The 111146-nt window shown below is 65.7% G+C and carries 114 protein-coding genes (1 of these 114 running past the window's edge); 49 read left to right on the top strand and 65 right to left on the bottom strand.

Annotated elements, in window-relative coordinates; genetic code table 11:
- Positions 1-542 precede the first annotated feature (542 nt).
- From serA to FHP89_RS17520, 12 genes are all read right to left on the bottom strand, one after another.
- Entirely contained in the window at positions 543-1775 is a 1233-nt protein-coding gene (serA, locus tag FHP89_RS17465; protein ID WP_144174161.1) for a phosphoglycerate dehydrogenase, read from the bottom strand.
- Between the two features lie 230 nt (positions 1776-2005).
- Positions 2006-2575, bottom strand: a complete 570-nt coding sequence (sufT, locus tag FHP89_RS17470; RefSeq protein WP_144174159.1) for a putative Fe-S cluster assembly protein SufT — start codon at positions 2573-2575, stop codon at positions 2006-2008.
- 10 nt (positions 2576-2585) lie between these two features.
- A complete protein-coding gene (gene sufU / locus FHP89_RS17475; protein ID WP_186300202.1) occupies positions 2586-3038 on the bottom strand; it encodes a Fe-S cluster assembly sulfur transfer protein SufU in 453 nt (150 codons plus the stop codon).
- Positions 3035-4300 carry a cysteine desulfurase gene (locus FHP89_RS17480; protein ID WP_186300201.1) on the bottom strand — a complete coding sequence of 422 codons (1266 nt, stop codon included), beginning with the start codon at positions 4298-4300 and terminating at the stop codon, positions 3035-3037. Before FHP89_RS17480 ends, sufU begins: the two co-directional genes overlap by 4 nt.
- Positions 4297-5607: a Fe-S cluster assembly protein SufD gene (sufD, locus tag FHP89_RS17485; RefSeq protein ID WP_144174156.1), complete on the bottom strand. Its 1311-nt coding sequence runs from the start codon at positions 5605-5607 to the stop codon at positions 4297-4299. Before sufD ends, FHP89_RS17480 begins: the two co-directional genes overlap by 4 nt.
- Positions 5604-6389: a Fe-S cluster assembly ATPase SufC gene (gene sufC, locus FHP89_RS17490; protein WP_144174154.1), complete on the bottom strand. Its 786-nt coding sequence runs from the start codon at positions 6387-6389 to the stop codon at positions 5604-5606. The genes sufD and sufC overlap by 4 nt, the downstream gene beginning before the upstream one ends.
- A 58-nt stretch (positions 6390-6447) precedes the next feature.
- Complete coding sequence (gene sufB, locus FHP89_RS17495; protein WP_144174152.1) at positions 6448-7899, bottom strand: Fe-S cluster assembly protein SufB; 1452 nt, start codon at positions 7897-7899, stop codon at positions 6448-6450.
- Positions 7900-7915: 16 nt separating this feature from the next.
- Entirely contained in the window at positions 7916-8386 is a 471-nt protein-coding gene (locus FHP89_RS17500; RefSeq protein WP_144174149.1) for an SUF system Fe-S cluster assembly regulator, read from the bottom strand.
- Positions 8374-8568, bottom strand: coding sequence for a hypothetical protein (locus FHP89_RS17505; protein ID WP_144174147.1), 195 nt, complete (start codon positions 8566-8568; stop codon positions 8374-8376). The genes FHP89_RS17500 and FHP89_RS17505 overlap by 13 nt, the downstream gene beginning before the upstream one ends.
- A gap of 141 nt (positions 8569-8709) precedes the next feature.
- Positions 8710-10083: a sensor histidine kinase gene (locus tag FHP89_RS17510; RefSeq protein ID WP_144174145.1), complete on the bottom strand. Its 1374-nt coding sequence runs from the start codon at positions 10081-10083 to the stop codon at positions 8710-8712.
- Positions 10080-10742 (bottom strand): response regulator transcription factor, encoded by a 663-nt coding sequence (locus FHP89_RS17515; protein WP_144174143.1) that lies wholly within the window; start codon positions 10740-10742, stop codon positions 10080-10082. The genes FHP89_RS17510 and FHP89_RS17515 overlap by 4 nt, the downstream gene beginning before the upstream one ends.
- Positions 10742-11053: a PepSY domain-containing protein gene (locus FHP89_RS17520; protein WP_222105435.1), complete on the bottom strand. Its 312-nt coding sequence runs from the start codon at positions 11051-11053 to the stop codon at positions 10742-10744. Before FHP89_RS17520 ends, FHP89_RS17515 begins: the two co-directional genes overlap by 1 nt.
- A 142-nt stretch (positions 11054-11195) precedes the next feature.
- On the opposite strand from FHP89_RS17520, the gene FHP89_RS17525 reads away from it, so the two are divergent.
- From FHP89_RS17525 to FHP89_RS17535, 3 genes are all read left to right on the top strand, one after another.
- On the top strand, positions 11196-11618 hold the full coding sequence (locus FHP89_RS17525) for a DUF1924 domain-containing protein (RefSeq protein ID WP_186300200.1): 423 nt from the start codon (positions 11196-11198) through the stop codon (positions 11616-11618).
- A gap of 16 nt (positions 11619-11634) precedes the next feature.
- Positions 11635-12129 (top strand): diheme cytochrome c, encoded by a 495-nt coding sequence (locus FHP89_RS17530; RefSeq protein ID WP_144174139.1) that lies wholly within the window; start codon positions 11635-11637, stop codon positions 12127-12129.
- Positions 12130-12289: 160 nt separating this feature from the next.
- Positions 12290-13585 (top strand): ferredoxin reductase family protein, encoded by a 1296-nt coding sequence (locus tag FHP89_RS17535; RefSeq protein WP_144174137.1) that lies wholly within the window; start codon positions 12290-12292, stop codon positions 13583-13585.
- Between the two features lie 352 nt (positions 13586-13937).
- Here FHP89_RS17535 and FHP89_RS17540 read toward each other — a convergent pair whose 3' ends face one another.
- Positions 13938-14843, bottom strand: coding sequence for a LysR family transcriptional regulator (locus tag FHP89_RS17540; protein ID WP_144174130.1), 906 nt, complete (start codon positions 14841-14843; stop codon positions 13938-13940).
- A 106-nt stretch (positions 14844-14949) separates the two neighbouring features.
- On the opposite strand from FHP89_RS17540, the gene FHP89_RS17545 reads away from it, so the two are divergent.
- From FHP89_RS17545 to FHP89_RS17560, 4 genes are all read left to right on the top strand, one after another.
- On the top strand, positions 14950-18543 hold the full coding sequence (locus FHP89_RS17545) for an indolepyruvate ferredoxin oxidoreductase family protein (RefSeq protein ID WP_144174121.1): 3594 nt from the start codon (positions 14950-14952) through the stop codon (positions 18541-18543).
- 117 nt (positions 18544-18660) lie between these two features.
- Positions 18661-19713, top strand: a complete 1053-nt coding sequence (locus FHP89_RS17550; RefSeq protein ID WP_144174119.1) for a Glu/Leu/Phe/Val dehydrogenase dimerization domain-containing protein — start codon at positions 18661-18663, stop codon at positions 19711-19713.
- A 120-nt stretch (positions 19714-19833) separates the two neighbouring features.
- The gene (locus FHP89_RS17555; RefSeq protein WP_144174117.1) at positions 19834-21180 is read left to right on the top strand and encodes a sodium-dependent transporter; all 1347 of its coding nucleotides are present in this window, start codon (positions 19834-19836) and stop codon (positions 21178-21180) included.
- Between the two features lie 153 nt (positions 21181-21333).
- A complete protein-coding gene (locus FHP89_RS17560; protein ID WP_144174115.1) occupies positions 21334-22011 on the top strand; it encodes an alpha/beta hydrolase in 678 nt (225 codons plus the stop codon).
- 225 nt (positions 22012-22236) lie between these two features.
- Here the strand turns inward: FHP89_RS17560 and FHP89_RS21310 are convergent, their stop codons facing one another.
- The gene (locus FHP89_RS21310; protein ID WP_144174113.1) at positions 22237-22623 is read right to left on the bottom strand and encodes a VF530 family protein; all 387 of its coding nucleotides are present in this window, start codon (positions 22621-22623) and stop codon (positions 22237-22239) included.
- A gap of 213 nt (positions 22624-22836) precedes the next feature.
- Here FHP89_RS21310 and FHP89_RS17570 point away from each other — a divergent pair, with 213 nt between their 5' ends.
- Positions 22837-26520 carry a DUF748 domain-containing protein gene (locus FHP89_RS17570; protein WP_144174111.1) on the top strand — a complete coding sequence of 1228 codons (3684 nt, stop codon included), beginning with the start codon at positions 22837-22839 and terminating at the stop codon, positions 26518-26520.
- 24 nt (positions 26521-26544) lie between these two features.
- On the opposite strand, the gene FHP89_RS17575 is transcribed toward FHP89_RS17570, so the two are convergent.
- The 15 genes from FHP89_RS17575 to FHP89_RS17645 all read right to left on the bottom strand — a co-directional run bounded on the left by FHP89_RS17575 (position 26545) and on the right by FHP89_RS17645 (position 41681).
- Positions 26545-27033 carry an acyl-CoA thioesterase gene (locus FHP89_RS17575; RefSeq protein ID WP_144174109.1) on the bottom strand — a complete coding sequence of 163 codons (489 nt, stop codon included), beginning with the start codon at positions 27031-27033 and terminating at the stop codon, positions 26545-26547.
- A gap of 4 nt (positions 27034-27037) precedes the next feature.
- Positions 27038-27439 (bottom strand): CBU_0592 family membrane protein, encoded by a 402-nt coding sequence (locus FHP89_RS21000; RefSeq protein ID WP_186300199.1) that lies wholly within the window; start codon positions 27437-27439, stop codon positions 27038-27040.
- A gap of 80 nt (positions 27440-27519) precedes the next feature.
- On the bottom strand, positions 27520-28866 hold the full coding sequence (locus FHP89_RS17585) for a M24 family metallopeptidase (protein WP_222105436.1): 1347 nt from the start codon (positions 28864-28866) through the stop codon (positions 27520-27522).
- The gene (locus tag FHP89_RS17590) at positions 28863-30416 is read right to left on the bottom strand and encodes a BCCT family transporter (RefSeq protein WP_144174107.1); all 1554 of its coding nucleotides are present in this window, start codon (positions 30414-30416) and stop codon (positions 28863-28865) included. The genes FHP89_RS17585 and FHP89_RS17590 overlap by 4 nt, the downstream gene beginning before the upstream one ends.
- 255 nt (positions 30417-30671) lie before the next feature.
- Positions 30672-31568, bottom strand: a complete 897-nt coding sequence (locus FHP89_RS17595) for a LysR substrate-binding domain-containing protein (protein ID WP_144174105.1) — start codon at positions 31566-31568, stop codon at positions 30672-30674.
- A gap of 142 nt (positions 31569-31710) precedes the next feature.
- A complete protein-coding gene (locus FHP89_RS17600; protein WP_144174103.1) occupies positions 31711-32118 on the bottom strand; it encodes an ethanolamine utilization protein EutQ in 408 nt (135 codons plus the stop codon).
- The gene (locus tag FHP89_RS17605) at positions 32115-33431 is read right to left on the bottom strand and encodes an NAD(P)/FAD-dependent oxidoreductase (protein WP_144174101.1); all 1317 of its coding nucleotides are present in this window, start codon (positions 33429-33431) and stop codon (positions 32115-32117) included. The genes FHP89_RS17600 and FHP89_RS17605 overlap by 4 nt, the downstream gene beginning before the upstream one ends.
- 16 nt (positions 33432-33447) lie before the next feature.
- The gene (locus FHP89_RS17610) at positions 33448-34842 is read right to left on the bottom strand and encodes an FAD-dependent oxidoreductase (RefSeq protein WP_144174099.1); all 1395 of its coding nucleotides are present in this window, start codon (positions 34840-34842) and stop codon (positions 33448-33450) included.
- Positions 34843-34852: 10 nt separating this feature from the next.
- On the bottom strand, positions 34853-36301 hold the full coding sequence (locus FHP89_RS17615; RefSeq protein ID WP_144174097.1) for an aldehyde dehydrogenase family protein: 1449 nt from the start codon (positions 36299-36301) through the stop codon (positions 34853-34855).
- Positions 36301-37509 carry an aromatic ring-hydroxylating oxygenase subunit alpha gene (locus tag FHP89_RS17620; RefSeq protein ID WP_144174094.1) on the bottom strand — a complete coding sequence of 403 codons (1209 nt, stop codon included), beginning with the start codon at positions 37507-37509 and terminating at the stop codon, positions 36301-36303. Before FHP89_RS17620 ends, FHP89_RS17615 begins: the two co-directional genes overlap by 1 nt.
- A gap of 238 nt (positions 37510-37747) precedes the next feature.
- Positions 37748-38653, bottom strand: a complete 906-nt coding sequence (locus tag FHP89_RS17625; protein WP_144174092.1) for an alpha/beta hydrolase — start codon at positions 38651-38653, stop codon at positions 37748-37750.
- 187 nt (positions 38654-38840) lie between these two features.
- Positions 38841-39314, bottom strand: coding sequence for a hypothetical protein (locus FHP89_RS17630; RefSeq protein ID WP_144174090.1), 474 nt, complete (start codon positions 39312-39314; stop codon positions 38841-38843).
- A 124-nt stretch (positions 39315-39438) separates the two neighbouring features.
- Positions 39439-40290 (bottom strand): putative RNA methyltransferase, encoded by an 852-nt coding sequence (locus tag FHP89_RS17635; RefSeq protein ID WP_144174088.1) that lies wholly within the window; start codon positions 40288-40290, stop codon positions 39439-39441.
- Between the two features lie 87 nt (positions 40291-40377).
- Positions 40378-41022, bottom strand: a complete 645-nt coding sequence (locus FHP89_RS17640; protein WP_144174085.1) for a class I SAM-dependent methyltransferase — start codon at positions 41020-41022, stop codon at positions 40378-40380.
- 44 nt (positions 41023-41066) lie between these two features.
- Complete coding sequence (locus FHP89_RS17645; protein WP_144174082.1) at positions 41067-41681, bottom strand: MarC family protein; 615 nt, start codon at positions 41679-41681, stop codon at positions 41067-41069.
- Between the two features lie 203 nt (positions 41682-41884).
- On the opposite strand from FHP89_RS17645, the gene FHP89_RS17650 reads away from it, so the two are divergent.
- Both FHP89_RS17650 and FHP89_RS17655 read left to right on the top strand, forming a co-directional pair.
- Positions 41885-42091 carry a dodecin gene (locus tag FHP89_RS17650; RefSeq protein ID WP_144174080.1) on the top strand — a complete coding sequence of 69 codons (207 nt, stop codon included), beginning with the start codon at positions 41885-41887 and terminating at the stop codon, positions 42089-42091.
- Positions 42092-42115: 24 nt separating this feature from the next.
- Positions 42116-42523, top strand: coding sequence for a DUF2784 domain-containing protein (locus FHP89_RS17655; RefSeq protein ID WP_144174078.1), 408 nt, complete (start codon positions 42116-42118; stop codon positions 42521-42523).
- A 57-nt stretch (positions 42524-42580) separates the two neighbouring features.
- On the opposite strand, the gene FHP89_RS17660 is transcribed toward FHP89_RS17655, so the two are convergent.
- A complete protein-coding gene (locus FHP89_RS17660; protein WP_144174076.1) occupies positions 42581-43309 on the bottom strand; it encodes a DsbC family protein in 729 nt (242 codons plus the stop codon).
- A gap of 15 nt (positions 43310-43324) precedes the next feature.
- Entirely contained in the window at positions 43325-44488 is a 1164-nt protein-coding gene (locus FHP89_RS17665) for a UbiH/UbiF family hydroxylase (RefSeq protein ID WP_144174074.1), read from the bottom strand.
- 215 nt (positions 44489-44703) lie between these two features.
- Here FHP89_RS17665 and ahpC point away from each other — a divergent pair, with 215 nt between their 5' ends.
- Entirely contained in the window at positions 44704-45270 is a 567-nt protein-coding gene (gene ahpC / locus FHP89_RS17670) for an alkyl hydroperoxide reductase subunit C (protein WP_144174072.1), read from the top strand.
- Between the two features lie 218 nt (positions 45271-45488).
- Complete coding sequence (gene ahpF / locus FHP89_RS17675; RefSeq protein ID WP_144174069.1) at positions 45489-47063, top strand: alkyl hydroperoxide reductase subunit F; 1575 nt, start codon at positions 45489-45491, stop codon at positions 47061-47063.
- Between the two features lie 77 nt (positions 47064-47140).
- Here ahpF and FHP89_RS21090 read toward each other — a convergent pair whose 3' ends face one another.
- Together FHP89_RS21090 and FHP89_RS17685 are read right to left on the bottom strand one after the other, a co-directional pair.
- The gene (locus FHP89_RS21090) at positions 47141-47926 is read right to left on the bottom strand and encodes a PEP-CTERM sorting domain-containing protein (protein WP_260851661.1); all 786 of its coding nucleotides are present in this window, start codon (positions 47924-47926) and stop codon (positions 47141-47143) included.
- Positions 47927-48287: 361 nt separating this feature from the next.
- On the bottom strand, positions 48288-48806 hold the full coding sequence (locus FHP89_RS17685) for an HAD domain-containing protein (protein ID WP_144174067.1): 519 nt from the start codon (positions 48804-48806) through the stop codon (positions 48288-48290).
- A gap of 165 nt (positions 48807-48971) precedes the next feature.
- On the opposite strand from FHP89_RS17685, the gene fabI reads away from it, so the two are divergent.
- Both fabI and FHP89_RS17695 read left to right on the top strand, forming a co-directional pair.
- The gene (gene fabI / locus FHP89_RS17690; RefSeq protein WP_144174064.1) at positions 48972-49751 is read left to right on the top strand and encodes an enoyl-ACP reductase FabI; all 780 of its coding nucleotides are present in this window, start codon (positions 48972-48974) and stop codon (positions 49749-49751) included.
- 9 nt (positions 49752-49760) lie between these two features.
- Positions 49761-50369: a hypothetical protein gene (locus FHP89_RS17695; RefSeq protein ID WP_260851663.1), complete on the top strand. Its 609-nt coding sequence runs from the start codon at positions 49761-49763 to the stop codon at positions 50367-50369.
- Positions 50370-50400: 31 nt separating this feature from the next.
- Here the strand turns inward: FHP89_RS17695 and FHP89_RS17700 are convergent, their stop codons facing one another.
- Positions 50401-51141, bottom strand: coding sequence for a FadR/GntR family transcriptional regulator (locus FHP89_RS17700; protein ID WP_144224978.1), 741 nt, complete (start codon positions 51139-51141; stop codon positions 50401-50403).
- Between the two features lie 92 nt (positions 51142-51233).
- On the opposite strand from FHP89_RS17700, the gene FHP89_RS17705 reads away from it, so the two are divergent.
- Entirely contained in the window at positions 51234-52613 is a 1380-nt protein-coding gene (locus FHP89_RS17705) for an FAD-binding oxidoreductase (RefSeq protein WP_144174059.1), read from the top strand.
- 21 nt (positions 52614-52634) lie between these two features.
- Here the strand turns inward: FHP89_RS17705 and FHP89_RS17710 are convergent, their stop codons facing one another.
- The 17 genes from FHP89_RS17710 to hemP form a co-directional block, all read right to left on the bottom strand.
- Positions 52635-53105 carry a tetratricopeptide repeat protein gene (locus FHP89_RS17710; RefSeq protein WP_144174057.1) on the bottom strand — a complete coding sequence of 157 codons (471 nt, stop codon included), beginning with the start codon at positions 53103-53105 and terminating at the stop codon, positions 52635-52637.
- Positions 53105-53341 (bottom strand): oxidoreductase-like domain-containing protein, encoded by a 237-nt coding sequence (locus tag FHP89_RS17715; protein ID WP_144174055.1) that lies wholly within the window; start codon positions 53339-53341, stop codon positions 53105-53107. The genes FHP89_RS17710 and FHP89_RS17715 overlap by 1 nt, the downstream gene beginning before the upstream one ends.
- 10 nt (positions 53342-53351) lie before the next feature.
- Complete coding sequence (locus FHP89_RS17720) at positions 53352-53840, bottom strand: TIGR00645 family protein (protein WP_144174053.1); 489 nt, start codon at positions 53838-53840, stop codon at positions 53352-53354.
- 79 nt (positions 53841-53919) lie between these two features.
- Positions 53920-54180 carry a hypothetical protein gene (locus tag FHP89_RS17725; protein ID WP_144174052.1) on the bottom strand — a complete coding sequence of 87 codons (261 nt, stop codon included), beginning with the start codon at positions 54178-54180 and terminating at the stop codon, positions 53920-53922.
- Positions 54177-54791: a 30S ribosomal protein S4 gene (gene rpsD / locus FHP89_RS17730; protein ID WP_144174044.1), complete on the bottom strand. Its 615-nt coding sequence runs from the start codon at positions 54789-54791 to the stop codon at positions 54177-54179. Before rpsD ends, FHP89_RS17725 begins: the two co-directional genes overlap by 4 nt.
- A gap of 207 nt (positions 54792-54998) precedes the next feature.
- Entirely contained in the window at positions 54999-56381 is a 1383-nt protein-coding gene (locus FHP89_RS17735; protein WP_144174036.1) for a 4Fe-4S binding protein, read from the bottom strand.
- A complete protein-coding gene (locus tag FHP89_RS17740) occupies positions 56378-57202 on the bottom strand; it encodes an FTR1 family iron permease (protein ID WP_144174028.1) in 825 nt (274 codons plus the stop codon). Before FHP89_RS17740 ends, FHP89_RS17735 begins: the two co-directional genes overlap by 4 nt.
- 11 nt (positions 57203-57213) lie before the next feature.
- Positions 57214-57540, bottom strand: a complete 327-nt coding sequence (locus tag FHP89_RS17745) for a cupredoxin domain-containing protein (RefSeq protein ID WP_144174021.1) — start codon at positions 57538-57540, stop codon at positions 57214-57216.
- 65 nt (positions 57541-57605) lie between these two features.
- Positions 57606-59087 carry a carbohydrate porin gene (locus tag FHP89_RS17750; RefSeq protein ID WP_144174019.1) on the bottom strand — a complete coding sequence of 494 codons (1482 nt, stop codon included), beginning with the start codon at positions 59085-59087 and terminating at the stop codon, positions 57606-57608.
- Positions 59087-59626 carry an iron transporter gene (locus FHP89_RS17755; protein WP_144174017.1) on the bottom strand — a complete coding sequence of 180 codons (540 nt, stop codon included), beginning with the start codon at positions 59624-59626 and terminating at the stop codon, positions 59087-59089. The genes FHP89_RS17750 and FHP89_RS17755 overlap by 1 nt, the downstream gene beginning before the upstream one ends.
- A gap of 655 nt (positions 59627-60281) precedes the next feature.
- Positions 60282-60701 carry an ExbD/TolR family protein gene (locus FHP89_RS17760; protein WP_144174165.1) on the bottom strand — a complete coding sequence of 140 codons (420 nt, stop codon included), beginning with the start codon at positions 60699-60701 and terminating at the stop codon, positions 60282-60284.
- Positions 60701-61456: a MotA/TolQ/ExbB proton channel family protein gene (locus tag FHP89_RS17765; protein WP_144174015.1), complete on the bottom strand. Its 756-nt coding sequence runs from the start codon at positions 61454-61456 to the stop codon at positions 60701-60703. The genes FHP89_RS17760 and FHP89_RS17765 overlap by 1 nt, the downstream gene beginning before the upstream one ends.
- 1 nt (position 61457) lies before the next feature.
- A complete protein-coding gene (locus FHP89_RS17770) occupies positions 61458-62189 on the bottom strand; it encodes an energy transducer TonB (protein WP_260851664.1) in 732 nt (243 codons plus the stop codon).
- A 132-nt stretch (positions 62190-62321) separates the two neighbouring features.
- Positions 62322-62444: a hypothetical protein gene (locus FHP89_RS21265; protein ID WP_260851665.1), complete on the bottom strand. Its 123-nt coding sequence runs from the start codon at positions 62442-62444 to the stop codon at positions 62322-62324.
- A gap of 92 nt (positions 62445-62536) precedes the next feature.
- A complete protein-coding gene (gene bfr / locus FHP89_RS17775; RefSeq protein WP_144174007.1) occupies positions 62537-63022 on the bottom strand; it encodes a bacterioferritin in 486 nt (161 codons plus the stop codon).
- On the bottom strand, positions 63019-63243 hold the full coding sequence (locus tag FHP89_RS21095) for a (2Fe-2S)-binding protein (RefSeq protein WP_144173999.1): 225 nt from the start codon (positions 63241-63243) through the stop codon (positions 63019-63021). Before FHP89_RS21095 ends, bfr begins: the two co-directional genes overlap by 4 nt.
- Before the next feature lie 25 nt (positions 63244-63268).
- Positions 63269-63457, bottom strand: coding sequence for a hemin uptake protein HemP (gene hemP, locus FHP89_RS17785; RefSeq protein WP_144173997.1), 189 nt, complete (start codon positions 63455-63457; stop codon positions 63269-63271).
- Between the two features lie 157 nt (positions 63458-63614).
- Here hemP and FHP89_RS17790 point away from each other — a divergent pair, with 157 nt between their 5' ends.
- On the top strand, positions 63615-64313 hold the full coding sequence (locus FHP89_RS17790; RefSeq protein WP_144173995.1) for a fumarylacetoacetate hydrolase family protein: 699 nt from the start codon (positions 63615-63617) through the stop codon (positions 64311-64313).
- A 30-nt stretch (positions 64314-64343) separates the two neighbouring features.
- Here FHP89_RS17790 and FHP89_RS17795 read toward each other — a convergent pair whose 3' ends face one another.
- The 4 genes from FHP89_RS17795 to pgi are packed head-to-tail and all read right to left on the bottom strand — an operon-like array spanning position 64344 to position 69007.
- A complete protein-coding gene (locus tag FHP89_RS17795; RefSeq protein WP_144173993.1) occupies positions 64344-65723 on the bottom strand; it encodes a malonyl-CoA decarboxylase in 1380 nt (459 codons plus the stop codon).
- Positions 65724-65781: 58 nt separating this feature from the next.
- Positions 65782-66576: a prolipoprotein diacylglyceryl transferase gene (gene lgt / locus FHP89_RS17800; RefSeq protein WP_144173991.1), complete on the bottom strand. Its 795-nt coding sequence runs from the start codon at positions 66574-66576 to the stop codon at positions 65782-65784.
- A 4-nt stretch (positions 66577-66580) separates the two neighbouring features.
- A complete protein-coding gene (locus FHP89_RS17805; RefSeq protein ID WP_144173989.1) occupies positions 66581-67237 on the bottom strand; it encodes a YceH family protein in 657 nt (218 codons plus the stop codon).
- A gap of 51 nt (positions 67238-67288) precedes the next feature.
- Positions 67289-69007, bottom strand: coding sequence for a glucose-6-phosphate isomerase (gene pgi / locus FHP89_RS17810; RefSeq protein WP_260851666.1), 1719 nt, complete (start codon positions 69005-69007; stop codon positions 67289-67291).
- 194 nt (positions 69008-69201) lie between these two features.
- Here pgi and ilvD point away from each other — a divergent pair, with 194 nt between their 5' ends.
- From ilvD to FHP89_RS17825, 3 genes are all read left to right on the top strand, one after another.
- Complete coding sequence (gene ilvD / locus FHP89_RS17815) at positions 69202-71052, top strand: dihydroxy-acid dehydratase (RefSeq protein WP_144173987.1); 1851 nt, start codon at positions 69202-69204, stop codon at positions 71050-71052.
- A gap of 265 nt (positions 71053-71317) precedes the next feature.
- Positions 71318-71737: a hypothetical protein gene (locus FHP89_RS17820; RefSeq protein WP_144173981.1), complete on the top strand. Its 420-nt coding sequence runs from the start codon at positions 71318-71320 to the stop codon at positions 71735-71737.
- Positions 71738-71766: 29 nt separating this feature from the next.
- On the top strand, positions 71767-72618 hold the full coding sequence (locus tag FHP89_RS17825; protein ID WP_144173971.1) for a YiiX/YebB-like N1pC/P60 family cysteine hydrolase: 852 nt from the start codon (positions 71767-71769) through the stop codon (positions 72616-72618).
- On the opposite strand, the gene FHP89_RS17830 is transcribed toward FHP89_RS17825, so the two are convergent.
- Both FHP89_RS17830 and FHP89_RS17835 read right to left on the bottom strand, forming a co-directional pair.
- Positions 72568-73185 (bottom strand): LysE family translocator, encoded by a 618-nt coding sequence (locus FHP89_RS17830; protein ID WP_144173963.1) that lies wholly within the window; start codon positions 73183-73185, stop codon positions 72568-72570. The genes FHP89_RS17825 and FHP89_RS17830 overlap by 51 nt on opposite strands.
- The gene (locus FHP89_RS17835; RefSeq protein WP_186300198.1) at positions 73182-73817 is read right to left on the bottom strand and encodes a glutathione S-transferase family protein; all 636 of its coding nucleotides are present in this window, start codon (positions 73815-73817) and stop codon (positions 73182-73184) included. The genes FHP89_RS17830 and FHP89_RS17835 overlap by 4 nt, the downstream gene beginning before the upstream one ends.
- Before the next feature lie 78 nt (positions 73818-73895).
- Here FHP89_RS17835 and rhtB point away from each other — a divergent pair, with 78 nt between their 5' ends.
- Entirely contained in the window at positions 73896-74510 is a 615-nt protein-coding gene (gene rhtB / locus FHP89_RS17840; RefSeq protein WP_144173958.1) for a homoserine/homoserine lactone efflux protein, read from the top strand.
- A gap of 86 nt (positions 74511-74596) precedes the next feature.
- Here the strand turns inward: rhtB and FHP89_RS17845 are convergent, their stop codons facing one another.
- Together FHP89_RS17845 and FHP89_RS17850 are read right to left on the bottom strand one after the other, a co-directional pair.
- Positions 74597-75157 carry a hypothetical protein gene (locus FHP89_RS17845; protein ID WP_144173956.1) on the bottom strand — a complete coding sequence of 187 codons (561 nt, stop codon included), beginning with the start codon at positions 75155-75157 and terminating at the stop codon, positions 74597-74599.
- Between the two features lie 86 nt (positions 75158-75243).
- Entirely contained in the window at positions 75244-76104 is an 861-nt protein-coding gene (locus FHP89_RS17850; RefSeq protein ID WP_186300197.1) for a PEP-CTERM sorting domain-containing protein, read from the bottom strand.
- A gap of 576 nt (positions 76105-76680) precedes the next feature.
- Here FHP89_RS17850 and FHP89_RS17855 point away from each other — a divergent pair.
- The 4 genes from FHP89_RS17855 (at position 76681) to FHP89_RS17870 (ending at position 80742) form a co-directional block, all read left to right on the top strand.
- Positions 76681-77769 carry a hydrogenase small subunit gene (locus FHP89_RS17855; protein ID WP_144173952.1) on the top strand — a complete coding sequence of 363 codons (1089 nt, stop codon included), beginning with the start codon at positions 76681-76683 and terminating at the stop codon, positions 77767-77769.
- A gap of 2 nt (positions 77770-77771) precedes the next feature.
- A complete protein-coding gene (locus FHP89_RS17860; RefSeq protein WP_144173950.1) occupies positions 77772-79562 on the top strand; it encodes a nickel-dependent hydrogenase large subunit in 1791 nt (596 codons plus the stop codon).
- Between the two features lie 133 nt (positions 79563-79695).
- Positions 79696-80403: a Ni/Fe-hydrogenase, b-type cytochrome subunit gene (gene cybH, locus FHP89_RS17865; protein ID WP_144173947.1), complete on the top strand. Its 708-nt coding sequence runs from the start codon at positions 79696-79698 to the stop codon at positions 80401-80403.
- A gap of 12 nt (positions 80404-80415) precedes the next feature.
- Positions 80416-80742: a HigA family addiction module antitoxin gene (locus tag FHP89_RS17870; RefSeq protein ID WP_144173945.1), complete on the top strand. Its 327-nt coding sequence runs from the start codon at positions 80416-80418 to the stop codon at positions 80740-80742.
- A gap of 85 nt (positions 80743-80827) precedes the next feature.
- Here FHP89_RS17870 and FHP89_RS17875 read toward each other — a convergent pair whose 3' ends face one another.
- Together FHP89_RS17875 and FHP89_RS17880 are read right to left on the bottom strand one after the other, a co-directional pair.
- Positions 80828-81424, bottom strand: coding sequence for an EF-hand domain-containing protein (locus FHP89_RS17875; protein WP_186300196.1), 597 nt, complete (start codon positions 81422-81424; stop codon positions 80828-80830).
- A gap of 358 nt (positions 81425-81782) precedes the next feature.
- Positions 81783-82679 (bottom strand): LysR family transcriptional regulator, encoded by an 897-nt coding sequence (locus FHP89_RS17880; protein WP_144173941.1) that lies wholly within the window; start codon positions 82677-82679, stop codon positions 81783-81785.
- Between the two features lie 108 nt (positions 82680-82787).
- Between FHP89_RS17880 and FHP89_RS17885 the strand changes: the two genes are divergently transcribed.
- From FHP89_RS17885 to FHP89_RS17970, 18 genes are all read left to right on the top strand, one after another.
- Positions 82788-83414, top strand: a complete 627-nt coding sequence (locus FHP89_RS17885; RefSeq protein ID WP_144173938.1) for a glutathione S-transferase family protein — start codon at positions 82788-82790, stop codon at positions 83412-83414.
- 8 nt (positions 83415-83422) lie between these two features.
- Positions 83423-84310 carry a pyridoxamine 5'-phosphate oxidase family protein gene (locus tag FHP89_RS17890; RefSeq protein ID WP_144173936.1) on the top strand — a complete coding sequence of 296 codons (888 nt, stop codon included), beginning with the start codon at positions 83423-83425 and terminating at the stop codon, positions 84308-84310.
- 207 nt (positions 84311-84517) lie between these two features.
- Entirely contained in the window at positions 84518-85126 is a 609-nt protein-coding gene (locus tag FHP89_RS17895; protein ID WP_144173934.1) for a HyaD/HybD family hydrogenase maturation endopeptidase, read from the top strand.
- Between the two features lie 232 nt (positions 85127-85358).
- Entirely contained in the window at positions 85359-85670 is a 312-nt protein-coding gene (gene hypC / locus FHP89_RS17900; RefSeq protein ID WP_144173932.1) for a HypC/HybG/HupF family hydrogenase formation chaperone, read from the top strand.
- The gene (locus FHP89_RS17905; RefSeq protein ID WP_144173930.1) at positions 85667-86140 is read left to right on the top strand and encodes a hydrogenase; all 474 of its coding nucleotides are present in this window, start codon (positions 85667-85669) and stop codon (positions 86138-86140) included. The genes hypC and FHP89_RS17905 overlap by 4 nt, the downstream gene beginning before the upstream one ends.
- Complete coding sequence (locus FHP89_RS17910; RefSeq protein WP_144173928.1) at positions 86137-86970, top strand: hydrogenase expression/formation protein; 834 nt, start codon at positions 86137-86139, stop codon at positions 86968-86970. Before FHP89_RS17905 ends, FHP89_RS17910 begins: the two co-directional genes overlap by 4 nt.
- Positions 86971-86988: 18 nt before the next feature.
- Positions 86989-87198: a rubredoxin gene (locus FHP89_RS17915; RefSeq protein ID WP_144173926.1), complete on the top strand. Its 210-nt coding sequence runs from the start codon at positions 86989-86991 to the stop codon at positions 87196-87198.
- 2 nt (positions 87199-87200) lie between these two features.
- Entirely contained in the window at positions 87201-87686 is a 486-nt protein-coding gene (gene hybE / locus FHP89_RS17920; RefSeq protein ID WP_144173923.1) for a [NiFe]-hydrogenase assembly chaperone HybE, read from the top strand.
- Complete coding sequence (locus FHP89_RS17925) at positions 87683-88801, top strand: hypothetical protein (protein ID WP_144173921.1); 1119 nt, start codon at positions 87683-87685, stop codon at positions 88799-88801. The genes hybE and FHP89_RS17925 overlap by 4 nt, the downstream gene beginning before the upstream one ends.
- Positions 88794-89153, top strand: a complete 360-nt coding sequence (hypA, locus tag FHP89_RS17930) for a hydrogenase maturation nickel metallochaperone HypA (RefSeq protein WP_144173919.1) — start codon at positions 88794-88796, stop codon at positions 89151-89153. The genes FHP89_RS17925 and hypA overlap by 8 nt, the downstream gene beginning before the upstream one ends.
- A 15-nt stretch (positions 89154-89168) precedes the next feature.
- Positions 89169-90104 carry a hydrogenase nickel incorporation protein HypB gene (gene hypB, locus FHP89_RS17935; protein WP_144173917.1) on the top strand — a complete coding sequence of 312 codons (936 nt, stop codon included), beginning with the start codon at positions 89169-89171 and terminating at the stop codon, positions 90102-90104.
- Complete coding sequence (gene hypF / locus FHP89_RS17940) at positions 90088-92442, top strand: carbamoyltransferase HypF (protein ID WP_260851667.1); 2355 nt, start codon at positions 90088-90090, stop codon at positions 92440-92442. The genes hypB and hypF overlap by 17 nt, the downstream gene beginning before the upstream one ends.
- A 16-nt stretch (positions 92443-92458) precedes the next feature.
- Entirely contained in the window at positions 92459-92704 is a 246-nt protein-coding gene (locus FHP89_RS17945) for a HypC/HybG/HupF family hydrogenase formation chaperone (protein WP_144173913.1), read from the top strand.
- The gene (gene hypD / locus FHP89_RS17950; protein ID WP_144173911.1) at positions 92701-93861 is read left to right on the top strand and encodes a hydrogenase formation protein HypD; all 1161 of its coding nucleotides are present in this window, start codon (positions 92701-92703) and stop codon (positions 93859-93861) included. Before FHP89_RS17945 ends, hypD begins: the two co-directional genes overlap by 4 nt.
- A gap of 841 nt (positions 93862-94702) precedes the next feature.
- Positions 94703-95758 carry a hydrogenase expression/formation protein HypE gene (hypE, locus tag FHP89_RS17955; protein ID WP_144173909.1) on the top strand — a complete coding sequence of 352 codons (1056 nt, stop codon included), beginning with the start codon at positions 94703-94705 and terminating at the stop codon, positions 95756-95758.
- A 125-nt stretch (positions 95759-95883) separates the two neighbouring features.
- Positions 95884-97614 carry a hydrogenase maturation protein gene (locus FHP89_RS17960; RefSeq protein ID WP_144173907.1) on the top strand — a complete coding sequence of 577 codons (1731 nt, stop codon included), beginning with the start codon at positions 95884-95886 and terminating at the stop codon, positions 97612-97614.
- On the top strand, positions 97611-99056 hold the full coding sequence (locus tag FHP89_RS17965) for a sigma-54-dependent transcriptional regulator (protein WP_144173905.1): 1446 nt from the start codon (positions 97611-97613) through the stop codon (positions 99054-99056). The genes FHP89_RS17960 and FHP89_RS17965 overlap by 4 nt, the downstream gene beginning before the upstream one ends.
- A 78-nt stretch (positions 99057-99134) precedes the next feature.
- Positions 99135-99587 carry a DUF302 domain-containing protein gene (locus FHP89_RS17970; protein WP_144173903.1) on the top strand — a complete coding sequence of 151 codons (453 nt, stop codon included), beginning with the start codon at positions 99135-99137 and terminating at the stop codon, positions 99585-99587.
- A gap of 13 nt (positions 99588-99600) precedes the next feature.
- On the opposite strand, the gene FHP89_RS17975 is transcribed toward FHP89_RS17970, so the two are convergent.
- Together FHP89_RS17975 and FHP89_RS17980 are read right to left on the bottom strand one after the other, a co-directional pair.
- A complete protein-coding gene (locus FHP89_RS17975) occupies positions 99601-100842 on the bottom strand; it encodes a cation:proton antiporter (protein WP_144173901.1) in 1242 nt (413 codons plus the stop codon).
- Positions 100843-100958: 116 nt separating this feature from the next.
- Positions 100959-102545 carry an inorganic phosphate transporter gene (locus tag FHP89_RS17980; protein WP_144173899.1) on the bottom strand — a complete coding sequence of 529 codons (1587 nt, stop codon included), beginning with the start codon at positions 102543-102545 and terminating at the stop codon, positions 100959-100961.
- Positions 102546-102771: 226 nt separating this feature from the next.
- On the opposite strand from FHP89_RS17980, the gene FHP89_RS17985 reads away from it, so the two are divergent.
- From FHP89_RS17985 to FHP89_RS18000, 4 genes are read left to right on the top strand one after another with little or no spacing between them, the layout of a single operon-like run.
- Positions 102772-103056, top strand: a complete 285-nt coding sequence (locus FHP89_RS17985; protein ID WP_144173897.1) for a hypothetical protein — start codon at positions 102772-102774, stop codon at positions 103054-103056.
- A gap of 37 nt (positions 103057-103093) precedes the next feature.
- Entirely contained in the window at positions 103094-104089 is a 996-nt protein-coding gene (locus tag FHP89_RS17990; RefSeq protein ID WP_144173895.1) for an NADH-quinone oxidoreductase subunit B family protein, read from the top strand.
- Positions 104086-105543, top strand: coding sequence for a nickel-dependent hydrogenase large subunit (locus tag FHP89_RS17995; RefSeq protein WP_144173892.1), 1458 nt, complete (start codon positions 104086-104088; stop codon positions 105541-105543). The genes FHP89_RS17990 and FHP89_RS17995 overlap by 4 nt, the downstream gene beginning before the upstream one ends.
- Positions 105544-105559: 16 nt before the next feature.
- Complete coding sequence (locus FHP89_RS18000) at positions 105560-106930, top strand: sensor histidine kinase (RefSeq protein ID WP_144173890.1); 1371 nt, start codon at positions 105560-105562, stop codon at positions 106928-106930.
- Here the strand turns inward: FHP89_RS18000 and FHP89_RS18005 are convergent.
- Entirely contained in the window at positions 106914-107531 is a 618-nt protein-coding gene (locus FHP89_RS18005; protein WP_144173887.1) for a c-type cytochrome, read from the bottom strand. The two genes, FHP89_RS18000 and FHP89_RS18005, sit on opposite strands and share 17 nt — an antisense overlap.
- Before the next feature lie 295 nt (positions 107532-107826).
- On the opposite strand from FHP89_RS18005, the gene FHP89_RS18010 reads away from it, so the two are divergent.
- The 3 genes from FHP89_RS18010 to FHP89_RS18020 all read left to right on the top strand — a co-directional run bounded on the left by FHP89_RS18010 (position 107827) and on the right by FHP89_RS18020 (position 110958).
- Complete coding sequence (locus FHP89_RS18010) at positions 107827-108402, top strand: HupE/UreJ family protein (RefSeq protein WP_144173885.1); 576 nt, start codon at positions 107827-107829, stop codon at positions 108400-108402.
- A gap of 148 nt (positions 108403-108550) precedes the next feature.
- On the top strand, positions 108551-110584 hold the full coding sequence (locus FHP89_RS18015; RefSeq protein ID WP_186300195.1) for a thioredoxin domain-containing protein: 2034 nt from the start codon (positions 108551-108553) through the stop codon (positions 110582-110584).
- A gap of 65 nt (positions 110585-110649) precedes the next feature.
- Entirely contained in the window at positions 110650-110958 is a 309-nt protein-coding gene (locus tag FHP89_RS18020; protein ID WP_144173881.1) for a c-type cytochrome, read from the top strand.
- Positions 110959-111022: 64 nt separating this feature from the next.
- Here FHP89_RS18020 and FHP89_RS18025 read toward each other — a convergent pair whose 3' ends face one another.
- Positions 111023-111146, bottom strand: the final stretch of a protein-coding gene (locus FHP89_RS18025; protein ID WP_144173879.1) for an EAL domain-containing response regulator. It continues 2087 nt past the right edge of the window; the window shows 124 of its 2211 coding nt (coding positions 2088-2211); its start codon lies beyond the right edge, outside the window; the stop codon is at positions 111023-111025.

The following is a 111146-nucleotide window of genomic DNA, read 5'->3' on the forward strand; positions in this document are numbered from 1 at the left end:
CTCAGTCCTTGCTCCCGGACCATCTGGGCCACCTGCAGCTTGAACGCTGCATCGAATGTCCTGCGTTTGCGGTTCATCAGTTTCTCCTCTCAGGATGGATCATCCACCTATCGAGGTGTCCGAGGAAATTGGACCACTACAATAGTCCAACCACGGCAACCCCCGTGATTTGGAAGATCAGCTCCTGCTGCCCAAGGACAAATGGCCAGATCGCGCGCAGTGTATCCATAACTTTCCTAAAACCTATAAGTAGACCTCCTGATCGACGAAAAACACCGCATCACAGCGCCGCAATCGTCACTCGGGAGATCGAAATATCTATTAAAAATCAACGATCCAGTCAGTTGTGGACCCTCCTAAAACCAAGTGGCAATTGCGTCACTTTGGTGGGCGGACGAGAGGGCTGCGTTGTTGCAATACTCGTCGCGGATCGTCATATCCGACAGGAATTAAACCCGAGCCCCCCGTAAACGGCAAGCGCCACCCCCAAGGGATGTCTACATCCCCCATGGGTGGCGCACCCAGCCAAAGAGACTAACCGCTTACCGCACCAGCGTCCGGCACCTCAAGGTCCCCTCAATCCCCCGCAGCCGCTTCAAATCCTCCGCCGTCAGCGCGGCATCGATATCAATCGCCGCATACCCCAGCTCTGGCCCGGTTTGCAGGTATTGCGCGGCGATGTTGATGCCGGCGGCGGAGAAGATGTCGTTGATTTTGGCGAGGACGCCGGGGACGTTGCGGTGGATGTGGAGGATGCGGGTGGCGCCGTGTTGGACGGGGAGGGAGAGCTCGGGGAAGTTGACGGCCATGAGCACGGAGCCGTTCTGGCCGTAGCGCATGAGGTGGGTGGCGACTTCGGTGCCGATGTTTTCTTGGGCTTCGAGAGTGGAGCCGCCGATGTGGGGGGTGAGGATGACGTTATCGAAGCGGGTGAGGGGCGAGGTGAAGCTGTCGCTGTTGCCGCCGGGCTCTTGCGGGAAGACGTCGATGGCGGCGCCGCGCAGGTGGCCGCTGGCCAGCGCCTGGGCGAGGGCGTCGATGTCGACGACGGTGCCGCGCGAGGCGTTGATGAGGTGGCTGCCGGGTTTCATCTGCGCGAGGCGTTTGGCGTTGATGAGGTTTTGGGTGGCGGGGGTTTGGGGCACATGCAGGCTGACGACGTCGGCCTGGGCGAGCAGGGTGTCGAGCGTTGGGACGGCGTGGGCGTTGCCGAGCGCGAGGCGGCTTTCGATGTCGTGGTAGAGCACGCGCATGCCGAGTTGTTCGGCGAGGATGCCGATCTGGGTGCCGATGTGACCGTAGCCGATGATGCCGAGGGTTTTGCCGCGCGCTTCGTGCGAGCCGGTGGCGTGTTTCATCCAGCCGCCGCGGTGCTGGGCGGCGTTTTTTTCGGGGATGCCGCGCAGCAGCATGATGATTTCGGCGAGCACCAGCTCGGCGACGCTGCGGGTGTTGGAGAAGGGGGCGTTGAACACCGGGATGCCGCGCCGGGCGGCGGCGGCGAGGTCGACCTGGTTGGTGCCGATGCAGAAGCAGCCGATGGCGAGCAGGTGCGGGGCTTTGTCGAGCACGGCGTCGGTCAGGTGGGTGCGCGAGCGAATGCCGATGAAGTGGGCCTTGGCGATGGCGGCGGTGAGCGCGTCGCCCGAGAGGGCGGTGGCGTGCTGCTCGACATGGGTGTAGCCGTGGTTTTCGAACACGTCTACGGCCGAGGCGTGGATGCCTTCGAGCAGGACGCAGCGCAGGGTGTCGGGGTGGAAGGCTTCGTCGATCATGGTGCGTGCTCCGGTGGTGTTGTCGGGCGATAGCGTGATGCGGTGTGGGTCACATGGTCGTAGGGTGGGCAGCTTGTCTGCCCACCAGGGGTGCGCCAAACGTGGGATGTTTGGTGGGCAGCGGAGCTGACCACCCTACGGTGGTGGCCAACCAGCGAAGCCCCGAACGAGCGATGCCTGGTGGGCAGCGGAGCTGACGACCCTACGGTGGGTGCGGCGGCGCCCTGTGTTTAAAACATGCCCATTTCAAGTCGGGCGGCGTCGCTCATCATTTCGCGGGACCAGGGTGGGTCCCACACCAGATTGACTTCGGCCTCTTTGACGCCGGGGATGTCGAGCAGCTTGGCGTGGGCTTCGTCGGCGATGACGGTGCCCATGCCGCAGCCGGGCGCGGTGAGTGTCATGTTGACGGTGAGGCGGTAGGTGTCTGGCGCGATCATCTCGGCGGTGCAGGCGTAGACCAGGCCGAGATTGACGATGTCGATCGGGATCTCGGGGTCGAAGCAGGTGCCCAGCTGCGTCCACGCAGCTTGCTCGATGCTGTCGATGCTGCGCTCGCCGGTGTCGGCGGGCGGCGGGGTGGCCGGCAATTGCGGCTCGAGGCCGAGGGCGTCGGCGTTGCGTTCGTCGATGCGATACAGGTTGCCGCCGCACATGACGGTAATCGAGCCGCCGAGGCGCTGGGTGATGAGTGCGAAGTTGCCGACTTCCAGCGTTTCGGGGTTACCCCAGGGCACGCTGACTGCGGCGCAGTCGCGCAGCAGGGTGCGGGAGTCGGTTTCGCCGTAGGCGTCGCCCATGATGCGTTCCTTATTCCGTGTGCGCCGGGGTGTGATCCCCGATCAGCGCGTTGTGCAGGGTGTGCCAGGCCAGCGTGGCGCATTTGACCCGGGCGGGGAATTCACGCACGCCAGTGAGCACGGCGAGCTTGCCGAAGTCGCGCTCGGGCGGGGTGTCGGTGAGCAGGGCGTGGAAGTCTTTGAACAGCGCTTCGACCTCGGCCACCGTCTTGCCTTTGACCGCTTCGGTCATGAGCGAGGCGGAGGCGGTGGAGATGGCGCAGCCGTGGCCGACAAAGCTCACGTCTTCGATCACATCATTATTGATGCGCAAATACACCGTGAGCTGGTCGCCGCACAGCGGGTTGTGGCCGTCGGCGTGGTGATCGGCCTCGGGCATGTCATGAAAGTTACGCGGCTGGCGGTTGTGATCGAAGATCACCTCCTGGTAGAGCTCGCGCAGGTTGCCGTCCATGGCGCTCATGCGGGTTTCCTCGTGCCGAACAGGGTTTGCGCCTTGTCGATGGCGCTGACCAGCGCGGCTATGTCAGTTTCATTGTTATAGACGGCCAGCGAGGCGCGTGCTGTGCCGGGGATGCCGAAGCGGGTCATCAGCGGCATGGCGCAGTGGTGGCCGGCGCGGATGGCGACGCCTTCGCTGTCCAGAATGGTGCCCAGGTCGTGCGGGTGGATGTGCTCGATCATGAAGGACAGAATGCCCGCCTTGTGAGCCGCGGTGCCCACCATGCGCAGGCCGGGGATGGCGCTGAGCGCGGCGGTGGCGTGCGCGAGCAGGGCGTGCTCATGCGCCACGATGCGGTCCATGCCGAGCGCTTGCACATAGTCGATGGCGGCCGCCAGCGCGACGGCGCCGGCGATGTTGGGCGTGCCGGCCTCGAAGCGTTGCGGCGCTTCGGCGTAGGTGCTGCGCTCGAAGCTGACGGTGCGGATCATGTCGCCGCCGCCTTGCCACGGCGGCATGTCGGCGAGCAGCTCGGCACGGCCGTAGAGCACGCCGATGCCGGTGGGGCCGTAGAGCTTGTGGCCCGAGAAAGCGTAAAAGTCGCAGCCCAGCGCCTGCATGTCGACCGCCTGGTGGGCCACGGCTTGCGCGCCGTCGACCAGCACCACGGCGCCGACCGCATGCGCGTGCTCAACCATCTCGGCCACCGGGTTGATGCTGCCCAGCGCGTTGGAGATATGCGTGATGGCGACCAGCCGGGTGCGCGGGCTCAGCAGCGCGTCGAAGCCATCGAGCTCCACCTCGCCAATTTCATTGACCGGCGCGACCTTGAGCACCGCGCCGGTCTGCTCGCACAGCATCTGCCAGGGCACGATGTTGGAGTGGTGCTCCAGCGTGGTGATGAGGATCTCGTCGCCAGCGGTGAGCTGCTTGCGCCCCCAGGTGTTGGCGACCAGATTGATGGCCTCGGTGGTGCCACGGGTGAAGATGATTTCATCTGCCCGCGCCGCGCCGATGAAGCGTTGCACCGTGGCGCGTGCGGCGTCGTACAGTTCGGTGGCGTGTTGCGACAGCCAGTGCACGCCGCGGTGGATGTTGGCATTCGACTCGCGATAAAAGCGTGCCTCGGCCTCGATCACCGCCGTGGGCTTTTGCGTGGTGGCGCCGTTGTCGAGATAAGCCAGGCGGCGGCCGTGCACCGGGCGGGCGAGGATGGGAAAGTCGTCCGCCACCGGCAGCTCGGTGGCCGCCAGGGCGAGGCGCGGATCAGCGACGGTGTTCACAACAGTTCCTCCAGCAGTTCGCCCCCGGGCAGGCGCGCCATGAGCGCGGCGCGGGCTTGCTTGCGCAGCGGCAGCAGCGTGATGCGGTCGAGCGCTTCGGCCGCGAAGGCGTAGGTGAGCAGGCGGCGGGCGTGGGCGTCGTCGAGGCCGCGTGTCTGCAAATAGAACAGGCTGTCCTCGTCCATCTGCCCCACCGTGGCGCCGTGGGCGCATTTCACGTCGTCGGCGTAGATCTCGAGCTCGGGTCGGGCGTCGGCTTCGGCTGCGCGCGAGAGCAGCAGGTTGTCGCAGCGCTGCATGGCGTCGCTGCGCTGGGCATCTTTGGCGACGATGATGCGGCCGGTGAACACGCCACGCGAGTTGCCATCGAGCAGGCCACGGTAGAACTCGCGGCTGTTGCCGCGCGGCTGGGCGTGGTTGATGCTGGTGTGGTGGTCCACATGGCGCCGGCCGTCGAGGTGATACAGGCCATTGAGCAGCGCGTCGCAGCCTTCGCCGTCGAAGCGGGTGTGGATGTCGTTGCGCGCCAGCCGGGCACCGAAGGATAGCGAGTGCGAGGCAAACTGCGCGCCCCGCGCCTGAGTCGCGTCGATGCTGGCCAGGTGAATGGCGGGCTCGGCTTCTTGCTGCAGCTTGAGGTGGGTGATGCGCGCGTCGGCGTCCACCTGCAGCCGGGTGGCGGCGGTGGTGAGCGTGGTGGCGTCGCCTTCGCCCAGATAGTGCTCGACGATGGTCGCTTCGCTGTTGGCCTCGGCGACGATCAGGTTGCGCAGGTGCTGGCTGGCGTCGGTGCTGCCGGCGATGAACACCAGGTGCACCGGGGCCTCCAGCGCCACGCCGCGCGGCAGGCGCAGCCAGGCGCCGTCAGTCGCCAGTGCGAGGTTGAGCGCGGCCGGGCTGTCGCCGTCTGTGGCGCTGCCGAAGGCGGCTTGCACTGCCTCGGGGTGCTGCTCCAGCGCGTCGGCCAGGCTGGTCAGTTGCACGCCGGCGGGCAGGGCGCCGATGTCGGACAGTTCCGTATTGAACCGCCCACCGACAAACACCAGCCAGTGGCCGGCGTCGTCGCCACGCAGGCGGGCGAGGGCGGCCGCGGCGTCGGGCGCGACGGTGTTGGCGGCGAAGTCTTGCTGGTCCATGAAGGCCAGCGAGGTGTGCTGCCAGCGCGGGTGGCGACGGGTGGGCCAGCCTTCGTCGGCGAAGCGGTACAGCGCCTCGCGGCGCAGCGCGGCGAGCCAGGGCAGGCCGGCACCTGGCTGCACGGCCGCGCCGGCGTGGAAGGCAGACACCCAGGTGTCGACAGCGCTCATTGGGCACCTCCCGCGGCCGGCGGGGCGGCGTGAATCTCGCCCGCGTCGCCGATCCAGCCATAGCCTTTTTCTTCCAGTTCAAGCGCCAGCTCGCGGCCGCCGGAGCGCACGATGCGCCCTTGCGAGAGCACATGCACATGGTCGGGCACGATGTAGTCGAGCAGGCGCTGGTAGTGGGTGATGACGATCAGCGCGCGATCGGGCGAGCGCAGGCGGTTGACGCCGTCGGCCACCACCTTGAGCGCGTCGATATCGAGGCCGGAGTCGGTCTCGTCGAGGATCGCCAGGCGCGGTTCGAGCAGCGCCATCTGCAGCACTTCGTTGCGTTTTTTCTCGCCGCCGGAGAAGCCTTCGTTCACCGCGCGGTAGAGGAATTCTTCTTTCATGCCGACCGATTTCATCTCGGCCTTGACGCGGGTGAGGAAGTCCATGGCGTCGAACTCGGGCAGGCCGCGGTGTTTGCGCACGGCATTGACCGCCGCCTTGAGGAAGTAAGCGTTCGACACGCCGGGGATCTCGACCGGGTACTGGAAGGCGAGGAACAGGCCAGCGCGGGCGCGCTCTTCGATGGGCATGGCGAGCAGGTCCTGGCCGTCCCAGGTGACCGAGCCGCCGTCCACCTGGAAGGTGTCGCGGCCGGCCAGCACTTGTGACAGCGTGCTCTTGCCCGAGCCGTTGGGGCCCATGATGGCGTGCACTTCGCCGGCCTTCACTTGCAGGTCGAGGCCTTTGAGGATGTCTTTGCCTTCAACCGAGGCTTTGAGGTTTTTGATATCGAGCATGCGTGATTCTCCTGAGTTTGCTTTGACGGGACGTGCTGCGGTGCTTGCGTCCCGATCCTTATCCGATGCTGCCTTCGAGGCTGACGCCGAGCAGCTTTTGCGCCTCGACGGCGAATTCCATGGGCAGTTCCTTGAACACCTCGCGGCAGAAACCATTGACGATCATCGACACCGCGTCTTCGGCGGTGAGGCCGCGCTGCATGGCGTAGAAGAGCTGGTCTTCGCCGATGCGCGAGGTCGTGGCTTCGTGCTCGACATGCGCCGTGGGGTTGCGCGCCTCGATGGTCGGGAAGGTGTGGGCCGCGCACTGGTCGCCAATGAGCAGCGAGTCGCACTGCGTGTAGTTGCGTGCGCCCTCGGCTTTGGGGGCGATGCGCACCAGCCCGCGGAAGGTGTTGCTGCCGCGGCCAGCCGAGATGCCTTTCGACAAAATCGTGCTCTTGGTGTTGCGACCCATGTGGATCATCTTGGTGCCGGTGTCGGCCTGCTGGCGGTGGTTGGAGAGCGCCACGGAGTGGAAGTCGCCCACCGAGTCGTCGCCGCGCAGGATCACGCTGGGGTATTTCCAGGTGATCGCGGAGCCGGTTTCGACCTGCGTCCAGGAGATGTGCGAGCGGGCGCCGCGACAGTCGCCGCGCTTGGTGACGAAGTTGTAGATGCCGCCGATGCCGTCCTTGTCGCCGGGGTACCAGTTCTGCACCGTTGAATATTTGATCTTGGCGTCGTCCAGCGCGATCAGCTCCACCACGGCGGCGTGGAGTTGATTTTCGTCACGCATCGGCGCCGTACAGCCTTCGAGGTAGCTGACCGAGGCGCCTTCTTCGGCGATGATCAGCGTGCGCTCGAACTGCCCGGTGTCGCGGGCGTTGATGCGGAAGTAGGTGGACAACTCCATCGGGCACTTGACGCCCTTCGGGATGAACACGAAGGAGCCGTCCGAGAACACCGCCGAGTTGAGCGCGGCATAGAAGTTGTCGCTCGGCGGCACCACGGTGCCGAGGTACTGGCGGATCAGCTCGGGGTGAGTTTTGACCGCCTCCGAGAACGAACAGAAGATGATGCCGTGCTCGCCCAGTTCCTTCTTGAAGGTGGTGGCCACCGACACCGAGTCGAACACCGCATCGACCGCCACACCGGCGAGGCGGGCGCGCTCGTGCAGCGGCACGCCGAGCTTTTCGAAGGTTTTGAGCAGCTCGGGGTCGACCTCGTCGAGGCTCTTCGGGCCGTCTTTTTTCTTGGGCGCGGAGTAGTAGACGATGTCCTGGAAGTCGATGTCGGGGAAGTCGACCGCGGCCCATTTGGGGGCCGTCATGGTCAGCCAGCGACGATAGGCTTCGAGACGCCATTCGAGCAGGAACTCGGGCTCGCCTTTCTTGGCCGAGATCACGCGGATCACGTCTTCCGACAAGCCCTTGGGCAGGGTGTCTGCCTCGAGCAGGGTTTCGAAGCCGGCGGAGTATTCCTGATCGAGAAAGCTGTCGATCTTCCGGGCGGGGGTGGCGGTTTTCATGGAAGACATCTCCTGGTTACTGCGGTGTGCATTTGATGGCGGGGGTGGCGTGTCGCACCATGCGGGCCTCGGTGGCCAGCGGCAGGGGCTCCACCATGTCGGCGAGGCAGACGTCGTCGAGCACGCGGCGCACCACGGTGTTGATGCGCTGCCAGTTGGCACGGATGCGGCAATCGCCTTCGATGTCGCAGGTGCCGGCGGTGGCGCTGCACTCGGTGAGGCCAAAGGGCTGGTCTTCGAGTGCGTCGATGATCTGGGCGACGCTGATCTGCGTGGCGGGGCGCGCCAGGGCGTAGCCGCCGCGCGCGCCGCGCACGCTGCTGACCAGCTCGTGCCGGCCGAGCGCCTTGAGCACCTTGCTGATCGTCGGCGCGTTCAGATGCAGGATCTGGGTCAGCTCGGCGACGCTGAACAGGTGGTCCGGAAAGCCCGCCATGTGCGTGAGCACCAGCGTGCCGTAGTCGGTCAGTTTGCTTACGCGCAGCATGTCTGGTCCTCGTCGCCCATCGGGGTGAGCCGATGGCGGCCGTCGTTGGCCGGGGTCCGGGTGGGCTGAGCCTGGCGATGCGACGTGCCAAGCAAGGTGACGGTCAGCGCCGGCGTGGGGAGCAGCCCAAAGTAGTGGGCCGAATCGGTAAGCAGGCGAAGGATGGCCGGGGGGGTAATCATTGGGGCGGCTCCATGAGTGTTGTGGTTTTAAATAGAACTATATTGGTCCTATTTGAATGCGTCAAGTCTGCGCACCACTTTTTTGGTGAGTATCGTCGGGCTGAAACCCTTTGGGCAGTAGGGACTCCCGACGGGGCCGGGCTAGGCGGCGGGCAGTTGCAGCGTGGCGCGCAGGCCGCCGAGCGGGGCGGTGTCGAGGCGCAGATCGCCGCCATACACGCGGGCCAGATCATGCGCGATGGCCAGCCCCAGGCCGGAGCCGGGGGTGTGCTCGTCGGCGCGCACGCCGCGCGCCAGCACGGCGGTGCGTTGCGCCTCGCTGAGGCCGGGGCCGTCGTCGTCGATGTGCACGGTGATCAGACCGTCGCTGAGGGTGGCGCTGATGCTCACTTGGCTGCGAGCCCATTTGCAGGCGTTGTCGAGCAGGTTGCCGAGCATCTCCTGCAGGTCTTGCGTGTCGCCCCGGCAGGCCAGGGTGTCGGCCACGTCGGTCAGCGCAATGTGCAGATTGCGTTCGGCATGCAGGCGGCTCATGACCCGGATGAGGCCGTCGAGCACCGGGCGCAGCGGGGTCTTGAGGCCGGCTTGCTGCACCGCCGCCGCGGCGCGGGCGCGGGCGAGGGCGAGGTGGTAGTCGACCTGGCGGCGGGCGTCGCCAACCTGCTCGTCGACCAGGCGGGCGAGGTCGCTGCTGTCGTTGCGGGCGGCGTTGGCGAGGATGGCGAGCGGCGTCTTGACCGCGTGGGCGAGGTTGCCGGCCTGGGTGCGGGCGCGCTCGACCGTGGCTTCGTTGTGCGCGAGCAGGGTGTTGAGTTCGTCGACCAGCGGCTGCACCTCCTGCGGGTAGTCGCCTTCGAGCCGGCGGGCGTGGCCGTCGCGCACCGCGCCGAGGGCGTCACGCATGCGCCCCAGCGGGGCGAGGCCGACGCCGACCTGCAGCACCGCCGCCGCGGCCAGGCCGAGGGCGAGCACGCCGAGCGCGATGGCCAGCAAGGTGGCGAAGTCTTCGACCGGCTCGTCGATCTGGCGGGTGTCGATGGCGACGATCAGGCGGTAGGCGGTGTCGGGTAACTCGGCGGGGCGAATCAGGCGTTCCATCATGCGCAGTTGGCTGGCGTCGGGGCCGTCGACCTGGTGTACATGCACTTCTCCGTCGGCGAGGGCGTCGGGCGGCACGGCCAGCGCGGTGTCCCACAGCGAGCGTGAGCGCAGCAGGCCGATGGCGCCGGTCGGGCCGCCGTCGACCTGCCAGTAGAGGCCGGCGTAGGGCCGGCTCAGGCGCGGGTCGGAGAGCGGCAGGCGCAGCGTGGCGCTGCCGTCGGGGGCGACGTCGAGCACCGCGGTGAGCTGATCGAGATGGCCGTTCAGCTCGGCGTCGACGCGCTCGCGCACATGCTGGCCGAACAGATCGGCGAGCAGAAAGCCGGTGATCGCCACGGCGGCGACAATCCACACCAGCGAACCGGCGAGCAGGCGCAGGCGCAGCGAGCGGTGCATGGCCGCTCGTGTGCTCATGTCGGTGCGACCAGCCGGTAGCCGAGGCCGCGCACGGTTTCGATCATGCCCTCGGGCAGTTTCTTGCGCAGCCGGCCGACGAAGACTTCGATGGTGTTGGAGTCGCGGTCGAAGTCTTGCGCGTAGAGGTGTTCGGTCAGTTCGGTGCGCGAAATCACCTTGCCGGGGTGGTGCATGAAGTAGCTCAGCACCCGGTATTCATGGCTGGTCAGCGAGACCGGCTGGCCGTCACGGGTGAGCTGGCTGTTGCGGGTGTCGAGGCACAGCGGGCCGCAGTTGAGCAGGGCGCTGGCGTGGCCGCCGGCGCGGCGGATGAGGGCGCGCAGGCGGGCCAGCAGCTCGGCCATGTGGAAGGGCTTGGTGAGGTAGTCGTCGGCGCCGGCGTCGATGCCGGCCACCTTCTGGTGCCAGTCGTCGCGGGCGGTGAGGATCAGCACAGGCATGCTGCGACCGGCGTTGCGCCATTTGCCGAGCACGGTGAGCCCGTCCATTTGCGGCAGGCCGAGGTCGAGCACCACGGCGTCGAAGGGCTCGGTGTCGCCGAGGTAGTGCGCGTCGAGGCCGTTGTCGGCGCGGTCGACCGCGTAGCCGGCATCGGTCAGCGCGTCAGCCAGTTGCTGGGCGAGGGTGGGTTCGTCTTCGACAACCAGAATGCGCATCAGTGGTCCTCCCGTTCACGTTGCTTGCCGCGCGCTTTGAGGATGCGCGCGTCGGTGGCGTCCACCTCAAGCTTGAGCAGGCGCCCGCCGGGTTGCACCAGCTTGATCTCGTAGATCCAGCGATCGTCCTCGTCTTCGAGTTCCACCTCGACCACCCGGCCGGGGTAGTCCTGCGCCACCCGTTCAAGGATGGCCGGCAGCGGCATCACCTGGCCGGCGTCGCGCGCACGGCGGGCGCGGTCGTGGTCGCTATCGGCCAGGCCGGGGGCGATCAGGGTGGTACTCAGCAGCAGGGCAAGCAGCCAGCGCATGGCGTGTCTCCGTCTCTTCATGCCTATTTTCTACCCTGATGAAGCTGAACGGGGGGTGAACAGCGGTTTCAGGATGGGTTCAGGCCCGGCTGCGCACACTGCGAACCATGATGAATGCTGGCCATGCCGAGTGGAGAAGATGATGCAGATACGACCCCGATTCTTGTTTCTGGCCGCGCTGACAATGATGTCGGCCGCGCAGGCCGCGCAGGCCGCGCCGCGAGACGACATTCTCGCCGGCTATGCCGCGCAGGCCAAAGCCGCGGACGCCGCGTTTGCCGGATTTTCGGCGGCGCGTGGCGAGGCGCTGCACCGCGACCGCCACAGCGGCGGCAAGCCGGACTCGCCGAGTTGCACCAGCTGCCATGGCGAGAACACGCGCGCTGCCGGCCGCACGCCGGTCGGCAAGGCCATCGAGCCGGTGGCGGTGTCGGTCGCGCCGACGCGCTACACCGACGCGGCCAAGGTCGAGAAGTGGTTTCGGCGCAACTGCCGCGAGGTGCTGGGCCGCGAATGCACGCCCCGCGAAAAGGGCGACTGGCTCGCCTTCATGACCACCCAATAAGTTCAGGAGACAGACCATGACCACCCTCATCCGATCGATCGCCGTAGGCGCCGCCTTGTTCGCCGCGGGCGCCGTGATGCTGGAGCGCGCCCGTGCCGGCAGCGATGAATTCTTCCCGCCGGTGACCGACCCGCTCACCCGCCAGGAGTGTGGCAGCTGCCACATGGCTTTTCCGCCCGGGCTGCTGCCGGCGCGCTCGTGGCAGAAGATGATGGGCGAGCTGGATAACCACTTTGGCGAAGACGCCAGCGTGGATGCGGCCACCGCCAAACAGATCACCACCTATCTGGTCGCACATGCTGCCGATAGCACCGGCTATGGCGATATGCGTCGCTGGCTGCGCGGCGTGCCGGCCTCGGCCGCGCCGCAGCGCATCACCGAATTGCCCAAATGGGTGCGCGAGCATCGCGAGGTGTCGCCGCGCGAGTGGACGCGCAAGGAGATCGCCAGCAAGGCCAACTGCGTGGCCTGCCATGTGGATGGCGAGCGCGGCTATTTCGAAGACGATTGAGACGTTGTGAATAAATCGACTACGCATGGCATCTCGGGATTGGGCGGTGCCCGCAAGGCTCATTTGCCTACATTTCGCTCGCTGCGCGCCGGCCGCCCCCGACCGGCCCGCGCACGCTACGAGTTCTCCACTATGTCGTGGCGGTAATGGGAGAAAAGTCATGAAAACCTTCCTCGCACTCTATGTCGCCGGCGTCGCGCTGATCTGGGCGCTGGCGGGCGGCGCACCGGATCAGTCCGGCGGCGGCCTGCCGTGGATGCTGCGCCATCAGGCGCTGTACCTCACGGGCTTGTGGGCCTTCTCGCTGATGTCGCTGATCATGCTGCTGGCGACCCGCCCGGCCTGGCTTGAGCGCGCCTTCGGCGGACTCGACAAGATGTATCGCACCCACAAGTGGGCCGGCATCCTGGCGATCAGCTTTGCCGCGCTGCACTGGCTGGTGGAGATGTCCGACGATGTCATCAAGGCGCTGTGGGGCCGCGAAGGGCGCTTGTCCAAGGAGCACGGCGATGGAATCTTCGAGGCGCTGCGCGACATGGCCGAAGAACTCGGCGAATGGGCGATCTACGCCTTGCTGGCGATGTTGCTGCTGACGCTGTGGAAGCGCTTCCCCTTTCACCTGTGGCGCTATGCGCACAAGGCCATGCCGGTGCTGTATCTGATGCTGGTGATCCATGCCGCCTTTCTGGCGCCGGTGGCTTACTGGTCGCAACCGGTGGGCTGGCTGTTGGCGGCGATGGCGGCGGCCGGGTCGGTGGCGGCGCTGATGGCGCTGACCGGGCGCATCGGTCAGCGTCGGCGTCATGCCGGGACGGTGGCAGCGGTGAGCACGCCCGCCGCGGGGCTGACCGAGGTTGTCTGTCAGCTGCCGGATTGGCCGGGGCATCGCGCGGGGCAGTTCGTGTTTCTCAACTTCGACCGTTTCGAAGGCCCGCACCCCTTCACCATCGCTAGCGCCGATGCCGGCGACGGGCGGCTGCGCTTCGAGATCAAGGCGCTGGGCGACTATACCGAGACGCTGGCGAGGCGGGTACAGGTCGGGCAGGCGGTGACGGTGGAGGGGCCGTATGGTTGCTTCGATCATCGTCGTGCACGAACCGGTGCGCGGCAGATCTGGGTGGCTGCCGGCGTGGGCGTGACGCCTTTTCTGGCCTGGTTGGAATCCATGCAGGCGACGCCCGAGACAGTTCCCGCGGCCGACCTGTATTACTGCGTGCGCAACCGTGACACCGATCCCTTTGTGTCACGCGTGACGGCGCTGTGTGCCAACTTGCCGGCGGTGCGTTTGACCGTTGTCAGCACCGACCGCGAGGCGCCGCTGACGGCGGAGAACATGAAGGTGCGCGGCGCGGCCGATGTGTGGTTCTGTGGCCCCAAAGGCTTCGGCGCTGCCCTGCGCCAGGGCTTGAATCGCTGGCGGGTGCGCTTTCATCAGGAAGCCTTCGAGATGCGTTGAGCCGCTCGGGTTCCGTTGCCGCGGGCCAGCATCGGCGCCGTAGGGTGGGCGGCTTGCCGCCCACCATTCATTGGTTGTGCGGGGCACCGCTGGTGGGCAGGCAAGCTGCCCACCCTACGTCGGGAGCGCGTCATGTCGGGCTGTAGGGTGGTCAGCTTTGCTGACCACCAATCGTCGGTTGTTTGGGGTATCGCGGGTGGGCAGGCAAGCTGACCACCCTACGTCGGGATCGCGACTTGTAGGGCGGAGAAGCGAAGCGCATCCGCCGATCAACGCCCCGGGGTCGCACCGCTGGCGGATGCGCCTGTGGCTTATCCGCCCTACGGGAGATGCTCCGGTGCGCCAGCCGAACTCAGCTCCCGCAGGCCTGAATCAAAAATTGCCGCAGGGCTTCGGCCGGTTCGGAGAGCTTGGCGTCTTTGGGCCAGATCAGGCCGACTTCCATGTGCGGTACGGCGTCGAGAATCGGCCGGGCTTCGATCTTTTTGCCTTCGAGCGACCACGGGCGATAGACCATGTCGCTGAGGATGGTGACGCCAAAGCCGTGAGCGACCATGCCGCGGACAGCTTCCATGACACTGGTGCGGAAGGCCACGCGGGGCTCCAGGCCGTTGTCGATCCAGAAGCGGCGGTTGGCGTCTTCGCCGCCGTCGACGGTGAGCAAAATATAGGGCTGGGTGGCGATGTCGGCGAGCGAGGGGTAGGGCGTTTGCAGCACCGGATGGCCGGCGGCGGCCCACAGCTGGCGGCGTGAGCGCATCAAAACATGGTGGCCGAAGCGTTCGGGGTGCTCTACGTTGGAGAGTACGACCACGCCCAGTTCCAGCTTGCCGGATTCCACGGCGGCTTCGACTTCCAGCCGGCCCATGTCGTGCAGGTCGAGGTCGACTTCGGGATAGGTGGCGCGAAAACGCGAGAACAGCGGCGGCAGAAAGTAGCCGAGCACCGTGTAGGTGGCGGCGATACGGATGCTGCCGGTGAGGCTGTCGGCGCAGAAGCGCGGCTCGCGCAGGGCGTCTTGCACCGAGTCGAGGATGTTGCCGGCGTGCTGATAGAAGCGGTGGCCTTCGGCAGTGAGGACGACGCCGTGGGGCAGGCGGTCGAACAGTTTGACGCCGAGGCGTTCTTCGAGCAGCAAGATGGCATTGGTGATGGCCGACTGCGACACGAACATCTTGGCCGCGGCCATCGAGAACTGCCCGGTTTCGGCGGCGGCGGTGAAGTAGCGCAGCTGGCGGAGTGTGATTTCACTTGCCATTACTTTTATTGATACCTAAATAGAATTCTTGTGATTTTACGATAACGAGATCGTTTCCTATCATTCAGCGAAACAAGGCCAAACCACACAATGGAGGAGACGGTCTATGAACGCACCCCACAAGGATGCAGAAGCGGGCGCACTGCGCACAGTGACGTTGAACGACAAATATACGCTGCCCAGCGGTCGCGTCTATTTGAACGGAACCCAGGCGCTGGTGCGCCTGCCCATGTTGCAACGCGCACGCGACGAGCGCGCCGGATTGAACACCGCCGGTTTCGTGAGCGGTTACCGCGGTTCGCCGCTGGGTAACGTGGACCATGAGTTCTGGCGGGCGAAGAAATTCCTCGAGCCGAACCACATCAAGTTCCAGGCCGGCATCAACGAAGACCTCGCCGCCACCGCGGTGTGGGGCACCCAGCAGGTCAACCTCGACCCCAGCGCCAAGTACGACGGCGTGTTTGCCATGTGGTACGGCAAGGGCCCGGGCGTCGATCGCACCGGTGATGTGTTCCGCCATGCCAACGCAGCGGGGACGTCCAAATTTGGTGGTGTGCTGGCGATTGCCGGCGACGATCACGCAGCCAAGTCCTCGACCCTGCCGCACCAGACCGAGCATGTGTTCAAGGCATTGATGATGCCGGTGCTGGCCCCGGCCGACATCCAGGAATACCTGGACATGGGCATCCACGGTTTTGCCATGTCGCGTTACTCCGGCTGTTGGGTGGCCTTCAAGGCCCTGGCAGATACCGTCGAGACCTCGGCCTCGGTGAACGTCGACCCCTTCGCCGTCGAGACCATCATCCCGACCGATTTCCCGATCCCGGCCGACGGCCTCAACATCCGTTGGCCCGATCCCCCGCTGGTGCAGGAAAAGCGTCTGCTGCACCACAAGCTGTACGCCGCGCTGGCCTACTGCCGCGCCAACAAACTGAACAAGATCGTGATCGACAGCCCGACGCCGCGTCTGGGTATCGTCACCAGCGGCAAGAGCTATCTCGATGTGCGCCAGGCGCTGGAAGACCTGGGTATCGACGACGCCGTGGCCGCCAAGATCGGCCTGCGCCTGTACAAGGTCGGCATGGTCTGGCCGCTCGAAGCCGAAGGCGTGCGCGAGTTCGCCGAGGGGCTGGAAGAGATTCTGGTGATCGAGGAGAAGCGCCAGTTCCTCGAATACCAGATCAAGGAAGAACTTTACAACTGGAGCGAGTCGGCCCGCCCGCGCGTGATCGGCAAGTTCGACGAGAAAGGCGAATGGTCGCTGCCGCACAGCGAATGGCTGCTGCCGGCCGCCGGCGAGCTGACCCCGGCGATGATCGCCCGCGTCATCGCCGCGCGCATCGCACGCCACTACACCTCCGACCGCATCGCCGCGCGCCTGGCCTTCCTCGAAGCCAAGGAAGCCGCGCTGGCCAAGCCGAACCGCGCCATCGCCCGCATTCCGCACTATTGTTCGGGCTGCCCGCACAACTCGTCCACCAAGGTGCCTGAAGGCTCCAAGGCGCTGGCCGGTATTGGTTGCCACTACATGGCCACCTGGCTGTCGCCCGAGTCGACGCAGACCTTCTGCCAGATGGGCGGCGAGGGTGTGCCCTGGGTCGGTCAGGCCCCGTTCACCGACACCCGGCATGTGTTTGCCAACCTCGGTGACGGCACCTATATGCACTCCGGCCTGCTGGCGATCCGTCAGTCGATCGCCGCCGGGGTGAACATCACCTACAAGATCCTCTATAACGACGCGGTCGCCATGACCGGCGGTCAGCCGCACGACGGCCAGCTGAGCGTGCCGATCATCGCCCGTCAGATCGCCGCCGAAGGCATCCACAATCTGGTGGTGGTAACCGACGAGCCCGAGAAGTACGCCGGTGACGTCGGCCTGCCGGCGCATACCCCGATCCGTCATCGCGACGAACTCGATGCCGTGCAGCGCGAGTTGCGCGAAGTCTCCGGCACCAGCGCGATCATTTACGACCAGACCTGCGCCGCCGAAAAGCGTCGTCGTCGCAAGCGCGGCACCTTCCCGGACCCGGCCAAGCGCGTGGTCATCAACGACCTGGTCTGCGAAGGTTGCGGCGACTGCTCGGAGAAATCCAACTGCATGTCGGTGATGCCGGTCGAGACCGAATTCGGTCGCAAGCGCACCATCGACCAGTCCGCCTGCAACAAGGACTTCTCCTGCCTGAAGGGCTTCTGCCCGAGCTTTGTCACCATCGAAGGCGGCTCGCTCAAGAAAGGCAAGGCCGCCACGCCGACCGAGACCCTGTTCGCCAATCTGCCCGAGCCGACGCTGCCGGGTACCGCTGCACCGTGGGGCATGCTGATCACTGGCGTCGGCGGTACCGGCGTGGTGACCATCGGTGCGCTGCTCGGTATGGCCGCTCACCTCGAAGGCAAGGGCGTGTCGGTGCTCGACATGGCCGGTCTGGCCCAGAAGGGCGGCGCGGTGTTCTCGCATGTACGCATCGCCGACAAGCCCGAGTCGCTCTACGCAGCGCGAGTGGCCGCCGGCGAAGCCAATGCCGTGATCGGTTGCGATCTGGTGGTGGCCGCCTCCGACGATTCGATTGCCAAGATGCGCAGCGAGCACACCCGCGTGGTCATCAACAGCGACAAGAGCAACACCAGCGACTTCGTGCGCGGCTTTGCCGCTCAGGCACGCAGTGGCGACGTACAGAAAAATCCGGACCCGCAGTTCCCGCAAGACGGGATGGAAGCGCGCATCGCCGAGGCCGTCGGCGCGGACAAGGTAGACTTCCTGGATGCCTCGCGCCTGGCCACGGCGATCATGGGCGACGCGATTGCCACCAACCTGTTCATGCTCGGCTACGCCTGGCAGAAAGGCCTGGTGCCGCTGACCCGTGACGCGATCATTCGCGCCATCGAGATCAACGGCGCCGCGGTCAAGTCCAACATCACCGCCTTCCAGTGGGGCCGTGCGGCCGCGGTGGATATGGCCGTGGTGGCCAAAGCCGCCCAGCCGGCGCATGTGCCGGCGCACCACACGCTGTCGACCACGGTCGATCAGGTGATTGCGCGTCGCAAGGAGCAGCTCACCGCCTATCAGGACGCCGCCTACGCCGAACGCTACATGGCGCTGGTGAACACCGTGCGCAAGGCCGAAGAGGCCGTGTCGCCGGGCATCACCCTGCTGACCGAAGCCGTGGCACGTGGCTATTACAAGCTGCTGGCCTACAAGGACGAGTACGAAGTGGCCCGTCTGTACACCGACAGCGACTTCCTGCAGCGCGTCGAGGATCAGTTCGAAGGCGACTACAAGCTGGTCTTCCATCTGGCCCCGCCGCTGCTCGCCGACAAGGACGCCGCCACCGGTCACCTGAAGAAGCGTGCCTATGGCCCGTGGATGCTCAAGGCCATGCGTCTGATGGCCCGCTTCAAGCATCTGCGCGGTGGTGCCCTCGACCCCTTCGCCCGCAGCGCCGACCGCAAGCTGGATCGTGCCCTGATCACCGAGTACGAGGCGCTGATCGCCACCGTGCTGGCCGGCCTCAAGCCGGGCAACCATGAAGTGGCGGTCGAGCTGGCCAACCTGCCTGACCAGATGCGTGGCTTCGGCCATGTGCGTGAGCGCTATGTCGAGCACGCTCGCAATCAGCAAAAGACGCTGATGGCGCGCTTCGAAGGCAAGAGCACGCTGGGCGAAGCGAAAGTGATTCGTCATACTCCCAAGGCCAAAGCCTAAGTCGTTTAAAACCCGCAGCACGTCCGCCCAAGTCGCCACAAGAGACGGCGGCGGGCGTGCTGCATCCATTCGGGCATCCGTGAAGGGTGCCCATACCAAGAAGGAAGGAGACACAGCATGTCCGTATTTTCCCTGCGCGATTTCGCCGACCATGAACAAGTCGTGTTTGTCAGCGACGATGCCAGCGGCCTGAAAGCCATCATCGCCGTCCATAATTCCAACCTCGGCCCGGCCCTCGGCGGTTGCCGCATGTGGCCCTACGCCAGCGAGGAAGAGGCGATCCATGACGTGCTGCGCCTGTCGCGCGGCATGACTTACAAGTCGGCCCTGGCCGGCCTCAAGCTTGGCGGCGGCAAGTCGGTGATCATCGGCAACCCGCGCACCGACAAGTCCCCCGCGTTGCTCGACGCCTTTGCCCGCGCCCTGAACAACCTCAACGGCCGCTACATCGCCGCCGAAGACTCGGGCACCAGCGTGGCCGACATGAAATACCTGGCCGAGCGCACCGCGCATGTGGCCGGCATCGTCGACAAGCCGACCGATGGCGGTGGCACGCGTAGCGGCGACCCCTCGCCGGCGACCGCCCTGGGGACCTTCGTGGGCATCAAGGCGGCGGTCAAAGCACAGCTCGGTCGCGACTCGCTGGACGGCGTTCGCGTGGCCGTGCAAGGCGTGGGCAACGTCGGTTTCGATCTGGCACAGCAGCTGCACGCGGCCGGCGCCAAGCTGTGGGTGACCGACATCCACCAGGACAACCTGAGCCGTGCCGAAGCCGAGCTGGGCGCGGTCGTGGTGGCGCCGGACGCGATCTACGCTCAGGACGTCGACGTGTTCGCCCCTTGCGCGCTGGGCGCGGTCATCAATGACCAGACCATCCCGCAACTGAAGGCCCGCATCGTGGCCGGCGCCTCCAACAACCAGCTGGCCGAAGCCCGTCACGGCTCCGAGCTGATGCGTCGCGGCATTCTTTACGCGCCGGACTATGTCATCAACGCCGGCGGCATCATCGACGTGTACTACGAGCGCACCGGTTTCGACCGCGCCGCGCTGCTGGCCCATGTCGAAGGCATTTACGGCACGCTGCTCGAGATTTTCGAGCGTGCCAGCACCGAACAGCGTCCGACGGGAGAAGTGGCCGACGCACTGGCCGAAGCTCGATTCAAGCGCTGAGTCAGCACACGCCGGATCGCGACATCACATACATAGAAGAGTGATCCGGCCGAATTTTTCCGCGCCAAGCAGGGCGTGCGCGGAGAGCCGAATTGTTAAACAAGGATGGAGACAGCACGCATGTCAGCACTCAAACAAGGCCACGGTCAGTGGTCGTCGCGCATGGGTTTCATGCTCGCCGCGGTCGGTTCCGCGGTGGGTCTGGGCAATATCTGGAAGTTTCCCTACATGGTTGGCCAGAGCGGCGGTGCCGCGTTTGTGGCGGTCTACCTGATCTGCATCGCCATGATCGGTCTGCCGATCATCGTGGCCGAGTGGATGATCGGTCGTCGTGGTCAGAAGAACCCGATCAACACCATGGCCGATCTGGCCGAGGCCAATGGCCGCAGCAAGGGCTGGGTGATGGTCGGTGTCAGCGGCACCCTGGCCGGCTTCCTGATTCTGTCCTTCTATAGCGTGATTGGCGGCTGGGCGCTGTCTTACCTGATCGACGCCGTCAGCGGTGGCTTCACCGGTATGGACAAGGACGCCGCCGGCGCCGCCTTCTCCGGCATGCTCGGCAACCCCGGTTCGCTCACCATCTGGCACACCGCCTTCATGGTCCTGACCGCTGGCGTGGTCGCGATGGGCGTGGCAGGTGGTCTGGAGCGTGCTTCCAAGATCCTGATGCCGGCCCTCGGCGTGTTGCTGGCGCTGATGGTCGGTTACGGCGCCGCCTCGAGCGGGTTCGGCCAGGCGCTTGAATACCTGTTTGCCCCGGACTTCTCCAAGCTCACCGGCGAAGTCGTGCTGGCCGCCCTCGGCCACGCCTTCTTCACCCTGTCGCTCGGCATGGGTGTGATGATCGCCTACGGCTCCTACCTGGGCGAAAAGGTCGACCTGCTGCGTGCGGCGCGCACCGTGGCCATCATGGACACCGTGATCGCGCTGGCCGCCGGTCTGGCGATCTTCCCCATCGTGTTTGCCAATGGCCTCGATCCGGCCGCCGGCCCGGGCCTGATCTTTGTGACCCTGCCGCTGGTGTTCGGCCAAGTCACCGGTGGTGTGATCCTGGCCGGCATGTTCTTCCTGCTGCTGACCTTCGCCGCACTGACCTCCGCCATCTCGCTGCTCGAGCCGTCCGTCGAGTTGCTGCAAGAGCGCACCCCGCTGGGTCGTGTCGGCGCCACGCTGCTGGCCAGTGCCGTGATCTGGGCGCTGGGTATTGCGGCGCTGCTGTCTTTCAACGTGTGGAGCGATGTGCTGATCTTCGGCAACAACATCTTCGACCTGCTCGACAAGCTGACCAGCAAATTCCTGCTGCCGCTGACCGCCCTCGGGGCCGTGCTGTTCGTCGGTTGGTGCCTGGACCGCGATAGCGTGCGCGATGAGCTGAACCTGAGCAGCGGCGGCTTCGCCCTGTGGAATCTGGTCGTTCGCTTTGTTGCACCGATCGGCGTGCTGGTGGTGTTCGTCTCCAGCCTCTGAGTCGCAATCGATGTCAAGAAAACGCCCGGCCCGTGCCGGGCGTTTTTCATTGGCATAGCCGGATCACGCTTGACCGCGGACCTCGCCGACATGATCGGCCGGCCTCGTGTAATGTGACACGCCTGTTCATTTTGATCTGATTCTGGAGTCCCGATGTCTGCCGAGCTGCTTCCCTGCGTTGAAATCGAAACCGGCCCGCAACCCACCCACGCGGTGATCTGGCTGCACGGCCTCGGGGCCGACGGGCATGACTTCGAGCCGGTGGTCGATGCCTTCGATGAAGCCGCGCTGCCGCCCACGCGCTTTGTGTTTCCGCATGCGCCCATGCGCCCGGTGACCATCAACGGCGGCTATGTGATGCGCGCCTGGTACGACATCATCGCGCAGGACTTCTCCAAGCGCCGCGAAGACCCGGTCGGAGTGCATGAATCCGCCACGCAGATCGAAGCCTTGATTGCCCGCGAAAACGCCCGGGGTATCCCCGACGAGCGCATCGTGCTAGCCGGCTTCTCGCAAGGCGGGGCGATTGCCCTGCACACCGCGCTGCGTCACCCCAAACGCCTCGCCGGCGTGCTCGCGCTGTCGACGTATCTGCCGCTGGCCGAGACCTTGAAGGACGAGGCCAGCGCGGCCAACCGCGACGTGCCAATCTTCATGGCCCACGGCCGCGACGACGGCGTGATCCCCCACGACTTCGCGCTGCAATCCTTCGCCCAACTCACCGCCGCCGGCTACCCGATTACGTGGCAGACGTATTTCGTCGAGCACGGCATCGTGATGGAAGAGATCCGCGATGTTGAGCAGTGGCTGATGAGCGTGCTGGTCCGGTAGGGGGGCGAGGTGTCACTGGTTTGAGCGGCACCTGAATCGAGTGCCGAGGCGGACGGGCGGCGGGATTTGGCCCAAGCCGGCCGCCTGGAAACGCACGGCGACATCATGTCGCTTGGGTTGAGCGCAGCGAAGCCCAACATCGGCGGAGCAAACATCGCGCGCCGAGTGTTGGGCTTTCGTCCTCAGCCCAAGCGACATGCGCTGTGGGCGTTCATCCGGCTCGAATCAGAAGCGTTCGTTTCGCAAAGCCGCTTTTCTGGCGCGCTTCTCGGCCAGGCGCTCGGCGTCTTCAAAGCTCAATTCAGCGGGCTCGCCGGGGGTTTGATCCAGTGGAATCACGCGCTCTCTGGGCGGCAATTCAAACTGCGCGTCAGAGGCCCGAGGCAGGCTCTTGAATTGATAGAGATAGAAGGCCTCGACTTTCTCGCGCGCCCAGTCCGTTTTCTTGAGAAATTTCACGCTGGAATCAATGCCGGGGTTTTTGTTGAAGCAATTGATATTCAAATAGGCATAGAGAATTTCAAAACCGTAGTGGTCGACGATTTCGGTCAGCAATTGTTTTAAGCCAACGCCGTGCAACGGGTTGTTGGTGTAATCAACTTCAGCGCTCATGGGAATGCCCAAACCATTGGTAAGTGGCTCATTCTACCCGCCGCCGTGTAGATGAATGCAGCAAGCGCGACGGCGCGAGGACGCGGCCAGGATGGTTTTCGAGGCGACCTTGCCGGCCATCGGCCTGACGCAGCCGACACGTACTGCAATCATCGCCGCGTGTGTGGACGCCTCAAGCGCTGGTAAGCTGGTTGTTGATTGAGGAGGGCGCGCATGAGCGAGTCTGAGACACCGACAACAAAGCACAAGTCACGCGTCAGAACGTGGGCTTTGCGCATTGCCATCGCCTTGGTGGTGTATGCGCTGGTGGGGTTTTTCGGTCTGCCAGCGCTGCTCAAATGGCAGTTGCCGAAGCTGGCCAGTGAGCAGCTCGGGCGGCAAGTCACGCTCGACGACATGCGTTTCAATCCCTTTAACCTGAGTCTGTCGCTGTCGGGTCTGGCGGTGGCCGAGGCCGATGGGACGCCCGATGCGGCACGCATCGGCCAGATTGATACGGATCTGCAGTGGCGGTCGCTGGCGTACTGGGGGCTGGTGTTTTCACGCCTGAACATCGACGCGCCGTCGCTGCGTCTGGTGCGCGTGGATGACACGCAGCACAACTGGTCGGATGTGGTCGCGCGCTTTGCGCAGTCCGACGCGCCGCCTGACGAGCCCTCGGGGCCGGCGCGCTTCTCGATCAACAATATTCAGATCTCCGGCGGCTCGCTGGATGTCGACGACCGTCTGGCGGGCGCGAAGCACACGCTGCGCGAACTGACCGTCGGCGTGCCCTTCATTTCGGGCTTTCCGGCCGAGGTTGAGCGGCATGTGCAGCCGGCGCTGTCGGCGCGGGTCGATGGCACGGCGTTCCGGCTCGATGGCCGCACACGGCCTTTCGGCGAGGACCTCGAGACGGTGTTCGATATCGAACTCGATGCGCTGGATATCACGCCCTACATCGCGTATCTGCCCTTCGAGCCGGCCTTCAAACTGCTGTCCGGCGCGCTCAGCACTCAGCTTGAACTGGCGTTTTCGGAGCCCAAGGGGCAGGGGCCGCGCCTGACGCTCGCCGGCACGGCAATGCTTGCCGAACTGGAGGTCCAGCATCGGGATGATCGCCCGGTTGTCCGCTTGCCGAAAGTGGACGTGGCGATTGGCCTGCTCGATGTGTTCGGTCGTTCGCTGAAAATCGATCGCATTCAGGTGGATCAGCCGGTCATTCATCTGCGTCGGCTGGCCGATGGCGCGATAGATGTGTTGCAGCTGATGCCGCCCGCGCCGGAAGCCGTGCCGGCCGAGGCGGTGGCGCAAGCGCCGGAGGCGGCGTTTCGGGTGGCGGTCGATCAGTTTGAGGTGGCCGGCGGGCAGTTCCATTTCAGCGATGCAGCGGCGCCGGCCGGGCCCTTCGCGACCACGCTCAGCGATATCTCTATCGGCCTCAGCGGTTTTGCCACCGATGGCGCGCAAAGCGCTCAGCTCACGGTGGCGGCGCGCAGCGAGGCGGGTGAGCAGATCGCGCATGAGGGGCAGCTGGCCATTGCACCGGTGCGCGCCTCAGGCACGCTGACGCTCAGTGGCCTGCCGCTGACGCATTACGCGCCGTATTACGCGAAGCAACTGGTTGGTGCGAAGCTCACGGGCGGCACGGTGGGCGTCAGCCTGCCCTACGAATTCGACGCGGCCGGGCTTCGCGTGGCGAAGGCCCAGCTCGACCTGGCCAAGCTGGCGCTGCAACTCGACGCGCAGAAAAAGCCCTCGGTACAAGTGGCGTCGCTGAAGGTCTCGGGCGTCGCACTGGATACGGCGGCGCGCGATGTGACCGTTGCGCGGATCGCCAGCACAGGCGGCAATGTGAGCCTGCGCCGCGCGCGCGATGGCAGCATCGACCTTGCCCGGATCGTGCCGTCGTCGGCCGAGCCCGAAGCGACAGCGCCCGCCGAGCCGGCCTGGAAAGTACGCCTCGCCCAAACCGATCTCAGCGCCTGGGCGCTGCGTTTCGAAGATCGCGCCGTGCGCACACCGGTGGTGGTCGATATCGAGCGCACCGAGCTGTCGGTGGGGCCGCTGGGCACCGATCTGAGCGAGCCGGTGCCGCTCACGCTGAGCGCCGTGGTCAACACCGGCGGCTATGTCGCGGCCAAGGGCAAGGTGGACCTCGCCTCGCTGGCGGTGGACATGCGCCTGGACGTCAAGCGCTTGCCGCTGCGCGCCTTCGAGGCCTATGCGACCGAGGGCATCGAGGCGAGCCTGCGTTCGGCCAATCTGTCGCTGGGCGGGCAGCTCAGCGTGGGGGCCGCGGCGGGGCAGAGCGCGCCGCCGGTGCGTTTTCGGGGCGATGCCGCCATCACCGATCTGATCGCCGTCGATACCCGCGCCAACACCGATGTGCTCACCTGGAAGCGGCTGGCGGTGGACGGGCTCGATGTGCGCACCGATCCGCTGTCGCTGTCGGCGACCGAGATCACCTTGAGCGACTTCTTCTCGCGACTGGTGCTCAGCGCCGAAGGTCGCTTGAACTTCCGCGAAATGACGGCGGCCGAAAAAGACAGCCAACAGGCGGCTGCCGCTCAGGCCGCGGCCAAGGTCGCAGCGCCTACGGCCGTCACCGCCTCGTCGGTGATGCAAGGCGAGTTTGACGGCGGGGCCTCGCAGGCGGCCGTCGCCGAACCGGCGGCCACGGCCACGCTCGCGCCGCCATCGCCGGCGCTGCCGCCGATCCGCATCGATCGCATTGTGCTCGAGAAGGGCAACGTGGCCTTTGCCGATCGCTTTGTACGCCCCAATTACGACGCCAACCTGACCGAAGTGGCCGGCACCCTCGAAGGCCTGTCGACCGCAGCGGACAGCCTCGCCACGTTGTCGCTCACCGCCGCCATCGACCATGCCGCGCCGGTCACCATCACTGGCCAGCTCAACCCGCTGCGCGAGGATCGCTATCTCGACATTGCCGCCAGCATGCGCGGTTTCGATCTGCCCACCGTGTCGACCTACTCGGGCAAGTATGTCGGCTATGGCATTGCCAAGGGCAAGCTGTCGGCCGATCTGAGCTACAAGGTGACCGACCGCAAGCTCAGCGCCGAGAACAAGATCCTGCTCGATCAGCTCACCTTTGGTGACGCGGTCGACAGCCCCGACGCGGTGAATCTGCCGGTGCAACTGGCGGTCGCCCTGCTCAAGAACGGCAAGGGCGAGATTGATCTGTCGGTGCCGGTCAGCGGGTCGCTCGACGACCCACAGTTCAGCGTTGCCGGACTGGTGTGGCGCGCGTTTTTCAACCTCATCGGCAAGGCGGTGACCTCGCCTTTTGCGCTGCTCGGTTCGGTGTTTGGTGGCGGTGAAGAGCTGTCTTACGCCGAGTTCGCGCCCGGCACGCATCGGCTGTCCGTCGAGACGGTCAAGAAGCTCGAAACCCTGGCCAAGGCGCTCACGGATCGCCCGGCGCTCAAGATCGATCTCAGCGGCCACGTGGATCCGGCGCGTGACGAACCCGGTCTGCGCGAACAGTGGTTGCTCGCGCGCATGCAAGAGCGTCAGCGCGAGGCCTTGCTCGACGCCGGCAAGACGCCGCCCGCGCTCGACGACATCGAGATCCCTGCCGACCAGCGCGATGCCTTGCTGGCCGAGGCCTACGACGAGGCCGAGTTCGAGGGCAAGCCGCGCAATTTCGTCGGCTTGACCAAGTCCTTGCCGCCCGACCAGACACGGGCGCTGATGCTCAAGAACGCGCCGGTGACTGAGGCCGACCTGGCCGCCCTCGGCAAGGCGCGGGCGCAGGCGGTGCGCGACTGGCTGGTGGGGGTTGGCAAGATCAGCGCCGAGCGGGTGTTCATGGTCACGCCGTCGGCGGCGGGCAAGCCGGAGGCGGCGGACCCGAAGGACGTGGCCGGCAGCCGGGTCAATTTTTCGTTGAAGTAGGTGCCGGCCCGCCGACCCGCTTCGTCAGGGGGAGGCCTCGCCGTGGGTTTCGGCAAAACGCCGTGACAGTTCGAGACGCAGGGCCTTGCGCGCTTCGGCCGCCGCGAAGCGGCGCTTCTCCCGGGGGCTGAAGGGCCTCAGCGGCGGCACGGCCATCGGCGTGCCGTCGTCGTCGACCGCCACCATGGTGAAGAAGCAGCTGTTGGCATGGCGCACTTCCTGGGTGCGGATGTTCTCGGCCAGCACCTTGATGCCGACCTCCATCGACGACTTGCCGGTGTAGTTGACGCTAGCCAGGAAGGTCACCAGTTCGCCGACTCTGATCGGTTGGCGGAACATCACCTGGTCGACCGACAGCGTCACCACATAGCACGCCGCATAGCGGCTGGCACAGGCATAGGCCACCTGGTCGAGCAGCCGCAATATGGCGCCGCCGTGCACCTTGCCGGAGAAGTTGGCCATCTCGGGGGTCATCAGCACCGTCATGGTCAGTTGGTGGGCAGGCAGATCCATGATGTCAGGGTTTCGACGATTTGCGATGGCGGGCCCGGGCCCGGCGCGAGCGCTTGGGGCGGGTGTGCTTGCGCGGCTTGGGCGCGCCGTTGGCGGCCCGGCTGTGGGCGCCCGGCAGCGGTGGCGTCAGGCTTGCGTCGGGTGCCGTGTCCGGTTGGGCGGCGCGGCGCCGGCTGCGGAGAATCTTGACCAGACCGATGGCGGTCAGGCTGATCCACAGCACCTGGGTGATGAACGACGCCAGGTTGAAATAGAAAAACAGGGAAAAGAGCAGGCAGCCCGGCCCCAGGATATTGAGGCCGATGTAACGCACGTCGGTCTGCTGGAGGCGACCGAGTTGCAGGCCGGCGTAGGCGATCTGGTAGCAGATCACGCCGATGAGTCCGACCACGTCGGGCAGGTTCATGAAAGCTCCGCAAAACGGGCGACCTCCGAAGAGGCCGCCCGCGCAAAAAAGGGGGGGGGATTGCCGGTCGCCCGGCCGGGCTAACGCAAAAGAGTGTCTTCAAAGGGGGTGCGGGTCAGCACCTCATGGCCGGTGGGCGTGATCAGCACCTGTTCCTCGAGCTTGACGCCGGGGCCGCCGTCGATGCGTCCGAGGTAGCTCTCGACACACATCACCATGCCGGGCTCGAGTACCCCGTCGTAGCCGAAGCCCTGCCAGGCCTCCGGGAAGTAGATGATCGGTGCCTCATCGCACAGGCCCACGCCATGGTAGAGGCAGGTGTAGTGGCGGAACGTGTCGGCTGGGTAGCGCAGCGCGCGGTGGGTGAGCTCGTGATAGCTCACGCCGGGGCGCAGCAGAGCGATGTTGTGCTGCACCTGCTCCCAGGCGCGGCGGTAGATGTCGCGCTGCGCCGGGCTCGGGGCGCGGTCGCCGCACAGCCAGGTGCGCGAGGTGTCGACGCAGATGCCGTAGCTGCCGACCAGGTCGGTGTCGAAGGCCACCAGATCGCCGTTCTCGATCGTCCGGCTGCTGCATTCCTGGTACCACGGATTGCAGCGCGGGCCGGAGGCCAGCAGGCGGGTCTCGATCCACTCGCCGCCGCGGGCGATGTTCTCGGCGTGCAGATGGCTCCACAGCCGCTGCTCCGAGATGCCCGGCTCGAGATGCTGGCGCATCACCACCATGCCTTGCTCGCAGGCATGGATGGCGCAGCGCATGGCGCGGATCTCGTCCTCGCCCTTGATCTCGCGGGCGCGCTCCATCACCGCTTCACCGTTGTGCACCTGGATACCAAGCCCTTCGAGCGCGGCGACGCCCTCCGCGTTGCAGCGGTCGATGGCCAGCCGGGTGTTACCGCCGCCGTGCTGGCGCACCAGTGCGGCGATCTCGTCGGCCCAGCGCTGTGCCTGTTCGGGGATGCGATCGCCGGCACAGAAATAGAACCATGGCACGCAGGGGCGGATCTCGTCGACCACATCGGTGTGGCCGCTGAGGAAGTCGCAGTGGTCGAACTCCCACAGCACCACGGGGCCGTCGGCCGGCACGAACACGTAGCGGCTGGCGTTGTGCAGCAGCCACACCTGCATGTTGGTGCTGTCGGTGGCGTAGCGCACGTTGACCGGGTCGTAGAGCACGATGCCGGCGTAGTCGGCCCGGCGCAACTGCTGGCGCACCCGCGCCAGTCGGTGGCGCCGCATGGCGGCCAGATCGGGCAGCGTCAGTCCCGCCTGCGCCCACTCGGCGAGGGCTTCTTCGCCGGGGCCCAGGGTGTGCATGTTGAGGGCGCCGGCCGCATCGGCGGCGGGCTGTGGCGACGCGGGGCCAATGCGGCGCGGATGGGCGCGATTCATGGTTGGGGCCGGCCTGTTCGAGACCAGCGTGCTCATGCCCGGGCGTCCTGGATCAGGGCTTTGACGAAGCCGATCATCAGCACCAGCATCAGGGCCATGAAGGGCAGGCCCATGGCGACCGCGCCGGCCTGCACGCCCTTCAGCGCGCTGTCACCCCCGATGACGAACAGCACCATGGTCACCAGCGCGATCAGGCCGACCCACAGCACCCGCTGGGGCACAGGTGTTTCGGGGATGCCGCCGGCCGCAAGGTTGTCGACCACCAGCGCACCCGAGTCGACCGAGGTGACCATGAAGATCACCAGCAGCAGCACCACCAGCAGCGAGGTGATGGCGGACATCGGCAGCACCTCGAGGAACTGGAAGATGGCCATGTTCACATCCTTGAGGCCGCCGGCCAGCGTGCCGGAGCCCGCCGCCACCTGGGCGATGGCGCCGCCACCGAAGGCGGTGAACCAGACGATGGCGACGAGGGTCGGCACCAGCATCACCACGGTGACCATCTGGCGGATGGTGCGACCCCTTGATACCTTGGCGACGAACACCCCGACCAGCGGGCCCCAGGTGCACCACCAGGCCCAGTAGAACACCGTCCAGCCCTGGAACCAGTCCTGGTCGGGACGATCGATCCAGTTGGCCAGCGGCACGAACATGCTCACATAGTCGGCGGAGGTGCTGATCATGCCCGACAGGAACACCGCGACGCCGACACCGAAGATGGCGAAGATCAGCAATAGCAGGGCCAGGCCCATGTTGATGTTCGACAGCAGCTTGACGCCAGCGTCCATGCCGCGCCACACCGAGACGGCGGCGATGCCGCACACCGACAGGATGAACACGGCCTGCATCAGGAAGTTGTTCGGCGTGCCGAGCACATGATGGATGCCGGCAGTGGCCTGCATGGCACCCAGGCCCAGAGAGGTGGCCAGTCCGAAGGTGGTCAGCACGACGGTGAACACGTCGACGCAATGGCCGATGGGCCCCTTGTAGGCCTCACCGATGAGCGGCTTGAGGGCCGAGCTGAGCGAGAAGGGAAGCCCCTTGTTGTAGGAGAAATAACCGACGATCAGCGCCGTGCTGAGGTAGATCGCCCACGGATGCAGACCCCAGTGGAACATCGTTGAGCCCATCGCGGCATGCATCGCCTCCGGCGTGTTGGCGGCGACGTTGAATGGCGTTTTCCACCAGGCCGTATAAGCGGCCACCGGTTCGGCGACCCCCCAGTACAGCAGGCCCACGCCCATGCCGGCGGCGAACAGCATCGAGAACCACGACAGCAGGCCGAAATCGGGCCGCGCATCGGCGCCGCCCATGCGGATCTTGCCCAGGGGCGAGACTGCCAGCCCGATACAGAGCAACACGAACAGGTTGCCCATGATCATGATGAACCAATCGAAGTGCTTGAGAATCCAGCCCTTGGTCGCTTCGAGGCTGGCACCGAAGGCCGTCGGGTCATTCAGCGCGGTGGCCACCGTGGCGATGATGAGCATCACCGAGACCGGAAAAATGACCTTGTGAAAGTCCAGTCCGAAGAACTGGGCGTTGGCGTCGCCGGGCAGCGGGAGGCTGCTGCTGATGTCTCTCATGGGTGTCTCCTGATTCTATTTATGAGTGATGTACTGCGGTCACATCGTCCGACGCGGATGGCGGGTCGGAATGGACTTGATCCAGATCAATCGGATGCTTCGATTGTTAAGAAATCGCCGGACCGGAACAAACGATTTTTTCGGGCCGGATTGATGATTTTTTGTAATGTTCATCAGGGACTTGCCGACAACACGCGTGCGCTGGCGGACGCCTCGTGCGGCGCCGTTGCAGCGGGTCTGAATGGGTGTGTCGGGTTATTCGAGCGACAGTAGCCACTGCCTGAAGCTGGCCACGCTCCGGCGCCGTTCATGGGGCCCGGTGGGCTCCAGCACGAAAAACTGCCCCTCGGTCTGCAGCGCGTCGGGGATTGGCCGCACCAGCGTGCCGGCCTTCAGGTAGGGATCGACCAGGTTGCTCCAGCCCAGGGCCACGCCCTGGCCGCTCAGCGCTGCCTGGATCACCATCGCGTAGCTGTTGAGGTTGATCTTGTTGCGGGGGATGACGGGTGGCAGGCCGAGCCGGCGGAACCATTCGGTCCAGCTGATCCAGTCGCGTTCGGACTCGTCCAGCCACAGCCAGGTGCACTGGGCGAGGTCCTGCGGCGTGGCCAGCATCGGATGGCGGGAACGGTAGTCGGGGCTGCAGATGGGGAACACCGCCTCGCCGCAGATCGGCGTGCTCTTGATATCGGGTGGCGCCGTCTTGCAGTAGTAAACCGCCAGGTCGCATTCGAGCTTGCGGTAGTCCTTGACATGATCGTAGGCGACGATGCGCAGGTCGATTCCGTTATGGCGTTGGTTGAATTCCGGAATCCGCGGCAGCAGCCAGAGCGAAGCCAGCGCCGTGCTGGTGGCCACGGTGACCTGCTGATCGCCATGCCAGCGTTTGACCTGATGGGTAGCCTCGGCCAGCGCCAGCAAGGCCTCGCGCGAAGCCTGGAAGTATTGTTCGCCGGTGGGTGTAAGGCACACCGAGCGCGTCGTGCGATCGAGCAGATGGGCGCCGAGCATGTCTTCGAGTAATGCGATCTGTCGGCTGATTGCGCCCTGAGTGACGTTGAGCTCCGAGGCGGCGCGGGTGAAGCTGGCCAGGCGGGCCGTGGATTCGAAAGCAATCAGCGCCTTGAACGGAGGAAGCGGCTGTATCTTCATAGGGAGGGTGTTCCTGTCGCCTCGTTTGGATCCGGTGGCCCCAGTGCTGCCGAATGGTGCCAGCGTGCGCTGGCTCGCGCTGCAGCATCAAGCGGAAAACACCTGCCGTTGGGGCGGACCTGTCAGTGCATCGTGATGGTTGTCAGCGCTTTTGCTGGCACTCGCCGGGGTTGTCCGGACAGACCTCGTCGCACTGCGTCTTCCAGTTTCCGGGATAGACCACATAGCCGAACAAAGCGAAGCCCGAATACACCAGCGCGGTGCATTTCGGAATCCACAGGACTTGCCCCGGGCGTACCTCATGAACGAGCCCGTCAGCCTCGACCGTCAGGCAACCCTCGATCGGAAAGATCACTTCCTCGTACAGCGTGGTCCATGTGACGCGTGCGCCCTCCCAGCGCGCGAAGCCAACGCCCATGTTCGGCGACACCTCGTCGCTCAGGGCGCGTGCCACATAGGCGGCGCCGGGGGGGCCGCCGCGCACCACGAAGCCGAGATCCACATGGTCGACGCGTTGCACGCCCAGCCGTGTTTCAGTTTGCGCGTTCATAGTTCGCTCCGGCTGTTCCAGGCGGCCAGCTTGATGCGCGAGCGCACCCCCAGGCCGAGGAAGGGTTCGGGCGGATTGCGTGAGGGCATGCCGGTGACGGCCTGGATGTCGCGCAGCTGCGCCGAGTCGGCACCGACCGCGAGGTCGGCCAGCAAGGTGCCCGAGATGGTGCCCCAGGCGGCGCCCACGCCGTTGTCACAGGCCGAGGCGAAGACACCGTCCTCAAGCTGGCCGAAGAAGTTGGTGAAGTTGCGCGAGATCGCGTACACCCCGCCCCAGGTGTGGGTGAAGGGCACATCGGCGAGGTCGGGGTAGCGCGCCAGGAAGGCCTTGCGGTGATCGGCGTGGATGCGTGCGCGCATGGCATCGTCGATGCTGCGCCCGTATTTCGGCACATGCTTGTAGGTGTTGCGGATGATCAGCCGGCGGTCCTGCGTCATGCGCACCGTGGTGCCGGCATGGTCGGCCGGGGTCAGACCCCAGTCGAAGCGACCGGTGTAGCGCTGGCATTGGGCGTCGTCGAGCGGTGCGGTCCAGCTCGCGAAGGTCATTACCGGCAGCAGCCGGTTCTTCAGGTAGCCGAACTCCTGGGTGAAGATGCTGGTGCCCAGCAGCAGGCGCCGGGTGCGGATGCGGCCGGCGCTGCCGTGCAGCACATGGCCGCCGCGGCCGTCGCGCTCGAGGCGGGTGATCGGCGAGTTCTCCAGCAGCTCGACGTTCTTCGGCAGCGAGTCGCCCATGCCGCGCACCAGCGCCGCCGGCTGCATCAGGTAGCAGCCCGGCGTGAACACCGCGCGGCGGTAGTGCGAGGTGCCCAGCACGCTCTGCAGCGCCGGGCCCTCCACGCTGTGGAAGGGTTCGCCCAGATCCGACAGCAGTTTCTCGAAATGTGCCAGGTAGGCCAGCCCGCGCTCGCCCACCGCGCCCTGGTATTTGCCGGCATGCGACCACTGGCAGTCGATGCCGTGGGTGTCGATGAGCGATTGCAACTGGGCGATGGCCGCCCGGTTCAAGCCCAGCAGGCGCTGCTTGTGGGCCGGGTCCGGATGTTCGAGGGCGAACTTGTGCGGCAGGTCGATCACGAAGCCGGAGTTGCGGCCCGAGGCGCCTTCGGCGACGCGCTGGGCGTCTACCAGCAGGATGCGGGCCTCCGGTTCGTGGTGGGCCAGCCGGCGGGCGGCGGCCAGTCCGGCAAAGCCGGCGCCGATGACCACGTAGTCGGCGATCTGCTCGCCGCGCAGCGATTGCACCGGGCGCGGCGGCGGCAGCGCGGCATACCAGCCGCAGGTCTTGTCGTCGTAGGGAAGATTCATGTCGGGCCTCGCGTTGTCAGGCGGCTTCTTGGGCGACCAGGAGGCTGCATTCCTGCACCCATCCGCGGCGCTGGTTCTGCGCCGTCTGGCCGATCAGGGCGAAACCGCGCATGCGCCCCGTGTCGTCGTGGTAGGCGCAGCTCAGGCCGTCGTCGGCCGGCGCGATGCGCCATTCGCCGGCGATGCCGACCGGGGCCGGCAGCAGGCTCAGCGGGGCCGCCGGCGTCTTCACCTGCACCGGCATCGGCGGGTAGTGCACCGCGGTGGGCTGGCCGGTGAGGGTGCGGGCCAGGGCCTCGACGCCGTGATTGATCGGTGCCAGATACGGTGCCGGCCGGCCGTCGATCTCGATGCAGTCGCCCAGCGCGTAGATGTCGGGCAGCGAGGTGCGCAGCTGCGCGTCGGTGCGGATACCGCGGCCGACCTCGGCGCCGCAGGCGGCGGCCAGGTCGACATTGGGCGCCAGGCCGACGGCGGAGATCACCGCCGCCACGTCGAGCGTCTGGCCATCGGCCAGGCTCAGGTGCCAGGCGCCGGGCTCGCCGTCGATGGCGACCACCGAATTGCGCAGATGCCAGTCCACCCCTTGCGAGGCGAGGGCCTGTTGCAGATAACGGCCGGCCGCTTCGGGTAGCAAACGCTCCAGCGGCCACTGGCCGATACCGACCACGCTCACGCCATGGCCGGCGACGGCCAGGTCATTGGCGAATTCGCAGCCGATCAGGCCATCGCCGATGATCGCCACCCGCGCGGCACCGCGCAGCTGGCGTTGCAGGGCCGCGTAGTCGTCGAGGTTGTTGATGCTCAGCAGCGCGTCGCTGCGCCCGGCGATGTCCAGCCGGATCGGGCTGGCGCCCAGCGCCAGCACCAGCTGGCCATAGGGCAGGGGGCCGTAGCTGGTGAACACGGTGTGGGCGAGCGGATCGATCGAGCGCACCTCGCAATGCGGATAGATGCGCATGCCGAGCCGTTGCTCGGCTTCGAAGGGCGACTCGTCGATCAGCTCGCCCGCGCTGCGGCCTTGCGAGCTGGCCACCGACAGTGCCGGCTTGGCATAGCGATGGCCGGATTCGCGGCTCAGCATCACGATCTCGGCCTGCGGGCTCTGCGCACGCACGGCCGCCGCCAGGGCGTAGCCGGCGTGGCCGCTGCCGATGATGACGACCGGGCCTTGCGGCAGGGCCGGCGTCGGCGCGAGCGTCGGCACGGCGGCCAGCACCGGTTGGGCCGCCGCGGTGGCCGGGGCGGAGATCTCGATCATCTCGAAATCGGCCTTGCCGACGCCGCAGTCGGGGCATTTCCAGTCTTCGGGCACGTCTTCCCAGCGGGTGCCGGCGACGATGCCGTCCTTGGGCCAGCCCTGAGCCTCGTCATAGATCAGGCCGCAAATGATGCAGAGCCACTTTTTCATCGCTATCTCCTCAGTCCTGGCGGACGCGAATCGCCACGTTCTTGGTACGCACGTAGCTGTAGAGGGCTTCCTGGCCCTTCTCGCGCCCGAAGCCGGACAAACCCACGCCGCCGAACGGCGTCTCGATGCCGCCGGCGTACCACTCGTTGACGAACACCTGGCCGGCGCGCAGGCGCCGGGTCAGGCGCAGCGCACGGTTGATGTCCTGGGTGAACACCCCGGCCACCAGACCGAAGGCCGTGCCGTTGGCGATCTCGACGGCTTCCTCTTCGGTGTCGAAGGGGATGATCGCCAGCACCGGCCCGAACACCTCTTCCTGGGCGATCTTCATCTGCGGGCGGACGCCGGCAAACACCGTCGGCTGCATGAAATGGCCGCTACGCTCGCCCTGGCGGTCGCCGCCGGTGACGGCTTCGGCGCCCTCGGCAATGGCCGCGTGGCACATGGCTTGCACGCGTTCGAGCTGGCCGTGGCTGATCAGTGGCGTGTGGTCCGGGTCGTCTTCGCCCGCACCGCTCTCCAGTGCGCCGGCCATGTCGGCCACCGCGGCCACGATCTCGTCATGGATGTCGCGATGCACCAGCAGCCGCGACATGGCCGAGCACACCTGACCGGCGTTGAAGAAAATGCCGCTCTTGACACTGGCCAGCAGCTGCTCGCGGTCGGCGTCGGGGAACACCACCGCTGCCGACTTGCCGCCCAGCTCCATCACACTCGGCGTGGCCCAGCGGGCCGCCGCGGCCAGAATGGCCTGGCCGGTGGGCACCGAGCCGGTGAACACGATCTGGTCGGTCTTCTGGCTGCTCACCAGATGCGCGCCCACCTCGCTGCCCAGGCCGCACAGCAGATTGGCTGCGCCGCGCGGCAGGCCGGCGCGCTCGATGGCGCGGAACAGCACGCACAGGCCCAGCGGTGACAGCTCGGGCGACTTGACCACCACCGCGTTGCCGGCGGCCAGCGCGGGGGCCAGCGAGCGGGCACAGATCGACACCGGGAAGTTCCACGGCACGATCTGCACCGAGACGCCCATCGGCTCGTAGCTGGTGAAGTCCACATAGCCGTTGCCCAGCGGCACCGAAATGCCTTCGACCTTGTCGGCGATGCCCGCGTAGTACTCGAAATAGCGCGCCGCCTCAACAAACTCGTCGCGGGCGTCGCGCAGGGCCTTGCCGTTTTCCTGGCACAGCACCCAGGCGCCTTCGTCGGTCAGCGCGCGGATCTCGGCGGCGATGCGCAGCAGCCACTGGACCCGCTGGGCCGGCCGGCATGCGCTCAGCCAGCCGCTGTCGGCACAGTGCCTGGCCGCCTCGAGGGCGTGCTCGGCGTCGGCGATGCCGGCCAGCGCGATGCTGGCCACCGGCTCGGCGGTGGCCGGGTTGTCGACCGTGAGCGCACGCTCACCGTCCACCCAGGCCCCGTCGATGAAGTTCAGCCAATGGGAGGCGATGGCGTGTTTCATCACGCGGCCTCCTCGCCCTGCTCGTTGGCCGCCAGGATCTTGCGCGCCGCCCACTGGTGGAAGTAGTGCGTCGGCACATCCATCTCGGGCGAGAACACGCCGCCCTGGTAGCCCGGCGACTGGCGGCCGGCCTGCATGCCTTCGACCGCGCCGATGTCCTCCGAGAAGACCACCCGCCAGGCGCTCAGGATGGCGTGGCGGCTGGCGGCGTAGACGTCCTTGCGGGCGGCGTCTTCACCGACGAAGAACAGGCGCAGATGCTCGACCGTCTTGTTCGGTGCCAGCGGCTCGAGCACCATCGCGAAGGCGTGGTCGGCCTGGATGCCCAGCAGCACGTTGGGGAAGAAAGCCACGTACTCGGCATTGCGCATGCGCTCGGCCGGCCAGGCGGGGAAGGTTGGCAGCGAGGTGCCTTCGACGTCCGCCAGGTTGTAGGCGTAGCTGCCCTGACCGGCAAAGTTGCCGTCGAACATGATGTTGTAGTGGTCCTCGAGGCGCGAGTACGAGTTCAGGCTGGGATGCACCCAAGGCAGGTGATAGGCCTCGCAGTAGTTCTCGACCGCCAGCTTCCAGTTGCAGTTAACCTCGATGCTCATCGCGCCGTCGCTGATCGGCGCGCTCAACAGCGACATGCCGTCGTCGCCGACAAACTGCTGCCAACGCTCGGTCAGCGGGCGGACGACCTCTTCGAAAGCCGGCGCGGTGCCCGACAGGTTGACGAACACCATGTCCATCCACACCTGGCTGCGCAGCGGCTTGAGACCGTGCTTTTCACAGGCGAAGCGCGAATCCTTGTGCTGGTTGATGCCGCCCACGTGCGGCGTGCCCTTGAGCGTACCGTTCAGGTCGTAGGTCCAGGAGTGATAGGGGCAGCGGATCAGGCCCTGGATTTCACCGGCTTCCTGCACCAGTTTCATGCCGCGGTGGCTGCACACGTTGTGGAAGACCTGCAGCGCGCCCTCGCGATTGCGCATCAGCAGCAGCGGCAGCCCCATGAAATCGACCGGCTTGACGAAGCCGTTCGCGCCGACATCGCTGGCGAAACCGATGCAGGCCCAGCCCTGACCCAGCACCCGGTCGCGCTCGGTCTTGAAGTAGGTCTCGTCTGTGTAGAACGCGTTGCCCAGGCCCGTGGCCTGCTCAATCGGCTTCAGCACGTTATTGAGCTTGAAAACCGGGAAGTGGCGCGGTTCGGTCGGTGCATTCATGGGATGTCTCCTTCACTCTCGTTGTGGGGTTGTCGCCTGATCCAGATCAAGAACAGAGCGGTTGAGGCGGATTATGAAATTCCACCTTCGCCACAACAAACGATTCTTTAGCCACTGATTCATCAGGAAAAATCATGAATTTGGACGAAGCAAAGCCTGCTCCCGCGCAGGTGCGGGGCAGGCTTTCAGCGATGAAACTACCGAAGACGGGTGTGACGGAGGACGGTGGCGGATCCGGTCAGTGCATCACCGGCCAGCGCGCATCCACGCTGCCCAGAAAGGCGTCGACCGCGCGGGTGTAGGCCGGATCGTCGCCCAGATCGACATTGATCTCGCGGTGCGAGCGAGCCTGGCGCAAGACGTCGACCTGCATGCCAAGTGGCCGGGTTGCCGCTGCAAAGGCGTCGGCCTGAGTACAGGGGCTGTCCTTGCGCTCGGTAGAGCACACGGCCAGCAGCGGCGGGCCGGCAGTGCGTTGCTGGTCGATGGGGGAGGCGTCGCGCCAGCGTGCTGGGTCGTCGCCAAAGGCCTGGTCATAGAGGCGCGGATGTCGGCGCTGCATGATGGCCGGCACATCCAGCGCGGCGCTGTCGAGCGCCACGGTGCTCATCCACGACTGTGCGCCGGCGGCGCGGACCTGGTCGGGGCGCGCACTGAGCAGCGCCACCAGATGCGCGCCGGCCGAATGGCCCATCAACACCACGCGCGCCGGATTGGCACCCCAGGCAACGGCGTGTTGCTGCACGGCGGCCAGCGCCCGGGCGATGTCTTGTACCTGCTCGAGCGGCCCGGCCTCGGGGAGCAGACGGTAGTTGGTCGACACGAGGACCACGCCGTGGCTGACCCAGTGGCCGACCTTGTGTTCGACCACGCTGTCGGCGGCCTTGTCGCCATGGCGCCAGCCGCCGCCGTGCACCAGCAGGATGACCGGCGCGCCACTCGTGCGGGGCTTGGGCAGGTAGACGTCGAAACGCTGGCGTTCGTGGGCGCCGTAAGCGACATCCTTGAGTTGCTCGAAGGGCGCGGCCTGTTGGCGGCGCTCGATGATCCGGTCGCGCAGCGGGCCGGCCTGGCCAAGCGGGGCGATCAGCAGGCAGACGATAGCAATCCACCCGCGAGGGAGGGGCCGGATCCAATGCTGCATGACTAGGTGCCGCCTTCGTGCCTGGGCGCTGGCGCGGCGTGGGTGTGCGGTGGAGGCGGCAGAACGAGTGACTTCGGCATTGTTCTGTGCGCTCTCGTGTTAACGCCACAACCGAGGCGGGGTGCGCGGTTTGCCAGCGGGGTCGTCGCCGGGGGGCGTCCATGACGGCAATGCATGCCAGGCCGCCTTAGCGCCGTCTGAGCCGGCGGGCGAGGGCATACACGGCGCCTCCTATCGCGCACAAGGCCGGATAGATCACGAGGTTGTCGGCGATCAGCGGGGCATCGGTGCTCATCAGCGACACCGCGCTCATGCACAGGCCAATCAGGGCGCCGACATAGACGGGCGTGGCGCCGCGCAGCAGCCGGCCGACCCAGCCGGTCAGCCCGAGGCCGGCCAGTGCCGCGACGAGCAGCAGCAGCGCGGCCGGCCTGACCCCCAATAGCAGCGCGATGCCGGCACCGAGGGCGAGGGGGATGAAACGGATGGGGAGACGGACGGTGTCATAGCCCGGAGAGCTGTGTTGTCCGCGTTGTTGGTCGGCGTGTCGTTGCGCTTCGCCGGCGGCGCGGCCCATGGCTTCATCGACGCTCGATGGCGGTGCCGCATGCATGCCAGCGTAGCCTTCACGCTCGGCGCGTTGGTAGTCGTTGATGCCCATGGGGTGCCTCCATCGTCGGGCGGTCGAGCCCCGGGTGGTGATTTCAGGATGACGAGAAAAGTCTAGTTCGCCGCGGTCGACGATTCAACCGCGAACGTGGGCGCCGCGATTGGGGGGGGATGGGTCAGCGCTCGGGCGAGCGTTCAAGGACGGTGAGTCGTACGTCGACGGTGAGGTCCAGCGTGGTCAGCGCTGCGGCCTTTGCGCGGCCTTCGGCGCTGGCGCGGTAGAAGTGCGGGGTCATGACCAGTAGATCAGCGATCAAAGCGTCGCCGGAGATCGTCAGCGGGTAGCGAAGTGTCTCGGTGGTGCTCAGGGCGGCGAATCCAGCCGGCGCCTGCGGGTCGGTGGCGCGTTCCGGTTTGATGGCGGGGTAGATGATCTCGCGCAGTTCGCGCAGGTGGTCGGGCCCGGCGTCGACCTGCAGCAGCTGGCCGCCTGGCTTGAGCACGCGGGCGAACTCGGCGTACACCGGAAACCCGAACAGGCACAGCACCCGGTCGAGCGTGGCGGGCAGGACGGGCAGTTTGGCGTTGCTGCCCACCACCCAGCGTGGGCGCGGGTCCTGCTTGGCGGCGCTGAGCGTGGCCCATTTCGAGATGTCGAGCCCGAGGATGGACAGGCTGCGGTCGTCGTCGGCCGCCGCGGCGAGCTGGCGCAGGTAGTAGCCTTCACCGCAGCCCGCGTCCAGGCAGCTTGCGCCGCTTGCCGGGAGCTCGGCCAGGACGGCTCGGCTCACCGCCTCGGCGATCGGCTGGTAGTGGCCGGCGTTCAGAAACCGCTGGCGCGCGGCCACCATGGCTTTGCTGTCGCCGGGGTCGCGCGAGCGCTTTTGTTGCACCGGCAGCAGATGCACATAGCCCTGGCTGGCGATGTCGAAGCTATGGCCCGCCTCGCAGCGCCAGGCGGCGCCGTCGCGCAGGAGCGGGGCGCCGTCGAGGGGGCAGGCGAGGGCGTCAAAGGCGGTGATGCGCATACGGTGGCTGTTCAGTGGGGAGGGGGAGGCGGGCTGCCGCCATTGTAGGGCAGTCAGCCCGCGATACCGGGATGTTGCGGCTAGGTGTCAGGGGCGAGGGGTGTCGGCGGGTTTTCGGGCAATGATGAAGACGCCGGCGTTGGGTTTGGGCTGCCATTGATGCGCGATCTCAAAACCGGCCGTGGTGAGGCTGTCGAGCAGGGCTTTTTGCGTAAATGCGCGCAGTTGCGGCAGGAGGCCAAAGACGGCGCCGACCGACACAAAGGCCTTGATGATCCGCATCTTGAGCGAGTCACCCAGACACATGGTGCTGCTGACAAACACGCCGCCGGGCTTGAGCAGGCGGTAGACCTTGGCGATGGCCTCATCCTTGTTGTCGAGCAAATGCAGAATGCTGTGCCCCATGACGGCGTCGACGCGCTGACCGGCCTCGTCCAGCGCGTCGATGTTGGCGAGCTCGAAGCTTATGTTGTCGATGTGAGCCGCGGCCGCTTTTTGCCGGGCGATGTCGAGCATTTTTGGCGAGATGTCGATGGCGCGAATGTGGGCGACATACGGCGCATGGGCGAGCGCGGTGGAGCCGGTGCCGCAGCCGAATTCAAGCACGCGCATGTCGGGCGTGAACTGCTCGCGGGTGAGCTGCAGCTTTTTTTGATACGCCGCTTCATCAGCGATCGGCTGTCTGGCGTAGCGTTCGGCAATGCGGTCCCAGAATGTTGACGCGCTTGGCATGGACTCTTCCTTGTGTGGCCGGGGGGGGCGTGGGCTCAGTGGGCTTACTGGGGCGGCGAGATCCATTGTCCGATGCCGAGCGCATTCATGGCGAGTTCGACCGAGAACGCGGCGAGGATCATGCCCATCACGCGGGTCAGGATCGAGGCGCCGCTCACGCCGATAACTTTAATGATCCGGGTCGACATTAACAGCAAGAGCAAGGTGACTCCGAGGATGGCAATGGTGACCAGCGCCGTGCCGATCTGCACCGGAATCGGATGGACATGGTTGTCGGTCAGCAGGATCACCGCGAGGATGGCGCCGGGCGTGGCGGTGGCCGGAATGGCCAGCGGGAACACGGCGATGTCGTGCTCGGGTTCTTGCCGTGGCGAGGGCGTGTCGGAGCCGAAGATCATCTTCAGGCCAAAAAGAAACAGGATGATGCCGCCACCGAGCTGGAAGGACGCCAGGCGGATGCCCATGGCGTTGAGGATCAGCTGCCCGATGACGATGGAGCCGAGCAGCACGGCGCCCGCGTAAAGCACGGTCTTGTAGGCGGTGCGCCGACGGTTCTCGGCCGACAGGTGCGCCGTGAGGCCGGTGAACAGTGCCATCGTGCCGATCGGGTCGATGGTGGCCCAGATGATGAGCGCATCCTGGCCGAGTTTTTCTAGCATGGTGTTTCCTTGAAGGGGATGCGCGGCAGTGCGCGCACGATCTGTTGTTGTTGTGCCCGGCCGGGATGCGGTCGCCTGGTGCAATGAAAGACCGCGGGTTTTCGCCAAAGTGCCGCAGCCGGGTGAACTATCGATAGCGCGCGGCAATGCCCGGCAGGGCTACCTATACTGGGCTCAGACACACCCCGACCCAGGAGACCGCCATGAGCGCGCATGTTTACAAGATCATCGAGCTGGCTGGCTCGTCCGCCATCGGCACCGACGACGCCATCCGCAGTGCCATCGCCCGCGCCGCTGAAACCGTCGATCATCTCGATTGGTACGAGGTCATCGAGTCGCGCGGCCACATTGTGGACGGCAAGATCGCGCATTTCCAGGTCAAGCTGAAGGTCGGGTTCCGGCTCGACTAGGCCGCCGAACGCCGGGGGCCATTCATGGCGGATACCTACCGGTGGCTGGCGGATGGCGTGTTGCTGGTGCATCTGGCCGTCGTTGTCTTCGTGCTTGGCGGACTGGCCGCGGTGTTTGTTGGCAATCTCCGGCATTGGCCGTGGGTGAACGGCCTGGCGTTTCGCCTCGTGCATCTGATGGCTATCGGCGTGGTGGTCGTGCAAGCCTGGCTCGGGGCGCTGTGCCCGCTCACGGTGCTCGAATCCTGGTTGCGTGAGCAGGCCGGCGAGGCGCCCTATGCCGCGAGTTTTGTCGAACACTGGGTTGGGCGCGTGTTGTTCTACGACGCGCCGACCTGGGTGTTCACGCTGGCGTATACGGTGTTTGCGGCGCTGGTGGTGCTGACGTGGTGGCGCTACCCGCCACGCCCGGCAGGTCATCGCCGCCGCTGAATGCAACACCCCTGTCGGCGATGGGCCGGCAGGGGGGGGGGCGACGGAGGTGTCGGCTTACTTTTTGGCCTTGCCTTGCGCCTCGTCGATCGCCGGATTGAGTTGCGCGGCCGGCAGGAAGCCGCCGATGCGGCTGCCGTCGGCGAGGAAGATGGTCGGCGTGCCGTTGATGCGCAGTTGCTGGCCGAGGGCGACGTTGCGCTCGATGGCGCCGGTGTCGCAGTCAGCCGCAGCGGGCGGGGCCTTGCCGCCAGCGACCCAGTCCATCCAGGCCCCGCCCTGGTTCTCGGCGCACCAGATGCGCTTGGATTTGTCGAGCGAATCGGGGCTGAGAATGGGGTAGAGGAAGGTGTAGACGGTGACGTTGTCCATGCTCTGCAGCTCGCCGGCGAGGCGCTTGCAGAAGCCGCAGTTGGGGTCTTCGAAGGTGGCGATCACGCGTTCGCCCTTGCCGCGCACATGCTTGACCGCATCCTTGAGCGGCAGGCTGGCAAAGTCGATGGCCGACAAGGCGTTGAGGCGCGCCTGGGTGATGTTGCTGCGGGTCTTGGTGTCGATTACCTGGCCGTCGATGATGAAGCTCACCGCCTCATTGGTGTAGACCAGTTCGCCGGATTTGAGCACCACTTCATAGAGTTTGTTGAAGGGCGTGGCTTTGACGCTGCTGACGGCCGGGGCGCCGATAAAGGCTTCGACCTTCTTCTGCACATCGGCTTCGCCGGCATGGGCGACACCTGCGGCCAGGGTCAGGGTGGCCAGCGCGGTGCGCAGTCGGGGGTGGTTCATCCGGTTCTCCAGGAATCAAAAATGTCCGCTGATGGCGTATCGCACCAACGCGTTGCGTACGACAGGGATTTGGTTGGTGAGGTTCAGTCCGATATTGCGCAAACCCGATAAAAGGCCGTTGTCGGGTTTGAACAGGCGGTTGAGCGCATGGGTGGTGGATTGCAATAGCGTGGTTTCTTCGGCGCGGGCGCGAGCATAGCTGGCGAGCAGCGCCGCTTCGCCGGGGTCGCGCCAGGCGGGCAGCGGGCCGAGCAGTTCGGCGAGCGCCTTGGCGTCCTGATAGCCCAGATTGATGCCATGACCCGACAGCGGGTGGATGGCGTGGGCGGCGTCGCCGATCAGCGCGACGCGCGGCGCGGTCGGTTGCGGCACGCGCATCAGGCGCAGCGGAAAGGCGGCGGCCGGTGTTTCAGGCGTGAGCTTGCCGAGCGTGTGCTGACCGGCCTCGGCGACGCGCTGACACAGCGCCTCGGGAGAGAGGGCGACCAGTGCGTCGGCCACGTCGTCGGGCGCGGACCAGACGATGGAGATCATGTTATCCGGCAGCGGCAGGTAGGCCAGGATGCCGTCCTCACGGAACCACTGATAGGCGGTGTTGCGATGCGGTTTTTCGCAGCGGAAGTTGGCGACCACGCCTTTTTCGTCGTAGGGCGTGGTGGTGGCCGGGATGCCGACCTGCTCGCGCACCCAGGAGCGCGCGCCGTCGGCAGCGACCACCAGCGAGGCGGTGAGCGTCTTGCCGTTGTCGAGGGTGAGCGTGGCGGCGTCCTCATCGACGCTCAGGCCGACCGGCCGCGCCGGGCAGAGCAGGGTGAGGTTGTGCTGGCGCTTGATGGTTTCCCATAGCTCGCGCTGCATCAGGCCGGATTCGACGATCCAGGCCAGCTCACGCAGACCGCAGTCGTAGGCCGAGAAGTCGAGCTGGCCGCCGGCGTCGCCGTGGATGGCCATGTCGTAGACCGGCGTGAGGCGGGCGCTGTCGAGATGCGGCCAGACGCCGATCTGGGTGAGGAAGTCCACATTGGCGGGGCTGATGGCGTAGATGCGGCTGTCCCAGCCCTCGGGCCGGGCGGGTGGTTGGGATTCCACCACCGCAATCTTGAGTCGGCTGCCGCGCAGGGCGGCGGCGAGGCTGGCGCCCGCGAGGCCGGCGCCGACGATGACCAGATCGAATTTCATGTGCAGAGCCTGAAAAACAGGGAGGCGGGGTATGTGCCCCGGATGGGGCTGAACGTTACCGCATTGGCGGTTTTCGGCAAAGCGCGGCGCGCAATCCTCGGGTATAGGCGGTGCCTATCAGGAAAATTTGTACGTTCAATTGGATCAATGTGCTGCGACGCAATAGGATGGCTCCAGTGCTTCAACAACACCCTCATCCACCTGGAGATAATCACATGTCGAACCTCATCAACAGCAAGATCAAGCCTTTCAAAGCCACTGCCTACAAAAACGGCGAATTCAAGGACGTGACCGAGCAGTCCCTGCTGGGCAAGTGGTCGGTGGTGTTTTTCTACCCGGCCGACTTCACCTTCGTGTGCCCGACCGAGCTGGGCGACCTGGCCGACTACTACGAGCAGCTGAAGGATATGGGTGTGGAAGTGTTCTCGGTCTCGACCGACACCCACTTTACGCACAAGGCCTGGCATGACGCGTCGGAGACGATCAAGAAGATCAACTACGCGATGATCGGCGACCCGACCGGCACCATCTCGCGCAACTTCGAGGTGATGATCGAAGAAGAAGGCCTGGCCCTGCGTGGCACCTTCGTGATCAACCCGGAAGGCGAGATCAAGGTTGCCGAGATTCACGACCTGGGCATCGGCCGTGACGCCAAAGAGCTGGTCCGCAAGATCCAGGCCGCTCAGTACGTGGCCGCCCACCCGGGTGAAGTCTGCCCGGCCAAGTGGACCCCGGGTGAGCAAACCTTGGCCCCGTCGCTGGACCTGGTCGGCAAGATCTGATTGGCCCCCACGGCCGCCGCTTACGCGGCGGCCTGCCCCCCCGAGGGGGCGGCGAGAACGCTTGGGGCGGCCCGGCGCGTTCTCGGGCTCTCCGTCGTTGCGCTTCGAGGCGGCGACGGAAAAGCGTTGGACCGCCAACGCCTTTCCGACACCGCTTCTCCCCATGCCCGGGGCTGCCGGGCATTTTTACGCCCAAAATCTGACTCAGGAGCCCCGCCATGCTCGACGCCAATCTCAAGCAACAGCTTTCGACTTACCTGCAGAACGTCACCCAGCCGATCGAGATCACCGCCAATGTGGACGACGGCGCCAAGTCCGCCGAAATGCGCTCTCTGCTGAACGACATCGCCAGCCTGACCGACAAGATCACCGTCTTCGAGACCCGCGATGCCGAGGTGCGTACGCCGTCCTTCGCGATCAATCGCGCGGGTGCCGACATGGGCCTGCGTTTCGCCGGCATCCCGATGGGGCACGAATTCACCTCGTTGGTGCTGGCCTTGCTGCAAGCCGGCGGCCATCCGCCCAAGGTTGAGGCCGGTGTGATCGCGCAGATCCAGGCCATCGAAGGCCGCTTCGATTTCGTCACCTACATCTCGCTGTCCTGCCAGAACTGCCCGGAGGTGGTGCAGGCGCTCAACCTGTTGGCGGTGCTCAACCCCAACATCCGCCACACCATGGTCGATGGCGCGCTGTTTCAGGATGAGGTCGAGCGCAACAAGATCCTCGCCGTACCGAGTGTCTATCTGAATGGCGAGGCCTTTGGTCAGGGGCGGATGAATCTGAAAGAGATCATCGCCAAGCTCGACACCGGCGCCTCGGCGCGTGATGCGGCCAGGATCGCCGACAAGGACGCGTTCGACGTGCTCATCGTCGGCGGCGGTCCGGCCGGCGCGGCGGCGGCCATTTATGCGGCCCGCAAAGGCGTGCGCACGGGCGTGGTGTCGGAGCGCTTTGGTGGGCAGGTGATGGACACCATGGCCATTGAGAATTTCATCTCGGTGAAGGAAACCGAGGGGCCGAAGCTGGTCGCGGCACTTGAGCAGCATGTGAAGCAGTACGAAGTGGATGTGATGGACGGCCAACGCGCCGAGGCGCTGATCCCCGGCGCGCTCCACGAAATCCGCCTGGCCAGCGGCGCCACGGTGAAGGCGAAAGCCATCATCCTCGCCACCGGTGCGCGCTGGCGCGAAATGAACGTGCCGGGCGAGCGCGAATACCGCGGCCGCGGCGTGGCCTACTGCCCGCACTGCGATGGCCCACTGTTCAAGGGCAAGCGCGTGGCGGTGGTCGGCGGCGGCAACTCGGGCGTCGAGGCGGCGATCGATCTGGCGGGCATCGTGGCGCAGGTCACTTTGCTTGAATTCGGCAGCGCGTTGCGTGCCGACGCCGTGTTGCAGGCCAAGCTCAAGAGCCTGCCGAATGTCACCATCCACACCGACGCGCAAACCACCGAAGTGACCGGTGCCGACGGCAAGGTCAATGGTCTGGTCTATACCGATCGGACCACGGGTGAGTCGCACACCGTGGCGCTGGAAGGCGTGTTCGTGCAGATCGGGCTGCTGCCCAACACCGACTGGCTCAAGGGCGTGGTCGATTTGAGCAAGCACGGCGAGATCGAGATCAATGCGCGTGGCGAAACCAGCGTGGCTGGCGTGTTTGCGGCGGGCGATGCGACGACCGTGCCTTACAAGCAGATCATCATCGCCATGGGTGAGGGGTCAAAGGCGGCGTTGTCGGCCTTTGACCACCTGATCCGCAGTTCGGTGTCGAGCGAGCTTGCATCGACGGTGTGATGGTCGCCAGGCGATGTAAACGACAAAAGCGACCTCACGGTCGCTTTTGTCGTTTCAGCCACAATGACTTGCGGTGATCAGGCGGCCTTGCGGCGGCGGGCCAGGTTCAGGCCAAGCAGGCCCATACCGAGCAGCGCCAGCGATGCGGGTTCCGGAATCGGGTTGACCGGAGGAGCGCCGGTGTTGCCGATCAGGAGGTTTTCGAACATGCGCTCGTTATCGAACGCGCCCCAGGTGGGGGCGTTGTCCCAGACGTTCTGGTCGGTGATCAGGAAGACGCTACCCGGGCCAATGTTCTGGTAGGCCATCATGATGTCGTTCGGGTTCTCTTCGCCAACCATCAGGACTTGTGCGGAACCGGACACCAGCAGCGGCGCAAACGCGGCGTACTCGTAGGTGTTCACACCATCAGTCAGCGGGTGGGTCAGGATCTGGCCGTCAGCCACCGATGCGGAGCGAAAACCCGAATCAGACACGGTGTTCACGACCGAAATGGTCGAGCCGAGCGAGGCCAGCGCAAAGTTGATGCGCGTGTTGTAAGCCGGCACGAAGGTGCCGTGTTCGCCCATGAAGGCAATGCGACCACCACCGGCCAGGAACGTGCCCATGGCGGTGATTTCTGCAGCGGTATAGTCGTTCGTCGGCTGGATTGCCCACAGCAGATTAACGCCCGACAAGTTGATCGTGTCGAGTTGGCCGCTCACGATGGTCGAGCTATGGCCTGCCAGACCGTTGTAGAAGTTGTTCAGTGTGGCGGGGCTGTATGCGTCGCTCCAGATTGCGGCAACACCCGCGTTGGCGGCGCCTGCACTCATCAGGCTGACTGCCGCGCAGACGACGGCGACGTTTTTCTTGATCTTCATGGTGAACCCCCCTTTTTGTGTTACGTAAATTCCGGCCTTCGGTGAATGAAGTTCGGAAACCAATTGCTTGAGGGGCTCAAAGCATCAATCGGGCCAGTTTCTAAATTTTATTTATAGGTGTCTGATTGTTATAGGTAAGTTGCTCTTTTGGCAGGATTCAAAAAACCATTCCGATGAGTCGGTTAATGGAAATGTAAAAATATGCGACAGCCCAAAAAAAGCGGTCTCTTGAGGGCAAAACGGAATGCGGCAGCCATGGTGTCGGTAGCCTTGTGATTTCTGCCGGGGCCTTGGTTTGGGCGGCGCGTTGTGTCGCCATTGCCCAATGCGCGCGTGAGAGGTCGCGTCGGGCCGGGTGGGGTCAGGTGCTCGGCGCGAGTCCGGGCTGGCCCCAGTAAGGATTGTGGCGCGCGGCATCGTCACTGACGACGCCGGCGCGAAACGCTTTGAGCACGGAGCGCATGCGTCGGGCGTCTTCGTCCATGAAGCCCGATTTGAAATCGGTGAGGATCAGTCGGGCGCGGGTTGGCCAGTTGCCGGGCGCGTCGTCGATGGCCAGCCAGGGGGCATCGGTGGCGTGGTGGTCGGCGAGCCACTGGCGGGCTTCGGCTTCGCGCAGGCCGTAGAAGTCGCTGTTGTGCCCTGGCAGCCGGAACGGCGTGACGCCGATGACGCGAGACCGGATGTCGTCGGAGAAATGGGCCTGCAAGCGGCGCAGGGAGAACAGGGTGCGCCAGTCGGAGGTGATGACCACGCGGCACTCATCGAATTCGCGCAGCACGGCTTCGATCTGCGGCAGGCAACGGAAGTCTTCGACCTCGCGCAGCGGATGGGTCACGCCGTCGAAGTCCAGAAAGACGTAAATCTCGGATCGGTTCATGGTCCGCCTCCTTGTGGGATGCATTCTAGTCTACGGCTGCTGCGCTGCAAAAATTCAGGGCATTTGTCACAAAAATTTCTTCAGGCTTTTCCTTGTTCTGCCGTCAAATTGGTGAGATGTTCGTGATTGTTGCGACGCAAAATCTATTTTGATGGAGAAGGAATCATGCAGACGATTGTCGATCTGAGCGGAAAAGTAGGCCTGATCACGGGTATTGCAAACGAAAAGTCGATCTCCACCGGCGTGGCTGAATCCTGCGTCGAGGCGGGCGCCAAGCTGATCGTGACGTATCAGAATGACAAGACGCGGGCGTTCATCGAGCCGGTGGTGCACCGTCTGGGCGTGGAGCATGTCTATGCGCTCGACGTGACTCGCCCGGAGACCATGGACGATGTTCAGGCGAAGATCCTTGAGCACTTTGGCAAGCTCGATTTTGCGATCCACAGCATGGCCTTTGCCAAGCGGGATGATCTGCACGGCCGGGTGGTGGATACCTCCGCCGACGGCTTTGCGATGGCCATGGATGTGTCCACCCACTCCTTCGTGCGCATGGCCAAGATGGTCGAGCCCTTGATGGAAAAGGCCGGTGGCGGGTCGCTGATCACCATGACCTATCTGGGCTCGGAAAAGGTCATCGCCAACTACGGCGTGATGGGCTTGTGCAAGGCGGCGCTCGAAGCGGCGACGCGTTACATGGCCTGCGAACTGGGCCCCAAGAACATCCGCGTGAACGCCGTCTCGCCGGGCCCGTTGATGACGCGCGCCGCCTCGGGCATCGCGCGCTTCGACGACCTGATGGCCTCGGCCATCGAGCGCGCGCCCATGCACTCGCTGGTCACGCCCGAAGACATCGGCGCGCTGACCGCCTTTCTGGTGTCGGACGCCGGACGCCTGATTACCGGCGGCATTCACTTTGTCGACGCGGGGTACAACATCGTCGGCTAGACTTTTCGCATGTCCCGCGAACCGGGCATGGTCAGCGCGCGTGAGCGCTTCGGCCGTGCCGACATTCTCTTTGCCGACCCGGTGCCGCCGCACCCCATGCTCGATGGTCTTATCGAAATTGGTCGCGGCGAGTACAGCATCGTGCTCGACAAGGGCGATGGCGAGCGGGTGTTGAAAGTCGTCAGCTCACCGGCGGATCATTTCTACTACACCGCCGATGACCGCCCGACCGGCCTGCACTTCCCGATCGTGTTTGCCGATCATGGCGTCATCGGCCGCGCCTCGACCGGAAATCTGCTGCATCTGATCGAGATGGAGCGCTTGTATCCGATCCGCCCGGAGACACCCGCGGCATGTGCCGCTGCCGCTCTGACTGATGCTTATTGGGCATCGTGTCGGCAGTGGGCCAATCTCGGCGCTGACATGGGGCCGATGGCGCTTTTCTCGCTGCTTCAGTCGCCGCCGTCGGACATTTCTGGTGTGCTGCTTGAAGCCTTGCTCGCGCTGGCTGCGTTTGTCGAAGCGTATCAAGTGCTGCCTGATATTCTCAGCGAGGGCAATTTGTTGGTTCGGGCCGATGGCACCCTGGTGTTTTCGGACCCCGTGTTTCTTGGGTGAGACATCGGCGTGACCCTGGCCCAGGATGCCTCTAGTTGAACCCGGCCATAACCAGGCCTTGCGATGCCAGATCAAAGTGTCGTGCCAGAGCGTTGCTGGCGGCTTCGGGGTCGCCGTCGGCAATGGCCTGGGCGATAGCCTCGTGGGCATGCACCACCTCCTGTCGCGATTCATCGTCGCGGCGCTGACGCCAGACCATCGGGTTGGTTTCGCGCATGGCGCTGGTCAGCGCAGCGACCAGGACCGGGAAGAGCGGATTGCGACTGGCCTCGGCGATGGCGACATGAAAGGCGATGTCGTGTTCGGTCATTCGCGCCAGATCGTCCACGCAGTCATGCATCTGTGCCACCAGGGCAAGTAGCCTGCGGGCTTCGGCATCGCTGCGGCGGATGGCGGCCAGGGCGACGGTGCGCGTCTCGACCGCGCGACGGGCATCCCACAACTGTTGCGGATTAATCTGCTCGGTGCGCAGCGCATGGGTCAGTGACAGCGCAATGACCGATCCGTCAAAACCGCACACCTGGGCGCGTCGGCCCGCGCGCATCTCGATGATCCGCATCGCCGAGAGCGACTTGAAGGCTTCGCGGATGACGGTTCGGCTGACGCCGAGCCATTCGGCGAAGCGCGCTTCGCTGGGCAGCTTGTCGCCAACCTTGAGCGACTGACCATGAATGTGGTCGGTGATCGCCCGGACGGCGTTGTCGACCCGGGTCTGGGGGGGGGGGGGGTCGGCCGGCTGTGCGGGTGTGATGGGCGCTTGGCGTTCGTGCATGATTGATGTTATAAGTCACAATCAACCTATCATACAAGTTATTTCCTGCTCGCGGCGTGGCCGGCGGGCGCGGGATGTGGAGGAAGCAGGCAATGGGCGATGTATTACAGGCCTTGATCGACGCGCTCGGTGACGACGCGGTTGTGCATGGCGAAGCGGTTGCGGCGCGCGCGACCAGTTATTGGGACGCTTCCCCGACCCGCGCGATCGCGGTGTTGCGCCCGCGCACCACCGAGGAGGTCAGCACAGCGCTGGCGATCTGCCACCGTTTTGATCAGCCCGTGGTGACGCAGGGTGGCCTGACGGGCTGTGTGCAGGGTGCGGTCGCGTCGGAGAAAGAGCTGATTTTGTCGCTCGAACGGATGAACGCGATCGAGTCCATCGACCCGGTCGGTGGCACGGCCACGGTGCAGGCCGGCGTGACGCTGCAGGCCATGCAGGAGGCGGCGCGGGCGCAGGATCTGCTGTTTGCGCTGGATCTGGGCGCGCGCGGCAGCTGCACCATCGGCGGCAATGTGGCGACCAACGCCGGCGGCATCAATGTGCTGCGTTACGGCATGATGCGCGCGCTGGTGCTTGGGCTGGAGGCGGTGCTGGCCGACGGCGCGGTGCTGTCGAGCATGAACCAGATGCTCAAGAACAACGCCGGCTACGATCTCAAACAACTCATGATCGGCACTGAGGGAACGCTGGGCATCGTGACCCGCGTGGTGCTGCGCCTGCATCCGCTGCCCACCAGTTGCAATGCGGCGTTGGTGGCACTGGAAAGCTTTGATCAGGTGACCGAATTGCTGTCGCGCATGCAGCGCGATCTGGCCGGTACGCTGAGTGCGTTTGAGGTGATGTGGAACGACTACTACCGTGCGGCCACCGAGCCGGGCGGCCACCGCGCCCCGATGGATCGGGATTACCCGTTTTACGTGATGCTACAGGCCGAAGGCGCCGACGCAGAGGCGGATACGGCGCGTTTCGAGACTTTGCTCGAAAACGCGTTCGAGTCAGGATTGATCGTCGATGCCGTGATGCCCAAGTCGGAGAGCGAGCGCCGGGCGCTATGGGACTTGCGTGAGGACTTCGAAGCGATGCTGCACGGGCGCACCACGTTTTTGTACGACGTGAGCCTGCCGATCCGCGAGATGACGGCGTATGTGATCGAGATGCGCGCCAATATCGCGGTGCATTGGCCGGACGCGCGCTGCATTGTGTTTGGTCACATGGCCGACGGCAATTTGCACGTGTTTGTTCAGCCCGGGGTGGAGGACGCCGCGCATGCGGTGTGTGATGAGGCGGTGTATGCGCCGCTGCGCAGTCGCCATGGCTCAGTCTCGGCCGAGCATGGCATTGGCGCCGAAAAGCGCGCCTGGTTGGGCTATTGCCGAAGCGAGGGCGAGATCGCGGTAATGCGCGCGCTCAAACAGGGACTCGATCCCAAACAGTTGCTCAATCCAGGTCGGATTTTCGATCCGGCCTGATGCACCGGTCTGCCGCGGGGATCAATCCGGCGGCAGGCTGGCGAGCAAACGGCGCATGTCGCGGTCGAGCGCGGGCGCGCTGCCCGAGGCGGCCAGACCGGCTTCCAGACGTTCGCGCGCCGGGGCAAAGGCGTCATTCGCCAGGTGTTCGAAGCCCTGCTTGTAGCGGCGCAGGGCATGGGTGTCGGGGAGCGCATCCAGTGGCTGCCAGGTCTGTAGCGCCTCGTCGAAGCGACCGCGGGTAATCTGCAGCAGCCCGAGATGAAACCGGGCGACGGGATGATCCTGCGCGCCGGCCAGCGCACGTGCCATTTCGGCTTCGGCGGCATCGAAGAGTTCAAGGTGCGCGTATTCCGCACCCAGTCGATAAGCCACGGCCGTATCGTTCGGCGCCTCGGTGGCGGCCGCCTTGAGCAGGCGCAGCGCAGTGGTGTGGTCGCCGCGCTCGGCGGCGGCGTCGGCGTCGGTCAGTGAGGCGTTCGGGTGGGACATCAGGCGTGGCTCTCGATCAGGGTGCAGGCGTCGTCGCGCCAATACACCAAAGCAGTGAAATAGCCCTCCCACACACAGCCGTTGCAGCCGCGGCCGCAGCAGGTGTCGGGGATGGGCGGCGGAGGGCGCAGGCTGAGTTGGCGAGCGCCGAGTTCGCCGCTGAGCGCCACCACCAGCGCCTGTGCGTCGTCGACATGGCGCAGAGGCGCTTGGCGGAGGCTGGCGGTCGGCGACATCGGCCCGGGCTTAGTGCCGGGTGATCTTGTCGAGATAGCCCATGGCGAAGGCCGACACGACAAAGGTCAGGTGGATGATGACGTACCACAGCAGCTTGTCGGCATCGAGGTTGCCGGCGTTCATGAACACCTTGAGCAGGTGGATCGATGAGATTGCCACGATCGACGCCGCCACCTTGTTCTTGAGGCTCGACGAATCCATCTTGCCCAGCCAGTTGAGCTTCTCGGCCTCGTCGCCGATGTCGAGCTGTGAGACGAAGTTTTCGTAGCCGGAGAACATCACCATCACCAGCAGGCCGCCCACCAGCGCCATGTCGATCAGCGACAGCACCAGCAGAATGAGATCGGTCTCGGGCGTGCTGAAGACATGCGGCAGGACGTGAAAGACCTCCTGGAAGAACTTCAGTCCGAGCGCGAGCAGCGCCAGGCTCAGGCCCAGGTAGATGGGGGCGAGCAGCCAGCGCGAGGCGTACATCGTGCGTTCGAAAAACTTTTCCATGCCATGCATCCAAGAGAGTGTTGGCCGGCATTTTAGGCGGTTTTCGGTGGCTGTGCCTTCGCGCGGCGGCGGGTGCTGCTCAGTGGTGCAGGGATTGAGGCGGCGTGTCGACGGCCAGTTGCAGCCAATCGCCAAGAATGCCGGCGGCGCAGCGTTGTACCGCGGCGGGCAGGCGCGGGTCGGCGGCGATGGCGCGCAACTGCCCGACCACCGCTTCGGCCAGACGCGGGTTGCCGGTGCTCGAATACCGGGTGACCAGTTCGAGCGCGGCCACCAGGGCCAGTTCGGGCTGGCTTGCGTAAGCCGGTGGGCCGTCGGCGTGGTGGTCCGCCGCGCTCACATGCGCACCGCGTAGTACTCGACCACGTCCTGCACGTTCACCGGGAAGGGCACTTCGTCGGGTTCGGGCAGGCGCATCACGGTGGCCGTGGTGTCCTTGTCGTTCCAGCCCAGCCACTCGGGTCGGGTGAGTGCGGGCTCGGCGAGGCTGGCGCTTACGATGCCGATCTGGCGCGCCTTGGCGGTGAGGGTGATGACATCGCCAACACGCACGCGGATCGACGGAATGTTCACCGAGCGCCCGTTGAGCAGCACATGGCGGTGGCGTACCAGTTGGCGGGCAGCGATGCCGGTGGGCGCGAAGCCGGCACGGAAGACGGCGTTGTCGATTCGGCATTCGAGCAGTTCGAGCAGCTTGTCGCCGGTCGGGCCCTTGTCGCGCTTGGCTTCGCGGAACAGGCGGCGGATCTGGGTTTCGGTCAGGCCGTAGTTGAAGCGCAGCTTCTGCTTTTCGATCAGCTGCAGACCGTAGTCGGACTTGCGGTGTTTGTTGCGCGCGCCGTGCTGGCCCGGCGGGTGGGGGCGGTCGCTGATGGATTTGCGGGACAGGCCGGGCAATTCGGTGCCCAGGGCGCGCATGACTTTGAGACGGGGGCCGGTGAAGCGGGACATGACATCTCCTTGGTGGCTTAGCCTGTGGTCAGGCTGTTGGGGAGTCGGCATGTCGCGTGCTGCGCGGCGGGAAGCGGGCCGATCTCCCGTGAGGGCGTGGCTGGCTTCCCGGTGCTGGCGGGTGGCGGGCTGAAGCGGTGGCGCCGCGAGGTCACCACCGGAGCGCGATACTATCGCAAATGCGAAGCATTCGCAATTGCGAGAGACTTACCACACGTAGTACATCACGACCCAGGGCAGCACGGCGCCGGCGCTGGCGATCGCAAATGTTGCCAGCACCAGACCGGCGCGTGCAGCGCCCAGCGTCATGCGCGACACCATCCGCCCGGCGAGCGCCAGACTGGCCAGGCTCGCCGCGCCGAGCAGCAGGCCGCGGATGAGTGGCAGATGCGCGATGTTGATGCCCTCGGCGGCGAGCAGCGACACGGTCAGCGCCGACAAGCCGAGGAACACCCCGGCGCCACCGATCGGGATCAGCGCATAGGCCAGTTGCAGATGGGCGCGGGCGCGGCCGGTGAGATAGCCGGTCAGGCGCAGCCACAGCGAGATCCAGCCGCCAATGAGCAGCGCGGCTGCGCCGATGTAGCCGAGGATCATCAGGCCGTCGAGCCAGGTGAACACATCGCTGGCTTCCGGGTAGTGGGTGAGCAACCACCACGGCGCGTTGTCGCCGAGCAGCGCATAGCTGTCGTGTTCGATCAGCCATTCGGCGGCGGCGATCTTGGCCTGCACGAACCAGGGCGAGGCCGACCACTGAAAGGCGCCAATCGCGGTGCCGATCAGGCCATACACCAGCAGGCGGACCTCCCACGGGTTGACGTCGTCGATCTCGAGCTGCGCGACCTCACTGCCGGGAGCCCGGCCGGCCAGTTCGACTGCGTCGCGATGTCCGGCGCAGCGGCCGCACATATGGCAGCCAGCGCTCGATTCCATGCGACGGATGTCGACCAGCGGCGCACAGTTGACCGGGATGACGCGGGCTGGCTCGGCGTGGTCCCAGCGATCGCGGTCGGTGCGGAAATGCACCGGCGCCAGACGTGAGAGCAGGCCGAACACGCCATTGACCGGGCACAGGTGCCGGCACCACACTCGCTTGTTGCGGCCATACACCAGACCGAAGGCGATGGCGGCGACGGTCGAGCCGCCCAGCACCAGCAGCACCGCCTTGGGGTATTCATACACGCTCACCAGCTGGCCATACACCGTGGTGCCCAGAAAGGCCACGAAGGGCCAGCCGCCCCACTTGATCCAGCGCGGCACCGGCCGGCCGAGCCCGACGCGGCTGACTTGTTCGGTGACGAAGCCCTCGGGGCACAGCACGCCGCACCAGGCCCGCCCCATCAGCATCATGCTGACCAGCACGAAGGGCCACCAGATGCCCCAGAACACAAACTGGGCGAAGCGCGTGAGGTCGTCCCAGAGGTGTGCCTGGTTGTCGGGCAGCGGTAAAAAGGCGGGCACGGCGACCAGAAACAGATAGGCAAACAGCGTTACCCACTGCAGCCCGAGCACGAGTGTGCGATTACGCTGCATCCATCGCCCGAAGGCGGCGAGTCGAGTCGGCGGCGCGGCGGGAAGGGCGCAGCTCATGCGGCGCTCCAGCGCCCGCCTTTAGCGGCAGGTTTTGGGCGGAGCAACCACAGCGTGGCGACCCAGTACAGCAACCACAGCGCGAGCACGCTCAGTGCCGGGCGGGCACGATAGCCGGCAAAGGTGCCGAGCAGGCCGTTGTCTTCGAGCAGCGCGCCGCTATCCCACACCGGTTCGAGCAGCGGTGGCAGCCATTCGAGGTTGAGGAATCCCTCCAGGCCCGACACCAGCAGCCCCGAGGCGAGCAGCAGCAACAGCACTTCGCTGATGCGGAAAAACACGCGTTGTGGCAACAGGCGCGAGCCTTTCATGAACAGCACCGCCGTGGCGGCGGCCAGCCCGGCGCCGAGGGCCGCGCCGAGCATCAGATCGAGCCAGCCGCCGGCCGGGTTCTCGGCCACGATGCCGTAGAGAAACAGCACGGTCTCCGCGCCTTCGCGGCCGACCGCGATGGCCGCCAGCAGCGCCGCCGACAGCCCGCCGGTCTCTTCGGCGGCGCGGGCCAGGCCGGATTCGAGATCGCGCTTGAGCGTGCGCCCGTGATGGCGCATCCACACCACCATGTGGGTCACCAGCACGGCGGCGACGATCATGATGCCGGCCTGGAAGGCCTCCAGCGTGGTGCCCGCCAGTTGCGAATGAAATCCGAGCATCGCCGCTGCCAGCGCCACGGCCAGGCCGATGCCGCCGGCCACACCGAGCCACAGGTGACGCAGCCGGATGCGGCCATCGCCGCGCGCCTGGATCCACGAATACAGAATGGCGATGATCAGGATCGCCTCGACGCTTTCGCGCCAGACGATGAAAGTCGCGTTACCCATGGTTGCGCTCCTTATTTGGCGACGATCTCGCCCTTGGCCGTGTCGGGGTGAAATTCACCAAAGAAGGGGTAGCGACCCGGCTTGAGCGGAGCGAACACGATGGTTCGCGTCACGCCCGGGGCGAGCACGGTTTCCTTGCGCAGCTCGACGCTTTCGAACTCTTCGGGGCCGGCGTTCTTGTTGGTGATCTCGAGGCGGAAGCGGGTGTTGGCCGGCACTTCGACCACTTCGGGGGTAAAGCGGCCGTCTTCAGCGGTGAGCGTGAAGGTGGGCTTGTCGGCCCACGCGGCGGTGCTGGCGAGGGCGGTCAGACAGAGGGCGAGGGCGGTGCGGCGCATACAGACTCCAGAAACGGTGACGCCCCGCCGCGATCAAGCGACGGGGCTGACTTCAAGCAGTGGCCTTAGAAGGCATACAGGGCGCGCACGCCCGCGGCAGTGACCAGGTCGGCGCTGCCATCGGCGCCGGCACGGCGGATGAACTGCAGGTCCGGCGTAAGGGCGAGATGGTCGTTGATCTGGTAGCGGTAATAGATTTCTGCCACTTGCTCGGCGCCGCTGGCGTCGTAGCCCCAGTCGGTCAGGCCGGCCGAGGCCGCGCGGAAGCCTTTCGAACTGCGCAGCCAGGCCCAGGCAAAGCCGAGACCGTCGTTGCCACGCTTCCAGGCATTGCCGGTCAGCTCGCCACCGACGGTGAGCGCGCGGTCAAACGCGGCGCGACCGCGCATGCCGTGGCCGTAACGGGTGAACAGGGTCAGGGACTCGCTCACCTGCTGGTCGGCACTGATACCCCAGCCGGCGTGGGCACGCTCTTCGCCGTCGTAGCCTTCGGCCTGCGGGTTGTTCCATGCATAGACGCGGTAGGTGCCGTCGAAACCGCCAAAGGCGCGCACATTCTTTTCGAGCTGTGCGATCACGAAGGGCTGGGTGAAGCTCTTGCCGAAGGTGGTCGAGTCGCCCGCCCCGAACACGCCGATGGAGGCGCCCCAGCCGTTCTCTTCATTCACATAGGCCAGACGCGCGCCCGGTGTGAAGCCGTAGCTGTCGGCGCCGACCTGGCCGCCTGAGTCGAGCAGCGGGTTGTGCACGAACACGTTGTTGAGGAAGCGGGTCGACTCGTCATCCGCCGCGCCGTTCTGGTCGAAGAATACGAAGGGGTCCATCTTGCCGATGGTGAATTCCACCCGCGCCGGCGCGCCGTCGAGCTCGCTGGCGCCAATCGGCGTGTCGAGCTGGTACCAGGCCTGGGCGAGCACCGCGTTGGTGTTCTCGCTCGGCACGCTCTCCTGCTCGAAGCCCATGCTGTTGGTCGCGCCGTTGAAGAAGGGGCGGGTGTCGCTGTGGCTGCCATCCTGACCGAAGCGGGCCTGGAAGAAGAACTGGCCTTCGCCGTTGCCCACCCGGCCGGCCGGCAGGGTGACGCCGACATCGCCACGCCAGCCGAGCACGGTCTCGCTCTTGCCGTCGGTGCGGCCGTCTTTCGACAGATGCTGCGCCACGGCGCCGACGCTGACTTCGGCCGAGATGCCGTCCAGCGCTTCGGCCAGGGCATTGGCCGGGCCGGTCGCCACGGCCTTTTGCTCAACCGTTTTGAGACGCGTCGCCAGCGCCGGCTCGGTGTCGCTGATGCGCTCGCTGTCGAGCGCGGTCGCCAGGGCGCGGTTGTCGGCTTCCAGCGTCTTGACGCGGGCTTCGAGGTTGGTCGGTTTGCTCGCTTGTTTGAGCTGGCCTTCGAGGCTGGCGTTGCGCGCTTCGAGTTTGGCAATGCGCTCGGCCAGTTGCTTGACGATGGCGCGCAGGCCGGGGTCGTCGGCCGCCAGCGCCGGCGTGCTGCCGACCAGCAGCGTCAGCGCGGCGGCGCTGAGGGGCAGAGCGAAGCGGCGCATCAATAGCCCCCCTTCTTGCCGATGCCGGCGTAGGTGAATTCGTATTCGACGGTGAAGGGCGCGAACCACGGGCGCACGCCGGTTTCGCGGTCGGTGTGGCGGCCAAAGTGGGCGTGGGCGTTGGCGGTCGGCGGGGCGATGTTGTACTTGACGGTGTACTTGCCCGGGCCCATCAGCTTCACGTTGTTGCCGTAGTGCGGGCCGTCGCTCGCGACCATGGGCATGAAGTCGCCCTTGAGCACCTCGGTGCTGCCCTTCTTGCTGATCTCGTAATTGATGACCAGGTAGGGAATCCAGTCGCCCTCGGCAAAGCCATTGGGGTTGCTGGCCAGCGCGCGGATGTCGGCTTCGATGTGCACATCGCTCTGCGCGGCAGCGGTCATCATGCCGGCGGGCTCCATCTCGACCGGCTGCAGATACACCGCGGCGATCTCCATGCCGTGCAGGTGCTGCGGGGTGCCGATGGGGTACTCGAGGGCCTGGCTGCTCAGCGGGGCGGCCAGCAGGGCGAGGGCGATGGCGTGGCGGGCGAAAGACATGCAAGAAGCTCCAATGGCTCAAAAAGTGTGCGAATAGTATCGCGAATGAGAATGACTCGCAATACGTTTGCTGGGTTCGAGCACGCGTCTTTTGGGGATGGGCCGTGAGTTGGGTGGGCGAATGCGCCGGTCAGGCTGATTGCGCTGGAGCGGGGTGCGCCTGAAAGGGCCGCGTCGGGCGGATGCCTACGCGGCGGTGCGGTGATCGTGCTTGATGCGTGAGCCCGAAGACCGCCGTTGGCGGCGTGTGCTCGCCTGCCAGGGTCTGAATAGGCGAGAGATTTCCGGGTCGGCTGCGAAGGTCCCGCAAGTGAGCGCGCGACCCACCCGATGTCACGACTGGCGGGCCGTCTGGCTGCGTTGCGCCTCCTTGCAGTGAGTCGCTGGTGCGTCGTTGCGCCGTGTTAGCCCGCCGGCCGCGCGTCGGGCGCAGTTCAACGGCCGTCGCCAGGTTGAAGCTTCAGTACGCGCTGCGATCAACGGATCGTTGTGGGAGGGCGTCAGGCGCCGTGGCAAATGGCGGTGTTGACGCGCAAGCACGCGCAGGGGGTCGCCGGGTGCGTGGGTTGGCAAGGGGCAAGCTTGCTGCGGGTGCGCGGCGGCAGCGTCAGGCGCGGGGCGAGTTCGCCCGCCAGGCGGCGGGCGACCGGGGTGCTTATTCGCTCACCGGGAGCGTCACGAAGCCCAGTTTTACGACGCCGGCCGCGCGGGCGGCGGCCATCAACTCGGCGATGGCTTCGTAGCGGGTGTCCTTGTCGGCGCGCAGGTGAAGTTCCGGCTGCGGATCCAGCGCGGCGATGTCCGCCATGCGCGGCGCCAGGGCTTCCTTGGGCATGGGGTCGTTGTTCCAGAACAGCTGGCCTTCGGCGTTGAGCGACAGCGTGATGGCGTCGGGCGTTTCTACTGTGGGCGCGCTGCTGGCCGTGGGCAGGTCGATCTTGACCGAGTGGGTGAGCAGCGGCGCGGTGATCATGAAGATGATCAGCAGCACCAGCATCACGTCGACCAGCGGCGTGGTGTTGATCTCGCTCATCGGGGCGCTCTGCCCCGAGTTGTCGAATCCGCCGAAGGCCATCATGCCACCCCGGAGATCGGGCGAACCGGCTTGGCTGCGCTGCGCGCTTGCGTGGCGGGTGCGGCAACGGCAATGCGTGAGCCGGTGGTGAAGTAGGCGTGCAGGTCGTGCGCAAAGCCGTCGAGTTCGGACAACTCGACCCGGTTGGCGCGATTGAAGCCGTTGTAGGCGAGGACCGCGGGGATGGCCACGAACAGACCGAAGGCGGTCATGATCAGCGCTTCGCCGACCGGGCCGGCGACCTTGTCGATGGAAGCCATGCCGCTGAGGCTGATGCTGGTGAGCGCGTGGTAGATGCCCCACACCGTGCCGAACAGCCCCACGAAAGGCGCGGTTGAGCCGATCGAGGCGAGCACGGTCAGGCCACTTTCGAGCCGGGCCGTGGCGTCGGCGATGGAGCGGCGCAGCGCGCGGGTGACGAACTCGCCGGTGTCCAGCGTGCCGCCCAGTGTGGTGCCCGCGGTGTGGCGGGTGTAGTGCGTGTGAGCGGCGGCGGCCTGCTGGGCGAGGCGCTCGCAGGGGGTGTCGGCAGCGCGGGTGCTGAGCAGGCGCAGGCCCTCGTCCAGCGAGGCAGCATGCCAGAACTGTTCAACCGCATCGCCATGGCGGCGGGTGCTGAGCAGGCGCAGGCCCTTGCTCAGGATCAGATACCAGCTGACCACCGACATACCGACCAGCAAGATCGCCACGCTGCGGATGATGAGGTCGGCCTGTGCCCAGAGTTCGCTCAGGCCGAAGGCGTTGGGGGTGTCCATGTCAGGTGTTCTCCAGTTTGAATTCTATCGGCACGATCACCCAGTTGGCGATGGGCCGGTCGCCCTGGCGGGCGGGCTCGAAAGTCCATTTGCTGACCGCACTGCGGGCGGCTTCGTCCAGCCGGTTGTGGCCGGAGGACTGATGCAGGCGCACATCGCTGGCCGCACCGCTTTCGCTCACCAGCACACGCAGCAGCACCTTGCCTTGCTCGCCGACCCGGCGCGACAGGCGCGGGTAGCGTGGGCTGGGGTTGTTCAGGTAGGCGGCGTCGAAGCGCGCGGCAATGATCGGCTGCGGTGCCGCGGCGACCGGGCCGGGCGCGGCTTTGGGCGGCGTCGTGGGGGCCGCGACCTGCGCGGGCTGCGGCGGGGGCGGCGTGCTCTCGGGCGGCGACGGGGCTTCTTCCTTGGGCTCGCTGATGGCGGTGGGCGAGGGCTTGGGGGTGGGCTTTGGCGCCGGCTTTTGTGTGGGCTTGCGCACCACCACGGGCTTGGGTGGCGGCTTGAGCTCGGGCGCGGGCGTGGGCGGCTTGGGCGGAAGGACTTCCGGTACGGGCGCGGGCGGGGGCGGCGCCACCGGTTCGGGCGCCGGCGGGGCGATGAGCGCGACCTGAATGGTGGTGATGGGGGCTTGAACGGGGGTGTCGATCTGACTCAGGCCCAGCGCCAGTGCGCCAGCATGGGCCGCGAGCACCACGAGCAGACGTGCAACCGCACCGAGGCGTGCGCGCACGGGCGCGCGCCGCGGCAGTGAGGTTGCCGGCACGAGGGCTTGGGGTGTAGCAAGCATGGACTCGCATTTTACCGCGCGCGCAGGCGGGTGGCGCGCGACACCCGGTCGCATGGCCGTACTGAAATTCATGAATCAGACCGGCGTGCCGAGGCTTGCCGTAATCAGCGCGTCGAGCGCGAAGCCCATGGCCAGCAGGATGAGGCAGGTGCTGACGGCGCGTGGCGTCGACGACAAGTGCAGCGATGGGCGATTCATGCGGGTCTCCAGGTAAAGGGAGGTTGGCTGGCTGGTCCCGCAGGAACTGGCTGGCGGGGCGCCACGGGGGCGCCCGGTGACGTGTGTTGCGCTCAGCTGGCGGAGTGATCCGGATCCATCTGGGACTGCAGGTAGTTGGGTAGCGTGACCCGGTCGATCAGTTCGAGCTGGGTTTCGAGATAGTCAATGTGCTCTTCCGTGGCTTCGAGAATCTTCTCGAATAGCTCGCGGGAGACATAGTCCTTACAGGATTCGCACTGGCTGATGGCATCGATCAGGTCGCCGCGGGCGGTGGTCTCGAGTGTCAGATCGCCTTTGAGGCACTCGGGCACGTTTTCGCCGATCAGCAGCTTGCCGAGGTTCTGCAGATTGGGCAGGCCTTCGAGAAACAGCACGCGTTCGATCAGCCAGTCGGCGTGGTGCATTTCTTCGATGGACTCGTCGTACTCATGCTTGCCAAGCTTGGCCAGGCCCCAGTTCTTGTACATGCGGGCATGCAGAAAGTACTGGTTGATGGCGGTCAGTTCATGGGTGAGCTGACGGTTGAGAAGTTTGATGATGTTCTTGTCGCCTTTCATGCGAAGGCCTCCAGGTGTCGGGTTGGGGTCGGGCTCAGGCTGCGTACGGCATGGGATGCGCTCGCAACGGCCTGATCGAGACAACACTTTGCCGCGCAGGCACATTTTCCGCAATCGGCGGTGACGCCCAGCACGCGCAGGTCGCGAACGCGGCGTGCGCCATTGGCGGCGGCGTGGTGAATGTCTTTTTCGGTCACTGCGTTGCAGATGCAGACGTACATGCTGCCTGGCTCCTTGCGGTATAGCCTACTTGGTGAGAATCAGCTTGCCCGCGCGCGTTTCCTGCAGGCGATAGCGGATGCCCTTGTGTTCGATGGTGACGACGCTTTGACCCTTCAGCAGCGCCTCGCTGGCGATGGCCGGCGCGTTGCGCATGTCAGCACGGGGCTGATCGGGGGCGTCGGCAGGACGAACGGGCGAAGGGGCGGCGGTCATGGCGTATCAATGCAAACAAGAACGATTCGCATTTCACCATCTCCGTTCGATGGCGTCAAGTCTGTCGGGCATTTTTCGACGCTCGCGTTGTGTGGTGTCGGGCGGGCAAGCGGGCAGGTATAGTCGAAACCCTCACTTATTGCCGTCAGGAACCACCATGTCTTTCGTGATTGCCGCCCCCGATCAAGCCAGCCTGCCGGTCGCTGGCAGCGCCGACCGTTTTCCGGTGCGCCGCATCTATTGCATCGGCCGAAACTACGCCGACCACGCGCGCGAGATGGGCGGCTCGCCCGACCGCGAGCCGCCCTTCTTTTTCTGCAAGCCGGCCGATGCGGCCTTTGCCGTGACGGGCGAGGCGCCGGTGGGCTGGCCGTATCCGACCATCACCACCGATCTGCATCACGAGATCGAACTGGTGGCCGCCATTGGCCGCGGCGGGCGCGACATTGACGTGGCGGATGCGCTCGATCATGTGTGGGGTTATGGCGTGGGGCTGGACATGACCCGCCGCGACCTGCAGGGCCAGATGAAGGCGCAGGGGCGTAGCTGGGAGATCGGCAAGGCTTTCGACCATGCCGCGCCGATCTCGGCCTTGCGCCCGGCGAGCGACACCGGGCATCCGGCGGCCGGCGAAATCTGGCTGGATGTGAACGGGGCGCGCCGCCAGAGTGGCGATCTGTCCGACATGATCTGGTCGGTGGCCGAGGCGGTGGCGGGGCTGTCGCGTTACTTTGAACTCAAGCCGGGTGATTTGCTGATGACCGGTACGCCGGCGGGCGTGGGCGCGGTGAGTCGTGGCGACGTGCTCAGCGGCGGCGTCGCCGGGGTGGCGACGCTGGCGGTCAAAATCGTTTGAGACCTGGGCGGGGCGCATGGCCCCGCCGGATCACAGCTTGGCCAGGCGCTTGATCGACCCTGAGGCGGCGATGGCGCCATCGGCCACGTAGGCTTCGACATTGCTTTCGATGCGGTCGGGGTCGTAGAGGTAATTGACCATCAAGCCAAAGGACTGACTCATGCCCCGCTCGGCAGAGTCGGCCATCCAGTTCAGGCGTTCGACGCGCGCGCCGTTGCCGAGGTGGAAGCGCGCCACAGGATCGAAAGGCGCGCCGCGCGATTTGGCATGGCACAGGTAGCGCGCGGCGAGCCGGGTGAGCGGCGCGCTGAGCGCGGCGGGCAGGCCGGGTTGTTCAAGCCACGGGCAGCTGTCGTCAAGCAGGCTCTGGAAGCCGGCCGAGGCTGGCCCCTCGATGCCGAGTGGGGCGAGTTTCTTCCAGTCGGCATCGGTGAAGGCGTCGGCCAGGGCCTCGGGGTGGGCGCGCACCCAGTCCTTGAGGCGCGGGATGGGCGACAGCGTGGCAAATTGCTTGAGGCCGGGCAGGTCGCGCTTGAGGTCATCCACTACCCGCTTGAGCAGGAAGTTGCCAAACGAGACGCCGCGCAAGCCCACCTGGGTGTTGCTGATCGAATAGAAAATGGCGGTGTTGGCGCGCGCGTTGTCGGCCACCGGCGCCATTTCGTCGAGCAGTTTCTGGACGTTGTCGGCCAGATCGTCCACCAGCGCCACTTCCACGAAAATGAGCGGTTCCAGCGGCATGCGCGGATGGAAGAAGGCGTAGCAGCGGCGGTCGGTGTCGAGGCGGTTCTTGAGGTCGGTCCAGGAACGGATCTCGTGCACCGCTTCGTACTGCACCAGCTTTTCGAGCAGGGCGGCGGGGCTCTCCCAGGTGATGCGGCGCAGCTCGAGAAAGCCGACGTCGAACCAGGCATTGAGCCGCGCTTCGAGTTCGCGGTCGAGGGCTTTGAGCTCCGGGTCGTCCTTGAGAAAACGCAGCAGGTCGGCGCGCAGATCGACCAGGAATTTGACCCCGGCCGGGATGGCGTTGAACTGGGTGAGGATGCGGATGCGCTGCGAACGCATGGCGCCGCGCAGCTTCGCTTCGGCGTCCCATTGTTCGGCGGTGCCGATCTTGCGCTGGTAGACCGCGTGGGCCTCCGCGACCCGGGCCGGGTCGGGGCCGAACTCGAGGGCGATCATGCGCAAGAAGGCATGGCGGCCATCGTCGTCCAGTTCGAGATAGGTGTGGGCCAGACGCGCCGCACGCTGACGGGTGGAGACCTCGCCGCCGGTGCCTTCGGCGCAGTCGCGCATTTGCGCGCGCAGGCGGTCGAGATCCAGCGCTTCAAGATGCGCCTGCGACTTGCCGCCCCAGGAGATGATGTCGCGCATTCGCTCCAGACTGCGCGTGACGATATTGGGAGCCATGCGTTCCTCTCGTGCTCAGTGGTGCAGGTTCAGTGTGACCGGTCGGCGCCGTGGCGGTTCAGTGGGCCGCCTGGCGCCTGGCGTGGATCATCATCGCGATGCCGATCAGGATCATCGGCACGCACAGCCATTGTGCCGTGGACAAGCCGCCGCCGAGTGCGCTGAAGATGCCGGGGTCGGGTGTGCGGAAAAACTCCATGATGAAGCGCAGCACGCCATAGCCCATCAGGAACACGGCCGAGGTGGCGCGTAGCGGCCGCGGTGCGCGGGCATACCACCACAGCAGCGCAAACAGCAGCAGGCCTTCGCCGGCCGCCTGATAGAGCTGGGAGGGGTGGCGGGGCAGCGTGTCGACATGCGGAAAGACCATGGCCCACGGCAGCGAGGGGTCGGCCGCCCGGCCCCACAGCTCGCCATTGATGAAATTGCCAACGCGTCCGGCCGCCAGTCCGGTAGGCACCAGCGGCGCGATGAAGTCAGTGATCTGCCAGAAGCCTTTGTTGTGCTTGCGCCCATACAGCCACATGGCCACCAGCACGCCGAGGAAGCCGCCGTGAAAGCTCATGCCGCCTTTCCAGGTGGCGAGAATTTCGAGCGGATGGTCGAAGTAGTAGCCCGGTTGATAGAACAACACTTCGCCCAGTCGACCGCCGACGACGACGCCGATGACGCCATAGAACAGCAGGTCGTCGAGTTGCTGCGCCGTCCAGCCCAGCTCGGGCCGACGCTTGATGTGCCATCGCCCGAGTCCGATGAACAGGACAAAGGCGATCAGGTACATCAGGCCATACCAGTGAACAGAGAGCGGGCCGACGGAGAAGGCGACCGGGTCAATTTGCGGGTAGGTCAGCATGCGTTCAGTCGGCTTCGCCCAGGCTGATTTTCAATTGATGCAGTTCGGCGCGCAGGGCGGCGACTTCGGACTCGAGTGTTTCGACCCGTGCGGCGAGACCACCCGGCGCGGCGTGGGCCGTGGCGGCCATCACGCTGGCGACATCGACTTCGCCACACATCAGGTGGGCGTAGCGGGTTTCCTTGGTGCCGGGCGCGCGCGGCAGGGCGAGCACCATGGGCGGGTATTTTTCCGCCAGGTGTTCGAGGGCGGCCTGCAAGGTGGGGATGTCTTCGAAGCGGTGCATGCGCTCGCTGCGGCTGCGCAACTCGCCGGCGGTTTGCGGGCCGCGCAGCATCAGCAGCGCCATGATGGCCTGCTCGGCGGGCGGCAGCGAGTGGCGCAGACGGATGCGGTGTTCGTACTTGACCACCCGGGCGCCCTCGTAGCGACCGATCAGTCCGCGCGCCAGCAACTGGCTGATCGCCTCGCTGACTTCGGATTCGTCCAGTTGCATGACCGGCTCACGCCCGGTGAGCTGGTTGGCGCCGGTGGTGATGGCGTTGATGCTCAGAGGGTACTGATCGGGGGTGGTGAAGCTTTTTTCGATCAGCACAGCCAGCACGCGGGCTTCGTTCTGGCTGAGATCAAAACCTTCGGTCGATTCGGTGGTATCGGTCATGGAGCGGTTCCGGCTATGGCGCAGCTTGCCATGATAGCGGATCGCTCGCGGCTAACGCGTGGCGCTGTCGTCGTCGCGTGCGGCCAGGGCGGCGCGTGCCAGGTCGATGAGCTGGCAGGTGGAGCTGTCGGCGCCCGCCGGGGACTGTCCGCTGGCAAAGGCTGATTCGATGCGTCGCGCCAGTTGCTTGCCGAGTTCGACACCCCATTGGTCGAAGCTGTTCACATTCCAGAGCACGCCCTGGGTGAACACCTTGTGTTCGTACATGGCCAGCAGTGCGCCCAGGGTGCGTGGGGTGAGCGCATCGAGCAGGATGATATTGGTCGGGCGGTTGCCCTCAAAGCAGCGGTGGGGCAGCAATTCGGCGATGCGCTCGGCCGACAGGCCCTCGGCCATCATCTCGGCGCGGGCTTCGTCGGGCGTGCGGCCCATCATCAAGGCTTGCGCCTGAGCGATGCAGTTGGCGAGCACGATGTCGTGGTGCGGCCGGGTGTTGTCGGGGCTGTGCAAGGTGGCGACAAAATCGGCTGGCACCAGCTGCGAGCCCTGATGCAGCAACTGGTAGAAGGCGTGCTGACCGTTGATGCCGCTGTTGCCCCACACCACCGGCCCGGTCGCCCGACCCACGGGCTGACCGTCGCGGGTGGTCTGCTTGCCGTTGCTTTCCATGTCGAGCTGTTGCAGGAAGCCCGGCAGCTGACGCAGACCGTGATCGTAGGGGGCGACCATGTGCGTTGCCGCACCAAAACCATTCACATACCACACGCCGAGCAGTGCCAGCAGCACGGGCAGATTCTGCGACCAGGGCGCGGTGCGGAAGTGTTCGTCCATGGCGTGCGCGCCGGCGAGCAGCTCGCCGAAGGCCTCGGGCCCGACTTGCAGCATGATGCTCAGTCCGACCGCCGACCACAGCGAATAGCGCCCACCGACCCAGTCCCAGAAACCAAACATGTTGGCCGGGTCGATGCCGAAGGCGCGGACCGCCTCGGTGTGGGTCGACACCGCGACAAAGTGGCGGCGGATGTCGGCCTCGGTGGCGCCACCCGCCAGAAACCAGGCGCGCGCACTGCTGGCGTTGGTGAGGGTTTCCTGGGTGGTGAAGCTCTTCGAGCAGATGACAAACAGTGTGGTGCGGCGGTCAAGCTGGCGCAGCAGGCCGTTGAGTCGGCCGGCGTCGACGTTGGCCACAAAATGCGTGCGCAGGCGCGGGTGGCCGATCGGGCGCAGCGCGTCGCAGACCAGCCGCGGGCCGAGGTCGGAGCCGCCGATGCCGATGTTGACGATATTGGTGATGGGCTCGCCGGTGTGGCCGAGCCACTGGCCGCTGCGCACCTGCTCGGCAAACCCGGCCATGTGGGCAAGTTCGGCTTGGATGTCGGGCACCACGTTGTGACCGTCGACCCGGATCTCGGCCGTGGCCGGTGCGCGCAGGGCCGTGTGCAGCACGGCGCGGTGCTCGGTGCTGTTGATGCGCTCGCCGGCAAACATGGCGTGAATCGCGCCGCGCAGATCGCAGGCGTCGGCCAGGGCGAAGAGCTGCTGCAGGTCGGCGTCGTCGAGCCGGTTCTTGCTGTAGTCGATGAAGATGCCGTTGCTGCGCACACACATGCGCTCGGCTCGGGCGGGGTCGGTGGCGAACTGCTCGCGCAGATGGCGGCCGGCCTGTTGGTGGGCGGCCTGCTGCAGTCGGGACCAGCGTTCGGCGCGGGCGTCGGGCATGGTATTGGCGGTGCGCCCGGTGGAGGCGCTGAAGTCTGAAGGGCGGTTCATGCTGGGCTACAGTGTAGTGGAGCGATGTTACAGCGTCATCTTGCCGCGCTGTAGTGTTGATAACAACCGTGCATTATGTCATGGGGATGGCGGCGCGGGGTGATCCGTGCGCGACGCAGAACATCCGGAAATACCGGCGTCGCGCTACAATGTTTCGCTACGCACGATGGCCACAGTTTCAGGAGACAAATCCGATGCCCCAGTACCGTTCACGCACTTCCACCGCCGGCCGCAACATGGCAGGCGCCCGCGCCCTGTGGCGGGCGACCGGCATGAAGGACGGCGATTTCGAAAAACCGATCATCGCGGTGGTCAACAGCTTCACCCAGTTTGTGCCGGGCCATGTGCACCTGAAAGACATGGGCCAGCTGGTGGCGCGCGAGATCGAAGCGGCCGGCGGTGTGGCCAAGGAATTCAACACCATCGCCATCGACGACGGCATCGCCATGGGCCACGGTGGCATGCTCTACAGCCTGCCCTCGCGCGACCTGATCGCCGACTCGGTTGAATACATGGTGAACGGCCACACGGCCGATGCCATGGTGTGCATCTCGAACTGCGACAAGATCACCCCGGGGATGCTGATGGCCGCGCTGCGCCTCAATATTCCGGTGATCTTCGTCTCCGGCGGCCCGATGGAGGCCGGCAAGGTCAAGTGGGACAACAAGGTCATCTCGCTGGACCTGGTCGACGCCATGGTCAAAGCCGCCGACGAGAGCGTGTCGGACGAAGAAGTCGCGGCCGTTGAGCGTTCCGCCTGCCCGACCTGTGGTTCATGCTCCGGCATGTTTACCGCCAACTCCATGAACTGCTTGACCGAGGCGCTGGGTCTGTCGCTGCCGGGCAACGGCACGGTGGTGGCGACGCATGCCGATCGCAAGCAGCTGTTCCTGACCGCCGGTCGCAAGATCGTCGAGCTGGCGCGCCGCTATTACGAGCAGGACGACGAGACCGCGCTGCCGCGCAATATCGCCACCTTTGAAGCCTTTGAAAACGCGATCACCCTCGACGTGGCCATGGGCGGCTCGACCAACACCGTGCTGCACCTGCTGGCGGCGGCGCGCGAGGCCGGGGTCGACTTCACCATGAAGGACATCGACCGCATTTCGCGCAAGGTGCCGTGCCTGTCCAAAGTGGCGCCGGCGGTGTCGGATGTGCACATTGAAGACGTGCATCGCGCCGGCGGCATCATGGGCATTCTCGGCGAGCTTGACCGCGCCGGTCTGCTCCACAGCAACGCCCACACGGTGCACAGCAAAACGCTCAAGGATGCTCTGGCGCGCTGGGATGTGATGCAGGCGCACGACAACAAGGTGTTCGACTTCTTCCGCGCTGCGCCCGGTGGCGTGCCCACGCAGGTGGCCTTCAGTCAGGACCGCCGCTGGAACGAACTCGACATGGATCGCAGCCACGGCGTGATCCGCGACAAGGCCAACGCCTTCACTCAGGAGGGCGGCTTGGCCGTGCTTTACGGCAACATCGCGGAAAAAGGCTGCATCGTCAAAACCGCCGGTGTGGATGAATCGATCTGGACCTTCACCGGGCGCGCCCGCGTGTTCGAGAGCCAGGACGCCGCGGTCCACGCCATCCTGACCGACAAGGTGGTGGCCGGCGACGTGGTCGTCATCCGCTACGAAGGCCCCAAGGGCGGCCCCGGCATGCAGGAAATGCTCTACCCGACCAGCTATCTCAAGTCGAAAGGCCTGGGCAAAGCCTGCGCGCTGCTGACCGACGGGCGCTTCTCGGGCGGCACCTCCGGTCTGTCGATCGGCCACGCCTCCCCCGAGGCGGCCTGTGGCGGCGCGATCGGCCTCATCGAGGAAGGCGACAGCATCGAGATCGACATCCCCAATCGCGGCATCAAGCTGGCAATTGACGATGCCACGCTGGCGGCCCGCCGTGCGGCGATGGACGCCAAGGGCGCGGATGCCTGGAAGCCGGTCGGCCGCGAGCGCGTGGTCTCGGCGGCCCTGCAAGCCTATGCCGCGCTGACCACCAGCGCCGACACCGGTGCGGTGCGCGATGTGACGCAAGTCCAGCGCTGATCGGGGTTTACGCTTCACTAACAAGGCCGCCTCCGGGCGGCTTTGTTATTTTCGGTGCTTGGTGGCGCCTTGGATTGACATCGCGTTTGACCGCCTGCGGCTGGATGAATCCGGCCCTACCGTTTAAGGCCCTTCGTAGGGCCGGATTCATCCGGCCTTGGATGCGGATCCCCGCACGACTGATCGCATGCCTGCGGCGCAGGCGGGAACCTCGCCCCCGGGATCGCCTCTGACCATGTACGAGCGATCACCGTGGAGCATGCCCATGCCACCCACCGAACAGCCGTCCAAAGCCACGCTGGAGAAACTCTGGCCGCTGGCGATTGCCGCCGCCGGCCTGGTGGCCGTCGTCAATTTTCTGGTCGCCTTGCTGATTGCCATCTTTGGCGATGTATTGCATCCCGCGCTGGCCGAAAGTCAGGCCTGGGTGCTGTTTGTCGTCGCCGGTGTGGCGATGGCGGTGCAGGCCGTGTTGATGGCGGTGATGCATCGTCAGCTTTGGGTGCGACAGCAAGAGGGGGAATTGCCGCAGGCGCGCTGGCGAGGCGGTTTGCGTCTGCCGGTGACCGCCGCGCTCGCCCACCCGGCAGTTCGTCGCCGCTTGCGGGTGGTGCGACACGCCGGGCGACGCCGCCGCAGCGGCGCCTCGGCGTTCGTCAGAGTGGGGCGATCCGTTGTAATGTGACCGCGTGCGCCTGAACCAAAGGGGAGTCGATGGCAAACCGGATACTGCGAGGCATCGGCCGACTGCTGGCGGGCTATCTCAATGCCGAGCTGCCGTCCTACACGCCGCTGGCCACGCATTCAGCGGCGCGTTTGCAGCAAACGCTGTTGCCGGGTGACATCCTGCTGGTCGAAGGCAACCGGCGCATCAGCGCCGCCATCAAGTTTCTCACCCAGTCGACCTGGTCGCATGCGGCGCTGTATATCGGCCCCGGCGTGGTGACCGGCCCGGATAGCGATCCGCTGGTCTTGATCGAGGCCGACACCGAGCACGGCGTGGTGGCAGTGTCGCTGTCGAAATACGATGGCATGCACACCCGCATCTGCCGCCCGGTGGGGCTGACAGACACCGACCGACTGGCGCTGATTGCCTTTGCGGTGGCGCGAATCGGCCATCAATATGATCTGAAGAACATTTTTGATCTGGCGCGTTATCTGCTGCCAACGCCGCCGGTGCCGACGCGCTTTCGGCGCAATCTGCTGTCAATGGGCAGCGGTGAGCCGACCCGCGCGATTTGCTCCACCTTGATCGCCCAGGCTTTTCAGAGCATCGGGTACCCGATTCTGCCCGCCGTTTATACCCGGCCATCGCGCCCGGGCGACCCGGCGCATTGCAACACCTGCGAAACCGAGGTCCTGCGGGCGCGCCACCACAGCCTGTTCACTCCGCGAGACTTCGATATCTCCCCCTATTTTGCGATCATCAAGCCGACGATCGACGGGGGCTTTGACTACCAAAGCGTTGTTTGGGGCAAGCCCTGTGTGTCGGACGAGCCGCCGGCCGAACCGGCACTAGCTACGGCTGGCAATGACCACGCCAGTACCGACCAGCACCGCGCCTGAGGCCCGGTTCATGGCGCGCACGGTGCGGCGGTCGCGCAACAAGCGGCGTGCCCGTGCGGCCAGCAGGGCATAGCCCGCCAGCACGACGAAGACCATCGAGCAGGCGATGGCACACACCAGAACAAAGTCGATGGCGGTGATGTTGGCCAGATCCACAAAGGTCGGCAAAAACGCCGCATAAAACAGGATCGGCTTCGGGTTGCCCAGCGTGGTCAGCAAGCCGGCAAGCGCATCCTTGTGGTGACTGGTCGGCGGGCGGATGGGCAATTCGGCCGGCGGCGTGTCGTCGCTGCGAAAGGCGCCAATGCCAAGCCAGACCAGATAGGCCGCGCCGATCCATTTCACCGCCAGAAACACCTCGCCGTAGTGCTGCGCCAGCGTGCTCATGCCCAGGCAGGCCAGTGCGATGAGCACGATGTCGCCCATCGCGATGCCGGCCACATGCCACAGCGCCGCGCCCAGACCCGCGCCCAGCGTGCGAGCGGTAATGCTGGCGACGGCCGGGCCAGGCGTTACCGCCAGAACAAAAACTGCGCCCGCCAGGGCCAGTGCGGTGGTCGGTGTCATTGGGCTTTTCCTTTTGCAGCGGCTTCGCGCGCCAGCGCGCGTTGCGCCGCCGGGCGTGCCAGACAGCGCTCAAGATAGGCCGGCAGCGTGCTGCCCTCCAGAGACAGTTTGGCCGATTTCGCCCATGCCAGGCAGTGGCTGGCGATGATGTCGGCAATGCTGAAGTGTTCGCCCGCCAACCACGGGGTGTCGTCCAGTCGCGCCGCGAGCAGGGCGGCGGCTTTTTCAAACTCCCAGCGTGCCGTGTCTTCGATGGCCGGCACGCGGCGTTTTTCGGGCAGGGCAAATCGGTGCTTGGCGATGGTCCATAGCGGCTGATCGAGCTCGGTCAGGCCGAAGCACAGCCAGCGCCAGGCCTGCGCGCGTTCGGTGGGGTCGGCCGGCAACAGGTCGGCGGTGGGGTAGTGCTCGGCCGCCCACAGCGCGATGGCGCCGGTCTCGGTGATGATGCTGTCGTCGTCCAGCCGCAGCGCCGGCACCTTGCCGCCGGGGTTGATGGTGAGAAATTCCGGCGCGCGTCCGGCCCCCTTGAACAAATCGACAAACACATAGTCATATTCGGCGCCGGCCTCTTCCAGCGCCCAGACGGCGCGCAGCGAGCGGGAGTTGGGGCAACCGTAAATCGTCAGCATCTTGTTCTCCATGGCACTTCACGGCATTGTTGAGGGTGTGCCGACGGTTCGGCAACTTTTTCTTTTGGAGCAGCATTCATGGCGTGGCAGGTCTGGCTGGCCTTTCTGGTCGCATCCATCATCATCTCGGTCACGCCGGGGCCCGGCGCAGTGGTGAGCATGAGCGTGGGGCTGCGTTACGGCTATCGCGTATCGCTTCAATCCATCGCCGGTCTGCAGGTGGCGCTGGTGATACAACTCGCCATTGTTGCGGCTGGCCTCGGCGCGGTGCTGGCCACCTCGGCGACGGCGTTTCTGATTTTGAAAATCTGTGGCGCGGCCTACCTGGTGTGGTTGGGCATTCAGAAATGGCGAAGCGCGGGCGAGCCGGTGTCGACCACCACGGCCATCGAGGTCAAGCATCTGTTTCGCACCGCCGTCCTGATCAACCTCACCAACCCGAAAGCCATCATCTTCATGGCCGCGCTGGTGCCGCAGTTCATCGACCCCGCCGGCAACCAGTGGCTGCAATTCCTCATCCTGTGCGCCACCACCGTGGTCGTCGATGTGTTTGTGATGTCGTGCTACTCACTGCTCGCCACCCGGTTTCGCCCGTGGCTCGCCGATGTGCGGGCGCAACGCTTGCAGAACCGGGTGTTTGGCGGCTTGTTTGTGACCGCCGGCGCGGCGCTGGCGGCGACGTCCAGGCATTGATGGCTTGTGTCGTGGGTGGTGAGGCGGGCGGCAAGAGGATTGCCGCTCTTTTTTTCGCGTGGCGCACAGCCGTCCACCAAGCGGCGTTATTTGGCCGGCGTATTGAGTGCGGCGGCTTTTTCGCGCAAGTGGCGGGCAATCTCGTGGAAACGTTGTAGTGCGGCGATGCCGGGGTGCTGGCTGGCCTGTTGCGGTAGCGCATACACCGAGATGCTGTGACGTTTGTTACCCAGAGTCAGGGTGAGCGAGGTGGTCGACGCGTCGGCGATGCGCAGCGGCGGTTTGTCGGCCGCCGCGATGGCCGCGTGAATCGCATCGGTGTCGATCTCAAGTGCGCCGAGTTCGGTGACGACGGTGTCGAGCAGCGCGGCAAGTGCCTTGGCGGAGAGTTGCACTGTCACCCGGGGCTGACCGGGCTGTTGCGCGCGTGCGCTGGCGGCGCCGGAGGCGGCGATTTCAAGGAGGGGGCCTTCGGCCGAGCGCGGGCGCTGGCCGCCCGAGACGTCGAAGCTGAGGATGATCGCAGCAGGGTCTGTGCCCAGATTCCAGTCCCGAATATCGTTCGCGCGTAGCGTCGTACTGGCACCCAGCATCAGCAAGTAGGCACAAAGAATAACCAGCTGGCGGGCAATGCGTGTCAGTGGCAACAGAAAGTCCTTAAAACGACATGAGCGCTCAGGCCGGCTTGCAGTGTGCGGGATATTTTCTGCGCACCGCAAGCCGGGTGACACGATCAGGCTGCGCGGCGACGACGACTCACTGCGCCAAGCCCGGCCAGGCCGGTAAGCATCATCAGCCAGGTTTCGGGTTCCGGCACCGGGCTCACCGTGGTGTAGCCGATGTCGCGGAAGGCCGCGAGCGTGGTGTTGCTGAAGGTCGCATTCGCGACGGCGTACGGCGTCATCAGCTCGAGATCGTTGGTGGCATTCGCGTTGCTCTGATCATCAATGCAGTTCGGATCGCCATTGACCTGCGCGCGCCAGCACTCGGACCAGTGACCCCCGCCGTTTTCGAGCAGGATGCCAGTCACGTTCTGGCCGAACTCCTGATTGAATGCAGCGACCGCAAGTGCGCCGGTGTATTGGTTGCCGGTGACCACGCCGTTGTCAGTAAACAAGGTGCCGAAGCCGAGGGCGTGGGCCATTTCGTGCTGAACGGAGTCGGTAAACTCCTGAAGTAGGAGTTCGCCGCGGGTGAAGGGCGTGTCGCCCGGCCCCCAGTCTTGGGAGTCGAACTGCATGAAGCCGCTGACGGGGACGGTAAAGCCATCCTGGGTCCGTACGGTGTCGGGGCCCGCGTAGGCCAGCGAGTTGTACTCACCGTCTTCGGGCGCAAATGCGGCGGTGATGGTGAAGGTCGGGATGCTGATGCTGCCCTGGTAGCCGGAGATCTTGCTCTCCCAGAACAATGCCGCGCTTTCGAAGGCATCTTTCTGGATCTGCGAGAAATCCGTCGGTGCGCCGGTTCCCCAAGAGGGCTGGGTGTCACCCGTGCCGAGGAAGTTGATGACGATGTCAAAACCCGGCAGCGCGAATGCCGGGGTGGCGGACACGGTCAGCGCAACGGCGGCTGATGCGAGCAGTTTTTTCTTCATGGAGCGTCCTTTTTGCAAGCTGGCGAGATACTCGCCGCAGGCGTTTGGTTGGGTAAAAAATCGCCACGGGGGCAAGAGCGTTGTTTTGCCCCGCAGTCGGCGAATTGGGTAAGCAATACTTGTACCGCTTTTGCATAAAGCGATGCGGATCAAGTATTTGATGCCGATGTCTTGCGCTGCGCGGATCTCGTTGGACACCATGTGTAAGTTTTTTCGACGGTGCGCGGAGAGGGCAGACGCTCGCCGAGCGCATCGCTTACTCAATTGTCGTTCACGGTAGAAATCCTCTTGCGGCAGCTATTGCAGCAGCATGCTTGCCATGCGCCGTCTGGCCGCGAGCGCGAGGGGGGGGCGTGCTGTTGGGGTGCGGATGAGGCCTTCCCGACTTTTTGCGGAACATGGAAACCCGCTTTCCAATCGGCGTTTTTCCAATTTCGCGTTGTATGCGCAAGGCGATTGATTCCACAGGTTTTTTTTCTTCGATGGCCCGTGGCACGCTTCTTGTGATGGTGTTTCCCGATGTTCCGCCGCGCGTCCGCGGGCGGGGTCAACAAGACCAACGAGGGAGACACCCCGATGACCGACACCTTTTACGAGGTACTGCGCCGGCAGGGCATTACGCGCCGCAGTTTTCTCAAGTTCTGTTCGCTGACCGCTACCTCGCTGGGGCTGGGTTCGGCGTTTGCGCCGAAGATTGCGCATGCGCTGGAGACCAAGCCGCGCACGCCGGTGATCTGGCTGCACGGGCTGGAATGCACCTGTTGTTCTGAATCCTTCATCCGCTCGGCGCATCCGCTGACCAAGGATGTGGTGTTGTCGATGCTGTCGCTCGATTACGACGACACGCTGATGGCGGCGGCCGGGCATCAGGCCGAGGCGATCCTCGAAGAGGTGAAGCGCAAGTACAAGGGCAACTACATTCTGGCGGTGGAGGGGAATCCGCCGCTGAATGAGGACGGCATGTTCTGTATTCAGAGCGGCCGGCCGTTTATTGAGAAGCTGAAGGAGACTGCCGCCGACTGCAAGGCGATCATCTCCTGGGGTTCGTGTGCCTCCTGGGGCTGTGTGCAGGCGGCCAAGCCGAACCCGACGCGTGCGACGCCGGTGCACAAGGTGATCTTCGACAAGCCGATCATCAAGGTGCCGGGCTGCCCGCCGATCGCCGAGGTGATGACGGCGGTGGTGACCTACATGCTGACCTTCGACAAGCTGCCCGAGCTCGATCGCCAGGGCCGGCCGAAGATGTTCTACGGTCAGCGCATTCATGACAAATGCTATCGCCGCCCGCACTTTGATGCCGGCCAGTTTGTCGAGCAATGGGACGACGATCAGGCGCGCATGGGCTACTGCCTTTACAAAATGGGCTGCAAGGGCCCGACCACCTACAACGCCTGTTCGACGGTGCGCTGGAACGAGGGGGTGTCTTTCCCGATCCAGTCGGGCCACGGCTGTATCGGCTGTTCGGAAGACGGTTTCTGGGACAAGGGCTCGTTCTACGACCGCGTCACCGATATCAAGCAATTCGGCGTCGAAGCCAATGCCGACACCGTGGGCGCGACCGCCGCCGGGGTGGTGGGCGCATCAATTGCCGCTCACGCCGCGGTGACCGCGCTGGCCCGCGCCCGTCAGAAGACGGGCATCGATACGCCGAAGGGAGAGGACTGATCATGGGTGTGTATGAGACGCAGGGCTTCAAGCTCGACAACACCGGCAAGCGGGTGGTGGTCGATCCGGTCACACGGATCGAAGGGCATATGCGGGTCGAGGTGAACCTCGACGACAACAACGTGATTCGCAACGCGGTGTCGACTGGCACCATGTGGCGGGGGCTGGAGGTGATTCTCAAGGGGCGAGATCCGCGCGATGCCTGGGCCTTTACCGAGCGCATCTGCGGGGTGTGCACCGGCACGCACGCGCTGACCTCGTGCCGCGCGGTCGAAGACGCGCTGGGCATCGAGATCCCCGACAACGCGAACTCGATCCGCAACATCATGCAGCTGTGCCTGCAGGTGCATGACCATCTGGTGCACTTCTATCACCTGCATGCGCTGGACTGGGTGGATGTGGTGAGCGCGCTCTCCGCCGACCCGAAAGCCACCTCGGCCTTGGCGCAGAGCATTTCGAACTGGCCGATGTCCTCGCCGGGTTACTTCCGCGATATCCAGAACCGGCTGAAGAAGTTTGTCGAGTCGGGCCAGCTCGGCCCCTTCATGAACGGTTACTGGGGCAACCCGGCCTACAAGCTGCCGCCCGAATCCAACCTGATGGCGGTGACGCACTACCTGGAAGCGCTGGATTTCCAGAAAGAAATCGTCAAGATCCACACCATTTTCGGCGGCAAGAATCCGCACCCCAACTGGCTGGTCGGCGGCATGCCCTGTGCGATCAACATGGATGGCACCGGCGCGGTCGGCGCGATCAACATGGAGCGACTGAATCTGGTCAAGAGCATCATCGACCGCTCGATTGAGTTCATCGACCAGGTGTATGTGCCCGACCTGAAAGCCATCGCCAGTTTCTACAAGGACTGGACCTACGGCGGCGGCCTGTCGAGTATGTCGGTGCTGTCCTACGGCGACATCCCGGACCGTGCCAACGACTTCTCGGCCAGCAATCTGATGCTGCCGCGCGGCGCGATCATCAATGGCGATCTGAGCAAAATCCACGAAGTCGATCTGCGCGACCCGTCGGAAATCCAGGAGTTTGTCGATCACTCCTGGTACAAGTACGCCGACGAGAGCAAAGGCCTGCACCCCTGGGATGGCGAGACCGAGCCCAACTTTACGCTCGGCCCGAAAACCCAGGGCACCAAGACCAACATCAAGTCGCTGGACGAGGAGGGCAAGTACTCCTGGATCAAGGCGCCGCGCTGGCGGGGCCACGCCATGGAGGTCGGCCCGCTGTCGCGCTACATCATCGGCTACGTGCAGAACAATCCCGAGTTCAAGGAGCCGACCGACAAGCTGCTCACCGACCTCGGCCTGCCGCTCGAGGCGCTGTTCTCCACGCTCGGCCGCACCGCCGCGCGCGGGCTCGAAGCCTCGTGGGCCGCGCACAAGATGCGCTACTTCTTCGACAAGCTGATGGCCAACATCAAGGCCGGCGACAGCAACACCGCCAACATCGAAAAGTGGGACCCCTCCCGCTGGCCGAAAGAAGCCAAGGGCGTGGGCTTTACCGAAGCGCCGCGTGGCGCGCTGGGGCACTGGATCAAGATTCGCGACGGCAAGATCGAGAACTATCAGGCCGTGGTGCCCACCACCTGGAACGGCAGCCCGCGCGACAGCATGGGGCAGATCGGCGCCTTCGAGGCATCGCTCATGAACACCCCGGTGGCGGTGGCCGACCAGCCGCTGGAGATCCTCCGCACGCTGCACTCCTTCGACCCCTGCCTGGCCTGCTCGACGCATGTGATGAGTCCGGACGGGCAGGAAATGGCGCAGGTCAAAGTGCGGTGATTTGTGATGGGCGATGGGGCGTAGGGCGGATAAGCCAAAGGCGCATCCGCCGTTCGTGCCCCACCGCCGCCATCTCCGGCGGATGCGCTTTGCTTATCCGCCCTACGGGACGCCTCTCCCAAGGAGAAGAAAGATGCTCGCTGAACAAGATCAATTCGAAGCCGAACGCAGCGCGCGGATGGTCAAGGCGGTCTATGTGTACGAGGCGCCGCTGCGCCTGTGGCACTGGATCAACGCCCTGGCCATCACCGTGCTTGCCATCACCGGCTATTTCATCGGCCTGCCGCTGCCCTCGGTGCCGGGCGAGGCCAGCGACAGCTTTTTGATGGGCTATATCCGCTTCGCGCACTTTGCCGCAGCCTATATTTTTGCCATCGGCTTCATCGGCCGCCTCTACTGGGCCTGTGTCGGCAACCACCACGCGCGGCAAATTTTCATCCTGCCGGTGTGGAACATGACGTGGTGGAGCGAGGTGTTTTACGAGTTGCGCTGGTATCTGTTTCTGGTCAAAGAGCCGAAGAAGTATGTCGGCCACAACCCGCTCGCGCAGCTGATGATGTTTTTGTTCTTCACCATTGGCGCGGTGTACATGATCTGCACCGGCTTCGCGCTGTACGGCGAAGGCCTCGGCGAGGGCAGTTGGGCCTCGCAGATGTTTGGTTGGGTGATGACGGCCGTGGGCGGCAACAGCATGCAGGTGCATAGCTGGCACCGGCTGGGCATGTGGGTTACCGTCAGCTTTGCGGCGGTGCACATCTACGCCGCAATTCGTGAAGACATCATGAGCCGGCAGAGCCTGATCTCCACCATGATCAGCGGCTGGCGGATGTTCAAGGACTGAGCGAGCACCCGCGTGGCTCAGTCGCTCTCCATCCTCTCTGGCTCGACAAGTATTGCGCGGTCGGGGCATTCCCGCCCCGGTCGCACTCCGCTGCATCCGGGGCGTTTTCTTGAATCCCGCTTTCTGCGCCCCGCGCAGATTTCGCAAGACGCGCTGGCCCGCGCGCTGGGGATCTCGCGTCGCCGGGTGAATGAGCTTGTGCGCGGTCGCCGCGCTTTTACGCCGGACACCGCCGTGCGCCTTGGGCGCTACTTTCATACCGACCCGACGCTGTGGATGGTGATGCAGTCCGTGTGGGATGTGCATCAGGCCTGGCGAAAAATGGCGGCGGTCGAGTGAAGTTGATGCTTCGGGGGCTGGGGCTGTGTGCGCCCTTCGAACGCGGACCGGCAAAGATTGCCGGTCCACGGGGGTGGCGCAAGGACTAGACGCTGGTGTCCAGGCTGGACGTCGACGATGTCAGGCCCAAACTCGCGCTTTCAAGATAGTGGCGCAGTACGTTGGCAATGAACTGGCTGCTGTTCGATGCCTCATCTGCGCCTTCTCCCGGCGGCGGCCCGCCACGGCCCGGCGGCCCGGCTTCAATCCCGGCCGTCAGCTCCGCTTCGGTCAGGCTGCCGTCCCCGTCGCTGTCAAAGCGCGCCAGGAAGTCGTCGGCGTTCGGGCCGCTTCGACCCGTCGCCTCCGCCTGCGCAGCAAACGCACTGCTCAGCTCGGTGCTGGTGATGCTGCCGCTACTGTCGGCGTCGATTGACGAGAACATCTCCGACGCGTCGGGCGGTGGTGGCGGTGGCGGGCGCATGCCGCTCATTCCTGCCTGCGCCTGCAACTGGCCCAGTACGCTCTCCATGGCGGTGGTGAACTCGCTCTGACCGACGCTGCCGTCGCCGTCGGTGTCCAGCGAAGACAGCAAGGACGCAATGTCGTCGCTGTCCTGCGTCGAACCGCTGCCTTGCAAGGCTTGGCTCAATTCGGTTTCGGTCACCATGCCGTCGCTGTCACCGTCGATCGCGCTGAACATCTTCGCGAAGTCGGGTGGCGGCGGCCGGTTCTGCTGACCGGAAACCTGATTGCCCCAAGCTTGCGTGCTTGTGGATCCTACCGTTCCTATCATGGCTTTCTCCCTTGAAGTCATCGACAGGCGCCAAGCCGGCGCGCCTGGTCGGCCCGTGGTGTTATGTGCGGGACGACAGTCTTGCTATGCAAATCTGCGGCCAGTCGGGCCCAGACTTGCGGGCGCTTTGGGTAAAGCTGGGTAAAGGAATGTAAAGCTGTGGCCGCCTGACTGGGTATTTGCGCCATCGAGCGGACGAATGCTCATGCCCTATGAATTATTAGGGCGGCGTCCGGGGCGTGGGCGGCAACTATTGCCGGTCGTGTCAGGCCTGGCTTGAGAACCCCGCCAGCGTGTCGCGCATGCTGTCGATGAACGCCCGGGTGCGCGCCGGCAGCAGGCGTGCGTGAGGATAGATGACGCTGATCGGGCGGGGCGGGAGTTCATGCTCGGCCAGCACGACGGCGAGCCGGCCGTGCGCGACATCCGGCGCAATCTGATACGACAGAAAGCTGCCAAAGCCCAGCCCGTCGCGACAGGCCGCAATGGCCGGCGCGCCGTGGTTGAAGCTGAGCCGGCCATTGATCGGCACCTGAATGCGTCGCCCCTTGTCCGTGAAGACCCAGGTCGGTGCGCTGCTGCCGGTGAAGCGAATGCACTCGGCGTGGCGCAAGTCGCGCGGGTGGGCGGGCGTGCCGTGACGCTTGAGATGCTCGGGGCTGGCGGCGACCACCTGACGCACCATGCCAACCGTCTGCGCGATGAGCGACGAGTCTTCCAGCGGGCCGATGCGGATCGCGGCGTCGAAGCCTTCTTCGACCAGGTTGGTCACCCGGTCGAGCAATATCAGCTCGACGCTGACCCCGTCGTGCCGCGCGACGAAGCGATTGACCGCCGGCGCCACATACATTTGCCCGAACAGCACCGGCGCAGTGATGCGCAGATGGCCGGTCGGCTCGGTGACGTCGGCGCGCACCGCGGCCTCGGCCTCGTGCACCGCGCTGAGCACCTGCCGGCAATCGAGCAGATAACGGCGACCTTCGTCGGTGAGCGCGATGCGCCGGGTGCTGCGATTGAACAGCCGCACGCCCAGGTGCGCCTCCAGCGTGGCGAGCCCGCGCACGACGGACGGGAGTGAGGTGTCCAGCGTCTGCGCCGCCGCGGTGAGGCTGCCGCCGTCGGCGATGGCCACAAAAAGGCGCATGTGTTTGAGTTGATCCATGCGCCATGATTGCTCCGAAAATCGGAGTAATCAAGTTCGGTTTAATGAATTTATTTCGTTGGCTAACGGCCTCACAATAGACCGCATCGATCCACTGGAGCCGTTTCCATGTCCGAAAAAACCGCCCCCGACATCCGCCTTCACGGGCTGACGCTGTCCGGTCATAGTCATCGCGTCAGCCTGTTCCTGTCGCTGCTGCGGCTGCCCCATGAACACATTGAAGTGGATTTGCTCGGTGGCGCACACAAGCGGCCCGAGTTTCTGGCCATGAATCCGCTCGGCCAGGTGCCGGTCTTGCAGGACGGCGCCCTGACGCTGCCCGATTCGAACGCTATTCTGGTCTATCTCGCCACGCGTTACGGCGATGCGCAGTGGCTGCCGACCGATCCCGTCGGCGCCGCGCGGGTGCAGCGCTGGCTGTCGGTGGCTGCGGGGCCGCTGGCAGCTGGCCCGGCCATGGCGCGCATTCATGTGGTGTTCGGCAAGAACCGACCCGACCCCGTCCTGGTCGAGCGCAGCCACGCGCTGCTGGCGACACTGGATGCCGCGCTGGCCGACTCGTCTTTCCTCGTCGGCGAGGCGCCAACGATTGCCGACATCGCCTGCTACAGCTACACCGCCCATGCGCCCGAAGGCGGCGTGGGGCTGGCGGGCTATCCGCATCTGTGCGCCTGGCTGGCCCGCATCGAGGCCTTGCCGAACTTCGTCGGCATGCCGGCCACGCCGCTGAACTGAGCGCGACGATGTCAGCCTTTCATGCGGGCGAGCGCGCCATCCAGCAACGGGCCGGGTTTGGCGATGCCGTGTTGTCGGTTGGCGAGCGCTTCATTCGAGGCGCCCTGCCTGAGCAGCATCAGGCCTTTTTCGCGCAACTGCCGTTTGTGCTGCTTGGCGTGCTCGACGCGCAAGGGGTTCCGCGCGCCGGTTTGCTGACCGGCGCACCGGGCTTCATGTCGGCGGTGGATGACGCACATCTTGAGTGGCAGGGCGACGGACTGGTTGGCGAGGGCCTTGCCGGGTGCTTTGCGCCGGGCGCGCAACTGGGCCTGCTCGGCATCGAAGCCCACACCCGCCGACGCAACCGCGCGAACGGCGTCATCGTCGGCGCCGGCGACGGCCGCGTGCGCATGCGCGTGACGCAAAGCTTTGGCAACTGCCCCAAATACATTCACCCGCGCCGCGCCGACTTGTCACCGCTCACCGGCACGCCGCGCGTGATGCAGGGCTGGGATGAGGCAGCGAGGCGTATCGTCGCCGCCGCCGACACCTTCTATATCGCCACCGCTCACCCCGAAGCCGCCAACCAGGCGGCGCCCGCGCATGGCGTGGATGTGTCTCACCGCGGCGGTGAGGCGGGGTTTGTCGAAGTGATCGGCAACACACTGAGCGTGCTGGACTACCCCGGCAACCGCTTCTTCAACACGCTGGGCAACCTCGAACTCAATCCGCAGGCCGGGTTGCTTTTCATCGACTACACGTCGCAATCACTGCTGCAACTGGCGGTGCGAGCACAAATCGACTGGCTGCCCGCGCCCGACGAGGCACCCACCCGGCCCGGGCGCATGCTGCGCTTTGAGGTGGTGTCGGCCGAGCGTACCGAGGGCGGATTGCCGCTGGTCTGGACGGACTGAGCGTCGCGGCGCGAAAGCCCGCGCTGTCGGGTGGATACCTTGTTTCCGCTGTGAAAGCCGAGTTGGCGAAATTCTCTGGCGCGCGCCGCCAGTTATCCGCGCGTCTGCCCGCCAAGTCACTGATTTTTCGTGTATCCCGGTGCGCGGGTGGCGCTGGCACGAAGCCTGCGTTGTAACGCCTCATGTGACATCAGTTGAGGCAGGACAATGGCCAGTCAGGACTCCATTCTGATCCTCGGTATCGGCAACCTGTTGTGGGCCGACGAGGGTTTTGGCGTGCGCTGTGTGGAGGCGCTGAACGCGGCGTGGGCGCTGCCCGCCAACGTGACCGTGCTCGACGGCGGCACGCAGGGGCTGTACCTGCTGCCCTTCGTGACCGAGGCCAGACACCTGCTGGTGTTTGACGCGGTCGACTACGGCTTGCCGCCCGGCACCATGAAGCGTGTCGAGGGCGACGAGGTGCCGCAGTTTCTCGGCGCCAAAAAAATGAGTCTGCACCAGACCGGGTTTCAGGAAGTGCTGGCCTCGGCGCGCATGCTCGACCGCTTCCCCGAGTCGCTCTTGCTGATCGGCGTGCAGCCCGTTGAGCTCGAGGATTTTGGCGGCAGTCTGCGCCCTGAAGTGGCGGCACAGGTGCCTGAGGCGGTAGCGATTGCGCTGAGCTGGCTGCGGGCGCGCGGCGTCGAGCCGGTGCTGCGTAAACACCGAGAAGTGTCCCGCTCGGCGCTGGCGCTCGCGGCGTATGAAGATGGCCGCCCGGCCGAGCAAGACGCCTGCCGCATTGGCGATGTGCGCTTCTTTCCGGAGGCTAACTAGATGTCACGACCCCCACGCTCGCGTTGCTCGCGGAGGGTCGGCTTTGCACAGCCGACCCGTTCGGCAGGCGCGAAGCAGTGCTTCGCGAAACCCCTGCCTCACCCCCCCGCGGGGGCTGCTCAGTGCCTTGGGACGGCCCGGCGGCACGAGGTGAAGCGACCCCCACGCTCGCGTTGCTCGCTGCCCCCCGCGGGGGCTGCTCAGTGCCTTGGGACGGCCCGGCGGCACTGAGATGTGTGTCGGCGAACCCATGCAAGTGCTCGCCTCAGGCGAGCACCGCGCGCGCTGCCGCGATCGTCGGGGGCGCGAGTGCGAGATCGATTTGCTGCTGACCGGACGGCAGCCGGTCGGCGCCTGGCTGCTGACCTTTCTTGGCGCCGCGCGCGAGGTGATCGACGCCGACCGCGCCGACGCGGTCACACGCGCGCTCGATGCGCTCGATGCCGTGATGCGGGGCGAGCCGGCCGATCTGGACGCTGCCTTTGCCGACCTGCTCGATCACGAACCCCAACTGCCTGACTTCTTGAGAGGATCATCACAATGACCCAAGCGCTCGCTCCCGATCTGGACCGCCTGGCGCAACTGCTGGAACGGCTCGGCGACCAGCACAGCCTGCCGACCCTGACCGAAGACGTGGCCGATCTGTTTGCCACCGAAGCCGATGACACTACCATGGTGTTGTTGGTCGATGACCCTAAGCGTGCGCCCGAAGTGTGGGACGTGGCGGTGGTGCTACCCGAGGTGCTGGCCACGCTGCGCAGCCCGCCGATCTCGGCCGTGGCCGATCTGGCGGCCAGCCGGGCCTTGGCCGCGCGATATGACATTCGTCGTTTTCCGGCACTGCTGTTTCGCCGCGGGGCCGAGTTTGTCGGTGTGATCGAAGGCATGCGCGACTGGGACAGTTTCGGTCCGGCCATCGAGCGGATGAGCCAGGCGCAGGTGCAGCGCGCGCCGGGCATCGGCATTCCGGTGCGAGCCAGCACCTCCGACAGCTGTGGAGGTTCGCCCGCATGAAAGACTTTCCCTTCCCTGTGATCAGTTTTGGGCCCGGCAGTCAGGACGAAGACGAGGTAGTCGACTTCATCGGTTCGCCCGGCGAGATGAACGCCTTCATGCCGCCACGCAGGCCCGAGGTGGCCGACCCGGCCAGTCGCGACGCGGCGATCGCCCAACTTGAAGCCCTGCGTGATCGCATGAACGCCACCTGCTTCGGTGCGCCCCTGTCGGTGGACCTGAGTGTGCTGCCGGCGCCGGTGCGTGCAGTGGTGAACGAGGCGCTCGGTCAGGGCGAGGTGAGTGCCACGGTGGCCGGTGGCGCGCCGCTGCGCATTCAGGAAACCGTGTTCGCCGGGCTGTGGCGGGTGCTGGGCGAGGGCGGTGTCGACCGGGTCGAAGCTGGCCCCATGCCCGAGGCCGTGGTGGCCGCGTGTCGTGCCACGGCGGCGCGCAGCATTCCGGTGCAGCCGCCGCCGGCCGGCGCCATGAACGCGCCCGCCGTGCTGCGCGAGTTGATCGACGCCGCCGCCCGCCGTCGCGACGGCGACCCCGCGCACATCGTCAATCTCACGCTGCTGCCGATGACGCCCGACGACCTGGGCTATCTGTCGGTCAGCCTCGGCGTGGGGCCGGTGGTGATTCTGTCGCGCGGCTATGGCAACTGCCGCATTTCGAGCACCGCCTTGCGCGACACCTGGTGGGTGCAATACTTCAATAGCAGCGACAGCCTGATCCTCAACACTATCGAGGTGACCGATCTGCCCGATGTGGCACCCGCCGCCGCCGAGGACTACGCCGACAGCATTGTGCGGCTCGGCGAGTGGATCGAGTCGCTGCGCGAGGATTGAGCGCGAGCGGAGACGAGTATGTTTGAAGGCAGCTATCTGGGCGACAATGAACGCATCGCCGATACGGCCACGCTGGAGTGTGGCATCTGCTGGCAGGTATATGATCCGGTTGAGGGCGACCCGGTGTGGCAGATTCCGCCGGGCACGCCGTTTGCCGATCTGCCGGCGCACTGGACGTGCCCCAACTGCGATGCGCCGCGGCACAAGTTCATGGTGATCGAGGAGTGAACATGGCCAGCGTGGAGAATGCCTACGATTCAAACCCGACCGCGGTGGTCGAGGCGGTGTTTCGTCGCATCCACCATGAGCGCATGGCCGGCTTGCCCATCTGCAATCCCGCCTTGTCGGTGGCGGTGCTCGGGTTTCGGCCCTGGCAGGGCGACTGGGTCGGGGTGCTGGTCGCGCCCTGGGCCATCAATGTGCTGATGCTGCCCGGCGGCGGCGCCTTTCGCGCGCTGTCGGTCGGCCAGACGCAAGACTGGGCGTTTCCGTCTGGCGACTACACTTTCATGGGCAGCCGCGAGCCCGGCCTGGGCGCTTATCAATTCTGTTCGCTGTTTTCGCCGGTGAATCACTTTGCCGATCAGGCCGAGGCCGAGGCGGTGGCCGACGCCGCGCTCGTCGGTTTGCTGACCGCGCCGCCGGAGGCGACACCGCCACCAGTCGATCGCCGTGCGTTCTTGCGCACCGCGCTGGGTCGGAGGGCGAGCGCATGAACGCACCATTGCATCTGGCGGCCACATTGAGCGACGGCCATGTGACCGGCGTGCACGCCGAAAACAGCCGCCCGCTGGCGGCGCAACTACTGGTGGGCAAAACGGTGGACGAGGCCGCGCGCCTCGCGCCGGTGGTGTTCAGCCTGTGCGGCGTGGCGCAAGGGGTGGCGGTCAAGGCGGCGGCCGATGTCGCCGGCGGCGGCAGCTTTGTCATGACCGCTGACATCGAACGCGCGCTCAGCCTCGAAGCCATCAAACTTCACCTGTGGCGCCTGATGCTCGACTGGCCGGTGCTGTTTGGCCGCCAGCCCGAGCGCACGCGTTTTGCCTTTGTGCTCAAGCGGCTCGATCAGGCCACCGACGCGCGCAGCGCCTATGAGGCCGGCGGCGCGGTGCTTGACCTGGTGGCGCGCGAACTGCTCGCCGGTTTCATCAACAGCCTGCGCGAGCCGCGCAACCTGACTGAGTTTGCCGATACCTGTCGGCGCAGCGGCAGCATCGGCGATGCGCTGGCCCGCCTGATCGAAGCCGGCGCCAGCGATCCGCTGGAAGATCCTGTCCCCCTGCTCGCGCCACTGCCGGCCAGTGTATTTGCCGAGGCCTTGCCCGGCGGCTGGCCCGATGCCGCGTATTGCCGCGCGCCGCACTTGTCGGGCGATGTCTACGAAACCGGCCCGCTCGCGCGCCATGTGAACAACCCGCTGGTGGCGCGACTGGTGGTGCAGCGCCACCGGATCGCGGCGCGCTTGTTTGCGCGGGTGGTCGAGATGTCCGACTGCGCCAGTCGCCTGCGCCACCCACTGCCCGACGACATGCCGGCCTTGGTGGATGTCGCACCGCTGGCGGGGGGCGGGGCGTTGGCGCGCATCGAGACCGCGCGCGGCGTGCTGCTGCATGCGTTGCGGCTCGATGGTGACACGGTGGCGGACTACGCCATTGTTGCGCCCACCGAGTGGAATTTCCGCCCCGGTGGCGTGTTCGAGCAAGAGGGCGCCGGCTGGGCGGCGACCGACGTGGCCTATGCCGAGTGGCGTTTGCGCGCGCTGGCGCTGGCGCTCGACCCCTGCGTGCTGTACGACGTGGCCGTGACCGAGGGGGCCGTGGCCGATGCATGAGATGTCGCTGGCCGAGGGCATCCGCAGCATCGTCGAAGACGCGGCCATTGCCCAGGGTTTTACCAAGGTCAACGCGGTGGTGCTCGAAGTGGGTGCATTGTCGTCGGTGGAAATCGAAGCGCTGCGCTTTTGCTTCGAGGTGGTGATGAAAGGCAGCGTCGCCGAGGGCGCACGAATGGAGGTTGATACCATTGCCGGCACCGGCTGGTGCCTGCCCTGCGCAAAAACGGTGGCGATCGACTACTTGTACGACCCCTGTCCGCACTGCGGCAGCTACCAGGTGCAGGCCACCGGCGGCACCGAGATGCGGGTCAAGGCACTGGATGTGGAGACCGCGCCCCGCGGCGTGTGAGTCAAGGAGAACGCAATGTGTACGGTATGTGGATGCGGCGCAGGCGAGGTGATGATTGGCCGGCCGAGCGGCGCCGCACAGCGCAAGAAGGCACCGACCACGGGCTGGAAAATGGCCTCGGTCGAGGCGGCCCACGATCATGCGCATGAGCCCGTTGAGCCGCATGCGCCGGCCTCGGATCATGCCGGTCACATGCACTTTGGCCACGGCCCGGCGCATGCCCACGCGCCGGGGCTGTCGCAGCACGAGATGGTGCGCATCGAGCAGGACATCCTCGGTAAGAACGACCGCTTCGCCGACACCAACCGTCAGTGGCTCGCCGGGCGCGGCATCTTTGCGCTCAACCTGGTGTCCAGCCCGGGCTCTGGCAAGACCACGCTGCTGTGCAAGACCATCGAGATCCTGTCCAGCCGGGTGGCCGTGGCGGTGATCGAGGGCGACCAGCAGACCGAGTTCGACGCCGAACGCATCCGCGCCACCGGCGCACCGGCGCTGCAGATCAACACCGGCAAGGGCTGTCATCTGGACGCCGCGATGGTTGGCCAGGCGCTGCCGCGGATGGCGCTGATCGACAACAGCCTGCTGCTGATCGAGAACGTCGGCAACCTGGTGTGCCCCTCGGCCTTCGATCTGGGCGAGGCGCACAAGGTGGTGATCCTGTCGGTGACCGAGGGCGAGGACAAGCCGCTCAAGTATCCCGACATGTTTGCCGCTGCCGATGTGATGCTGCTCAACAAGACCGACCTGCTGCCGCACCTGAGCTTCGATGCCGACAAGGCGGTCGAGTTTGCGCTGCGGGTCAATCCGCGCCTCAAGGTGTTCCGCGTGTCGGCCACCACGGGCGAGGGCTTTGATGGCTGGCTGGCCTGGATCGAGTCCGGTCTGTCGGCCGCCGCGGCGAACGGGCAGCAGAAAAATCATGAGGAGAACACGCTTGCCGCAGGATATTGAAGGCGCCGTGCAGATAAGCACCGACGCAGCGCCAGAGCGCAGCGAGCGCTGCCGGATCCGGGTGCGCGGGGTGGTGCAGGGCGTGGGCTTCCGGCCCTTTGTGTTTCGCCTCGCGCAGCAGCTCGATCTGGCCGGCTGGGTGCGCAACGATGGCGAAGGCGTCGAGATGGAGGTGCAGGGCGCGCCGGGCAACCTCTCCGCCCTGATGGCGCGACTGACGAAAGAGGTTCCACCGCAGGCGCGCATCGACGCCATTGAACGCGAGGCCTGTCCGTCGCAAGCGCAGGACCGCGGCTTCACCATCCGCCCCAGCGAAGGCGGCGCAGTCACCACCGCCATCGGCCACGACAGCACGGTGTGCCCGGACTGCCTGGACGAGTTGTTCGACCCCGCCAACCGGCGCTGGCGCTATGCGCTGATCAACTGCACGCACTGCGGCCCCCGCTACACGCTGACCGGTCGCCTGCCATACGACCGCGCCAACACCAGCATGGCCGGCTTCGCGCAATGCGAGACCTGTCAGGACGAATACGAGGCGCCCACTCACCGGCGCTTCCATGCCGAGCCCAACGCCTGTCCCGATTGCGGCCCGCAATTGTCGCTGCTGCAGGCCGACGGTGTGCGGGTGGCCTCGCACGACCCGGTGGCCGATGCCTTGCTGCATCTGCTCACCGGCCACATCGTCGCTATCAAGGGCGTGGGCGGTTTCAACCTGGTGTGCGATGCGCGCAACCCCGAGGCTGTCGAACGCCTGCGCAGTCGCAAGGCGCGTGGCGACAAGCCCTTTGCGGTGATGGTGGCCAGTGTGGCCTCGGCGCGAAGCTATGCGCGCGTGAGTGCCGAAGAGGCCGAGCTGCTCGACGCGCCCGAGCGCCCCATCGTGCTGCTCGACAAACACAGCGACGCCGACATGCACCTGTGGGGCGTGGCGCCCGATCTGGACCAGATCGGCATCATGCTGCCCAACTCGCCGCTGCACTACCTGCTGTTCCATGACGAAGCCGGCCGGCCGATCGGCACCGACTGGCTCGACGAAGCGCAGCCGATGGCTCTGGTGATGACCTCGGCCAACCCCGGCGGCGAGCCGCTGGTGATCGACAATGACGAAGCCCTCAGCCGCCTGAGTGGCATCGCCGAGCTGTATCTGATGCACGACCGCGATGTGCTGGTGCGCTGCGACGACAGCGTCGCGCGGCTCAGCCAGGGTGCGCCATCGTTCATCCGTCGCGCGCGTGGCTATACCCCGACCGCCATCCGACTGGCCCACAAAGGCCCGCCGACGCTGGCCTTTGGCAGCTACCTGAAAAACACCGTCTGCCTCACCCGTGGCGACGAAGCCTTTTTGTCGCCGCATGTCGGCGACCTCTCCAACCCCGCCACCTGCACGGCGATGGACGCCACGGTCGAGCATCTCATGACCGTGCTGGCTTGCCGCCCCGAGTGGGTCGCCTGTGACCGCCACCCCGACGTGTATGCCACGCAGGCCGCGCACCGCTACGCCGACGCCCACGATCTACCGCTGATCGCCGTGCAGCACCACCACGCGCATATCGGCGCGGTGCTGGCCGAGCATGGCGTCGACGAACCGGTGCTTGGTCTCGCGCTCGATGGCGTCGGCCTGGGCAACGACGGCACGGCCTGGGGCGGCGAGCTGCTGCGGGTCGATGGCGCCCAGTGCGACCGCCTCGGACACCTGCAACCGCTGGCTTTGCCCGGCGGCGACCGCGCGGCCCGCGAGCCCTGGCGCATGGCCGCTTCGGCGCTGCATGTGATGGGCTTGAGCGAGCATATCGCCGAGCGCTTCGGCCATTTGCGCGGCGCGGATCGCATTGGTGCCTTGCTCGACGCCGGCACGCGCTGCCCGCCCACCACCAGCATGGGGCGGTGGTTCGATGCCGCCGCCGGCCTGCTGGGCGTGTGCGATGTGATGCACTACGAAGGCGAAGCCGCCATGCGGCTCGAATCCCTCGCCAATGCTTACGGCCCGGCGCTGGCGCTGCCCGGCGGCTGGCAGATCGATCGCGCCAACACACTCGATCTCATGCCGACGCTGCACGCGCTGCGCGACACGCGCGATGCGCACCGCGGCGCGGCGGTGTTCCATGCCACGCTCATCGCGGCGCTCGAAGCCTGGGTGATTGCCACCGCGCGCAGCGAAGGCCTGCGCACCGTCGCGCTTGGCGGCGGTTGCTTCCTGAACCGTCTGCTCACCGAAGGCCTGAGTCGTCGCCTCAGCGTGCGCGGGCTGACCGTGCTGCGCGCCCGGCAGGCACCGACCAACGACGGCGGCCTCGCGCTCGGCCAAGCCTGGGTCGCCATTCAAACGGCCATGGCCTGAGCCCGGAGACAACACCATGTGCCTCGCCATTCCTGCTCGTATCGTTGAAAAACTCGACGGCGACGCCGCCCGTGTTGACCTCGGCGGCGTGCGCAAGGAGATCTCGCTCGCGCTGGTTGATGGCGCCGAGGTGGGCGATTACGTGATCGTGCATGTCGGCTACGCGCTGTCCAAACTCGATCCGGAAGAAGCCGCGAAGACGCTCGCCTTGTTTGAGGAAAGTGGGCTCGACCTGCAAGCCATTGCCGCTGGCAGCGCATGAAATACGTCGACGAATTTCGCGACGGTGACGTCGCCGCCAAACTCGCCACGGCTATCGCGCGCGAGGCCGACACCGGCCGCGACTACGCCTTCATGGAGTTCTGCGGCGGCCACACCCACGCCATCTCGCGCTACGGCGTCACCGACCTGCTGCCGGCCAATGTGCGCATGATCCACGGCCCCGGCTGCCCGGTGTGCGTGCTGCCGATCGGCCGCATCGACATGGCGATCGGCCTGGTGCTGTCGCGCCCCGACGTGATTCTTTGTACCTATGGCGACTGCCTGCGCGTGCCGGCCTCAGGCCAGCTCTCGCTGCTCAAGGCCAAGGCGCGTGGCGGTGATGTGCGCATGGTGTATTCCGCCGCCGATGCGTTGGCGCTGGCGAGCAAACACCCCGAGCGCGAGGTGGTGTTCTTCGCCATCGGCTTCGAAACCACCACGCCACCGACCGCGCTGGTCATCAAGCAGGCGCAGGCCATGGGGCTCGCCAATTTCAGCGTGATCTGCAATCACGTGCTCACCCCCTCGGCGATCATGACCATTCTGGAGTCGCCCGAAGTGCGCGACCTGGGCACCGTGCCACTCGACGGTTTCATCGGCCCGGCGCATGTGTCGACCATCATCGGCAGCCGACCCTACGCCTTCTTTGCCGAGGAATACCGCAAGCCGGTGGTCATCGCCGGCTTCGAACCGCTCGACGTGATGCAGGCCATCCGTATGTTGATCCGTCAGGTGAACGACGGTCGCGCCGAGGTCGAGAACGAATTTACCCGCGCGGTGAGCGAGGACGGCAACCTCAAAGCGCAGGCGCTGGTCAGCGAGGTCTTCGAGCTGCGCCGCAGCTTTGAATGGCGGGGTTTGCACGAGGTGCCGTATTCCGCGCTGCGCATCCGGCGCGCGTTTGCCGACTGGGATGCTGAGCGTAAGTTCGGGCTGGCTTTCCAGTCCGTGCCCGACAATAAGGCCTGCGAGTGCGGTGCCATTTTGCGTGGCGTGAAGACGCCGACCGACTGCAAGATTTTTGGCTCGGTGTGTACGCCGGAGAACCCGATGGGCTCGTGCATGGTGTCGAGTGAGGGCGCCTGTGCGGCGCACTACAACTATGGGCGGTTTCGGGATATACCGGTGGTGGCCGAGCCGTCGGCGGTGGTGGTTTAGGCCGTGCCGGGCGCTTGGTTGGGTGTTCGCTTCGGATTGACGTTGGCCGGGTCTCGCCCCGGCGGGCGACATCCTTTCTTGCACGCGCAAGAAAGGACGCAAAGAAGGCGCCCCGCTGTACCGCCGGCTTCGCCGGTGCCCTCTCTACGCCCGGCGCCGGCGGGTCGTGTCGCAAACTCGCCCTGCGGGCTCAAACAAGCGACACGACAATTCCCGCCGCCCCCGGGCTTCGTTCGGCGGCACAGAAGGGGAGAGGGGCGCAGGCTCGGCTTCGCCATCGCCTGCTTGACGCGCACCATCGCGCCACATGACAAACGAGGTTTCGTAGGGTGGGCGGCTTGCCGCCCACCATCGTGCCCCACGAGAGGCGTTGCTTGGTGGGCAGCGGAGCTGACCACCCTACGAGTCGCACCGGCGGCGTTAGCCGGCACCGTCGTAGGGCGGATAAGCGAAGCGCATCCGCCGAACAATGCCTCACGGCGGCACCGATGGCGGATGCGCCTGCGGGTTATCCGCCCTACGAACTCAAATGCGGTCGGATCGAGCACGGCCCATTCGCCCTCTGCCGCGCCAACCGGAGGGGGTGGCGGGCGGATAAAGGGGCTTCGCTTGTTTGAGCCCGCAGGGCGAGTTCGCGAAGCACCCCGCCCGACATCGCCGCAGGGCGGGTACCCCGAAGGGGCGCGAAAGCGGGCTGTGCTTCTTTGCCTAGCTTTCTTGCACAAGCAAGAAAGTAGGTCGCCCGCCGGGGCGAAACCCGGCCAACGATCCTCCCGCGAAACCGCCCACCGAACCTACGGGCAAGCAACAACCAACCGGCGCAACGCGCCCCATACCTCCCATGAATAAGATCAAAAAGGGCTACGTCCGCCCCCTGGACCTAAAATCTGGCCGCATCGACATGGGCCACGGCGCCGGCGGCAAGGCGATGGCGCAACTCATCGACGAGATCTTCGCTCGCGCTTTCGCCAACGATTATTTGGCCCAGGGCGACGACGGCGCCGTACTGCCTGCGCCCGAACCCGGCGAGCGCCTGGTGATGGCCACGGACGCGCATGTGGTGTCGCCGCTGTTCTTTCCGGGTGGCGACATCGGCTGCCTGTCGGTGCACGGCACGATCAACGACGTGGCGGTGATGGGCGCGCGGCCGCTGTATCTGGCGGCGAGTTTCATCCTCGAAGAAGGCTTTCCGCTCGCGGACCTCAAGCGCATCGTCGACTCCATGGCCGCCGCCAGTCGCGCGGCCGGGGTGCCGGTGGTGACGGGCGACACCAAGGTGGTGGAGCAGGGCAAGGGCGACGGGGTGTTCATCAGCACCACGGCGGTGGGGGCGCTGCCGGCGGGGCGCTCGCTGTCGGGTGCGAATGCGCAGCTGGGCGACGTGATTCTGGTCTCCGGTTCGCTGGGCGATCACGGCATGGCGATCATGGCGCAGCGCGAGTCGCTGGCCTTTGATTCTGAAATCACCTCCGACACCGCAGCACTGCATGGTCTGATCGCCGATCTGCTGATCGCCGTGCCGAGCGTGCGCGTGCTGCGCGACCCGACGCGTGGCGGGCTGGCGACGACGCTGAACGAGATCGCCACACAGTCGGGCGTTGGCATGACGCTGGAAGAAAAAGCCATTCCGGTGCGCGAGCAGGTGGACGCCGCCTGCGAGCTGCTCGGCCTCGATCCGCTGTATGTGGCGAACGAAGGCAAGCTCGTCGCCATTGTCCCGGCCGACGTCGCCGACGCGGCGCTGGCGGCGCTGCGCGACCATCCGCTGGGGCGTGAGGCCGCGCGCATTGGCGAAGTGACGACCGACCCAAACTGCTTCGTTCAGATCCGCACCCGCTTCGGCGGCAAGCGCATGGTCGATTGGCTGTCGGGTGAACAGCTGCCGAGGATTTGCTGATGGAGATGATGCTGAAACATGTAGGGCGGATAAGCCGCAGGCGCATCCGCCATCGGTGCGACGAAGAGACGTTGATCGGCGGATGCGCTGCGCTTATCCGCCCTACGCGCAGCGAGGGCTGAGCCATGCGGATCCTGCTGCTCACCCATAGCTTCAACAGCCTCACCCAGCGCCTTCTCGCCGAGTTGCGCGAGGACGGCCATGAGGTGTCGGTCGAGTTCGATATCGCCGATTCGGTGGCCGAGGAGGCGGTGGCCTTGTTCGCGCCGGACGTGATCGTGGCGCCCTTTCTAAAGCGCGCGGTGCCCGAGTCGATCTGGCGCGAGCACCTCACCTTGATCGTGCACCCCGGCATCGTCGGCGACCGTGGCCCGTCGGCGCTGGACTGGGCGATCCACAACGGTGAGATGACCTGGGGCGTGACCGTGCTGCAGGCCGAAGCCAAGATGGACGCCGGGCCGATCTGGGCGACGCGGGAATTCCCGATGCGCGCGGCGCCCAAGGCGAGTGTTTACCGTAGCGAGGTGAGTGAAGGTGCGCTGGCGGCGGTGCGTGAGGCGCTGTCGCAGGTGGCGGGCTGGCGCGCGGGTACGTGGTCGCCGGCTCCGCTGGGCGACTGGCCGAAGGCGCGGGGGCAGTGGCGTGCGCTGATGCGTCAGGCCGATCGGCGGATTGACTGGTCGGCCGACTCAACCGCCACGGTGCTGGCCAAAATCCGTGCGGCCGACGGGTTCCCCGGCGTGGCCGACGCGCTGTTTGGTAAACCCTGCCATCTCTTTGATGCACAGCCCGGCACGGCGCCGGCTGGCGCGCTGCCGGGCGCGGTGGTGGGGCGGCGCGATGGCGCGATTCTGCGTGCGACGGTCGATGGTGCGGTGTGGATTGGTCATGTGAAACGCGGCGGTAGCGATCACCCCTTCAAGCTGCCGGCGACGCTGGCCTTTGCTGACGAGACCGCCGCGCTGCCCGTGCTGGCGGGCGATGCCGACGCGGCCGAGATCGGCTACCGGGAATCGGACGATGGCCGGGTCGGTTTCCTGCGCTTCGACTTCACCAACGGCGCGATGGGCTCCGACCAGTGCGTGCGTTTGCGTGAGGCCATCGTGGCGGTGGGTGCGCGGCCGACAGCGGTGCTGGTGCTCGAAGGCGGGCGCGATTTCTGGTCGAACGGCATTCATCTGAACGTGATCGAGGCGGCCGAATCGCCGGCGGACGAATCCTGGGCCAATATCAACGCGATGAACGATGTCTGCCTCGCGCTGCTGCAACTGACCGACAAACTGACCGTGGCGGCGATGCGCGGCAACGCGGGGGCGGGCGGATGTTTTCTGGCGTTGGCCGCCGACATCGTGTGGGCGCGCGAGGGCGTGGTGATGAACCCGCATTACAAGAATATGGGCAACCTGTTTGGCTCGGAGTATTGGAGCTACCTGTTGCCGAAGCGCGTAGGTGCCGAGGTGGGCCGGCAGATCATGGGCGACCGTCTGCCGCTGCTGGCGCGCAAGGCGGTGGCGCTGGGGCTGATTGATGATTGCTTTGGCGCGACGCCGGTGGCGTTTGCCGCTGAGACGGGGGCGCGAGCCGCGGCCTTGGCTGTTGACCCGACGCTCGCCGCGCGCATCGCTGGCAAGCAGGCCCGTCGTGCCGCCGACGAGGCCGCCAAGCCGCTGGCCGAGTATCGCGCCGAGGAGCTGCGCCACATGCAGCGCAACTTCTACGGTTTCGACCCGAGCTATCACGTGGCGCGCTACCACTTCGTGATCAAGAGTCCGCAGTCATGGACGCCGCGCCACCTGGCGCGCCACCGGGATCTGGGCTGGCAGGCGCCGGCCGCAAAAGAGAGTGTCGTGACATGAGTCAGAACTTGCCGACCGTGCTGGTCGTGGATGACGAGGTGCGCTCGCAGGAGGCACTGCGCCGCACGCTGGAGGAGGACTTTACCGTGTTCACCGCAGCCTCCGCCGAGGCCGCGGCGGCGATCATGGCGCGCGAGTGGGTGCACATCGTGTTGTGCGACCAGCGCATGCCGGGCGCCTCGGGCGTGCAGTTTCTGACCGAGGTGCGCGAGAAGTGGCCGGACGCGGTGCGCATCATCATCTCCGGCTACACCGATTCGGAAGACATCATCACCGGCATCAACGAGGCCGGCATCTATCAATATCTGCTCAAGCCATGGCAGCCCGAGCAGTTGCTGCTGACGCTCAATGGCGCGGCCGAGATGTATCGCCTGCAAAGCGAGAACCAGCGCCTGTCGCTGGATATGAAGGTGGCCGAGCCGGTGCTGCGCGAGCGCGTGGCGGGCAAGCGGGCGGCGGTGGCCGAGCGCTTTGCGGTGTCGGCCCTGCTACGCGCGCCCAACTCGCCGATGAACGCGGTGTGCACGCTGGTGGAGAAGGTCGCGCGGCTGGATGTGCCGGTGTTGCTGACCGGCGAGTCGGGCACCGGCAAGGAGTTGCTGGCGCGTGGTTTGCATCTGGCCAGCCCGCGGGCCGAGGCGGCGTTCATCACCGAGAACTGCGGGGCGGTGCCGGACCAGCTACTTGAGTCGGAGCTGTTCGGTTACAAGCGCGGGGCGTTTACCGGCGCCTATGAAGATCGCGTGGGCTTGTTCAAGCAGGCCGATGGTGGCTCCATTTTTCTGGATGAGATTGGCGAGACCACGCCAGCGTTTCAGGTGAAGCTGCTGCGTGTGCTGCAGGAGGGCGAGGTCCGCCCGGTGGGCGCACCGCGACCGCTGCCGGTGGATGCGCGTGTGGTGACGGCGACCAACCGCGACCTCGAAGCCGACATGCAGGCCGGGCGTTTTCGTGAAGACCTGTTCTACCGCCTCGCGGCGATCACCGTGTGGGTGCCGCCGCTGCGCGAGCGGGCCATGGACATCCCGCTCATCGCCAACGCCTTTGCGGCCGAATTGCGCAGCGTGGGCGGTGAGGCCTTTGCGCCGCTGGACAAGGAAGTGCTGGCTTGTCTGGCGGCCTATCGCTGGCCGGGCAATGTGCGCGAGCTGCGCAACGAGATCCTGCGCATGGCGGCGCTGTCGGACGATGCGCGGCTGCGCGCGTCGGATCTGAGCCCGCGGGTGCTGCGCGCGGCCGAGGCCGATGACGAGGCAGAACTCAATCTGCTGGCCGGGATGGATGGCGATTTGAAAGCGCGGCTGGAGACGCTGGAGGCGCGCATCGTCAAGGAGAGCCTGATCCGCCATCGCTGGAACAAGACGCGCGCGGCGAAGGAACTGGGCCTGTCGCGGGTGGGGCTGCGCAACAAGCTGTCGCGCTACGGGCTGGAGAAAAGCTGAGGCGAGTCATGCCACCTGTGTAAGGATTTTGTGCCGCGCCGGGTCTAAGCTCCTGTTAACCCCAAAAGGAGACACCTCATGACCCGTTTGCGCTTTCTCGCCCCGCTGTGCCTCGCCCTTGCCACCACCGCCGCCACCGCGGCCGATGGGCTGATCCAGATGAAGAGCCCGCACAGTGCGCGCCAGACCATGGACCGGCTGGAAAACATCGTCAAACAGAAGGGCATGAACGTGTTTGCCCGCATCGATCACGCCGCCGGCGCGGCCAAGGTGGGCGCGACGCTGCGCGCCACCGAAGTGCTGATATTCGGTAATCCGAAAGGCGGCACGCCCTTCATGCAGTGCGCGCAGACTGCGGGCATTGATTTGCCGCTCAAGGCGCTGGTGTGGGAAGACGCCGATGGTCAGGTGTGGCTGGGTTACAACGATCCGGTGTGGATCGCCGCGCGACATCAGGCGGGCGAGTGCCCGGTGGTGCCGAACATTGCCAAGGCCTTGTCGGCGTTCTCGGCGGCCGCCACGGCGCCCTGAGTGGTGGCGCGGGTCAGTCGGCCGGTCGGCCGATGGCCTTGCGCACCACGGCACCCACCGTCATGCCCTGACCAAAGATCGAGGCCACCACCACCGCGTAGGTGAGCGCCAGCACCAGGTCGCGCTCGGCGCCGGCCGGCAGCGACAAGGCGAGGGCGACCGAGATGCCGCCGCGCAGGCCGCCCCAGGTGAGCACTTTCCAGGCGCCGTCGGGCAGGCGGAAGCGCCGGTGGAACAAGGCCACCGGCGCGCCCACGGCCACCAGGCGGGCGAGCAGGGTGACGGCGATGACGAGGGCCACGGCCAGGGCCAGACCCGGTGCGTATTCGATCAGCACGATCTCCAGCCCGATCAGCACAAACAGCACGGCGTTGAGCATGGCGTCGATCAGATCCCAGAACATGTCGAGGTATTCGCGCGTCTTGTGCGACATGGCCATGGCGCGGCCGTGGTTGCCCACGATCAGGCCGGCCACCACCATGGCCAGCGGGCCGGAAACATGCAGATGGGTGGCCAGCGCGTAGCCGCCGAGGACGGCCGCCAGGGTGATCAGCACCTCTTCAGCGTAGCTGTCGATGCTCTTGAGCATGTGATAGGTGATGGCGCCGAGCAGCAGGCCAAAGAGAATGCCGCCGCCGACTTCCTCGGCCACCAGAATGCCGACCTGAGCCGCTTCCGGTGCCTGGCCGCTGGTGGCGGCGGCGAGCAGCACGGTGAATACCACCACGCCGACACCGTCATTGAACAGCGATTCACCAGCGATCATCAGTTCGAGATTTTTCGGCGCGCCGGCCGACTTGACGATGCCCATCACCGCGATGGGATCGGTGGGGGAGATCAGCGCGCCGAACAGCAGGCAGTAAATCAGCGGCAGCTCGATCCCGATCCAGGGCAGCAGCAGCCACACCGATGCGCCGATGAGGGCGGTCGACAGCAAGGTGCCAAACACCGCGAGCGCACCGATCTGCCAGCGGTAGGCTTTGAGCTCGCTGAGGTCGACATGCATGGCACCGGCAAACAGCAGCAGCGAGAGCATGCCCTGCATCAGCACGTCGGAAAAATCGAGCGAGGAGAGCAGCGAGACTTCGTAGTCCTTCAGCGCGCTGATGCCGACCCGGTCGAGGCCCAGCACGATCAGCGACAGGCCCATGGCAATGGCCATCACGCCAATGGTGGACGGCAGACGGATGAAGCGCACATTGACATAGGCCATGGCGGCGGTCAGGACGAGAAAGATGACGGCGAGGTCGAACACGGGCAGGATCCTGCAAGAAAAATCAGTGGGGAGTATGCCGGATAGATCGCCGGGGCGGGCGTGGGCAAATAAAAACGGGCAGCCTGGGCTGCCCGTGGTGCGCAATGCGGGGTGGCTCAGGGCGTCATCATGCCGCGGATCATGAAGAACAACATGGCGGCCATGAGGGCCGAAGCCGGCACGGTAATCACCCAGGCGGCGGCAATGCGCTTGAGCTGCGAGCGCTTGACCAGTTCCTGGCGATAGACGCGCTTCAAGGCCTTGCGCTCTTGCTTGGAGAAGTGCGCCGGGTCGAGGTGGGCCTTGGCCTGCTCTTTGAGTGCGGTCAGCATCTGGCCTTTTTCGGCCACTGGCGCGGCGTTGAACTTGACCATGAAGGCGTCGATCGCGCCCTGGTCGTCTTCGGGGTGGTGCGCCTTGATCTCGTCTTCGATGCGCGCATATTTGTTCTTGATCCACTCGCGCAGGAAGCCGACGCCAAACACGCCGCCAACGGCGATGTGGGTCGAGCTGACCGGCAGGCCCAGCTGGCTGGCGATGATCACGGTGATGGTCGCCGCCATGGCAATACAGTAGGCGCGCATCTGATCGAGTTCGGTAATTTCAGAGCCGACGGTGCGAATCACCTTGGGACCGTACAGCGCCAGGCCCAGTGCGATGCCGACGGCGCCGACCATCATCACCCACAGCGGAATGGTCGCCTTGGCCTGAACCTGACCGGTCGCGCTGCCCAGCACATCGACAATCGCGGCCAGCGGGCCAACCGCGTTGGCCACGTCGTTGGAGCCGTGTGCAAACGAGAGCAAGGCGGCGGCAAAGATCAGCGGCACCGTAAACAACTGCTTGATGCCGGCCTTGTCGTTGGTGAGTTTGTCGGCTTGGCGTGCGATGACCGGACGCAGGACGAAGAAGCTCAGCACCGCGGTCGCGCCGCCAATGAGAATGCCCTGGCCGAAGCTCAGCTTGACGATGGCCTTGACGCCCTTGAGCAGCAGATAGGAGGTCGTCGCCCACACCATCAGCGCCAGCAACACCGGCACCCAGCGTTTGGCCGCGGCGCGCATGTCGGTGTGGTAGGTCACGCTGTGTTTCACGAAGTACAAGAAGCCGGCCGCCACCAGACCGCCCATCACCGGCGAGATCACCCAGCTGGCGACGATGCCGCCGACCGTGCCCCAGTTGGCGATACCGAATCCGGCCGAAGCGATACCCGCGCCGAGCACCGCGCCGACGATGGAGTGCGTGGTCGATACCGGTGCGCCGACTGCGGTGGCGATGTTCAGCCAAAGCGCGCCGGCCAGCAGCGCGGCCAGCATCACCCACACGAAGGCCTGGCCGCTGGGCAGCTGGCTGGCGTCGATGATGCCCTTGCGGATGGTGCCAACCACCTCGCCGCCGGCGATCAGCGCGCCGGCCGCTTCAAACACCGCCGCGATGACCAGCGCCAGGCCCAGGCTCATTGCCTTGGAGCCCACCGCGGGCCCGACGTTGTTGGCCACATCGTTGGCGCCGATGTTCATGGCCATGTAGCCGCCGACCACCGCGGCGACCACCAGCATCACATTGACCTCGCCACCGACGCCGCGCGTGGCCGCAAACAGGATCACCCCGACGATGAACAACAATCCCATGCCGAGCCGGAACAGTTCGCCGCTGCCGCGTTGGGTGGCGCGCTCGAGTTCGCTGATATGTTTGAGTTCCACGAGGCTTTCGCTTGCTTGAAAAAAACGAATTGTTTCAGATTTATGAGGCGTCACAAAGGCGGATTACACAATTTTTTCAAGGATCTGACCTTTGGTCGGCTTGTCATGGCGTGAGCGCGCGCTGATCTGGGGCAAAGCCCGTGCGCGCGAAAGCCGGTAACCTGTGGCCCTTGCACCGTGCACGAGCGCAATCGTGCGCACGCGATTCAATTTCAGAGGACCCCCCATGGCATGGGAAATGGCGTTTCCGATCGTACTGATCCTGACCTTGTTCATCTCCGCATTCATTGTGTTGACCAAGCATCAGGCACACATGAAGGCCCAGCGCAATCTGCCAGATCGGTCCGATTATCTGGCGGCGGTGGGTGATGACCGTGCTTGCAAGAAGTGCGGTGCCACCGAAACCGCCGAGCACGGCTTGAATGGCCGCGAAGACAATGTGCGCATTGTCACCTGCGCCAGTTGCCAGGCCTTGCTCTATCAATTCAAGCGCGAGCAGGCGGCCGACTAAGGCTGTCCGGCCCTCTGCCCTGTGATTCAATAGCGCCATGAACGTGCTCTGGCTCCAATCCGGCGGCTGTGGTGGGTGCACCATGTCCTTGCTGTGCGCCGATACCCCCAACCTGATGGCCACGCTGGCCGATGGCGGGATCGAGTTGCTGTGGCATCCGAGTTTGTCGGAGGCCAGCGGGGCCGAGGTCATCGCCTTGCTTGAAGCCTGCGAGGCAGGGCGGCAGCGGCTCGATGTGTTGTGTGTGGAGGGCGCCTTGCTGCGCGGCCCGAAAGGCACGGGACGGTTCCACATGCTGGCCGGCACCGGCCGGCCGATGATCGACTGGGTGCAGTCGCTGGCCTCGCGTGCGCATCACACCGTTGCGGTGGGCACCTGCGCGGCTTTTGGCGGCGTGACCGCGGCGGCGTTCAATCCCACCGATGCCTGCGGCCTGCAATACGACGGCGATGCCACTGGTGGCTTGCTGGGGGCAGACTACCGCAGTGGTAGCGGCCTGCCGGTGATCAATGTTGCCGGCTGCCCGACCCATCCCGGCTGGGTGCTCGACACCTTGCTGGCGCTGGTCATGGACGAGGTCAGTGCGCACAGCCTGGACGCCATCGGCCGCCCACGCTTCTATGCCGACCACCTCGTGCATCACGGCTGCTCGCGCAACGAGTTCTATGAATTCAAGGCCAGCGCCGAGAAGCCCTCCGACCTCGGTTGCCTGATGGAGCACATGGGGTGCAAGGGCACGCAAGCCCATGCCGACTGCAATATGCGGCCATGGAACGGGCAGGGCTCGTGCACCAACGGCGGTTACGCCTGCATCAGCTGTACCGAACCGGGCTTTGAAGAACCCGGCCATCCGTTTTCGCAGACGCCCAAGGTCGGCGGCATTCCGATCGGCCTGCCTACCGACATGCCCAAGGCGTGGTTCGTGGCGCTGGCTGCGCTGTCCAAGTCGGCCACGCCGCGCCGGGTGCGTGCCAACGCGACGGCGGATCATACCGTGGTGACGCCGGCCATTCGCCGGACGGGACGCAAATGAGCCGGCAAGTGCTGGGGCCCTTCAATCGGGTCGAGGGCGATCTGGAAGTCACGCTGGCGCAGGTCGATGGCCGGGTCAGCGCGGCCTGGGTCAATTCACCGCTGTATCGTGGTTTCGAGCAGATCCTGCAAGGCAAGGCGCCCATGGATGCGCTGACCCTGGTGCCGCGCATCTGCGGCATCTGCTCGGTGTCGCAGTCGGCCGCCTCGGCCGCGGCGCTGGCGGATCTGGCCGGGGTCGCGCCGCCGCCCAACGGCGCGCGGGCCAACAACCTGATGCTGTCGGCCGAGAACATGGCGGATCACTTCACCCATTTCTACCTCTTTTTCATGCCCGACTTTGCGCGCGACGCCTATGCCGGCACGCCCGGTTTCGACGCTGTGCGTGCCCGCTTCAAGGCGGTCGAAGGCTCGGCGGCGGCCGAGGCGCTGCCGGCGCGCGCGCGCTTTCTGCAATTGATGGGCACGCTGGCCGGCAAGTGGCCGCATACGCTGAGCCTGCAGCCGGGCGGTTCGGCGCGGGCGATTCTGCCGGCCGAGCGGGTGCGCCTGCTGAGCCTGCTGCGCGAGTTCCGTGGCTGGATGGAGCGGCATCTGTTTGGCGATTCGCTGGAGGCGGTGTCGGCGCTCGATTCAGCAGATGCGCTGTGGACATGGTTTGACGCCAAGGGGCCGGCGCGGGGTGATCTGGCGCGCTTTCTCGAGGTCTCAAAAACGCTGGGACTGGACCGCCTCGGTCGCGCGCCCGAGCGGTATCTGAGTTTTGGCAATTACCCCATCGATGGCGCCCGCCGTTTTGCGCCGGGCATCTGGGACAGCGCGGTGGGCGCCGTCCACCCGCTCGATACGCGCGATATCGTCGAAGACATCTCCCACGCCTGGCTGGCCGGTTCGGCCGACAAGCATCATCCGCTGGTGGGCGAGACCCATCCGGATGCCGACAAGGCCGACGCCTACTCGTGGTGCAAGGCGCCGCGCTGGCGCGACAAGGTGGTCCAGTGCGGCGCGCTGGCGCGGCAAGTGGTCGACGGCCATCCGCTGGCGCGCGATCTGGTCGCGCAGGGCGGCGGCACGGTGATGAGCCGGGTGGTCGGGCGCATGCTCGAAATCGCGCGGGTGCTGCCAATGATGGAAGCCTGGGTGCGCGAACTGGTGCCGGGCGATCCGTTCTGTGTCGAACTCGAGTTGCCCGATCAGGGCGTCGGTGTCGGCCTGGTCGAGGCGGCCCGCGGCGCGCTCGGGCACTGGCTGGTGGTGCGCAATGGGCACATCCAGAACTATCAGATCATCGCGCCGACGACCTGGAATTTCTCCCCGCGTGACGCGGCCGGCACACCGGGCGCGCTCGAGCAGGCCCTGGTCGGCACGCCCGTGGGCGATGGCGCCGGCATGCCGCTGGCGGTGCAGCATGTGGTGCGTTCTTTCGACCCGTGCATGGTGTGCACGGTGCATTGACGCAGGGGATCAACACATGGCAAAACCCGGCGACAAGGACCACGATGTTGGCCAGACCGGCCACCCTGGCGAGCTGGTTGGCGTGGGCGAGGATGTGTGGATGGACGTCATCCACAAGATGGACGAGGTCTATTCCGACCTGCTGCAGTACGAGGTGGCGCTCGAAGAGAAGAACGCCAAGCTCGAGGAGTCGCAGCAGTTCATTCTGTCGGTGCTCACCGCGATGTCGGACATCCTGGTGGTGTGCGGGCGTGATGGCGCCATCGAAGATGTGAACCCCTCGCTCGAGGTGATTACCGGCAAGAGCGCCGAATCGCTGCGCGGCAGCGCCATCTACGATTTGTTTGTCGGCGACGATGCCCGCGACAAGGCGCGCCAGTTGCTGACGGTGTTCGGTGAGCGCGAGGTGCACGACTGTGAACTGCAACTGCGGGCGCACGACGGCTCGGCGGTGCCGGTGTCATTCAACTGCACGCCGCGTTTCAACGCCGTCGGCAAATCGATGGGCATGGTCGTCACCGGTCGGCCGGTGGGCGAGTTGCGCAAGGCGTATCAGGCGCTGCGTCAGGCGCATGACGACCTCAAACGCACCCAGCAGCAATTGCTGCATTCCGAAAAAATGGCCTCGCTCGGTCGCCTGGTGGCGGGCGTGGCGCACGAGCTGAACAACCCGATCAGCTTCATCCTGGGCAACGTGCATGCGCTGCGTCGCTACGCCAACCGGCTGGAGACCTATCTGGGTGCCGTGCATGCCGGCGAGTCGCCCGAGCAGCTGGCCGAGCAGCGGGCGCGTCTGCGGATCGACCGCATTCTGGCCGATCTCGATCCGCTGATCGAGGGCACCATCGAAGGCGCGGAGCGCACGCGGCAGATCGTCGATGGGCTCAAGCGCTTTTCCGCCATCGATCGGGACGAGCAGCAGCAGTTCGACCTGGCCGAGGTGGTCGAGCGCGCGGTGCGCTGGGTGAGCCAGGCCGCGCGCAAGGATTTCAAGGTGCGGCTGGACATCCCCGCGCCGCTGATGATGATCGGCTCGGCCGGCCAGATGCAGCAGGTGATGATGAATCTGGTGCAGAACGCCTGGGATGCGACCAGCACGCTCGGCCAGCCGACCCTGCAGATTTCGGCGGAGGTGGACGTCGCCTCAGCTCAGGTGTGCCTGCGTTTCGAGGACAACGGGCCGGGCATCGACCCGGCCAATCTGGCGCAGGTGTTCGACCCGTTCTTTACCACCAAGCCGGTGGGGCAGGGCACGGGCCTGGGGCTGGCGATCAGCTACGGCATCATCGAGCGCCACGGCGGACGCTTGTCGGCGGCCAACGCGAGCGCTGGCGGGGCGGTGTTTACCGCCTGCCTGCCGCTGGCGCCGCTTACTCCAGCGTGCTGATATACACCGACACCGCCTTGGTTTCGAGCTCGGTGAGCTTGGAGGCAATGGTGTGCATGATCGCGTTGTCGTTGGTTCGCGCGCGGCTGTTGAAGGACTCCAGCTGGGTCTCCAGATAGCGCGCGTTCTGCCCGGCCAGGCGCGGCAACTTGTCGGTGCCGTAGCCTTTCTCGCCGTGGCAGGACGAACAGGCGGCGACGCCGGAGTATTCATTGCCGCGATCAAAAATGAATTTGCCCACGGCGTTCAGGCCTTCGTCGAGCGCGCGTCGTGAGCGGGCGGGCTTTTTCTCGAAATACACGCCAAGGGCGAGCATGTCGTCGGCGGTGAGGCCGGCCACCATGCTGCCCATGGTGTCGCTCGCGCGTTTTCCGCTCTGGAAGTCGGCCAGCTGTTTGGCGATGTACTGGTAGTGCTGGCCGGCCAGCTTGGGGTGGTTGACGGTCGAGCTCTCGCCGTCCATGCCGTGACAGAGCGAGCAACGCTCGGCCACAATCTGAGTGGCGCGGGTCAGGTCGACGTCTGGCAGATCGGCGGCCTGGACGAGGGCGGCCGGGGCGAGCAGTCCGGCCAGAATGAGCGCATGGTGAAGCGTCGGCATACGAGGTCTCCTGACGACGGTTGAGTTTCGCCTGGCAAATGCGGTGCAATGCGTTTTGGCGGTGTCAGCCGGGAGCGTATCAGACTCGCCGCGATGCTTGCAGCCGGGGTGTTGGGGCTGCGCCGGGGGTGGTTACACAGTATTCGCCAAGCGGCCGACGCTGGGAGCGCGCTTGCCGGATGCCGGGTCTGTGACCGGCGCAAACGCTTGATTTCGTGATGGGCCGTGTCTGGCACGCATCTTGATTCGGTATCACGACGTTTTTCGTTAACTTGGTTTTCTCTGGAGGTGTGTCATGGCGACATCGCGTGTTCTTCTCGCTCTCGTGCTGGCCGGTGGTGCCGGGTCGGCCATGGCGCATGGCGGGCATGCCGGCGGGCATTTCGCGGCGGGCCTGGCGCACCCCTTTGGCGGTGTGGATCACCTGCTGGCGATGCTGGCGGTGGGTGTTTATGCGACCCGTCAGTCCGGCCGCGCGCGCTGGGGGCTGCCGCTGGGGTTCGTCGTGGCGATGCTGTGCGGCGCGGGGCTTGCCGCGCTGGGCGTGGTGCTGCCGGCGGTTGAAGGTGGCATTGGGGTGTCGGTGCTGGTGATGGGCCTGTTGATCGCGCTGGCCGTCAAATTACCGGTGTCGGTGGCGCTGCCTCTGGTGGGGGTGTTCGCGTTGTTCCATGGCTACGCACACGTGGCCGACATGGGTGGCGCGAGTTTGCTGAGCTATGTCGTCGGATTCGTCGTGGCCACGGCCGTGTTGCACGGCGCGGGCTATGCGCTCGGTGGCTGGATGCCGGCGTCGCGTGTCGCGATGGCCGTCAAGCGCGTGCTGGGCGGAGTGATGGCGGGGGTTGGGCTGGTCTTGCTTGGCACCTGAGCCCTTGGGGGTACATAAATGAAGGGGGCGCTGGACGCCCCTTTTTAGTGACACACCCCTTCACCGCGAAGGGGTATTCCCGACAAAATTTGTCGGGAATGTGCGCGCTTGGTAAACTGGCGCGCATTGTCTTATTACCGAGATCGCGATGACCAATCGTCTCGCCCAGGAGCCATCCCCGTATCTTCGCCAGCACGCCGAAAACCCGGTGCACTGGCAGCCGTGGGATGACGCAGCGCTGGCGCAGGCGCGCGCTGAAGACAAGCCCATCTTGTTGTCGATTGGCTATTCGGCTTGTCACTGGTGCCATGTGATGGCGCATGAATCCTTCGAAGACGCCGCGACGGCTGAGGTGATGAACCGGCTGTTCGTCAATATCAAGGTCGATCGCGAAGAGCGGCCCGATCTGGATCACATCTATCAGAGCGCGCACCAGATGCTCTCGGGCCATGCCGGCGGCTGGCCGCTGACGGTGTTTCTGACGCCCGAAGGCACGCCTTTCTATACCGGCACCTACTTTCCGCCCTCGCCGCGTCACGGTCTGCCCGGCTTTGTCGACCTGATGGAACGTGTCGCCGCCGGCTGGGCGACCCAGCGCGAGGCGATCGGCAAGCAGAATCAGCAGTTGCGCGCCGCGCTGGCCGAGACGTCGCGGGTTGGCAACGTCGATGCCGATCAGTTTGACGAGCGCCCGGTGCGCGATGCCTGCGACGGCATGGAGGCGGCGTTCGACATGGACAACGGCGGCTTCGGCAAGGCGCCGAAGTTTCCGCACCCCTCCGATCTGATGCTCTTGCTGCACCGCTACCGTTGCGCCGGCAACGCCAGCGCCGGTGCGATGGTGCGGCTGACGCTCCAGCGCATGGCTGAAGGCGGCATCTACGACCAGCTCGGCGGCGGCTTCTGTCGCTACAGCGTCGATGAGCGCTGGGAGATTCCGCATTTCGAGAAGATGCTCTACGACAACGGCCCCCTGCTGGCGCTCTACGCCGAAGCCGCGGTGTGCTGGGATGAGCCGCGCTTCCGTGAGGTGGCCGAAGACACCGCCGCCTGGGCGCTGCGTGAAATGCGTGCGCCCGAGGGTGCTTTCTGGTCGGCGCTGGACGCCGATTCCGAAGGCGAGGAGGGGCGCTTTTATGTGTGGACGCGCGATGCGGTGAAGGCCGCCGTCGCGCCGGAAGACCGCGTGTTCGCGCTGGCCGTGTTCGGCATGGAAGGCATGCCGAACTTCGAAGGCCATGCCTGGCATCTCACCTTGCGCAAACCGCTCGACGAGATCGCGGGTGAGGTTGGCATGGCGCCGGAATTGGCGGCGGCCGCGCTGGCACGTGTGCGCGCTGCGCTGCTGGCGGCGCGCGACCAGCGCGTGCGCCCGGGCCTGGACGACAAGATCCTGACCGCCTGGAACGGGTTGATGATCCACGGGCTGGCACGCGCCGGCCGCTTGCTGGATCGCCCCGACTGGATCGCTGCCGGACAAACGGCGATGGACTTCATCCGCACCCGGCTGTGGGACGGCGAGCGCCTGCACGCCAGCTGGAGCGGGGGGCAGCCGCGACTCAATGGCTATCTCGACGACTACGCCTTTGCGCTGGCCGCGCTGATCGAATTGCTGCAAGCCGAATGGCGCAGCGAGGACGCGGCCTTTGCCCGCCAGCTGGCCGATGCACTGCTGGCGCGTTTTGGAGACGAGACGGCGGGCGGCTTCTATTTCACCAGCGCTGATCACGAAGTGCTGCTGCACCGACCCCGCACCGGTCACGATGGCGCGACGCCCTCGGGCAACGGGGTGGCGGCGCGCGCTTTGCAGCAGCTGGGACATCTGCTGGGCGAGCCGCGCTATCTGGCGGCGAGCACAGGCGGCCTGCGGGCGTTTTATGCCGGCATGCGCCAGTCCGCGATGGGTTATGGCAGCCTCCATGTGGCGTTGGCCGAATGGCTGACGCCGCCGCGGGTGGTGGTGTTGCGCGGGCCGCAACGCGAATGCGATGCCTGGGCCAGGCAGGCCGCCAGTCTCGCCGATGCCGCGACCTTGGTGCTGTCGGTCGGCGAGCGGGACGATCTGCCCCCGGCGCTGGCCAAACCGATTGAAAATCATGTCAACGCCTGGGTGTGTTCAGGCGTTGAGTGTCTGTCGCCAATAGACGACTGGGTGCGTCTTGCGGACGAGTTGGGCGGGTAGGCAAAGCCAGATTCATGGTTTAGTATCCGCCGGTGTTGGTTCCACTTAACGATAAGGAAATTCCGATGAAAGCACTCGTTGCTGCTACCGTCGCCCTGGGTCTGCTGAGCGCAGCTCCGGCCTTTGCTTCCGCTGAACTGGCCAAGGCTAAGAACTGCCTGGCCTGTCACACGGTCGACAAGAAGCTGGTTGGCCCGGCTTACAAGGATGTGGCCGCCAAGTACGCAGGTCAGGCAGACGCCTCGGCCATGCTGGCAGAGAAAATCATGAAGGGTGGCAAGGGCGCCTGGGGCCCGGTCCCGATGCCGCCTAACCCGCAAGTGAAGCCCGAGGAAGCCAAGGCATTGGCTGACTGGGTGATGAGCCAGAAGTAATTCGGCGCTTCAACAAAAAACCAGCTTTCGGGCTGGTTTTTTGTTGTCCGGCGTCGGGGGCGGCTTATTGTGGTCGTGGCGCCCGTTCGGCCTCGATGTGCTGGGGGGGCGCTTCGAGCCAGCGGTCAAGCTCACCCGCGGTGACGGCTTTGGAAAACAGGTAGCCCTGCATGATGTCGCAGCCCATG

The sequence above is a fragment of the Denitromonas ohlonensis genome (assembly GCF_007625205.1).
GTDB lineage: Bacteria > Pseudomonadota > Gammaproteobacteria > Burkholderiales > Rhodocyclaceae > Nitrogeniibacter > Nitrogeniibacter ohlonensis.

Bases quoted from the DNA above. Each gene is read 5' to 3' on its own strand.
- serA (WP_144174161.1), bottom strand. From the start codon at position 1,775: ATGATCGACGAAGCCTTCCACCCCGACACCCTGCGCTGCGTCCTGCTC.
- sufT (WP_144174159.1), bottom strand. From the start codon at position 2,575: ATGGGCGACGCCTACGGCGAAACCGACTCCCGCACCCTGCTGCGCGAC.
- sufU (WP_186300202.1), bottom strand. From the start codon at position 3,038: ATGAGCGCCATGGACGGCAACCTGCGCGAGCTCTACCAGGAGGTGATC.
- sufD (WP_144174156.1), bottom strand. From the start codon at position 5,607: ATGAGCGCTGTCGACACCTGGGTGTCTGCCTTCCACGCCGGCGCGGCC.
- sufC (WP_144174154.1), bottom strand. From the start codon at position 6,389: ATGCTCGATATCAAAAACCTCAAAGCCTCGGTTGAAGGCAAAGACATC.
- sufB (WP_144174152.1), bottom strand. From the start codon at position 7,899: ATGAAAACCGCCACCCCCGCCCGGAAGATCGACAGCTTTCTCGATCAG.
- FHP89_RS17500 (WP_144174149.1), bottom strand. From the start codon at position 8,386: ATGCTGCGCGTAAGCAAACTGACCGACTACGGCACGCTGGTGCTCACG.
- FHP89_RS17505 (WP_144174147.1), bottom strand. From the start codon at position 8,568: ATGATTACCCCCCCGGCCATCCTTCGCCTGCTTACCGATTCGGCCCAC.
- FHP89_RS17510 (WP_144174145.1), bottom strand. From the start codon at position 10,083: ATGAGCACACGAGCGGCCATGCACCGCTCGCTGCGCCTGCGCCTGCTC.
- FHP89_RS17515 (WP_144174143.1), bottom strand. From the start codon at position 10,742: ATGCGCATTCTGGTTGTCGAAGACGAACCCACCCTCGCCCAGCAACTG.
- FHP89_RS17520 (WP_222105435.1), bottom strand. From the start codon at position 11,053: ATGCGCTGGCTGCTTGCCCTGCTGCTGAGTACCACCCTGATCGCCCCC.
- FHP89_RS17525 (WP_186300200.1), top strand. From the start codon at position 11,196: ATGCAGATACGACCCCGATTCTTGTTTCTGGCCGCGCTGACAATGATG.
- FHP89_RS17530 (WP_144174139.1), top strand. From the start codon at position 11,635: ATGACCACCCTCATCCGATCGATCGCCGTAGGCGCCGCCTTGTTCGCC.
- FHP89_RS17535 (WP_144174137.1), top strand. From the start codon at position 12,290: ATGAAAACCTTCCTCGCACTCTATGTCGCCGGCGTCGCGCTGATCTGG.
- FHP89_RS17540 (WP_144174130.1), bottom strand. From the start codon at position 14,843: ATGGCAAGTGAAATCACACTCCGCCAGCTGCGCTACTTCACCGCCGCC.
- FHP89_RS17545 (WP_144174121.1), top strand. From the start codon at position 14,950: ATGAACGCACCCCACAAGGATGCAGAAGCGGGCGCACTGCGCACAGTG.
- FHP89_RS17550 (WP_144174119.1), top strand. From the start codon at position 18,661: ATGTCCGTATTTTCCCTGCGCGATTTCGCCGACCATGAACAAGTCGTG.
- FHP89_RS17555 (WP_144174117.1), top strand. From the start codon at position 19,834: ATGTCAGCACTCAAACAAGGCCACGGTCAGTGGTCGTCGCGCATGGGT.
- FHP89_RS17560 (WP_144174115.1), top strand. From the start codon at position 21,334: ATGTCTGCCGAGCTGCTTCCCTGCGTTGAAATCGAAACCGGCCCGCAA.
- FHP89_RS21310 (WP_144174113.1), bottom strand. From the start codon at position 22,623: ATGAGCGCTGAAGTTGATTACACCAACAACCCGTTGCACGGCGTTGGC.
- FHP89_RS17570 (WP_144174111.1), top strand. From the start codon at position 22,837: ATGAGCGAGTCTGAGACACCGACAACAAAGCACAAGTCACGCGTCAGA.
- FHP89_RS17575 (WP_144174109.1), bottom strand. From the start codon at position 27,033: ATGGATCTGCCTGCCCACCAACTGACCATGACGGTGCTGATGACCCCC.
- FHP89_RS21000 (WP_186300199.1), bottom strand. From the start codon at position 27,439: ATGAACCTGCCCGACGTGGTCGGACTCATCGGCGTGATCTGCTACCAG.
- FHP89_RS17585 (WP_222105436.1), bottom strand. From the start codon at position 28,866: ATGAGCACGCTGGTCTCGAACAGGCCGGCCCCAACCATGAATCGCGCC.
- FHP89_RS17590 (WP_144174107.1), bottom strand. From the start codon at position 30,416: ATGAGAGACATCAGCAGCAGCCTCCCGCTGCCCGGCGACGCCAACGCC.
- FHP89_RS17595 (WP_144174105.1), bottom strand. From the start codon at position 31,568: ATGAAGATACAGCCGCTTCCTCCGTTCAAGGCGCTGATTGCTTTCGAA.
- FHP89_RS17600 (WP_144174103.1), bottom strand. From the start codon at position 32,118: ATGAACGCGCAAACTGAAACACGGCTGGGCGTGCAACGCGTCGACCAT.
- FHP89_RS17605 (WP_144174101.1), bottom strand. From the start codon at position 33,431: ATGAATCTTCCCTACGACGACAAGACCTGCGGCTGGTATGCCGCGCTG.
- FHP89_RS17610 (WP_144174099.1), bottom strand. From the start codon at position 34,842: ATGAAAAAGTGGCTCTGCATCATTTGCGGCCTGATCTATGACGAGGCT.
- FHP89_RS17615 (WP_144174097.1), bottom strand. From the start codon at position 36,301: ATGAAACACGCCATCGCCTCCCATTGGCTGAACTTCATCGACGGGGCC.
- FHP89_RS17620 (WP_144174094.1), bottom strand. From the start codon at position 37,509: ATGAATGCACCGACCGAACCGCGCCACTTCCCGGTTTTCAAGCTCAAT.
- FHP89_RS17625 (WP_144174092.1), bottom strand. From the start codon at position 38,653: ATGCAGCATTGGATCCGGCCCCTCCCTCGCGGGTGGATTGCTATCGTC.
- FHP89_RS17630 (WP_144174090.1), bottom strand. From the start codon at position 39,314: ATGGGCATCAACGACTACCAACGCGCCGAGCGTGAAGGCTACGCTGGC.
- FHP89_RS17635 (WP_144174088.1), bottom strand. From the start codon at position 40,290: ATGCGCATCACCGCCTTTGACGCCCTCGCCTGCCCCCTCGACGGCGCC.
- FHP89_RS17640 (WP_144174085.1), bottom strand. From the start codon at position 41,022: ATGCCAAGCGCGTCAACATTCTGGGACCGCATTGCCGAACGCTACGCC.
- FHP89_RS17645 (WP_144174082.1), bottom strand. From the start codon at position 41,681: ATGCTAGAAAAACTCGGCCAGGATGCGCTCATCATCTGGGCCACCATC.
- FHP89_RS17650 (WP_144174080.1), top strand. From the start codon at position 41,885: ATGAGCGCGCATGTTTACAAGATCATCGAGCTGGCTGGCTCGTCCGCC.
- FHP89_RS17655 (WP_144174078.1), top strand. From the start codon at position 42,116: ATGGCGGATACCTACCGGTGGCTGGCGGATGGCGTGTTGCTGGTGCAT.
- FHP89_RS17660 (WP_144174076.1), bottom strand. From the start codon at position 43,309: ATGAACCACCCCCGACTGCGCACCGCGCTGGCCACCCTGACCCTGGCC.
- FHP89_RS17665 (WP_144174074.1), bottom strand. From the start codon at position 44,488: ATGAAATTCGATCTGGTCATCGTCGGCGCCGGCCTCGCGGGCGCCAGC.
- ahpC (WP_144174072.1), top strand. From the start codon at position 44,704: ATGTCGAACCTCATCAACAGCAAGATCAAGCCTTTCAAAGCCACTGCC.
- ahpF (WP_144174069.1), top strand. From the start codon at position 45,489: ATGCTCGACGCCAATCTCAAGCAACAGCTTTCGACTTACCTGCAGAAC.
- FHP89_RS21090 (WP_260851661.1), bottom strand. From the start codon at position 47,926: ATGAAGATCAAGAAAAACGTCGCCGTCGTCTGCGCGGCAGTCAGCCTG.
- FHP89_RS17685 (WP_144174067.1), bottom strand. From the start codon at position 48,806: ATGAACCGATCCGAGATTTACGTCTTTCTGGACTTCGACGGCGTGACC.
- fabI (WP_144174064.1), top strand. From the start codon at position 48,972: ATGCAGACGATTGTCGATCTGAGCGGAAAAGTAGGCCTGATCACGGGT.
- FHP89_RS17695 (WP_260851663.1), top strand. From the start codon at position 49,761: ATGTCCCGCGAACCGGGCATGGTCAGCGCGCGTGAGCGCTTCGGCCGT.
- FHP89_RS17700 (WP_144224978.1), bottom strand. From the start codon at position 51,141: ATGCACGAACGCCAAGCGCCCATCACACCCGCACAGCCGGCCGACCCC.
- FHP89_RS17705 (WP_144174059.1), top strand. From the start codon at position 51,234: ATGGGCGATGTATTACAGGCCTTGATCGACGCGCTCGGTGACGACGCG.
- FHP89_RS17710 (WP_144174057.1), bottom strand. From the start codon at position 53,105: ATGTCCCACCCGAACGCCTCACTGACCGACGCCGACGCCGCCGCCGAG.
- FHP89_RS17715 (WP_144174055.1), bottom strand. From the start codon at position 53,341: ATGTCGCCGACCGCCAGCCTCCGCCAAGCGCCTCTGCGCCATGTCGAC.
- FHP89_RS17720 (WP_144174053.1), bottom strand. From the start codon at position 53,840: ATGGAAAAGTTTTTCGAACGCACGATGTACGCCTCGCGCTGGCTGCTC.
- rpsD (WP_144174044.1), bottom strand. From the start codon at position 54,791: ATGTCCCGCTTCACCGGCCCCCGTCTCAAAGTCATGCGCGCCCTGGGC.
- FHP89_RS17735 (WP_144174036.1), bottom strand. From the start codon at position 56,381: ATGAGCTGCGCCCTTCCCGCCGCGCCGCCGACTCGACTCGCCGCCTTC.
- FHP89_RS17740 (WP_144174028.1), bottom strand. From the start codon at position 57,202: ATGGGTAACGCGACTTTCATCGTCTGGCGCGAAAGCGTCGAGGCGATC.
- FHP89_RS17745 (WP_144174021.1), bottom strand. From the start codon at position 57,540: ATGCGCCGCACCGCCCTCGCCCTCTGTCTGACCGCCCTCGCCAGCACC.
- FHP89_RS17750 (WP_144174019.1), bottom strand. From the start codon at position 59,087: ATGCGCCGCTTCGCTCTGCCCCTCAGCGCCGCCGCGCTGACGCTGCTG.
- FHP89_RS17755 (WP_144174017.1), bottom strand. From the start codon at position 59,626: ATGTCTTTCGCCCGCCACGCCATCGCCCTCGCCCTGCTGGCCGCCCCG.
- FHP89_RS17760 (WP_144174165.1), bottom strand. From the start codon at position 60,701: ATGGCCTTCGGCGGATTCGACAACTCGGGGCAGAGCGCCCCGATGAGC.
- FHP89_RS17765 (WP_144174015.1), bottom strand. From the start codon at position 61,456: ATGGACACCCCCAACGCCTTCGGCCTGAGCGAACTCTGGGCACAGGCC.
- FHP89_RS21265 (WP_260851665.1), bottom strand. From the start codon at position 62,444: ATGAATCGCCCATCGCTGCACTTGTCGTCGACGCCACGCGCCGTCAGC.
- bfr (WP_144174007.1), bottom strand. From the start codon at position 63,022: ATGAAAGGCGACAAGAACATCATCAAACTTCTCAACCGTCAGCTCACC.
- FHP89_RS21095 (WP_144173999.1), bottom strand. From the start codon at position 63,243: ATGTACGTCTGCATCTGCAACGCAGTGACCGAAAAAGACATTCACCAC.
- hemP (WP_144173997.1), bottom strand. From the start codon at position 63,457: ATGACCGCCGCCCCTTCGCCCGTTCGTCCTGCCGACGCCCCCGATCAG.
- FHP89_RS17790 (WP_144173995.1), top strand. From the start codon at position 63,615: ATGTCTTTCGTGATTGCCGCCCCCGATCAAGCCAGCCTGCCGGTCGCT.
- FHP89_RS17795 (WP_144173993.1), bottom strand. From the start codon at position 65,723: ATGGCTCCCAATATCGTCACGCGCAGTCTGGAGCGAATGCGCGACATC.
- lgt (WP_144173991.1), bottom strand. From the start codon at position 66,576: ATGCTGACCTACCCGCAAATTGACCCGGTCGCCTTCTCCGTCGGCCCG.
- FHP89_RS17805 (WP_144173989.1), bottom strand. From the start codon at position 67,237: ATGACCGATACCACCGAATCGACCGAAGGTTTTGATCTCAGCCAGAAC.
- pgi (WP_260851666.1), bottom strand. From the start codon at position 69,007: ATGAACCGCCCTTCAGACTTCAGCGCCTCCACCGGGCGCACCGCCAAT.
- ilvD (WP_144173987.1), top strand. From the start codon at position 69,202: ATGCCCCAGTACCGTTCACGCACTTCCACCGCCGGCCGCAACATGGCA.
- FHP89_RS17820 (WP_144173981.1), top strand. From the start codon at position 71,318: ATGCCACCCACCGAACAGCCGTCCAAAGCCACGCTGGAGAAACTCTGG.
- FHP89_RS17825 (WP_144173971.1), top strand. From the start codon at position 71,767: ATGGCAAACCGGATACTGCGAGGCATCGGCCGACTGCTGGCGGGCTAT.
- FHP89_RS17830 (WP_144173963.1), bottom strand. From the start codon at position 73,185: ATGACACCGACCACCGCACTGGCCCTGGCGGGCGCAGTTTTTGTTCTG.
- FHP89_RS17835 (WP_186300198.1), bottom strand. From the start codon at position 73,817: ATGCTGACGATTTACGGTTGCCCCAACTCCCGCTCGCTGCGCGCCGTC.
- rhtB (WP_144173958.1), top strand. From the start codon at position 73,896: ATGGCGTGGCAGGTCTGGCTGGCCTTTCTGGTCGCATCCATCATCATC.
- FHP89_RS17850 (WP_186300197.1), bottom strand. From the start codon at position 76,104: ATGAAGAAAAAACTGCTCGCATCAGCCGCCGTTGCGCTGACCGTGTCC.
- FHP89_RS17855 (WP_144173952.1), top strand. From the start codon at position 76,681: ATGACCGACACCTTTTACGAGGTACTGCGCCGGCAGGGCATTACGCGC.
- FHP89_RS17860 (WP_144173950.1), top strand. From the start codon at position 77,772: ATGGGTGTGTATGAGACGCAGGGCTTCAAGCTCGACAACACCGGCAAG.
- cybH (WP_144173947.1), top strand. From the start codon at position 79,696: ATGCTCGCTGAACAAGATCAATTCGAAGCCGAACGCAGCGCGCGGATG.
- FHP89_RS17875 (WP_186300196.1), bottom strand. From the start codon at position 81,424: ATGTTCAGCGCGATCGACGGTGACAGCGACGGCATGGTGACCGAAACC.
- FHP89_RS17880 (WP_144173941.1), bottom strand. From the start codon at position 82,679: ATGGATCAACTCAAACACATGCGCCTTTTTGTGGCCATCGCCGACGGC.
- FHP89_RS17885 (WP_144173938.1), top strand. From the start codon at position 82,788: ATGTCCGAAAAAACCGCCCCCGACATCCGCCTTCACGGGCTGACGCTG.
- FHP89_RS17890 (WP_144173936.1), top strand. From the start codon at position 83,423: ATGTCAGCCTTTCATGCGGGCGAGCGCGCCATCCAGCAACGGGCCGGG.
- FHP89_RS17895 (WP_144173934.1), top strand. From the start codon at position 84,518: ATGGCCAGTCAGGACTCCATTCTGATCCTCGGTATCGGCAACCTGTTG.
- hypC (WP_144173932.1), top strand. From the start codon at position 85,359: ATGTGTGTCGGCGAACCCATGCAAGTGCTCGCCTCAGGCGAGCACCGC.
- FHP89_RS17905 (WP_144173930.1), top strand. From the start codon at position 85,667: ATGACCCAAGCGCTCGCTCCCGATCTGGACCGCCTGGCGCAACTGCTG.
- FHP89_RS17910 (WP_144173928.1), top strand. From the start codon at position 86,137: ATGAAAGACTTTCCCTTCCCTGTGATCAGTTTTGGGCCCGGCAGTCAG.
- FHP89_RS17915 (WP_144173926.1), top strand. From the start codon at position 86,989: ATGTTTGAAGGCAGCTATCTGGGCGACAATGAACGCATCGCCGATACG.
- hybE (WP_144173923.1), top strand. From the start codon at position 87,201: ATGGCCAGCGTGGAGAATGCCTACGATTCAAACCCGACCGCGGTGGTC.
- FHP89_RS17925 (WP_144173921.1), top strand. From the start codon at position 87,683: ATGAACGCACCATTGCATCTGGCGGCCACATTGAGCGACGGCCATGTG.
- hypA (WP_144173919.1), top strand. From the start codon at position 88,794: ATGCATGAGATGTCGCTGGCCGAGGGCATCCGCAGCATCGTCGAAGAC.
- hypB (WP_144173917.1), top strand. From the start codon at position 89,169: ATGTGTACGGTATGTGGATGCGGCGCAGGCGAGGTGATGATTGGCCGG.
- FHP89_RS17945 (WP_144173913.1), top strand. From the start codon at position 92,459: ATGTGCCTCGCCATTCCTGCTCGTATCGTTGAAAAACTCGACGGCGAC.
- hypD (WP_144173911.1), top strand. From the start codon at position 92,701: ATGAAATACGTCGACGAATTTCGCGACGGTGACGTCGCCGCCAAACTC.
- hypE (WP_144173909.1), top strand. From the start codon at position 94,703: ATGAATAAGATCAAAAAGGGCTACGTCCGCCCCCTGGACCTAAAATCT.
- FHP89_RS17960 (WP_144173907.1), top strand. From the start codon at position 95,884: ATGCGGATCCTGCTGCTCACCCATAGCTTCAACAGCCTCACCCAGCGC.
- FHP89_RS17965 (WP_144173905.1), top strand. From the start codon at position 97,611: ATGAGTCAGAACTTGCCGACCGTGCTGGTCGTGGATGACGAGGTGCGC.
- FHP89_RS17970 (WP_144173903.1), top strand. From the start codon at position 99,135: ATGACCCGTTTGCGCTTTCTCGCCCCGCTGTGCCTCGCCCTTGCCACC.
- FHP89_RS17985 (WP_144173897.1), top strand. From the start codon at position 102,772: ATGGCATGGGAAATGGCGTTTCCGATCGTACTGATCCTGACCTTGTTC.
- FHP89_RS17990 (WP_144173895.1), top strand. From the start codon at position 103,094: ATGAACGTGCTCTGGCTCCAATCCGGCGGCTGTGGTGGGTGCACCATG.
- FHP89_RS17995 (WP_144173892.1), top strand. From the start codon at position 104,086: ATGAGCCGGCAAGTGCTGGGGCCCTTCAATCGGGTCGAGGGCGATCTG.
- FHP89_RS18000 (WP_144173890.1), top strand. From the start codon at position 105,560: ATGGCAAAACCCGGCGACAAGGACCACGATGTTGGCCAGACCGGCCAC.
- FHP89_RS18005 (WP_144173887.1), bottom strand. From the start codon at position 107,531: ATGCCGACGCTTCACCATGCGCTCATTCTGGCCGGACTGCTCGCCCCG.
- FHP89_RS18010 (WP_144173885.1), top strand. From the start codon at position 107,827: ATGGCGACATCGCGTGTTCTTCTCGCTCTCGTGCTGGCCGGTGGTGCC.
- FHP89_RS18015 (WP_186300195.1), top strand. From the start codon at position 108,551: ATGACCAATCGTCTCGCCCAGGAGCCATCCCCGTATCTTCGCCAGCAC.
- FHP89_RS18020 (WP_144173881.1), top strand. From the start codon at position 110,650: ATGAAAGCACTCGTTGCTGCTACCGTCGCCCTGGGTCTGCTGAGCGCA.